The organism is Siccibacter colletis (assembly GCF_000696575.1).
Lineage (GTDB): Bacteria > Pseudomonadota > Gammaproteobacteria > Enterobacterales > Enterobacteriaceae > Siccibacter > Siccibacter colletis.
Window position 1 is genome coordinate 285946 of the sequence record NZ_JMSQ01000008.1, and the last position, 108308, is coordinate 394253.

Here is a 108308-nt window from a genome sequence, read left to right on the forward strand (position 1 = left end):
CCTGATTTTTGTGATCGGTGTAGCTCTAACGAGGAAAATGAAATGACTAACCCGAGGAAAACGCGGGGCTTTATCCAAAATTGCGGGTAAAACAGACGGTTCGAAAAATAAAAAACACAGCGGGGGGATGTGGTTACGTTAAGAATGTAGCTATAATGCGCCCGCCTCCATGTAGCAATGCAGGCGCGGAAGATCGTCGTCTCCGGTGAGGCGGCTGGACTTCAACTCCAGTTGGGACCGCCAGCGGCCCCGGGCAGGTTCGACTCCTGTGATCTTCCGCCAAAATGCTGTTCTTTCGTTACTCTTATCTTATATTTCCCCCTCTGTTTTTCCTTTCTTATCACCGCCGATGTCGCTGTGACCGTCCGTACCGATAAATCTGCGTTATCTGTCATTTCATGGCAGGATGACCCGCATATGAAAGCGCTCTGGGTTCACCTTTTTTAGCTACTATTCAGCGTACCCCGAGCGATGTCGTACCAGGGTAGAGCGGCGTGACGCCACACAGGAGAACACATGATTTGGTTGATGCTGGCCACGCTGGCGGTGGTGTTTGTAGTTGGTTTTCGGGTGTTAACCTCGGACGTCAGGCGCGCTATCCGCCGTCTCACCGAGCGGCTGGGGATCAGCGCCGTGCCGGTGGAGTCGATGATCGATCAGATGGGTAAAGACGCCGGGCAGGAGTACCTGCGCTATCTCCAGCGGGCCGACGACAAAAATTTGCTCAGCGCCGCCCAGGTGCTGCTGATCTGGCAGGTGATGATTGTTGATGGCAGCGAATCGCATCTGCGTCAGTGGTATCGCCTGCTGCGCAAAGCCCGTCTGGCCGCGCCGTTAAGCGATGCCCATATCCGGCTGGCCTTTGGCCTGCTGCGCGAGCTGGAGCCGGATATGCAGGATCTGAATGCGTTTCAGGAGCGTTATAACGCCCTGTTTATGCCGGACGACAACGTCTACGTGTTGCACTGAGTGTTGCCATAGTTGCCAAAATGTTAAGCACGTCACATTGACGGTGTTACACTGCGCCTCTTCATTTTCCGTGTAACACGTCAGGTGACTCCATGACCCCACACTCCTCCTCATCGCGTCCGGATGCTGCCATCCGGCCGAACTGGTCTGCGGTATTCGCCGTGGCGTTCTGCGTCGCCTGCCTTATTACCGTCGAGTTTTTGCCGGTGAGCCTGCTCACGCCGATGGCGCATGACCTGGGTATCTCCGAAGGGCTGGCTGGCCAGTCGGTGACCGTTACCGCGTTCGTCGCCATGTTTGCCAGCCTGTTTATCACCCGGATTATCGGCACCACCGATCGCCGCTATGTGGTGATCCTGTTTTCCGTGCTGCTGACCCTCTCCTGCCTGCTGGTCTCCTTCGCCAACAGCTTCACCGTGCTGCTGATTGGCCGCGCCTGTCTGGGCCTGGCGCTCGGTGGCTTCTGGGCGATGTCGGCTTCGCTGACCATGCGTCTGGTTCCCGCAAGAACGGTGCCGAAAGCGCTGTCGGTGATCTTCGGTGCCGTGTCGATTGCGCTGGTGATTGCCGCGCCGCTGGGCAGCTTTTTCGGCGGCATTATCGGCTGGCGTCACGTGTTTAACGCCGCTGCGGTGATGGGGCTGGTCAGCATCTTCTGGGTGTGGAAATCACTGCCGTCGCTGCCGGGCGAAGCCGCGCACCAGCAACAGAATATGATCAGCCTGCTGAAGCGTCCCGGCGTGCTGGCCGGCATGGTTGCCATCTTTATGTCCTTTGCCGGGCAGTTCTCCTTCTTCACCTATATTCGTCCGGTGTATACCAGCCTTGCAGGCTTTGACGTAGATGGGCTGACGCTGGTGCTGCTGAGCTTCGGTATCGCCAGCTTTGTCGGCACTTCGCTGTCGTCGGCTATTCTGAAACGCTCGGTGAAGCTGGCGCTGGCTGTCGCGCCGCTGGTCATCGCCCTCAGCGCGCTGACGCTGATCCTGTGGGGCGACAGTAAAGTGGTGGCCTCCGCCGTGGCGATTGTCTGGGGGCTGGGCTTTGCGCTGGTGCCGGTAGGCTGGTCAACCTGGATCACCCGCTCGCTGAGCGACCAGGCGGAAAAAGCCGGCTCCGTGCAGGTGGCGGTGATCCAGCTGGCGAACACCTGCGGCGCGGCGGTAGGCGGCTATGCTCTTGATACACTGGGCCTGCTTTCGCCGCTGGTATTGTCCGGCACGCTGATGCTGTTAACCGCGCTGCTGGTGACCCTCAAAGTCCGGGTGAACTAACGCCCACGCTCAGGCCACGCCGCGAGGTTTGCGGCGTGAATCGAGCGAAATCAGCACCACCGAGGACACAATCAGCAAGGTGCCAAGCCAGTCCGGCAGCGTGAAGCTGACACCCAGCAGCAGCACCGACAGCAACGCACTGCTCAGCGGTTCGGTACAGCTGAGAATGCTCGCTTTCGGGCCGCCAATCATCTGCGCGCCTTTGAGATACAGGCTGAAGGTGATGGCGGTCCCCACCACCACCAGATAGAAAAACGCCAGCAGCACATGGCCGCTCATCATCATCTCCCCGCCCTGACCCGCATAGAACGGCAGCAGCATTGCTCCGCCAATCAGCATGCTCCAGCCAACCACCGGCAGCGTGCCGTAACGGGCGATAAGCGTTGAAGGGTAAGTCGTGTAAAAAGCAGCGGCAAAGGCAGACGCGATACCCCATACCAGCGCGGCGGGCGAAATAGTGAGCGCGGTCGGGTTACCGTGGGTAACCAGCAGGAAGGTGCCCGCCAGCGAGGTGAAAATCGCGGCGAACACCAGCACGCCGGGCCGGGCTTTACGCGCCAGCGCAAACCAGGCCACGATAATGGTCGGGGATAAAAATTGCAGTACGGTCGCCGTGGCGGCATTGGATTTCTCAATGGTGACCAGAAACGTCAGCTGGACCGTCAGGGCACCAAACAGTGAGAACAGCAGCAGGCTGATGGCGTCCTTACGCTGCTTCAGTATTGAGAAGATTTTGTCGCCGTTGATGAACGACAGCGTCAGCAAAATAAAGCCGGAAAACAGCAGGCGGATCATGGTCAGGAAGGGAGAGGTCAGCGCACTGTTTTCCATAATGTACTGCGCACACACACCGGAACTTCCCCACAGCACGGCGGCGACCAGCACGTACAGCATCCCTTTCTTCGTAACACCCATGTTATCCCCTGCGACGTTAATAGTTTCCTGATGCATAACGCCGGACAGCATAGCACAGGCCAGATGACCCCTGCCTCCGTTGCCAGGGGTAACTATAACGCCTGGGTTTTCATGTGTTTTTCAATGAGGTGTATATCCGCCATCCGATCCACATCCTGCACGATACCGACATCATCAGACGTCAGATCCAGCGTCGTGCCGCAGGCTCGCGCCTGCTGCACAATCGTTTTTGCACCCACATCCTCGGAAAGCGCTGCCAGCGCAGCAAAGTACTTCCGGCCAAACCCGACCGGGTGGCCCTGACGCTGCTGGTAATGCGGGATAACAATCGCGTCCTCCCGCAACGCGTCGGCGACGCGCCGGAGCGTTGTGGGCTGGATCAGCGGCAAATCGGCGGGCAGGATCAACCACCCGCCAGCATCACGGGTCGCCTGCACGCCCAGCGCGATGGAATCGCCCATGCCGCGCGTGCCGCCGTCGGGGCGCACCAGATGCCATGCGAGGCGCGCTGCCTGCACTGCGTCCAGCACGTGGGTCAGCACCGTTTTACCGTGCAGCAGCGCGTCCAGTTTATGGGTGGTGCCGCCGGAGGCGAGAAAGCGTTCGCCCTTGCCGGCAGCGAGAATAATCACTGCAGGCGACGGCACTATTTTTCAGCCCCGGCGAGGCGGGCGGCAGCAACATCCGCCAGCACCGAGAGCGCTAGCGAGTGCGCATCCCGGGCTTTCGGGAATATGCCGATGGGGGCGCGAATGCGTTTGAGATCCTGCTCGCACCAGCCAAGCCCGGTGAGCTTTTCCACCCGTGCCGCATGGGTGCGCATACTGCCCAGCGCACCGATATAAAACGGGTTGGTGGCCAGCGCAGCCTGCAATATCGGCAGTTCGCGGTTCAGGTCGTGGTAGAGCAAAATGACGGCGGTCTGCGCATCCATCAGCGCGAAAGAGGTGCGCGGATCGAACCCGTCGCTGGTATGCACCTCATACCCCGCTGCCCGGGCAACCCGCGCCGTCGCTTCAGCCTCCATAGAGCGTCCGTAAACAATGACCCGGGTACAGGGCTGATAGCTGACGGTAAATTCCTCGTCGTGCCAGCCGCTCTCGCCGTCGCTAAGCTCGCTGCGGAGCGTCTGCGACGCGGGAGCGTAATGCAGGGAAGCCGTCTGGCGCTGCGCGGTGGCTTTCAGCACGGCGTGTAGCGGCTGGGCCGAACGCAGCTTGTGAATGCTCAGGGTGATGCCGCCGCCGCAGGGCAGCACGATATCAAAATACGGCGACCCCTGGCCGTAACGCACCATCCGATCTGTTCCGGAAGCGATGACCTCCAGCGCCTCATGAGCGACAGCCGATTCCACACAGCCGCCAGAGACGAAGCCGCAATACAGGCCGTCATCGCGTACCGCCATCTGCGCACCCAGCGGACGCGCCGCGCCGCCGCGGATCTCCACCAGCGTGACCAGCGCCGCCGCCTGGCCCGCCATCAGCGCCTCGGCGGCAAAACGCAGGATCGCCGCACTGTCGTCGGTGAGAAACGCCGGCTCGGGGGTGAGCGGATCGCGGGCCGCCGGTTCGGTTAAGGGGAGTTGTTGCAGCACCTTACCTCCATCCTGAAAGTGAAAGGGGAAGCGCTGCGGCTCTGGCGCGTCGGGCAGCCAGAACCGCAGGGCGATTACGCGACGGTCGGTAACCCGTGTAGCAGCTTATCGAGCGTAATCGGGTAATCCCGCACCCGCACGCCGGTCGCGTTATAGATGGCGTTGGCAATGGCAGCACTGACGCCGCACAGGCCCAGCTCACCTACCCCTTTAGCTTTCATCGGCGACGAGACCGGGTCGGTGTCGTCGAGGAAAATCACTTCCTGTTCGGGAATGTCGGCATGGACCGGCACTTCATAGCCCGCCATATCGTGATTCACGAAAAAGCCCTGCTGCGTATCGACTGCCAGCTCTTCCATCAGCGCACCGCCAAGCCCCATAGTCATCGCGCCAATCACCTGGCTGCGCGCCGTTTTCGGGTTAAGGATGCGCCCTGCCGCGCAGACCGCCAGCATGCGGCGAACGCGGACTTCCCCGGTGGCGATGTCCACACCCACTTCGACGAAATGCCCGGCAAAGGTGGACTGCTGGAACTGCTTGTCGAGATCGCCGAACTCAATCGCGTCCTCCACCGTCAGGGTACCACCCGCAGCGGCCTCGCTGAGCGGAACAGCACGCCCGTTGGCACGCACAGCGCCATCCACAAACTCTGCCGTGTTGGCGTCAAAACCGAGTTTGTTCGCTACCGCTTCGCGCAGTTTTACGCAGGCGGCATATACGCCTGCGGTGGAGCTGTTTGCTCCCCACTGGCCGCCCGAACCGGATGACAGCGGATAATCGGAATCCCCCAGCCGCACCACCACGCGCTCCAGCGGCACGCCCATCATCTCTGCCGCCGTCTGGGCAATGATGGTGTAGCTCCCGGTGCCGATATCGGTCATGTCGGTTTCCACGGTCACGATGCCCTGCGCATCCAGGTGCACGCGCGCGCCGGACGTGGTGACGATGTTGTTACGAAAACCGGCCGCCATGCCCAGACCCACCAGCCAGCGCCCGTCCCGCACCTGACCAGGCTGCGGATTACGCGCATGCCAGCCAAAGCGCTCCGCACCAGTGCGCAGGCACTCCACCAGCTGGCGGCGCGAGAAGAAGCGCTCGGGGTGCGCCGGGTCCACCTGGGTGTCGTTGAGAATGCGGAACTCCACCGGGTCCATGCCAAGTTTTTCCGCCATCTCATCGATAGCAATCTCCAGCACCATCAGCCCCGGCGCTTCCCCTGGCGCGCGCATCGAGTTCCCTTCCGGCAGATCCAGCTCTGCCAGCCGCAGCCCGGTATGGCGATTCGCACCGGCATACAGCAGCTCAGTCTGGTTGGTGGCGGTCTCCGTCGGGCCGCCGGGTAGATTGCCGGACCAGCTGTGGTGCTGAATAGCGGTGATGCGTCCGGTCTCATCGGTGCCGATACGCACATGCTGCACCGTCGCCGGGCGGTGAGTGGTGTTATTGGGAATAAATGGCCGCGGCAACATCACCTTTACCGGGCGTTTTGCCGCCCGCGCGCCGAGCGCCGCCAGCACAGCATCGCTGCGCAGGAACAGCTTGCTGCCGAAGCCGCCGCCAATAAAAGGCGACCGCACGCGGATGTTTTCTGCGGGAATATTCAGGGTTTTCGCCAGATCGCCACGCCACCAGTCAATCATCTGGCTGGAGGTCCAGAGCGTAAGCTTCTCCCCTTCCCACGCCGCCATCGAAGCATGCGGCTCCATCGCCATATGGCTCTGATCCGGAGTAGTATAGATGGCATCGAGCTGCACCGCCGCGTCAGCCAACGCACGCTCCACGTCGCCGACGCTTTTGTCCGGCGTGTCTTCCGGTGGGGTGGTAACACCCGGTTTTTCCGCCGCCAGATCGTAAGCGCCGGGTTCGCGCTGGTACTCCACGTGAATCAGCCCTGCAGCCGCCCGTGCCTGTTCGAAGGTTTCTGCCACCACCACGGCGATAGCCTGGTGGTAATGCTCAATCTCCGGGCCAGCCAGCAAGGTCGCCGCGTTCATTTCACCCTTGCCGAGTGGACCGGCGTTATCCGCCGTGACGATCGCCAGGACGCCAGGAGCGCGCTGCGCCGCCTCAACATCGAGCGTCGTGATGCGGCCTTTCGCAATGGCGGAGCCGACCACATGGCCATAGGCTGCATCAGGCGCTTCATCGTGCCATTCATAGGCGTAGGTTGCCGAGCCGGTGGTTTTCAGCGGCCCGTCGATACGATCGTGCGGGCGGCCCACCACTTTCAGCTGATCGATGGGGTTGTTGGTAGCCGGTTTATCAAATTTCATGGTTGTGCCCCCGCTTCTGCCAGCACCGAGGCGAGCGTGCGCTTCGCCAGTGTCAGCTTGAATTCGTTTTCACTGGTTGGCTGCGCGTCGGCGAACAGCTGGTCGTAGACCGCCTGCGCGCCCTGTGGCAGCTGTGCATCCGCTTCATCGCGCCGCCAGGGTTTATGTGCCACCCCGCCCAGCGCCACGCGTCCGGTGCCATCGGCCTGCACCACCGCCGCGACGGATACCAGCGCAAACGCATAGGAGGCGCGATCGCGCACTTTGCGATAGATGTGCGTGCCGCCGGCCGGAGGCGGCAGCGTTACCGCCACGATCAGCTCGCCGGGTGCCAGCACGGTTTCCAGATGCGGCGTATCGCCCGGCGCGCGGTAGAAGTCAGCCAGCGGGATGCGGCGTTCGCTCCCGTCCGGGTTTACGGTTTCCACCACGGCGTCCAGCACTTGCATCGCAACCGCCATATCACTCGGATGCGTGGCGATGCAGGCCTCGCTGGCTCCGACCACCGCTAGCTGACGGCTGTAGCCTGTCAGGGCCGCACAGCCGCTGCCGGGCTGGCGCTTATTGCAGGGCTGGTTGGTGTCGTAGAAATAGGGGCAGCGTGTGCGCTGCAGCAGATTGCCCGCGGTAGTCGCCCGGTTACGCAACTGGCCCGACGCCCCCGCCAGCAGCGCGCGGGACAGCACGCCGTAATCGCGACGCACGCGCTCATCGGCAGCCAGATCGGTATTGCGCACCAGCGCCCCGATGCGCAGTCCGCGATCGGCGGCAGGTTCGATGCTGTCCAGCGCCAGGCCATTGACGTCGATCAGATGAACCGGGGTCTCAATTTCCAGCTTCATCAGGTCGAGCAGGTTGGTGCCGCCAGCGATAAATTTAGCTCCCGGCGTGCGCTGCGCGCTGGCTGCCGCTTCGGCGGGCGAATTCACGCGTTGGTAGGTAAAGGCTTTCATCGTCCTTCCCCCCCGGCGACATCCTCGATCGCAGCCAGAATATTGGCGTACGCTCCACAGCGGCAGATATTCCCGCTCATGCGCTCCCGGATCTCATCCGCAGTCATTTGCGGCGGTGATACCAGATCGTGGGTGACGTGGCTCGGAATGCCCGCCTCAATTTCTTGCAGCACCGCCACGGATGAACAGATCTGGCCCGGCGTGCAGTACCCGCACTGGTAGCCGTCATGTTTTACAAACGCCGCCTGCATCGGGTGCAAATTGTCCGGCGTACCCAGCCCTTCAATGGTGGTGACTTCCGCATCCTGATGCATCACCGCGAGGGTCAGACAGGCGTTGATGCGTCGTCCGTCAACGATGACGGTACAGGCGCCGCACTGGCCGTGGTCGCACCCTTTTTTGGTGCCGGTGAGATGCAGATTCTCGCGCAGCGCATCCAGCAGCGTGGTGCGGGTATCCACGTCCAGCTCGCGGATCACGCCATTCACGTTGAGTCGCAGGGGTAGCGTTTCAGGCTGCGGGGTAACAGCGCGCCCATCCGGTTGCGGCAGCTGCCCGTATTCTGTGTTTTCGCCGTGGTTGCTCATACCAGGCCTCCAGTATTTTTAAAAATGAGTGGTTGCCGCTTATGCACTGCACGGCTTTTTTAATAACGAATAGTTAATGATAGTCGGCGCTGGCTTTCGCGCTGCGCAGACTGCGGTGAGACATGCTCAGTAATGCGCTCATGCTGCGTCAGGCGCGGTCGCGCGGATGTCCTGGAAATGTCTGCTTTTGATAGCTTTACGTTACGGATACGCAAATCCCTTTTAATGGGGCGGGTATTATTCTGACCGCCGTAGTTAACAGGGATATCACGGTGGAAATGAACAGGATTAAGGAAGGTGGGTTGAGGCTGCTCACACCCGGAGAGATCGTGCTTGCCCGCAGCGTCTTCAGAAACAGCATTACCTGGCATAAGGTCTGGATACACCGGGACAGCTATCTGCCGTTTGGACTGCAAAATAAAAACGTGGCGATGGCACCCAATGGGGAAATCTACCTGAGAAATCATTATCGGGATGATTTTTCTAAAGCGTCGATTGCGTTACAGCATATTTTCATCCATGAACTGGCGCATGTCTGGCAGCGAGAAAGAGGAATGAATGTGCGCTTGCGCGGGGCATTCAGCTGGGCGGCAAATTATGACTATGTGCTGGACAGCCGATTTTTAAATGAATATCCGCTTGAGCAGCAGGCACAGATTATTGCGGATTATTTTGTATTAGACAGATACGGATATTATTTATGGGCAGAGAGCCGTAAAAACCATGATGTCAGCTGCATAAATAACGTTTCAGAGAGTCAACTGCGCGATCTTTATAAAAAGACACTCACTTTTTTCTCTTCGGGCAGTAAATAATGAAGATGATAATTCAACTTACAACAGTGTTACTTGCGACGTTGATGCTTACTGGTTGCCCTGTAATGGATCGAGATTTAGATAAGCGTTACGCTCCACCAGATATTTCTATAATCACATTAACAGGTGATGACGTTTGCATGGCAGTGCCTTATCCTTCTGATTACCAGTTGCGCATGATCAGCATTAATCCTCGCGGCACCGACCCTAAAACCTGGTGGTATAAAGCAGAGCCTGACCTCAAACTCACTATCAATCAGGGCCAGATTTGTATTCCGCCCTCGTTTTACACGTTTGAACCGCACCAGCAATACGTAATCCGCACGGTTATGTGGTCGGATAAAAAATATCAACAAACCCAATATGGAGGCAGGGCTGTAATTGCCGCTTTCGAAATCGAGGACGGCCATGCCTGGCGGGTAATACTTGAAGAAAGAGAACAATAACGTTCGCTGTCGAAATGTCTCTGAGCATGAACTTCTCTCACTTTTTGCCAGAACGTTGTCATTTTTCCCATAGGAAGATCAGATGAATTTCGCTGTAAAGCTCACTCTGCTCTCAGCCTCGCTACTCTTATTAACAGGCTGCCCAATAATGGATCGGGATTTAGACTTGCGCTATCCCGAACCCGACATCACCACCGCAACGAAGGTAGATGATAATCTCTGTGTAGCCATTCCTGATCCTGCAGATTTCCAGATAAGAATGGTTATGATCTATCCTCGTAATATGCCACCAAAAGAACGTTGGTATCAGTTGAAGCCTGCGTTGAATGTCAGTGACGGACAAGTTTGCATTCCCTCTTCTCTCTATAAATTTGATTCGCGTCGTGAGTACGTAGTGCAACTTATTATGTGGTCTGATGAAAAGGCAAAAAGGACAAAATATGGCAGCCGCGTGGTCATCAGTGCTTTCGAAATCGACAACGATCATGCCTGGCGGGTAATACTTGAAGAGCGCGAGCTATAGGTATGCCACCCTTCGCGGATAAATATTGACCGGCAGGCATTGCGCCTGCCTTTTGTTTTAACCGTTATTACCAGCCCGGCACCGCACCGCCGTTGAAGATTTTTTCCGCCGCCTGTGCCACCTCCGGTGACTGATAGGCTCTGGTAAATGCCTTCACGTTTTCTGCGGCTTTATTGTCCTCACGTGCAACAATAATATTTACGTAAGGCGAGTGCTTATCTTCAATAAAGATGCTGTCGTGCACTGGCGACAGGCCGATATTCTGGATGTACGTGGTGCTGATAATCGCCGCGTCCACTTTCGGGTCATCAAGCACGCCCGGTAGCTGCGCACCTTCCATCTCAACGATATTTAGCTGACGTGGGTTATCACGGATATCAAGCGCGGTCGGCAGCAGGCCTTTACCCGGTGCAAGGCCGATGAGCTTCTCTTTTTGCAGTAGCAGCAGCGCACGCCCAAGGTTAGTCGGATCATTAGGAATGGCGATGGTCGCCCCGGTTTTCAGCTCAGAAACACGTTTAATTTTGCGGGAGTAACCCGCAATCGGGAAGACGAAGGTATTGCCCACCGCCACCAGATGATAGCCGTGCGCCTGATTATCCTGCGCCAGGAAAGGACGGTGCTGGAATACATTGGCATCCAGATCGCCGGCATTGGTTGATTCATTGGGAAGCAGCGACCCGCTGAAACCGACCAGCTCCACGTCAAGGCCATATTTCTCCTTTGCAACACGCTTTGCCACTTCCGCCACGTCCTGCTCAGCGCCATTTATCACGCCCACTTTAATATGGTTAGCATCGCTGCTCTGGTCGCAGCCAGCCAGCATCAACCCGGCCAGCAGCATAGCGCCGAGGCGAGAAACAACGTTTTTCATGGCAGATATCCTTTTAAAAACAGTACGATCCCAGGTGAAATCGACTATAGCGAATCTGCGCCGTGAGGGATAAAAACGAAAAGGCATGTCTAAGATGAAAACGCGATAAACCGCGCGTCAGGGGAAGCGGGCGATAACCGATGCAAACACCGGTTATCGCCACGTTACAACAGAAGGATTATTTCGCCGGGAAGGCTTTCGCAATCGCCTGTGTCGCGCACTTGCCATCGAACTCGGAGCCGCCCATTCCGGCCACGCCCACCGCGCCGATCACTTCATTATTGAAGGTCACCGGCACACCGCCGCCCAGCAGCAGCAGTTCGGGTAGCGTGTTCAGGTTTGCCGAATCGGCATCCGCCCGCGCCTTTTCCGCCAGCGCCTGGCTCGGGGTTTTGGTTGAAAGCGCGGTATACGCTTTACGCTGGGCTGCCAGCGTGTTGTGCGGGCCAACGTTGTCGTCGCGCATCACCACTACCGGATTCCCACCGCGATCGACCACCGCCACCACGCCTTTTTTATCATACTGGCGGCACTGGGCCAGGGTGTCAGAAGCCAGCGTGGTTGCCAGCTCCAGCGTCATGTCATGTACCGTCGCAGGCGCTGCCGCAAAACTCATTCCCGGCAGGGCCATCATTACCGCTATCAGCGTTCGCTTCATGTTTCAGTCTCTCGTTATTCGCACGTTACTGGCGGAGCAAAACGCCCCGCCGCGATGTCGGGTATCAGCTACCGCGATAGGTGGAATAACCGTACTGGCTCAGCAGCAGCGGTACATGGTAGTGCTCATTGGTATTGCTGATGTGGAACTCAACCGGGATCTCCGGGAAGAAGGTGCCCTGCTTCTGGGATGCGAACCAGTCGCCGGTTTTGAACACCACGCGGAAGTCACCGGTGCTTTCCGGCTGCTCTGGCCACAGACCTTTGATACGGCCATCCTGGTCGGTGGTAGCGCTGTTCAGCTTTTTCCAGCCGTCACCCTGTTTCTGCTCCAGGGTAACTTCCACGCCCGGTGCCGGTTTCCCGGTTTGCTGGTTAAGGATGTGGACGCTCAACAGGTTTTTTCCCGCAGCCATAACAACGGAAGGGGCGCAAAAAGAGGCGGCGAGGGCAGCAGCGATCAGATACTTTTTCATGTTGTTTCTCCTGAGTTGGTGTGCCGCTGTTATACCCCGCCCACAGGCGCAACAACCTGACGCCAGAATGACAATGTTGTCATGTCCGCAAAACTGACAGAGATTTGACTGTGTCGTGACTGTTATGATCTGACGAAGCGGACAACATTATTAACTCTTTTTATTCATTCAAATAATTGATACATACCCATTCCGCGCCAGCTTCTTAAATATTTATTCACGAAAATTAATAACATCACTCGCGCTTGATTTTAGCACTAGCCATATTATCATCCCAGACACCAATCCGTTAAAAAGCAATAAATATATGGAAAGCGTATCTTTACCCTTTGTTATTTATGAGACTGAGAGGAAAATGAATGATTACCGTTCTGATGATATGTGCTTCGGTGATTTAACGGAGAAACAACTTAAAGAAAACTTCCAGCTTTGGAATATTTCAGAACGTGTTGACCCTTATAAGCTTGAAGAAAAATCATCTTTTAATCGCCCTCAGTCACCGTTCTGCTGCAATTCATTGATAAAAACGAATTCGCTTTTCAGAAAAGCATGTGCTGATATTATGTTTAATGAAATGCGCAGTTTGTCACACGCTTTTTCCTTCCTTGGGACTTATAAAAATATTATCAATAAAATGCTAAACCACATGCAGTATGGCACCGGAAAACCATTTACCGATGGGTTGCTGGACATGGCGCTCAAGGAGCAAATTTCATACGATAATTCTGACAGTGGTTCACTGAGGCGTATCAAGCGGGGTTTAATAAAAAGCATTGACTGGGATAAAAATTATTTGCCAAAAAATAAAACTGAAGAAATAACAACGCTAATCAGCAAAGGTCGCTTACCAAAATTTGATACGTGGCATGACAACATTAACGGCATGGGGGTCTCTGTTCATGACACCTGGGCCACAAAAATTATCCTACGTGATTTGACAGTAAGTAACAATAGCTTCCGCGCGCAAATACATTACAACGTTCAGGATCATTTTGGTCTGGATAAAAATGATATAAGAAAACAAAAATTCTTTCAGTTTCAATTTTTCCGCTTGTGGTTTCTATTACAGCACCATCACCAGTTTGCCTTCAGGCCATTTATGACAAACATGGAAGCTGAAATATTCATTTCAGGCAGTAAATATGATATTTAAAAAAAACCTACTGCTGAGTACATTAGTGGCAGTAAGCTTCTCCCTGGCAGTATATTACCACCAGAATGCACCAGTTCAGGTTATTGACGTATATCATGAGAAAAACTTTAGCGATGTACTGGTACTTAACTTCCCTGATGCAGACCACGCAAAAGTTACCTGGTGGCTAAAAAACAGGGCGATGTTAGCGAAAGGATATTCTGTACCCCATCCATCAGATGAAGGCCATTTCACAGTTACCTTCTGGGACTTCAGAGATGGATATATTCAGGATGATAGTAGCGATATACTCTGTTTTCATCAAGCGAGCCCAGTGCCTCGCTGCATTAAAAAAAATGCGGTACTGGAGGTCAGTAACAATAATGACGGAACACTGATATTCAGAGTATATGACGGCACCTATGTTCTTGAGAAAAATGGCGTCGTAGTTAAAATCGACGATCGATAAATCGGTCTCTGCCATTTTTTCTGCGTACTATGCGCAGGTTCATTTCTCCCGCAACGCATCCACCACCAGCGAAAAGGCCGGTGACGGCTGTTTACGGCTGGGGTAGTAGAGGTAGTAGCCGGGAAACGGGTCGCACCAGGCTGCCAGCACGCGTGTAAGCCGCCCGTTGGCGATATGGTCGCCAAACTCCTCCTCAGGCAGAAAGGCAATGCCCAGCCCCGCCAGCGCCGCGTCCACCATATGCGCAGAGGTATTGAATATTAACTGGCCGTTGACGCGGACATTGACTGGTCCATCGGGATGATCGAACTCCCACACATACAGCCCACCGGTACTCGCCATGCGCATGTTCATGCAGTTGTGATGCACCAGATCCTGCGGAGTTTGCGGTATCGGGTAGCGAGAGAAATAGTCAGGCGAGGCCGCGGCCGCCATGCGCAGCGGAGGGCCGATCGGCACGGCAATCATGTCTTTATCGATGGTATCCCCCAGCCTTACACCGGCATCGAAACGATCGACGACAATATTGCGAAACGCGTGGCTGGCATCAAATTCGAGGTTAACGTCCGGATATTCACGCAGTATCGGTGCCAGTTTTGGCAACAGGATGTTATGCAGCACGTTGGGGGCGCAGGTAATCCGCACCGTGCCGGCCGGTTTATCGCGCAGCGCGGTAAGCATATCCAGTTCGGCTTCAATCTCATCGAAGCGATGGCCTATAGCCGCCAGTAAGCGTTCACCCGCCGCCGTGAGCGAGACGCTGCGGGTGGTGCGGGTAAGCAGGCGGATCTGCAGACGGTTTTCCAGCCCGGTAATGGACTGACTCAGCGCCGGCTGCGTAACGCCCAGAAACCCTGCCGCACGGGTAAAACTCCCCTCTCGTGCTACCGCAACAAACGACAGCAGGTCGTTCAGGTTACGTTTCATCTTTCCCCCGCTACAGTGCGATTAATTAGTTTTACTTATAACGCTATTAAGCATTCATTAGCTAGTCAGCGCGGGCGTGACGTGTAAACTTTCCCTCAACGCACACACCGGCAGTGAGCGTCTCGCCGGGCTGTCACTCTAGGTTATCTGCCACCTCATCCCTCTTCAGACTGCATTCCCTGCGGAATACGGTCCCGGCATCCCCTTGCCTGCAATCCGGGAAGGTGACAGAGAAAATTATTTTTAATCATGACGTTAATTTAATTCATGCAGGATATTTATGACCATAACCCATAGCGACAGCCCGGCTGGCGCAGCGCAGCCCGCGTTCTGGAATGGCGTGCTGGCCATGACGCTGTGCGCCTTCACCCTGGTGGCGTCGGAGTTTATGCCGGTTAGTCTGCTGACGCCGGTTTCGCGTGACCTTGGCGTCAGCGAAGGGCTGGCCGGACAGGGGATTGCCATCTCCGGCGCGCTGGCAGTGCTTACCAGCCTGCTGATCTCCACCCTTGCCGGAGGCATCAACCGTAAAACGCTGCTGCTCGGTCTGACAGTGTTAATGGCGATTTCCGGCGGCATTATCGCGCTGGCTCCCAACTATGCGGTGTATATGGCCGGGCGCGCGCTGATCGGCGTGGCCATCGGCGGCTTCTGGTCGATGTCGGCCGCCACCGCCATTCGTCTGGTCCCTGCGCACCGCGTTCCACGGGCGCTGGCGATTTTCAACGGCGGTAATGCGCTGGCGACGGTCATCGCCGCCCCGCTGGGGAGCTGGCTGGGCGCGGTGATGGGCTGGCGCGGGGCATTCTTCTGCCTGGTGCCGGTGGCACTGATCGCTTTCCTCTGGCAGGCCGTCAGCCTGCCATCAATGCCCGCGCAGAAGAACAATGCGCGCATCAGCAGCGTGTTTCGTCTGCTGCGCTCCCCGCTGGTGGCGCTCGGCATGGCGGGCTGCGGGCTGTTCTTTATGGGCCAGTTCGCTCTGTTTACCTATCTGCGCCCGTTCCTGGAAACCGTTACCCACGTCAGCGCTGGCGGCCTGTCGCTGATGCTGCTCATTCTCGGCGTGGCCGGTTTTATCGGTACGCTGCTGATCGGTTATTTCCTGAAAGCGGGTTTCTATCGCACCCTGGCGTTTATTCCGGTGTTGATGGCGCTGATTGCCGTCCTGCTGATGAGTGTCGGTCACCAGACGCCGCTGGTTGCGGTGCTGCTGGGCCTCTGGGGCCTGGTTGCTACCGCCGCACCGGTCGGCTGGTGGACCTGGGTTGCCAGAACCTTGCCGGACAACGCCGAAGCTGGCGGTGGGCTGATGGTCGCCATCGTCCAGCTCTCTATCGCGCTCGGCTCCACGCTCGGCGGGCTGATGTATGACGGCTTCGGCTACACCCATGCCTTTGCGCTTAGCGCGCTGCTGCTGCTGGTTGCGGCGGCGCTGACCGGGTTGACCTCTCTTTCCGACCACCACCGCGCCGTCTGACAGCAGACGGCACCCATACAGGAGTTAATACCATGAATATCAACGCTATTGGTGCATATTCCGGCACCCAGCCGCTGGAACCAATGAGCATTACCCGCCGCGAGCCAGGCCCGCACGATGTGCAGATCGACATCGCGTTCTGCGGCGTCTGCCATTCCGATATCCACCAGGTACGTGCCGAGTGGGCAGGAACGCTATACCCGTGCGTGCCGGGCCATGAGATCGTTGGTCGCGTCATCGCTACCGGGGCGCACGTTACCGGCTTCCAGCCCGGCGAACTGGTTGGCGTCGGCTGCATCGTGGACAGCTGTAAACAGTGCGACGAGTGCTTCGACGGTCTGGAAAACTACTGCGATAACATGATCGGCACCTACAACTTCCCGACGCCGGACGCGCCAGGCCACACGCTGGGCGGCTACTCCCAGCAGATCGTTGTGCACGAGCGCTACGTACTGCGCGTTCGTCATCCGGAATCGCAGCTGGCCGCCGTTGCGCCGTTGCTGTGCGCAGGCATCACCACGTATTCACCGCTGCGTCACTGGAACGTCGGGCCGGGCAAAAAAGTGGGCATCGTGGGTATTGGCGGACTGGGTCATATGGGGATCAAGCTGGCGCATGCGATGGGCGCGGAAGTGGTCGCTTTCACCACCTCGGAATCGAAACGCGAAGCAGCGAAAGCGCTGGGCGCGGATGAGGTTGTGGTCTCACGCAACGCTGAAGAGATGCAGGCTCACGCCAAAAGCTTCGACTTCATTCTCAACACCGTGGCAGCGCCGCACAATCTTGATGCGTTCACCACGCTGCTTAAGCGCGACGGTACCATGACGCTGGTCGGCGCCCCGGCCTCTCCGCACGATGCGCCGGAAGTGTTCAACCTGATCTTCAAGCGCCGGGCCATTGCCGGGTCGATGATTGGCGGCATCCCGGAAACCCAGGAGATGCTCGACTTCTGCGCCGAGCACGGGATTGTGGCGGATATCGAGCTGATCCGCGCTGACCAGATCAACGAAGCCTACGAACGCATGCTTAAGGGCGACGTGAAATACCGCTTCGTGATCGACAACGCTACGCTGTCTGCCTGAGGCGCATTGCTGGAGCCATGCCCCAGGCTAAACGCCGGAAAGCTGGCGGCATTCTACAGCAGCGCCTGATACCCTCACTGTTATGCCTTTTGCCGCGCCACCTGGCGCGGCTTTTTTCATTCCGCCCGCGCCGGGCGAACCGGAGCGCTTCTGCTACAGTTTTTACATCGCGCCTTTGGGCTTATCAGGAATTAGCATATGAAAATTGCCTGTCTTGGCTGGGGATCGCTTATCTGGAAACCGGAAAACTTACCGGTCGCCTGGGACTGGAAAGCGGATGGCCCGCACCTCCCGATTGAATTCACCCGTATCAGCGACGGCGGCGAACTTGCCACCGTCATCAGCCTGAATGCCACTCCGGTGCCGGTATTATGGGCGTGGCTCGACACCGATCGGCTTGATGTTGCCTGCGAGGCGTTGCGCAGACGCGAGGGCATTCCCGAGGAGCGCTGCGACGGCATCGGCTCGCTGCTCATTCATAACGCACCCGGCGGGATGCTGATCGACTGGGCGCGTGAACGCGACATTGATGCGCTGCTCTGGACCGATTTACCGCCGCGCAGCGAGGACATTGAGGGACGCGTACCGTCCGTCACTGAAGCGATTCTCTACCTCGACGGCCTGAGCGGCGAGATGCGCGAACACGCCAGGGATTATATGCAGCGCGTACCCGCGCAGATCGATACCACGTACCGCCGCGCGATTATGCATGCGCTGGGGTGGGATTAAACGGCCTCGGCACTCAGATGGCCTGACGATATGCTTTGAGAACGCTGACAGTGCCATTAAGGCCCTGCTTCAGCGGCATATCCAGAAAATCATCTGTTGAGAGAGGAGGGTGTCGGAGCGACTGCCGTTGACGCCTGACGGCTTCGAGTGCGATACCCGGACTGAGATCAAGCAGGTCAGTGATAAAATCGTCCGGATGCAACGCTTCGATATTAAATTTTTGCAGGGCGGAGGCAGGAAAATCTTTTTGATTTAGCGTCACGATGACTTCGGCTTTTGCGCGTAACGCCACGGCCAACACATGGCGGTCATTTTCATCAGGAAGCGTAAGCCCCTCAATGAGGGTTTCGAAGCCCACCACGCGAGCGTCAGGAAGCGCCCTCTCCATCAACTCAACGGTGCGCGTTAATGCTGCCTGGGTAATGTCCGGTCGGTTCATCAACAGATTTCGGCACCATTCGCGATGGATCTCAGCACTCCATTTCGGCTGATATAATCCCGCTATCCCCAGATGCATCAGCAAATCCCTTAATCGTGCTGGATAAAGCACGCATGCATCCAGCACAACGGGATAAGGTGAGTGTTCCATTAATACATCCCTGTGTCCTGCGCCTGGTCCGCAAGCGCCTGCATGGCCTCGAGGCTTTCGTGTTCCCGTTTCTGTTTATATTCCATCAGATCGGCAAACAACACGCGACGATGCCGCCCGGTTTTGTGGAACGGCAATTTCCCGTCCTCAAGCAATTTCACCATATGAGGACGTGAAACGTTAAGCATGTTAGCTGCTTCTTGCGTAGTGAGTTCCGCATGAATCGGCACAACTTGCACAGCGTTGCCCGCGGCCAGCTCGCCGAGGATATCCCTCAACATGCTCAGCGCTCTGGCAGGCAGCTCAATAGTATGGGTTTGGTTATCGTCCCCAACGATTGCGATACGCTGCGTTTCAAATTTTGTTGAGAGGAATGCCGCCAGTTCCTGCTGGCCTCGCTGCGCCAGCTCGCTTTCGCGTGCGTCCGGGAGCTCGAGTGCGGTTAATGAGGTGGTCATGGCTATTACCTTCGTTAAGTAGTCACGCTGAATGTAATCGAAATAAACGAAAATAACAATATTCGAAACAAACGAAATTTGCGTTAATGCGGGATCGCCAGCCGCTCCAGATCCGCTGGCGGAAGTAGCGCCAGCGCCTGTTTCATCATGCGCGACTCTTCACCGGGGCTGCGACCAAAGAACCGTTTAAACTCGCGGTTGAACTGCGAGGCGCTTTCATAACCCACTTCCAGCGCGGTTTTAGACGCCGGCAGATTACTGCGGATCATCATCAGCCGCGCCTGATGCAGCCTGACCGATTTTATATATTGCAGCGGCGAGGTGTGGGTGATGGCTTTGAAGTGGATGTGAAACCGCGGCACGCTCATCCCGGCGCGGCTGGCGAGATCCGCCACGCTGAGCGGGCTTTGCCACTCGGCATGAATATGATTAAGTGCCCGTGAGATGCGCCCGAAGTGCCCCTGATACGCCAGCGCCGCGCGTACCGCACCACCCTGCTCACTCATCAGCACGCGAAAATAGAGCTCCTTGATCAGCGACGGCCCTAGCGCTTTCGCTTCCAGCGGCGACATCAGCGCCTGCAGCAGACGATGCAGCACATCCAGCATCGACCCATCCAGCGGCGTAGAGATCATTCCCTCCGGCTCGTCCGGGATTGGCTGCCGCGCCTCGCCCATCAGCATGATCAGCTCTGCCACCGTCGTCATATCCAGCCGTACCGCCACGGCCAGCATGGGCTCCTCGGGCGTCGCCTCTGTTTCTGATGAGAACGGCAGCGGCACCGACAGCACCAGGAACTGCTGGGCATCGTAGCGGTACATCCGGTCAGCCAGAAAACCGCGCTTGCGGCCCTGACAGACAATAATGATACCCGGCTCATACAGCACCGGCGTGCGCGGCAACGGGTGATCGGCGCGCATAAACCTTACTTCGTCGAGCAAAGATTTGGTGTAGCCCTCATGCGGCGCAAGCTGCATCAGCCGCTGGCAGATCTGCTGTTGTACGTCAGGCACTGGCATAGTTTCCATCCGGTAGTATCGCTGCGTTAAGGCTAGTGTACTGCATAATTCAGCTTACTAATTAATCATTACGAGATAATCAGGCAATACTCAGAGAGGAATGGCGCTATTTCAGGCAGGGGGTTTTCACTACTCTGAACGCTCACTAACCGTACAGAGGGCGTTAAGCATGAACCAGACTCAACAACCAAATCGTAAAGTGATTGTTCTGACCGGCGCAAGCAGCGGCATTGGCGAAGCCACCGCGCGCCAGCTGGCGGCGGAGGGGCATCTGCTGGTGATCGGCTCACGGCGTACCGACCGCCTGGAAGCGCTGTGCGACGAGCTGCGCTTTGACGGCGCGACCATCGATGCGCTGCAGACCGACGTGCAGGATCGGGCATCGGTACAGCGTCTTGCTGACTTTGCGCTGGAGAAACATGGCCGTATCGACGTGCTGATCAACAATGCGGGCGTCATGCCTCTGTCGCCGCTGTCGTCGCTGAAGGTGGAGGAGTGGGATCTGATGCTGGATGTGAACGTGCGCGGGGTGCTCTACGGTATCGCCGCCGTACTGCCGGTGATGGAGAAGCAGAAGGCGGGGCACATTATCAATGTCGCGTCGATTGGTGCCCATGCCGTATCACCCACCGCAGCGGTTTATTGCGCGAGTAAATACGCGGTGTGGGCCATCTCGGAAGGGCTGCGCCAGGAAACCGACGTTATTCGCGTGAGCGTCATCTCTCCCGGCGTGGTGGAATCGGAACTGGCGGACATCATTAGCGACGACACCGCCCGGGAAGCCATGCGCGATTTCCGCCGCATCGCCCTGAAACCGGAAAGCATCGCTCGCGCCATGTCATACGCTATCTCGCAGCCGGACGACGTGGACGTCAGCGAAATTATCGTGCGCCCGGTGGCAAGCCCGCATTGATGGTGATAGGGCCAGGGATGGCTCTTATTACTATGCTCAGAGATAGATGGCGGCCTGTCTATTTATTAGACTATAGGTTAAATTCTATTTTTATAATCATCTTATCATCCCGATAATGGACAATTGCCGCCAAAAACCTGATACCGTAGCAAAACTTTCCCAGGGGCATGCCTATAATTAAAACAATTTTATAATATTTATTGTTTTTTGTTCTTATTAAACTTGCCGTTAACATTAAAAAATATAGTAGCTATTGTTATAGCTGTCCCGGCAACACCTCCAAAAAATATAGCGCGCTTAATCTGCCATAAAGGGAAATAAAAAACACCATCTTTAAGATAATAAAAAACTGCCACACATCCTCCCAGAAAAAGAAGCATAAGCATCGAGGAAATGCAGCTATAAATTAATAAACCAAAATATTTTAATATAGCCTTCATTTATTTCAGCCTTAGTTTAAGATTGGGGATTACCATAATCTTTCTTGAATCCAGAAAAAATTTTGAGCCGCCGCTCACCAGAGATCATAAACTACTCCTGGTATTTCTTTCCCTGATAATGAGTTTCAAACCCAGGTGCTTATTCTCCAGACGGACCACCCGTCCATGCGTCTTCTGAGGCGTTAACAATGGCTACTGAGTGAGATTGCAATAATCAGGTCACATGCCGTAAATTGCATTACCTCGGATAATTAAACCTGAAATTTCACCCATGACATTGCTTTTTTGGTTAAATTTTAATAAGGGGAATGCTGCACCGGACACCAGGGGTTTTTCACTCAGAGCCTAAATTTATTTGCGCATAGTAAACTTATCTATCAGCTTGAAAATTATTGCAGCTGATGTAGCGACTGCGCCAGCTATACATCCAAATACTATGGCTCGCTTAACCTGTGGCAAAGGGAAATTAAACCACCCGTTTTTAAAGTAATAAAATCCGGCGATACAGAATCCGGCAATAAATAGCATTACAATGAAAAATACACAACTATAGAAAAGCAACGCAAAATATTTAAAAAACATCTTCATTCTTTCTTTCCTGTTCAGGCTGTGGCTTATCATAACCCTTAATGAATCCCGGGGCGAATTCTGATAGCAGCCTAGTCCGAATCCTAAAAAAACCGCCGGAAATCTTTTCCTGTTACTGATTTTCCAGAACCGAGCTGATAAAACAAAATGTTAAAGAAATTCCCTTCTAGTCTTATAAAATATTATTATGCATTTTTATTAGCTTTTCACCTTCTTTCTTAAGCCACTCTTGATGACGTTTAACCGTTAAGCTAAATTGTTCATCATTATAATATTCTGCAGGAGAGATATCATTCCCTACACCTTGCGCTATATTTGGACATCCTACACTTTCCCCCCACACCATCCAAAATTCGTTTAGCTTCAAAAGGCCATATACATAATCGTCTGGCAATTCTGTCATTAGGTCGCTTAATGATAAGAATCTCCATTTCCTGTAAGACACATTGACATCGATTCTCTTTTGCTGGCAAATGGAATATAAGTAATCTATGATTTCCTCAGTGATATCAGTACAAAACGCTACTTCTGATATCGCAGTGAGCAATTCCCCTCTCACCTCGTCACTATTTGCTAACTTCTGGCAGGCAAAATCACTAACATCCGAGGCTGATAATTTGCCAGAAGGGAGCCCTTTAGCGCCAAGAAAAACCATTCCCCAGTCAATAAGTTTTATCTGTTTAGCAATTAAATACATTTTATCTGTCATGGCTTCGCTGGTCTCTCATTAACCGTGCGCCTGGAACGATCATTCTGATTTTATCATCGTAATAAGTGATGTTCTTAGTACCATCAATCCTTAAATTTCATATAGTAAATTCATTATGAACTTTTTAGTACCTCACCAGAAAATAATGTCACCTTGAATAAAAACCAAAAAAACAATTAACTTATAATATACAACCACAATAGCTTCAGAAACTCATATTTATTATTTATTTTCCTTGCAAGCCCTTTGCTAATTATTTCATCAATTATAAGTAATAAATCATCCTCCGTTGAATCTATGAAATATTGCGCCAGCCTTCAGACATCAATTACTTTTTGATTATCAACATCGCTATGAATGTCTAGAATGCAATCAGCATTATTTTTAAAACGAAGCCCCTTACCATGTTTTGAAAACTCCCAAATCTCATCATCAATTATCACCTCACCATTTTTAAGGAAGTCTAAAAGGAACTTATAATCCTTACAAAAGCGATATTTATCAAAAAAAAAGATATCATTATCTTCGCCTGAAGCGATACATATGAAAAAACATCATCTGCATTAACTTTTTTCGTCATATTAATATATCACCTTTGCCTCTGCAGCCTCTCGTAGTAGTTGATCGACTTGTTCTTTGGTAACTTCATGAAATCCTACGGGTATATCTTTACCCCCTTCCACGAGATTCAGATGTCATAGTCCGGAACTCACCAAGATCCGGTGATGCCAGCGCATTACACTCAACCGTTTTCCCAGTCTGTACCGCGTATGCCGCGCTCTGGGTGCTGTTGCCCACCAGACCACCGGCCGAGTCCGAGGCCAGGATGGCCAGCGCGGAGACGGTTTCTTTTTCGCTTTCGATTTCATTGGGTTGATAAAATTTTTACTCTTAAAGGTTCATGGAACCGGTGATTTCTCGCATGTCCAGTCTTATTCTTAGGGCCACGCGGACTGGTGGTTTACCGGCTGGAAAATGAACGATAAATAGGGTAAACAGGACAGCATAGTAAGATTATTTGGTATTCCCCCCTCTATTATCTCGTTCTTGTAATTTATTTTTGAGCCATAAACCTGATCCTAAAAGAATACCAGGCACAGATGCTCTATTTATAATATTGCTTAACAATTCACTCCAGGAAAAAATAAATCTGTCTATTTTAAAAAAAACAATCAATGTTGCAATGACATCAGAGATTGCGGATAGTAAGGCACAGAAGACAAGACCTACTACTATAAAAAAACATACCGATTTTTTACTTATCTTCATTTTCAGCCTTTTTAAGTTTGTCTTTAACTTGATTACCAACATATTCACTCGACATAGATCCACTAACGGCTTCCAGTATATTTTTAGTGCTTTCTTTAACTACAGGTTCAAGTATACCCACTCCTTTGGAAACAGCACTACCTGCAACGGATCCTGCCGCAGCTCCTAATGCTTCATTGGTTTTATCTTTTCCTTGAATACTACTTCCGACTAAGGCTCCACCTACATTAATTAACGCTGTTGCACTAACTCCTTTCCCATTAGTCAATATTGCAGTAACTCCTGCCATAATTGCATCAACATAACTGAATGGATCGTTTCCTGCTAACTGAACGCCAGTATTTACCGTAGTACCAATCGCCACATTCATTGTCATACCTTTTACCGTAAGCCCTGGCACACTGCTTCCGAACATTACTGGCGCATCACCAACTCGTATTCGATTTATGATAGTCCCATGCACTAATCGCAGACTCTGCTGCTCTTAAGGCTTCTTTGGGTCCGCGTCTTGTCCGACAGGAACGTCAGCTGATGCGCGAACGGGTTCCCTGGTGATCGAGCCGGTCAGGGGCTGACGGGTAAAAAGAAGATCCCGGCGCTAAGGCCGGGATCTATTTCAGCTAGTAAAAACCTGGATCTATCCGGCCTGCTGCTTTCAGTATTTCAAGGAAGCATTTATAAGTTTCGGGACCCTTTTCAACCAGATCATCCAATATTCTTTCTGCTATGAGGGGTTTAAAAAAACAATATCTTCAAAAAAATAAAGTCACCTAATATTGTAGGGTCAACTATTTCTACTTTATCCGCATTGAGCACAGACAAGCCATACCCTTTGATTAGACCATAAAAAATATTTTTCCCAACACGCAGTAAATAGCGTAGATTTCTATTAGTGTTTCATCATTTTCTTTTATTTTTATTTAAGAATATCCTTAATAGAATCAATAACCTTAGCAGGTTCACTAACATGTCGCAGGGTGAGGTAATTTTCATAATTTTATCCTCAAGCTCCAGTAATCTCGCCGCGGATTTATCACCCAGCAGATTATTCTCAACGTTAATACGGCAAACAATATGCCCCGTCCAGAGATTCATACTGTGTGATAGCATCTCTGCCTTCTGCGAGATACTCAACATCAATTGGTTCTGGCGGAAAATCTATTGTATAAAATCCTTCCAGGAATAAACGATACTGCTCCAGTACATATAATGTTTGCTCGATAGTTAAAAGTACCTGTTGCTCTTCCACATGCTCACACCCAATAAATACTTTATCATGCGTAACCATCACCCAATGAGCATTACCTATGCCAAAGTTGCCATCAGTTGTTTTTCCTGATGCATACTCAGTTAGATTTTTAACCCAGATATCAACAGAATGAATACCATATTGAATGTCATTAGACAACCATCCTGAAATCTCACGTGCTCCATACCCTACTACCCCTCCATCAGAGGAATTACGTATTTTTCCACCAATAGGAATAAATAAATTACTATTTTCATCCCACCAGAAAATGATTTTATCATTCAACATTATTTATTCCTCCCGGTATAAACAGGCCACGCAGTCGCACCTGTTCCATCTGGTTTGCCATAATAACCTTGAATCTTCACACCGCCAGATGATTTCCCGCTCCACATTTCTGTATTCGGTATCCTTCCAGAATTTTTAAACGCGCTTTCAATCTCTTGAGCTGTCTGCCGTTTTGACCATTGCTCAGGAAAGAATGTCGTTTATGCTTTTTTATTAACCCACTGCCCTGTGGCTGAGTCTCTGACTGATATGTAGCCTTTTGAAACGCCAGTTGAATCAGGAGAAGCCCAAGGTGCCGGTGTCGAGGCGGTTCTTATCCGCGCTGGCGGTGGAGCCGATAACTGCACCGTTCAGTTGGGTGTGCTCGCCCACGGTGACATCGAAGCTGCCTTTCCCGGCGTAGATCCCGCTGCGAGTACTACAGCCTGGCTATGCGAAATGCGATATTTTTTACGCGGCGAGTGGATAGCGCAGGCGGGATTTACTGACGGGATGCCGGTTAAGATCCGGGTGATGCCGGACTGCATCGTTATCACCACGCAGAACACCCGCGAGTTGTATGGCAGCGCCGAGGGGCTGAGCGTGGTCTCCGTCAACGGGCCGAAGATGAAGCAGTGGCTTAAGGCGTTCCCCGGCGTGCTGAACGACACAGGGGAGCGTCCGGCGATCAAGCGTGAGCGCGGGCATTTTGAGTAAGACTGGCGGCTGACAGTAAGATCCGGGCCATTCAGGCCGGGATTTATATGCTAATTCAGAAGATCCGTTGATACATTGCCAGTATCGAAGAACTCTTTGAATATACTGACAACAAGGGAAAAGTCTTTTTAAGTTGACGTTCAGGCCAATAATTACCGAGAACAATAATTTTGTTATTGTCCTTTGACATATCCCAGTATGAGCGAACATCTGAGCTATCTTCCGAATATTCCAACAGCGTGATTAGATAAAAGCCATCTTCTGATGAAACATCTATATTTACCGGACCAAAACTTGGTTCAGGTAAGACAACAAGCCTCATTGATCCCTGCTTATCCTTCAATTTTGACAATAATTCTTCAACGTCAGGCCATTCGGGCCTACGTACCCTAGTAAAAGAACTTTTACCTGACAGGTAAAACTCTGCTTCCAGTTCAGTTTTCATTAATTTTACTTCCAAATGAATTTTTTCATACCGGCTTCCCAATACAGGACATCAGCACTTCTTTCTTCATATATTGTTAGTGATTTAAGGCCTGATTTATCAGCCATTTTTACTATATCAGCGCTGCAATAAGAACAAACACGCTCACCACTCACCGACATCAACATATCTTTGCCATTAGTCATCCCTTTATCACAGGCTTGCTGGATAACACCGATCTCAGCATGAGCAGTCCCCATATTTCCATTAGACAGACTCTTATCAGGGCGTTTGTCAATTTGAGCCTGTATAATATCGTTTATTAGCGTTGGTTTATTAACGTCTGCCTAATACGAAGGTCTAGCCCCTTGGTTTGTATCAGTAAATCTGGCGCCATCAACGTTCCCTCTCGCAACCACCTTCAGGTTCGCATCTACAATTTTACTGAGTTGTTTAGCTGCCGCTGCACCAAGTACAGGTGTCAGGGAGGCAACCGCTATTTCCATTCCCTGCTTAGTTTCGACGTACCCCTGCGCAGTCTGTCTGTCAACATCCAGCCATGCCATGAAGTAATTTGTCATGGCCTCTTTCACCTGTTGCTGATTCTGTGCGTCAACACTGGTGATATTCAGCAGGTTTACTATCTGCCCGTAAGCATCCGGATACATATCGCTGACTTGGTTATTGTAGTTTCCGGTTTCATAATCTCCTTTAGCTGCAATAACTTTCAATCTTTCACCGGCACAAGCCGCGCTGGCTGCCTGTCCATTGCTACACGCAGCGATTACCGCCTTATCACTGCTGATATCTTTTTCAAGCAATGCATCATATTTCTGGTGTGCCTTTTCGCGCTCTGCCGGATCTTTACTGTTTTTAAGCGTCTGTTTTGCTATCTCAAGCTCTGTCTTCTCCGATACGCTCAACCAGTTATTCTCAACCGTCGTCTTCCCGGTCTGGGCTGCGTAAGCCGCGCTCTGGGTGCTGTCGCCCACCAGTCCACCGGCGAGGCCCGAGGCCAGGGTGGCCAGCGCAGAGACGGTTTCTTTTTCGCTTTCGGTGAGTGCGCCTGCTTTTTTGCCGTACATCTCGGCGGCAATCATGCCCGTCAGTTCGCCGGTATCGCGCCCGCGGCACCTGCGGCGGCGTTCTGGCCCTGGGCGGCGGCGAGGGCGGCATTGACCACCGCGTGCGCCGCGATTTTTCCTGCATTATCGAGTCCGGATTTATGCCCGATAAAGTCCGCTATCCACGGTGCGGCACCGCCGGCCAGCGCGGCGCCCAGGTCATTACCCGCCAGCCCCTTAATCACCGCGCCCGCGGTGTCCATCACCCGGGAATAGGTTCCGCCCACCCCGAAACCGCTCGCTTTCACTTCCGCGTCGTAATAGTTCTGGTAGGCCTGCGAGGCGATATCTTTCGCATCCGGGTTCGCTTTCGCGTTTTTATCCAGGATGTCCTGACGCGCCTTATCCAGGTCATCCTTTGACGCCGTCGCCAGCTTCGCTTTCGCCGCTTCGGTGGCGTGAATCGCCATCTCGCTGCGCACGATGTCCGTCGCCTGGCTCACCATCTCGCCCACCAGCTGCGCCTGCTGGATGCGCTGCTGCTCTTTCTCTTTATCAAATATCTGCGAAATCGAGCCGTTGGCATGCTCCACGTCGCGGCTGACGTTGACGTTGAGCGAGCCACTAAATAAAAAAATTTTCTAATATTAGAGAATATAAAAAAGTTAAAAATGTGAAAATCATTATTAACAATTAAAATTCAGCCTAATGCGAAACATCCAAGTTATCAGAATAAATCATTTACCTTTATTACTTAATTGCTATTTTTCTTTTCTATATATTTTGCCCTGAGCCAAATCCACCCCCCAAATAACCCCCCTCCTATAAGCGCCTGCTTGAAAGATGAGTAAAGCTCATTAGCCCAATCATAATAAAAACTAGTGTCATTTAAAATTGAAAATAAAACACTTGTACTTATACCCACAAGTATTAATGTTCCGAAAATAACAATTACCCAGAGCGCGATGAAAAAAACAAGCATTAACACCCCAATATTCTTAATATTCAACATGCCCATGTTTTTATAATCTTTCGTAAATGTTATTTTTTTAAATAAAGAAACCAACAACCAATACCCGCTATTAGACCACCGATAGATGCACCTCGAATAGCTCTTAAAAATCCCGACAGAAAATTACCCAATGGCACGTCCTGAAATAGATACAGATATGCTTTTGCTAATAGATATATAACCACAGCGATTAAATTCATTGTCAGAACAGATGTGACTACTAAAAAAATTAATAAAGCAATTTTTTTATTGTTATTCATTTCTCATCCTTTTTTATATTGGAATTTGCTGGATCTATCAAGATGTTAAATGCTTCACCAGCAGATCCGCCACCAACTGTTCCCATAACCCCAGGTAAAGGATTTAACACCGCAGGTTTAGAAATACCCATGCCAATAGCATCCCATCGCAACGTCTTCCAGGTCGGATTAATGATATCATCAGCAACTGGAGCAATAAATTTATTACCTATTCCATAACCAATTGCCCCACCTAAGCCGCTAATTGTGCCATACAGGAATGGGTTTTTTCCATCTATATAGCTTGTAGTAGCCCCACCAGCTGCATTTATCATAACGGTTGATTTAAAACCTGTGTCTCTGGTCAAAGCACCGACCCAGTAAGCAGATATTATATTTTTCGGATCAATTGAACCATTCATCCCCAAATCAATTCCACCTACCGCCCCTGCACTAATTAGACCGCTTGCGATCATTGCAGAAGGTAAAACAAAGCCAGACATAGCTGTTCCCATTGCAGCTACAGCCAGCTCGCATGACACTGGTGTATTGCCACTACAAGCTTCCTTAATAGCCGCTTGCTGTTCTTTTTGCCATTTTTCTACCGTACCCGGTTTATGGCCTTCCGCAGCAGCCAGTACACTGGCGAGATTATTATTCTCAACCGTCGTCTTCCCGGTCTGTGCGGCGTAAGCCGCACTCTGGGTGCTGTCGCCCACCAGTCCACCGGCGAGGCCAGAGGCCAGGGTGGCCAGCGCGGAGACGGTTTCTTTTTCGCTTTCGGTGAGTGCGCCTGCCTTCTTGCCGTACATCTCGGCGGCAATCATGTCCGTTAGTTCGCCGGTTATCGCCCCTGCGGCACCCGCTGCGGCGTTCTGGCCCTGGGCGGCGGCGAGGGCGGCATTGACTACCGCGTGTGCCGCGATTTTGGCTGCATTATCGAGCGCGCCAAGGCTTTGCTATCAGTTATTAGTAATAACTTTACCGCTGATTTTTCCAAGCATGTAGGGGGGTCTATATAGATCAAAGACTTACCACCAACTTCATTCGTAATGTACTATAAGTTAACATTAATTAAAAATTATAAAATATAAACAAGCAAGATATGATACTTGTGAAAGCCATAGGAAAAAGAATTTCAGGTTATTAAATCTTAAGCGAAGCAACTCCCTTATAAACATAACCTTTCCATTAATCTGCATTCTTATATTTGAAAAACATCGACAATGTATAAAGAAAAGTAAATTGGTTGCAACCCCAGAAATTAATATATATCTCATAGAAGCACGCTCCCATTCAAGAGCACATCCCACGATATAAATAACAAGAAACACGAAGGATGAGAAATTCGATAAAAATTTATTTTCGAAAAAAAGAAAGTCAAAAAAATAAAAGGATTCCATCCCTTTTCTCGCGCCACCCAATACTTTGCAAACAAAAAAATAAAAAATTATCGCCAAAACTATCAATAGCGAAAACATAACAAAACCCAAAATCAAATCACTTCTTCCATCAAAAATCATGGTAATATATCTCTGTTTGCTTTCCCATTTATATCGACTTCACGTAAAGGTGTGCGGGTTTTTACATCACTTATAGCTAATGATGGCCCCTCACCGGAAATAAGCCTATCGAACCTATTCCATAACCCACATCAAATGAATAGGCATTGTCAGATTCCCCGATAAAACCTGAAAAATAAGGTCAGAAATCAATTTGGTTTTGCACCACCAAACCTGAAATTATCAAATTTTGTTTCAGCAAAAAAATCGAATATTAAATCAATTTCTCAACACGGTGCTCGCTGCATCGACAACCTAAAACAAAAATTTTCACTGCCTGCCGCCTTAAATTGTGTTCTTAGTACTATCGTTTATGAGGAAAATCTATTATTAGCTTGTAAAATGGGTATTTAATGCTCATCTCTTTTTCTTTGACACTCATTTATCTTAGCAAATAACTAGGATCCGCTGCCCGCTGCTATAGCCGCGATTAAGCTTACCGTTAGTACATTTTCGACATCGGATTTATCAATGAGCATGCGATGATGAATAACAAGCTTTATGCCTATTAAAGCAATTGAAAAAAAGAAAACACAGCATATAAATAGATAAAGTATTCCCAAAAGCAAAAGCTTTATCGTAATTTTATTTTTTCTTTTCAATAAATTCTTCCTTAATTGTATTACCGAAAAATTTCATCCGAAAGAAGCAATCATATTGCCATAAACCCTGAACGTGAACTAAAAAATAGGAAATTGCAGATAGCATGCGCAGAAAACAAGACTTATAACTATAAAAACATAAAACGATATTTTTACTTATCTTCATTTTCAGCTTTTTAAGTTTGTCTTTAACTTGATTACCAAAATATTCACTCGATAGAGATCCACCAATAGCTTCAAGGATATTGTTTGTCCTTTAATGTATAATTGTTTCTATTCTTACTACCCTCTGGACACAGCACCACCGGGGCAATTCGCCACTGCCGACACAGTGAAGGAGGTTTTCTACAGCATCAGATAGCTGAAAAAATTTTTCTTAGCACATAGGGCGCTATTAATAATTATTGATGATAATGAATGCTATTTTTTGATCATAATTTAAATAGCGATTACCTCCACCCTAATTTGGCTCGTTCGCTATGCTGGTTTTTTTATATTCATCCTTGTTATGACCGCGTCATAATCAGTAATATTGTCGCACAATGTTTAAAGCGCTACCCCCTATCGCTTTATATATTTCTTGGTGAATTAATTATCGATGTGTATGTTTTTTATTTCAATTATTCACCCAATCATTTAACATTAACATTCATGATATATGGCTCGATTCCTTACAATTGATTATGGAGTAAACCCATTATTAAATGGTTGTTACATTATCCAGTTCACTTTTTCTCATTACGCTCATCAATTTTTGTAAATAACCACACTCTGCAACCACATGCAACCCCTACAATAAAGCTTCCTACCAAAAGATAATCAAACTCTTTACGAGTGATATTTGGTCTACCATGAGTAATCAACTCAATAAACACATTATTAACTAAAAAAATAAATACGAAAAAACAAGCGGCATAGTAAAATACGCTCAATATAAAATTTTTGAATGTAGCTTTCGGTTTACTTTTTATCTTTTTCATTAATTCCATCCTTTACTTTATTACTTATAAATTCGCCACCAAGCGATGAAATAATATCATTTACCTCGCCCGGCAATGGAGAAAATTGGCTAAATAATCCCCCTGCGAGCCCCCCTAGGCCTGCACCGCTAAGAGAACCTGCATCTGGACCATCGGTAAATAATGCTCCTCCCATGCCAATGGCGACATTAGGAATAATTTTACGTCCCGGGGCTAACATTCCGGTTGCGAATGAAGCGGCACTCCCCTTGTAATCCCAAGATTTTTTCTCATTACCCGGTTGACTCAAATCATAGTATTGATATGCACCATTTGCCCCCCATGCGACAACTCCACCACCCACAACTTTACCCACCGATGCCGCTGGCCCCAGGTACCACGCCCCAGCGATAAGAACGCCATCGGTATAACCCTCAACTATCACTTTCGTGATATTAGCGCCATCGGGCAGCGTTCCGGTTACCAGTTTATCTGATGCATACCGGATCTGTTCTTCTGTCGCTGGATTAAGCACCTTCCCGCTATCATCCGTAAGATTTGTATTGGTCACCAGTGACACCTGAGCCTGACCATTAACCTGTACCGGTGGGGGCAGGAAATAATTCCAGCCATCACCCATGTTATTATTCTCAACCGTCGTCTTCCCGGTCTGGGCTGCGTAGGCCGCGCTCTGGGTGCTGTCGCCCACCAGTCCACCGGCGAGGCCCGACGCCAGGGTGGCCAGTGCGGAGACGGTTTCTTTTTCGCTTTCGGTGAGTGCGCCTGCCTTCTTGCCGTACATCTCGGCGGCAATCATGCCCGTCAGTTCGCCGGTTATCGCGCCCGCGGCACCTGCGGCGGCGTTCTGGCCCTGGGCGGCGGCAAGGGCGGCATTGACCACCGCGTGCGCCGCGATTTTTCCTGCATTATCGAGTTCGGATTTATGCCCGATAAAGTCCGCTATCCACGGTGCGGCACCGCCGGCCAGCGCGGCGCCCAGGTCATTACCTGCCAGCCCCTTAATCACCGCGCCCGCGGTGTCCATCACCCGGGAATAGGTTCCGCCTACTCCGAAGCCGCTCGCTTTCACTTCCGCATCGTAATAGTTCTGGTAGGCCTGGGAGGCGATATCTTTCGCATCCGGGTTCGCTTTCGCGTTTTTATCCAGGATGTCCTGACGCGCCTTATCCAGGTCATCCTTTGACGCCGTCGCCAGCTTCGCTTTCGCCGCTTCGGTGGCGTGAATCGCCATCTCGCTGCGCACGATGTCCGTCGCCTGGCTCACCATCTCGCCCACCAGCTGCGCCTGCTGGATGCGCTGCTGCTCTTTCTCTTTATCGAATATCTGCGAAATCGAGCCGTTGGCGTGCTCCACGTCGCGGCTGAGCTGCGCCACGTCCTGGCCCTGCTTGTCCTGGTCGCGAATCACGAGGGTACCGTCGCTCACCGCCGCCCGGGTGGTGCCGCTGTCGTGCCCTTCCTCATTCACGCCCGCCAGCATGGTGTTCGCCAGGTTACCGGCAAACTGGCTGCCGATGCTGCCCCCGGTGCTCAGGCCGATGCTCTGGTGCTCAACCTTGTAATCCGCCTGGTTGTGGATGTCGCTGAAGCCCAGGGTGCCGGTGTCGAGGCGGTTTTTGTCCGCGCTGGCGGTGGAGCCGATAACCGCGCCGTTAAGCTGGGTGTGCTCGCCCACGGTGACGTCGAAGCCGCCTTTCCCGGCGTAGATCCCGGTCTGCTCAACCACGCTGTCGTAGTTGCTGTGCATCTTGTCGCGGCTGAGGCTGACGCTGGCCGAGCCGCTCATCGATCCGATGTTAAAGCTGCCGCCCGCGCTGGCATTCTGCTGTTTCGAGTCGTAGCGGTCGCTGTCCTGCTCGCTGGTCAGCGTCAGGTTGCGGCCAACATCGGCCTTCACCGTCTCGCCGCTGACCTGCGCGCCCGTCAGGGTGGTGTCGCGTCCGCTGGTCAGGTTGACGGTGTCTCCGGCGTTAACCAGCGTCTCGGTATGGGTGGTGCCGTTGCCTTTCTCGCTGCCCTTGCCCTGGTTAACGCTGGCGGACACGTTAATGCCCCAGCCGCCGGACCCTGCGCCAATGCCGACGCCCACGCTGCCGCCGCTGCTCTTGTTGCTCCCGGTCTGCTGCTGGGTGTTCTGCGCCGACACCAGGTTGATGTCGCGGTTGGCAGTCAGGTTCACATCCTTACCGGCCTGCACCGTTGCGCCCTGCATCAGGATGTCGCCGTCCACGCCCTTCGCGCCGGAGCCTGTGGCTGTGATGTTGACGTTATCCCCGGCGGTCAGGCTGCCGCCGCGCGCGGTGGTCTGTTCGCTGTGCTGGGTGGACGATGAGGACTGCGAGCCGTAAGAGAGACTGACGCCGACGGTGTTATCGGAGGCGGCTGGCGTGCCGGCCTGCGCCATTGCCAGCCGAGCGGCCTGCGCCGCCTGGATGCCGGTCAGCGCCGCTTTGGTGTTCTGCAGGGCGGCAATGCGTCCGTTGCCGCTGGACTGCGCCTGGTGCGCGGTCTCAACGGCGGTATTCACCGCGCTGCCTACCGTGCCGGAAAGCGCCAGGGTGAAGCCACTCTGCTTCTGCTCCACCTTGTGGGTCTGCTCGTTATAGTCAGCCGCGGCGGTGATGGCGATGTTTTTGCCTTCCAGCGTCATATCCTGCCCGGCGATAAGCTCAGCGCTGCGGGCGTTGAGATCGTTGCCGGCCTGCAGCGTCAGGTTGCCCTGGCTGCTGCCCACGGTGCTGATGGCGTGGCTGATGCTCTTACCGTCATCGGTGGTGTTCAGGCTCTGACTACCCACGGTAAAGCCAATACCGCCGGTGCCCATCAGGCCGGACTTACTCTCTTTGCGCTGATGGTTCTCCTGCCGGTGCTCCTCAACGGTATCGATGGTCAGGTTGTTGCCCGCCCCGAGACGCACGTCGCCGTCACCCGCCACGTTGCTGCCGCGTACCGCCAGGTCGTTCCCGGCCAGCAGCGTCACCTTGTCGCCGGTGAAATTACTGGCGACGGACTCTGTCGCCCGCACGTCATCGTGGGTCTCCAGCGACTGCGCGGAGAGGAAGCCTTTGCTGGTCTGCTTGCTGTGTTCGGTAAGGTGATACGCCGACTCGCCCGCGGTGATGTTGAGATCGTGTCCGGCGGTGGCGGTCAGCGCCTCCCCGGCATCGACCGTGGCAGCACGCGCGTTAAGGTCGTTGCCCGCCGAGAGCGTCACGTTGCCGTTGCCGGCGATCTGGCTGCCAACCTCGTTACGCTCCGTCAGGTCGCGATAGTTATCCTTGCCCCAGTCGCCGCGCTCGCTGTGCGTGGTGGTAATGGTGCCGAGGTTAATGTTATTGCCTGCGGCAATGGTGGTGGTGCTCTCTTTGCCGTTGTTGCCCACCAGCGTGGCGGCGAGGTTAACGTCGTTGACGCCCTGCAGCACCAGTTTGCCGCCGTCGTTCTGCACGTAAATCCCCGCGGTGCGATCCAGGTGACGGTTCGCCGCATCGCCGCGCACAGTACTGGTGCTGGTGAGATCGCGTCCGGCGCGGATCTGCAGCGCGTCATCGGCCAGCAGCGTGCCGCCGATATTGCTGAAGTCGGTCAGGGCGGCGATGTCGATATTGCTGCCGCGGATCGTGCCGCTGTTGGTGATGTTGTTGCCGCTGAGCGCAGTCAAATCGCGGCCCAGCAGGGTGCCGCTGTTGTTCAGCTCGCCGGTCTGCAAGGCGACGCGGTTGCCCGCCAGCAGCGAACCGCTGCCGTCAACGTCGCCGTCTTTCACCCGCACGTAAACCTGCGGGACCAGCACCTGCTGGCTGGTGCCGTCCGCCAGCTGCACGGTTTCGGTGACCATCCACACCATGTCGGAGGTGAGCAGGGCCATCTGTTCCGGGCTGAGCGCCACGCCCGCGGTCAGGTTATGCGCCTTCGCAAAGGCAATGCCCGCATCCATCAGCGCTTTGTACTGGGCGTTGTCGTCATCAAAACCGCTGAGGTAGCGCTGTCCGGTGAGGTTAGCGACCTGATCGCGGATCAGCTGCTGCTCATAGAAGCCGTCGCCGAGGCGTTTCAGCGTGACATCCCCGTTGGGCGACAGCGCTTTCTGCATGTAATCCGAGCTGAGCCAGGTACGTTCGTTGGTGAAACGCGCGTCGGTTTCGATCAGGTAGTTGCTGGTCGGCGAGGCGTGCACGGTATAGAGGCTGGCGGACGGCAGACGGGTGTTCACGCCGCTGGTGCGCACCAGGCGATCCGGCGTGTTGCCGGATGCGTCCTGCACGTTCTGGCCCACTTCCCAGCTCTGGCCCGGTGCCAGATGCACCGGCTGCGAGCCGTTAAAGGTCAGGGAAACCGGCTGGGCAAACTGCCCGGTATTGCGTCCGCCAGGGGCGGCGCCGCTGCCCTGCACCGCGCCATTGCTCTCCCAGGCGAGGGTGTTGAGTGAGATAGTCTGGGTGACCGCCGCCGGGCGATAGTCGCTGGTGCTTCTGCCCTGCGAGGTTTTGGTGCCGCCGAGTTTTCTTTTCTTCTTCTTGGCATACCAGCGCGTCTGCGACCCGACGTCGGTGATGATTTTCACGCCGGTGGTGGCGTCGTTATTCAGTACGCTGATGGTGCCGGCCAGCAGTTTGGCGGCGACGATCTGGCTGTCCTTGTTGTGCAGCAGATCGCTGTTGATGGTGAGATTGCCCCCGGAGATGATTTTGCCCGGATCGCTCTCTTTCACCCGCGTCTCCTGCACGGTGCGGGTGTAGTTGTATTCGTAGAACTCGCTGCCGCTGGTGCCGTCAGGCATCTTCGCGGTGTGAACCCCGTATTTGTTCTTTTTACTGGTATTGACCTGGCTCCAGTCGAAGCGATCCCGTTTGCCTTTCAGTACCGCGTCATGATGGCGGGAGACCTCGCTGACCACCACTTCGGTGACCAGATTGTTATTGAGGTTCTGGATCTGGCTCATGTCGATGCGCATGTCGCCGCCCGACTCGATGGTCGCCCCGCGGTTGATGAGCATGGCGCCGCGGCCGACAGCGTTAAAGGCTGCATCCAGCGCACCGCCGATCGCCATCGCGCCTGCGCTGTAGATCAGGCCGTGGCCGCTGTTGTTGAGATTGCCCGCGCCAATATCCAGCCGATCGCGCGCCGCGATGGTCCCGGCGACGCCGTTTTCCGCCGCGTTATTCAGCGTACCGGCCTGCAGCGCAATGCGATCCCCGTACAGCCGCCCGCTGCCGAGGTTGTTCAGGGTGCCGGCCTGGATGTGGGTCAGCGAACCGTCGATCAGCCCGCGGTTGGTGAGCGTATCGTTCAGAATCAGGTGCGTTTCGCCGCCGCCCAGTTCAGCGCCTGCGGCGTTGCTGGCGCTGGCGGCATTGAGCGTCAGGCTTTTGCCTGCCAGCAGCTTGCCCTGGTTATCGACGTGTCCGCCGCTGCTCAGCGACAGTGCACCGTTCGCCACCATCTGGCTCTGGTTGGTAAAGCCCTGGGCGAGGGTAAGGTTCATATCGCCGTCGGAGAGCACTTTGCCGTCGCCGCTCAGGGCGCTGGCGTTAAGGTCGAGGCGCTGGCCGGCGACCAGGTTGCCGGCGCGGTTATTCACCGTCAGCGGCGCATCGCTGCCGTCGAGGGTCAGCGCCTGCCCGGCCTGCACCGAGCCGTCGGCGTTGTCGAGTTCACGGGTGCGCAGCACGGCGTTCTGATTACTGCCGAACACGCCGCCGCTGTTGCCCAGCGAACCGGCCTGCAGATCGAGGTTGTTGCCCGCCACCAGCGTGCCCTGGGCGTTATCCACCGCACCGCCGATGCGGGCCGTAAGATTGCCGTCCCCGGCGGCGATGGTTTTCCCGCTGCGGTTGCTGAGCGCTGCGGCGTTAAGCTCCACGTCACCATCGGCAGCAAGCGTGCCGCCATCGTTGTTGATGGTGTCGTTAACGGTGGCGATCAGCCCGCCATCGCCGGATGCTACCAGCTGTCCGGTGCGGTTATCGAGGCTGCCAGCGGTGAGCGTCACGCCGTTATTGGCCGTCAGCACGCCGCCGGTGTTGTCCACCGCACCATTGACCTGCGCAGTCAGGTTGCCCTTGCCGAGCGCGGCCGTCTTGCCGCTGCGGTTATTCAGGGCACCCGCCGTCAAATCGACATCGCTGTTGGCGGCGATGGTCCCGGCCTCGTTATTCAGCAGGTTGCTGGCGCGCGCGGTCAGGCTGCCTTCTCCGGCGGCGATAAGGCTCCCATTGCGGTTGTTCAGCGTATCGGCACCGAGCCGGACAGCGCCATTGCTCTCGATCGCGCCGCCGTCGTTATCCAGCGCGCCGGTGGCGGTGACGTGCATATCGCCCGTGCCTTTCTGCACCAGCTGCCCGCCGCGGTGCGACAGGTTACCGGCATCAAGGGTGATATTGTCTGCGCTGGTGGTGGCGTTATTGAGTTGCAGATCGCCGACCTTTGCCGTCAGCGCGCCTGCCGAGGCGATCTCGCCCTCATCACCGCTGAAGCGCGGAGTGGTTACCGCCAGGGTGCCTTTCCCGGCGTGAACGATTTCACCTTTGCGGTTATCAATATTTCCGGCGTCGAGGGTGAGATTTCTGGCATTGGTGGCGATGCGCCCGCTGCCGTTGTTCAGCGAGCCCGCCGGGGCCAGCGTCATGTCTTCGTCGCCGGTCTGGACGATCTCGCCCTGCTGGTTAGAGAGGTCGTGCGCGGTTAGCGCAACGCGTTTCGCATTGAGCGCACCGCCGTCGTTATTGAGCGTCCCGGCGCTGCGCGCATCAAGGCTATCGGTGGCGACAACCTGTGCCTGACGCAGATCGAGATCGCCGTTACCGGCGTCGAGCGTCGCAGCGCGGGCGCTGGTACGGCTGCCGCTGGCATCGAGGCCGTTGCTGCGGGTAGTGAGCGCGCCAGCGGTCAGGTTTTCACCGTGCATACTGAGCTTGCCGTCGCTGGAGAGGCGCAGGTCGCCCTGCGTACCGATGCTGCCGTCGTTGCGAATACCGGCGGCGAGGGTGCTGGTTTTGCTGGCGGTGATGCGCGAGCCGGTCACTGTCGTGTTGCCGGTGGCGGCGAGGCTACCGCTGTGGTCGACATCGCCACGGCTGGTCACCGCCGCGTTACCGCCCGCGAACAGATGGCCGCTGTTGGTAACGCCATTACCCGCCAGCTGCATGTCGCCGCTGCTGTTGATGTTGCCGCTGTTCTCAATGCGGCCATCGGCGGTCACCACGACGGTGCCCGCCTGCGCGCCGATATTCCCGGCATTGCGCACCCCGACCCCGGCTTCGGTGCCGGTAAGACGGATTTTCCCGGCATACATCCCGCCGAGGTTTGCCACGTCCACCGCCAGCTGTGGGCGGGTCGCCGCATCGGCGGCCTTCGCCTCGATGCGATCGTGGGCGGCATCAACGTTGTTCGCCCCGGTGGTGACTTTCAGATCCTTTGCCCATAGCCCGGCGTTTACTTTGGTTGAGCGGGCAATGATGTCGGTGTAATCCTGGCGGGAGCTGTCCATGCCCTTGCCCTGAATCACGATCTCGCCTTTGTTAACCGCGTAGCCGGTGAGATTGCCGTCTTTGAGCTGCGCCTGACCGGTTGTCAGGGTGGCGCGGTTAGCATTGATGAAGCCGCAGCCGTCGCAGGTGATGCCCGACGGGTTGGCGATCACCACCTGAGCTTTTTTCCCGGCCACTTCGATGTAGCCGTTCAGGCGGCTTGGGTCGCGGGAGTTCACTTCGTTGAGGATGATTTTAGCTTCGCCGCGCGCCAGCCACGGGTTCGCCGCTACCATGCCGCCCTGCTGGGTCGCGACGTTTTTGCGGCTGTTGTTAAGGATGGCGCCTTTGCTGTTGACGTCGAACTGGCTGTAGACGTTGCGCGAGACCCCGGCTTTGCTCGGCGTCTGGATGTTGACCTGTGGCGTACCGTTGGCGCTGTTGAGGATGGTGGGTTTCTGATTCCCTGGCGCGTTGCGATCGGCCACGATATTGGCCGCCGCCGGCTGCACGGCACCTAACGCCAGCAGCAGACCAAAGGAGACGGCGCGCAGGCGCGTTACGCACTGGCGCTGCACGCAGGACGGGCCGGATGCCGGACAGGCTACCGCACGACAGCTCCGGGAGATCTCTGCCACTACCATCAACATACCGCGCGCTTTGTTGAACACGATACGATACAGATTCTTGTTCATCCTTAAATCCCTGTTGCGTGTGGCAGCGCCGGGCCGCCACGAAAAGCGTAAATCAGTAACTCCAGTTCAGGCTGAAACCGAGCGTGTAGTGGCTGGTCTGGAAGCCGTCGGGTCGGGAGAACGGCACCCCTGCGAACAGGTCGTAGCCAGTGTTAAACGCGTTGCCGCGCAGGCCCACCACGCCACCGGCCAGATGTTTGCCGATCAGCAAGCCGTTGCTGGTGCTGCCGCCGACTTCGCCATAGTCGGCACCTACATATAATTCCTGCTGCGGGAGCGGCGTTTGCCAGGCCAGATCGTTGCGCACAAACCAGCCGCGGCTGGCGCTGAGGGTGCGCTCCCCGTCGAAGCCGCGTACCGACCAGCGGCTACCGATGGCGAACTCCTCCTGCGGAGTGAGGCGCGTGGAGCTCATCTGGCGCTGATACTGCACGTTGTAGCGGAACGACTGACCGTAAAGCGTGAACGGCACGTCCAGCCCGGCGTTCAGCGAGACGATTTTGCTCAGCGCGGTGGCTTCGCCGCTGTACTCTTCCGGGGCCGGGATCGCGCCGAACCAGCGGGTGCCGCGCTGATAGCTGACGCCCGCATCCAGGGTGCTCTGGCCAATGTAGTGACGGTGCTGAAGCCCCACACGCCAGCCGGCGGTCTGACGGCGCTGTACCTGCACCTCGGTATCATCAATAAAGTTACGCGACTCGCTGGTGAGGACGTCGGCAGTGAGGGTCGTCCGCTGCGTACCACTGCGGTGCAGCACGCGGCTGAGCTGGACGTCGAGGTTTTTGCGTTTCCCGCTGTAGCGGTAATCCTCGTTCAGGCCCGCGACGGTCTGGCGATAGTCGTAGTCGCTGTACGTCACGCCCGCCATCCAGTAACCAAACGGCACAGAGTAATGCGTGGTGACGTTTTTACTGCCCTTGTCGCCGCGATCGTGCAGGCTGCGCGAGCCGGAGATGTAGAACAGGTCGCTCAGGGAAAGCGGATTATCCAGCGACAGGGTCAGGCCGCCCTGGTAGCGCCCGGTGCTGCGCGAGCCGGAATCATCCAGCGACGCGCCCAGACGCCACATCTTGCTCTGCTGCCATTTCACGTCGATATCGCTCTCGCCCGGCTGCTCGCCAGGCACGATCTCCATGCTCGCTTCCACCGTCGGCAACCGCTGCAGGTTTTCCAGCCCCTGTTCGATGTCGCGCAGGTCAAGCAGGTTGCCAGCGTGAGCCGGGAAGGCACTGTAAAGCGTCAGATAGCGGTCGCTGTCCGGGGTGCGTTTCACCTCGCGGACGTGTCCTGGCAGGATCACCAGCGACAGGGTGCCGCGGGTTAAGTCCTGATCCGGGGCCAGCACACGGGTGGTGATGTACCCGTGATCGATAAGCCGGTTTTGCAAAGTGCTCATCAGCAGGTTGATGCCTTTCCCGCCAAGGCAGTGCCCTTCACCCTGCCGCGCCAGACGCTGGAGGGGCAGCCAGTGGGGCAACGCCTCCTGACCGCTCAGCTCAACCCGGTCAATCCGGAAACAGGGGGTTTCCGGCTCAAAGGTGATACGTCCGAACGAGGAAGCCGGGGGAGAAAGACGGACATCCGGGGTTGGCGGTGTCAGGGTTTCTTCCAGCGCACGCTGGCGCTGCTGTTGATTCTGGAACAGCCTCTCACCACGGTTTTCCAGCATCCGCTGAGGCAGTGTGGCCTGGGCAGCGGCGGCGGCCGGCATCGGGGCGGCCGTGGGGGCGGGGGCGGCGTAAAGCGCAGGGGAAACCACCATCGCAATGGTCAGAAGCGCCCGATAAAACGGCGTTTTTTTATCCAGGGCTTCCCCTGAGAACATGCAGTGCGTCATCCCTGGAACATCTCTTTTTAAATACACAGGTGCTTAATAACTAAACAAACGCCGCGATGATAGGGGAACTGTGAAGTTGTGTAAATAAATGTGGCTTTAACGAAACCATTTTCCGATTAGTGCCAGATTCGGGGATTTGAGCCGGGCCGTGGGCGAAAAAAATTTCGCTTAATCAACGGTTTTACTTAAGTAGCCGCAGTGCCAGAAGGGGTGAGAAACAGGTTAAAAATGTGAAAAAACCTACCAGAAAAGGTAGGGGGTGGTCCGGAAACAAAAAACCCCGCCGGAGCGAGGTTTTTATTCAGGACTTGCGGGTGGTAACCGCAGAGCACACTGTGTTACGTCAACAGCGTAACTATACGACGAATTTAGCTTGGCTGCAATTTTAGCGCCGCCTGGTGAGCCATTCAGAGTATGGGCGAGGCCACCTTTTTTGTCGAATATATACTGTTCATTTATACAGTACTTTATTATACTGGTTTGGCTGACGCAGAGGTGCGATACGGGGGCCGCGTGTATACGGGCGCAATACAAGTCCTGGCTGAAACGGGTGGTGCCGTCAGTGCCTTAGCCCCGAGAGAGCACACTGTGTTACGCCAACAAAACAGCTGGTTACAGGCGGCGGAGAGGTAAGCCAGCTGGTGCTCCTTTACCTGAGGAGACGCGTATGGGCGGAGTGGATTTGGCAATTCTTATCCTGAAACTCATTGTTGCTGTACTGCAACTGCTTGATGCTGTCCTGAAGTTCTTTCGCTGAATCAGGTTCAAGCCGCAACTAAGAGGGGCGGGCAACCGCCCCTCTTTAATAATCTCCCGCTGGTCGCGTTGTCGCCCGTTGTGTTACATTTTTATTACATTAACCTGCGTGCGCATCACTATGACCCTGACCGTATTCTGCGTTCTGCTGTTTGCCGCCCTGCTGCACGCCACCTGGAACGCCATCGTTAAAGCCGGCAGCGATAAACTCTATGCCGCCATTAGCGTCAGCGGTTCGGCGGCATTGATCGCCCTCATCCTGCTGCCATTCTCCCCACAGCCGAGCTGGGAAAGCGCACCGTATCTGGCAGTTAGCTGCGCCCTGCAGGTGGTATATACCGTGCTGGTGGCGAAGACCTATCAGGTATCGGACATGAGCCAGACCTACCCCTTAATGCGCGGCACCGCACCGCTGCTGGTGGCGGTTATTAGCGTGCTGGCGCTGCATGACAGCCTGTCGCCGCTGGCCTGGCTCGGTATCGCCGTGATTTGCTGCGCCATTCTGCTGATGGCATTCAACGGCCGCGCCCGCTCCCGGCGTGGGATCGTGCTGGCGCTGTGCAATGCCTGTTTTATCGCCGGTTATACGCTGGTTGATGGCACCGGCGTGCGCCTCTCCGGCACCGCGCTCGGCTACACGCTGTGGACCTTTTTGATGAACGGCTTCTGCCTGCTGGCCTGGGCGATGGTCTCCCGTCGCCGCGAGGTGTCGCACTACATGGCGCGCCACTGGAAGAAGGGCGTGCTCGGCGGCGTAGGTACGATGGGCTCCTATGGCCTGGCGCTGTGGGCGATGACTCAGGCGCCGCTGGCGATCGTGGCGGCGCTGCGCGAAACCTCCATCCTGTTCGGCGCGCTGCTGGCCTTCTTTATCCTTAAAGAACACCTGCGCGGCCTGCGCATCCTCGCCATCTGCGGTATCGCGGCTGGCGCTATGCTGCTACGGCTTGCCTGAGCCGCTGGCAACATTGCTTGCCGAAAGCGTGTACTAATCCTGCCTGCTACGTCCTGATATATCTTCGCGCCTGAGTGGAAGGTCGCCACGGTTGTGGTAGATTTCACTCGCATTTAGCTATTTGTCCAGAACCTTATGCTCCTTTCCTGAGATTTCATAAAGTATTCATCGAAATGAAAACGAACAATAACCTGAACCTGTTGCTGATGCTGGTGCTGCTGGTGGCGGTAGGCCAGATGGCACAAACCATCTGGATCCCGGCAGTAGCGGATATGGCGTATGACTTCCACGTGCGCGACGGCGAAGTCCAGCGCGTGATGGCGGCCTACCTCTTTACCTATGGCATTTCCCAGCTGGTTTACGGGCCGATTGCCGACCGCATCGGGCGTCGCCCGGTGATCCTCTTCGGGATGGCAATATTTATGCTGGCAACCGTGCTGGCGCTGTACACCTCAAGCCTGACGGTGCTGATTGCCGCCAGCGCCCTGCAGGGTGTGGGCACCGGCGTGGGCGGGGTGATGGCCCGCACTATGCCACGCGATCTCTATTCCGGCACCGGGTTGCGCAGAGCGAACAGCCTGCTGAACATGGGGATTCTGGTCAGTCCGCTGCTGGCTCCGCTGATTGGCGGCCTGCTCGGTACGGTCTGGGGCTGGCGCGCCTGCTACGGATTCCTGCTGGCGCTGTGCGTGGTGGTGACGTTCAGCATGGCGCGCTGGATGCCGGAAACCCGTCCGGCGGATGCGCCCCGCACTCAACTGCTGACCAGCTACCGCATGTTGTTCAGCCGCGCGTCGTTTGCCTGTTATCTGCTGATGCTGATTGGCGCACTGGCCGGGATCGCGGTGTTTGAAGCCAGCGCGGGCGTGCTGCTGGGTGCAGGTCTCGGGTTCAGCAGCTTTGCGGTCAGCGTGCTGTTTATTCTGCCGGTGCCAGCGGCGTTTTTCGGAGCCTGGTTTGCCGGTCGTCAGACGAAACGCTTTACCGGCATGATGTGGCAGGGGGTGCTGAGCTGCCTTATCGCTGGCGTGCTGATGTGGCTGCCCGCCTGGTTCGGGGTGATGAACGTCTGGACGCTGTTGGTTCCGGCCGCGCTGTTCTTCTTCGGGGCCGGGATGCTGTTTCCGCTTGCCACCAGCGGCGCGATGGAGCCGTTCCCGTTTCTTGCCGGCACCGCCGGGGCGCTGATTGGTGGTTTGCAAAATACCGGTGCCGGGTTGCTGGCCTGGGTTTCCGCCCAGCTTCCGCAGCAGGGCCAGGGCAGCCTCGGCATGTTGATGACCGCAACGGGAATGCTGATCCTGCTCTGCTGGCTGCCGCTGGCGGCGCGCGATGAGCAACATCAGCAGCCGGTCTAAGACAGTAACCTAAGGATTGCCCGCAGATGGGTAGCGACAAACAGCAGTGACAGGGCGACCACCGCCAGCGCGACGATCAGCCGCGCGCGCATTGACCGCGCGGAAGTGAAGTCGCTCAGCGCCACGTCCATCAGATTGCGCTGGCGGGCGTAGCGCCACAGCAGCCCGGTCACCAGCACCAGCGCCAGCAGCACACCCCACAGCCAGATGCCCGCTTCCGGGCCTTTCTGGCGTAGCGCCAGGGCCAGCAGCGCGCCGTAACCCAGCAGGGTGCGCAGCCACGCCAGCGAGGTACGCTCCGGCTGCAGGCCGGGGTCCGCCAGTCGCCGCGCCCGGCGGCTATCGGCCATAGAGCACCAGCGCTATCATGGCGAGCGCTACCAGCGCCATCACCACGCTGATTAACTTCAGCATCCCGGTATAGGGCATGTCCTGCTTCAGGCGCATCGCTTTTTCATTGTTCAGCCAGCGCAGATAGCCATACAGCGCCAGCACGCCGGCGAACAGACACAGCAGCAGACTCAGGCTCTCGCGCAGCAATGGCGTAGTGAATTCGGGGGCTAGCTGATCCAGCCCGACGCCGGCGGCAAGGAAGCCCAGCGCGGTACGGATCCACGCCAGAAAGGTGCGTTCATTGGCCAGCGAAAAGCGGTAGTCCGGCGCGTCGCCCGGCAAGGTGGTTTTCATGCTCACTCCTGTACGTCACGGTTGCAGGAAGTGTACTGGCTTTGGCCGGGAAGTGACCAGATGTTCGCGTCCGGCAAACAAAAAAGGCTCCCGTCGGGAGCCTTTGTATTACATCGCTAAAGCCGACATATAGCGCTGATGTAGCTGGCCCACGTTGCCTATGTCGCTGTCATTAGAGTAAATATCGAGGCCATTGCAATGCGCACAGCAAAAATGGAAAACATCAAACTTACGTTTGTCGAGATTGCGTTTCTCTGTTTTTGATTCAGCTTCATGTTTATCGAAGCGGAACAGGTTCGCCGAGAGATCGGAAATATCGCGAGTAATTTCCAGCTCCGGAAATTCATCCAGAATATCTGCAATTTCACACCAGATATGCGCATCCTGCCAGGCGATACCGCGTAATACTTCATAGCGAATCAGCGGGGTAATGAACAGCACGATGTCCGGCTCTTGCACCAGTGTCTCAAGCTGCTGGATAGCACGCTGCTTCATGTCGGGCGCAGTATTCCCGCTTCGGTCAAAGGCGGCAATCAGCAGGTTAGCGTCGAGTAAGACTTTCCTTGTCATTGTTTATCCTCCTGCTTTCTGAGCAGAGCAAGAAGGCTTTTTTTAGCGTCCTGCTGTTCGATAACGCTGTTGTTTTCAAGTTTCATCTGGTTCAGGTCAACGTTGAAAACATTCTTTAAAATATCAGCAAGTGCCGCTTTATTTGGTGCGGGGATCTTTTGCGATTTCACCACGCCCTCATCATTACGATAAAGGTTGTAGGCTTCGCCCTCTTTCAGTTGGGATAACACTACCGAGGAGTGGGTTGTTATGTAGAACGTGGTATTGGGGAAAAGCCGTTTCAAAAGGGGTATAATATTGGCTTGCCACGACAAATGCAGATGGCTCTCTATTTCATCTATCAGAACGATCCCTTTTACCTTCTGAAGCTGCGTTTCGTTGGTGAAGTACCCATAGCCGGAGACGATTGCCTGAATAAGCTTCAGGATGGAAGCGAAGCCTGAGCTAAGCTGGCTTAATTCGCGTTTATCGTTCTCAATTTTGAAACTTACCCGTTCGTCGCCGCTGATTTCGAGGAATTCAGGATCTATTCTGTCATCGATTTCATGTAGTAAGCGCAGAACTGTTTTAAGTTCCACTTCCCGATTATCGTCCTGCTTTTGATAAGGGTTTGCCGATCGTGCCTGGGTGATGAACCACTCTTCAATATTGACGTCCATATTCATGGCGCCAAAATTATCTTCCATTGTTTCCAGGATACTGGTGAGATAGCCTTCCCGACGCTGCCTCAGCGCGCCCATGATTTGAACATACGTACTATTATTATGTTTAATCGCCCCACGTACTTGCGCTCCCAGAAATAAGCAAGGCACCGAATGACGGTAATCGCCTTGATAGATATGCCTGACCGCAGGCCAGTTTTTTCTTTTATCAGAAAATATTATTGAAAGCCGATCTGTTGAAAAGGAGCTGGCGCGTAATATGGAGCCATTAACGCTTTTATCGAGGCCAGAAATAAGCTCATGACTAAAAAAATAGAGCTGAAACAGCGCTTCAAGGGTTTTCGTTTTACCAACGCCGTTAGCGCCAATAAAAGTATAAACCTGCTGGTCTGGCTCCAGATCCAACTGAACCTTTCCTACTCCGGTAAGCCCTTCGAATTCTACTTTTTTGCCCGACATGTCAGCCCCCTGATGCGTTTCAACGCAGTGTATCCCTTCCTGATTGCCGGGGCAAAAAACAAAAAAGGCTCCCGTCGGGAGCCTTTGTTTTTTACATCAGCCGGTTAGCTGTTGAGCGCCGGGCGCTCGCTGATGGCGATGCGCTGCGGGGCGATCTCTTCAGGCACGTTGCGCACCAGGTCGATGTGCAGCAGGCCGTTGGTGAAGGTCGCGCCGGAGACTTCCATATGTTCAGCCAGCGTAAAGCTCAGGCTGAACGGCTGGGATACCAGCCCCTGATGTAGCCATTTCGGCTCTTTTTCCGGTTTTACCGGCGTACCGGAGATGGTCAGCCGCGTCCCTTCCAGCTGGACGTTCAGATCTTCCTGACGGAATCCCGCCAGCGCCAGCGTAATGCGATAGTGGTTATCGTCGCTTTTTTCGATGTTATAAGGCGGGAAGGTCTGGCTGTCAGCGGTGCTTTGCAGGGCGTTTGCCAGTTTGTCAAAGCCAATCCATTGACGCAGCAGCGGGGATAAATCGTAGTTACGAATAGTCATGTTCTGTCTCCTTCTGAGAAGCGAGTTCGCACGGGTTCCCGGTTCGGCACTAAGCCGCAGGGAAAAGGTGCAGGTTAATAGCGAACGCAGGTTCGCCAGTGCTCCCGTTCGGCAAGCACATTTTTCAGGGCCGCTTTCGCGACCCGAATCATTAATTGATTTCGATACGGCGCGGTTTTTTCGCTTCCGGAATAACGCGCTCAAGGTCGATATAGAGCAGGCCGTTCACCAGATTAGCGCCGCGGATCTGAATGTTTTCCGCCAGCTGGAATTTGCGCTCAAAGTTGCGTTCGGCGATACCCTGGTAAAGATAGGTACGCTCTTTCTGCTCGGTCGCGTGGGAGCCTTTCACCACCAGCAGGTTGTCCTGTGCGGTGATCTCCAGTTCGCCTTCGGCAAAACCGGCGACGGCAATCGCAATGCGGTAGTGGTTTTCGTCCACCAGTTCAACGTTATACGGAGGGTAGCCGCCGTTGCTCTGGCTCTGGTTGTTTTCCAGCAGGTTGAACAGGCGATCGAAACCGATGGCGGAACGATAAAGCGGGGAGAGATCGAAATTACGCATAAAACAGACTCCTGAAATCAGCGAGAAATTACATTGCCTTCCGGTAACCGGACAGGCGGTCCAGGTAAGCACCCTGTCGGCGTGCTTCCGTTGTCTACATTCTCAAAATGGGTGCGCTTTCAGGCGTTTCAAGATCTAATGAGTGTGTTTTTTTGGCGCTTTACATATCTTTGCGTAGACTGAACAGGACAGGTTCACATAACAACTGCGACGATCACCACAGCGTAGCAACGGCGGACTACTTATTCCTGATGCCGGTGGTATAACCTTCGTCACCGGCGCATTGATGCCTACAAAATGATATCTATGATGATGAAAAACGTTCCTGGCAAATTTTTGGCTGGTGCCTGCGGTTTCGTACTCTGCGGCTGTTCCAGCGTTATGACACACACAGGCGGCGAAGAGGGTTACTATCCGGGTACCCGCGCCAGTTTTGAGCTGTTGCAGAACGGTGAGACCAGTTGGGGAGTGAAGCCGCTGGTGGCGCTGGATATGCCATTTACCGCCTTACTCGATACCCTGTTGCTGCCGTGGGATGCGTTCCGCGAAGACAACTCGGTGCGCTCCAGAGTGCGCAAAAGCGAGCGCGAGGCGCTCGCCACTAACTCCGTGATCCCACCTGCGCCCTGATTTATAAGCCGGTTTCCGTAGCCCACACCTGACGGAAACCGTCCACTTCCTGCATCCAGGCAATCATCGCCCCGTCCGGGGAAAAGACCACCGCATCTGCCGACGGCGGTGCGTCGTGATGTTCCGTCAGGGCAAAAACGCTGCCGGTTACCGCATCACACAGCACTATCCGCCCGCCGCTGACAAAGCCCAGCATGCTGCCGGACGGATGCCAGTTAAACGCCGACTCCACCCCGCTTGCTTCGCGCGTCAGCTGCCGCGGTTCGCCGCCGTGCGGTGAGATTAGCCACAGCTGCACCACGCCGCGCTCGTCGCACATCAAAAAGGCGATCTCCGTCCCCTGCGGGTTACTGCGCACCCAGTGGCGCGGGGTGGTAGCGAGACCCGGATAACGGCGCGAATGGGTAAAGGTCAGGCGGCGCTGCGTCACGCCCGCAGGCGGGGCTGGCAGGGTGGTGTCCGTGCCGCACAGCGGGGCGTCACCCGGCGTCTGCCACGCCTGCGGGTTATCCGGCAGATCGACAATAAACAGCTCCGGCACCTTTTCATGGTTTAGCGACAGCGTATCGCCGATAAACGCCAGCGCACGCGACTGCCAGCTACCGTCGGCCCGGCGATAGCCCTCCTCGCCGATCCAGCCCTCTTCGTACGCGCGGTTGATCTCGTCGCTGCCGGGCGCAGGGGTCGGAGTGGTCTGGCTGACCAGCAGGCACCAGTGGCTGCCGTCATATTCACGCGGATGATGACCGGGCACCGTCACCGGCCCCCAGGGTAGTGCCACACCGACGTTGCGCAGGTCGAGCGCCGGGTCACGCTCGTGCAGCACGTGGTCGTTATAGGTGAAGCTCAGGTAGCGCCCGTCAGGGCTCCAGACGTGCACATGGCTGCCGCCGCGCAGCGCGCCGGGGGTGTAGGGGGCGGTGATATCCATCGCATCAAGATTGGTGGCCGCGCCGTCGCGCACCACCACGCCGCGGCGGTGATGGAAATCGTACTGCCAGCTGGCGTCCGGGTTCTCCGGGCCGTGAATAAAGACGTACTCATCGCGCTGGGGATTGACCGTCACCACGCCGACGTGCGCGCCCTGCGGGGCGCGGTAGATCACCTGCACCTCGCCGGTTTCGACATTCACGCGTTCAATGGTTTGTCCGGTAAACGATGCTCCGGAAGGACGAACGTCAAACGCCAGCCAGCGGCTGTCTGAAGTCCAGGTATTGATGTTGGTCAGCTGATGGTGACGCGCTGCAAAGGTGAGCTGTTTCATTGGGATACCCTGAAGCCATGACGGGCTTCAGGGTAGCCTATGCCGGGGATTTAGCCTACGCGTTTCACGTCGCCCACCAGCAGGATGTAGGAGAGCGCGCCGATCAGCGCGACGGCGGAGATATAGACCAGCGCCGGGCCAAAACCGTAGTCCTGCGCCAGATAGCCAATCACCAGCGGAACGGTGATGCCGCCGAGGCCGCCAACAAAGTTGAAGACGCCGCCGGTCAGGCCGATGAGGCGCATCGGTGCCAGCGAGGAGACCAGCGACCAGGTGATAGACGCAAAGCCGTTACCAAAGAACGCTACCGCCATCAGGGTCATGATCCAGATCGGGTCGTTGGTGTAGTTCGCGCCCATGATGCAGGTGGAAATCAGCAGCCCGCAGATAATCGGCGTTTTACGCGCGATGCCCAGCGAGTAACCTTTGCGCACCAGACGGTCTGCTACCCAGCCGGAGAGCAGTACGCCAACGAACGCGGCGAGGAAAGGCACCGTGGTCATAAAGCCGGCCTTCAGCGCGGTAATGCCTTTCTCCTGGGTCAGATAGTTCGGGAACCAGGTCAGGAAGAACCACAGCGTTGAGGTGACCGCGAACTGACCGAGGTAGACGCCAATCAGTTTACGGTGGAACACCAGCTTCCAGTCGGCGCGGGTCAGCGGCTGACGAGCTTCTTTTTTCGCCGGGGCGTCGCCGTCCACCAGGCCGCCACCGTCGCGAATATAGTCCAGCTCGGCTTTACTGATGCCTTTAGTGAGGCGCGGCGGCTGATAGACCTTAAACCAGATCAGCGACCAGATAATCCCGATGCCGCCGGTGACGATAAACACCCAGTGCCAGCTCAGCAGCTCCTGGATCCAGATCAGCAGCGGCGTCAGGAAGGCGAGGCCGACGAACTGCCCGGAGGTGTAAAACCCTACCGCCGAGGCGCGTTCATGCTCCGGGAACCAGCTGGTCACCATGCGGTTGTTGGTCGGGAATGCCGGGGCTTCGAAGATACCGGTAATGGCACGCAGGCCGATCAGCGACATCAGTCCGGTAGCGAAGCCCTGGAACAGGGTAGCCACCGACCAGCCGAAAATAGCGATGAAGTAGGTCAGGCGCGAGCCGACGCGGTCAAGGAACCAGCCGCCGGGGATCTGGCACAATGTATAGAGCCAGGCGAAAGCCGAAAAGACGTAGCCCATTTCCGCTTTAGTGATGCCGAACTCCTCCTGAATATGCGCGGAAGCCACCGCCAGGTTGGCGCGGTCTACGTAGCAAATCACCACGGTAATAAAGATCATCACCAGGGTGACATAACGACGACGTCCGGGTTTTGCAGTAGTCACTGGAATATCCATCGTAATCTGTCTCCAGATTTTGGGCATGGCGAAGCCGCTCACCATGCCCTGTAAGTTACAGAGGGTGGGTTTGATTTTTTATTTAAAAAACGGAACCGGAATGCGCTAAATAATTCGTGCCGGGTGACAAAAACGCAGCCAACGCATCACCAGCGCGAAGTATGACGCGCATTTACCATTCGGCGACGGAGCCGTCCTCGTGCCGCCACAGCGGGTTGCGCCAGTCGCTGACGTCTTTGCTGCGTGCGATCACCTGTTCTTCGTCGATCTCCACGCCGAGGCCCGGCTTCATCAGCGGTTTGAAGAAGCCGCCTTCCATGCAGAAGTCCTCTTTGTTCTTCACGAAGTCCAGCAGCTCTGCGCCCTGGTTGTAGTGAATGCCCATGCTCTGCTCCTGGAATACCGCATTGCGCGAGACAAAATCCACGTGCAGACAGGCGGCCAGCGCGATCGGCCCGAGCGGGCAGTGCGGGGCCAGCGCCACGTCATAGGCTTCCGCCATACCGGCGATTTTGAAGCATTCGGTGATGCCGCCAGCGTGGGAGAGATCCGGTTGCAGGATGGCGATGCCGCCCGCTTCCAGCACGCGCTTAAATTCGAAGCGCGAGAACATACGCTCCCCGGCAGCGATAGGAATATGGGTCTGGGCGGCGAGGCGCGGATAGTATTCCGCCTGCTCGGCCAGCACCGGCTCCTCAATAAACAGCGGGCGATACGGCTCCAGCTCTTTAATCAGGATTTTTGCCATCGGCGCGCTGACGCGACCGTGGAAATCGAGGCCGAATTCAATGTCATAGCCAAACGCTTCGCGGATCTGCGCCACGGTATTCACCGCCGCATCCACTTTACGGGAGTCGTCAATCACGCCCAGCTCTTCGCAACCGTTAAGCTTAAAGGTGTCGAAGCCAATTTCACGCAGTTTGCTGATGCCCGCGATCACTTCTGCCGGACGGTCGCCGCCAACCCAGCTGTAGGCTTTGATTTTGTCGCGTACCAGGCCGCCCATCAGCTGCCATACCGGCGCGTTGAGCACTTTTCCTTTGATGTCCCACAGCGCCTGGTCGATACCGGCGATGGCGCTCATCAGGATCGGGCCACCGCGATAGAAACCGGCGCGGTACATCACCTGCCACAGGTCGTTGATGCGCGCCGGGTCCTGGCCAATCAGGAACTCGCCCAGTTCGTGTACCGCGGCTTCCACGGTGCGCGCGCGCCCTTCGATGACCGGTTCGCCCCAGCCGACAATGCCTTCGTCGGTTTCGATTTTCAGGAACATCCAGCGCGGGGGTAAACGGTAGGTTGTCAGTCTGGTAATTTTCATTGCACTGCCTCTTGATACGCCTTAACAAATGCTGCGGCCTGCTGCGCCGTGCGCTCCACGGACTGCCCGGCGCGATAGAGATCGCTGCCCAGTCCGGCACCCACGCAGCCTGCTTTCATCCACTGCGCCAGGTTCTCCGGCGTCACGCCGCCGACGGCAAATACCGGCACATCCGCAGGCAGTACTGCCTTAAGCGCTTTGATGTAGTCCGGGCCAAACGCCGATGACGGGAAAATTTTCAGCGCCTGCGCGCCCGCGTCCAGCGCGGTAAACGCTTCGGTGGCGGTGGCGCAGCCGGGGCAGACGGTCATGCCGTGCGCTACGGCGCGACGAATGACTTCCGGCTGGATATTCGGGGTGACGATGAGCTGGCAGCCCATCTCTGCAAGCTGATCCACCTGCTCCGGTTTCAGCACCGTTCCGGCGCCAATCAGCGCCCGGTCACCAAACGCCCGGACCATCGCGGGGATGCTCTGTTCCCACTGCGGAGAGTTAAGGGGGATCTCGACCGCGTCAAAGCCTGCGTCCAGTACCGCGGCGACGTGCGCGTGCGCCTCGTCGGGGGTAATGCCGCGCAGGATGGCGATCAGCGGGAGGTTAGTTTGCCACTGCATGTGCGATGCTCCTTATGCCTGCCTGAAATGCCTGTTCGCCGTCAATGACCTGCACATCGCGACCGATAGCGGCAAAAGCGCGCTGATAGCGACGAGCAAGCGCCGGACTGGCGACCAGGGTGATAACCTGCTGAGCGGCAACGTCGGCGGGCATGGTCGCCACTTCGCTGCCAATCAACAGGCCAGAAAGGAATTCGCTCACCTGCTCGCGAGGCAGCGAGCCGAGGACGTGAGAAGCCCGCACTTCAAACAGCTGCGGCAGCAGCGCCGGGGCGTTGAGGCCACGCGTCAGGCCGGCGTCAAACGCATCCGCGCTGTCGGTTTGCTCGGGCAGCCCGGTGCCCACCAGCGAGTGGCGCAGTAAGATGTGGTGCAGTTCGCCGGTCATGGCGGTGCGGAAATCGACAATCTGCTGCGCATCGGCCTGCACCCATTTGCAGTGGGTGCCGGGCATCACATACAGCGAGGCCGGAGCCAGATCGCGCGCGCCGAGCAGCTGGGTCTCTTCGCCGCGCATGACGTTGTGATTGTCGTCGCGGTTAACGCTCAGGCCGGGGATTATCCAGACGTTGTCGATAACCGGCGTCAGCTGTTCGCCGATGGCGCTGAATCGCGCCGGGCAAGGCAGGTAGGGGGCGATTTTCCAGCCGGCGTTACTGCCGACCATGCCCGCCATCACCACCGGGGTCGGCTCATCGCGCCAGCCCTCGGTCACTTCCGCTAACACCGCGTCGGGGGATTTGCCGTTCAGGCGCGTGACGCCTGCTTCGGATTGCCTGCTCTCCAGGCACTCGTCGCCCTGGTAACGCCAGGCGCGGAGGTTGGTGGATCCCCAGTCGATTGCGATGTAGCGAGATGTCATGTGATTTCCTTTAGCCTTCGGGTGGAGCTGGCAATCATGGTGAGCGCCGCCTGCTCCGCTGCATCGCCGTCCTGATGCCGGATAGCATCGAACAGCGCCTTATGTTCCTGGAGCGTTTTCGGCATGTTGGCCTCATCGCCCATCCAGGTTCGTTCAAATACCGCCCGCTGCAGAGAGCCTATCGCCACGGTGAGCTGCTGCAGCACCGGGTTATGCACCGCCTGAAGCACCGCGTCGTGATAGCGAATGTCCGCTTCATTAAAGGCGTCGCGGTCCTGGTTGTTGGCGACCATGTCGTTCAGCGCCGCTTCAATCTGTGCCAGGTCGCTGGAGGTGGCGCGCTCTGCCGCCCAGCGAGCAATAGCGGGTTCCACCAGATTTCGTACTTCGCTCATCGCGCTGATGAGTCGCGGGTCGTAGTCGTTTTCCAGCACCCACTGCAACACTTCGGTATCGAGGTAGTTCCACTGGTTGCGCGGGGCGACAAAGGCACCGCGATAGCGCTTCATCTCGATCAGCCGTTTCGCCATCAGCGAGCGAAACACTTCCCGGATGATGTTGCGCGAGGTTTCAAACTCTTCACACAGCTCTGCTTCTGCCGGCAGCGCCGCGCCGGGTACATATTTCCCGCTGACGATCTGGCGGCCAAGGTCGACGATAATGCGGTCAGTTTTCGTGAGGGTCATGACGTGTCCTTATGAACGTTGTGTCCTTAGCTACTTTACCCTGCCTGCCGCTTTTCGCCTCATTTTTGCAGTACAAACACGTACCGACTTGCCGTCCCAATGACCATAATGTAGTACAATCATATTGGGTTGTACTACAATCCTGATCACAAAAACGACACAAGAATATATTCAGGGCAAAAAAAAGCCCCGATGCATTATCAGGGCCGATGGGTAACCGCCGTGGTTACTGCAGCGCAAACTTCTCAATAGCGTAAGCGACGCCATCTTCCAGGTTGGATTTGGTCACGAAATCAGCCACCTCTTTCACCGACGGGATGGCGTTGTCCATTGCCACGCCGACGCCCGCATATTCCAGCATCGCGATGTCGTTTTCCTGATCGCCAATCGCCATCACCTCTTCCGGCTTGATGTTCAGCGTTTCCGCCAGGGCGTGCACGCCGGTGCCTTTGGTCACGCGCTTGTTAAGGATCTCAAGGAAGTACGGAGCGCTTTTCAGCACGGTGTACTTCTCACGCACCTCGTCCGGAATGCGCGCGATGGCTTTGTCGAGGATCTCCGGCTCGTCGATCATCATCACCTTCAGGAACGCGGTATCCGGGTCCATGTTTTCCGGCTCGCAGAACACCAGCGGAATAGTGGCGACAAAAGATTCATGCACGGTGTAGGCGCTGATATCGCGGTTAGCGGTATAGAGCGTGTTGCGATCCAGGGCGTGGAAGTGAGAGCCCACCTCGCGGGAGAGCTTTTCGAGGAACAGATAGTCGTCATAGTTGAGCGGCGTTTGCGCCACGGTGCTGCCATCTCCTGCTTTCTGAACCAGCGCGCCGTTATAGGTAATGCAGTAGTCGCCCGGCTTATCCATGTGCAGCTCTTTCAGATAAGTGTGCACCCCGGCGTACGGGCGGCCGGTGGTAAGCACGACGTTGATGCCGCGCTCGCGGGCGCTGGCAATCGCATTTTTAACGGCGGGAGAAATGGTGTGATCGGGCAGCAGTAAGGTGCCGTCCATGTCGATTGCAATAAGTTTGATAGCCATGTGTTCCCCTGCGTAAATGAGTCCTTCCGCATGCTAACGCGATTTAGTTCAAAAAACAGTAGCAGCCTGGGGAAGAAAGGGGGATGGAAAGGTCGGGAAAAGTGCCGGTTATTCAATGGCGGGAGTGAAGCGTGTGACGGTGGGTGCGCCAGGCTTATCCACCCTGCGACATTACAGCGACGCAGGGTGAAGGCGTGGCGCACCCGCCACAGCGATGATCAGATATCGATATTCGCCGCTTTCAGGGCGTTTTCTTCGATAAAGGCGCGGCGCGGTTCTACGGCATCACCCATCAGGGTGGTGAACAGCTGGTCAGCGGCAATCGCGTCCTTAACGGTCACGCGCAGCATGCGACGGCTTTCCGGGTCCATTGTGGTTTCCCACAGCTGATCCGGGTTCATCTCGCCCAGACCTTTATAGCGCTGGATTGCCAGACCACGACGGGACTCTTTCACCAGCCACTCCAGCGCCTGTTCGAAGCTGGCGACCGGCTGACGACGCTCGCCGCGCTCGATGAACGCGTCCTCTTCGATCAGCCCGCGCAGTTTCTCGCCCAGGGTGCACAGACGACGGTATTCCCCGCCCAGCACGAACTCCTGATCCAGCACGTAGTCGGTATCAACGCCGTGCGTACGCACGCGCACGACCGGTTCGAACAGGTTCAGCTCGGCGTTTTCGCGCACGTCATATTTCCACAGGCTGCCGTGCTGCTCGTTGTCGTTCAGCGTGGTGATGAGCGCGGAAACCCAGCGCGTTACCTTCGCTTCATCGCTCAGATCGGCATCGGCCAGCGTCGGCTGATACACCAGCTCTTTCAGCAGTGAACGCGGGTAGCGGCGCTCCATGCGGCCAATCATTTTCTGCGCGGCGTTGTACTCGGAAACCAGCTTCTCCAGCGCTTCGCCGGCGATAGCCGGTGCCGAGGCGTTGGCGTGCAGCGTTGCGCCATCAAGAGCGATAGAGATCTGGTACTGATCCATCGCCTCATCGTCTTTGATGTACTGCTCCTGCTTGCCTTTCTTCACTTTGTACAGCGGTGGCTGCGCAATGTAGACGTGGCCACGCTCAACGATTTCCGGCATCTGACGGTAGAAGAAGGTCAGCAGCAGCGTACGGATGTGCGAGCCATCGACGTCCGCATCGGTCATGATGATGATGCTGTGATAGCGCAGCTTGTCCGGGTTGTACTCGTCGCGACCGATGCCGCAGCCCAGCGCGGTGATAAGCGTCGCCACTTCCTGCGAAGAGAGCATCTTGTCGAAACGCGCTTTCTCAACGTTGAGGATTTTCCCCTTCAGCGGCAGAATCGCCTGGTTCTTGCGGTTACGGCCCTGCTTCGCAGAACCGCCCGCGGAGTCCCCTTCCACTAAGTAGAGTTCGGACAGCGCCGGGTCACGCTCCTGGCAATCCGCCAGTTTGCCCGGCAGGCCAGCCAGATCCAGCGCGCCTTTACGGCGGGTCATTTCACGGGCTTTACGCGCCGCTTCACGCGCGCGGGCCGCGTCGATGATCTTACCGACCACGATTTTCGCGTCCGACGGGTTCTCCAGCAGGTACTCGGCCAGCAGTTCGTTCATCTGCTGCTCAACCGCGGATTTCACCTCGGAAGAGACCAGCTTGTCTTTGGTCTGCGAAGAGAATTTCGGGTCCGGCACTTTCACGGAAACCACGGCAATCAGGCCTTCGCGGGCATCGTCGCCGGTGGCGCTGACTTTCGCTTTTTTGCTGTACCCTTCTTTATCCATGTAGGCATTCAGGGTACGGGTCATCGCAGCGCGGAAGCCCGCCAGGTGCGTACCGCCGTCGCGCTGCGGAATGTTGTTGGTAAAGCAGTAGATGTTTTCCTGGAAACCGTCGTTCCACTGCAGCGCCACTTCCACGCCAATCCCGTCTTTTTCTGTAGAGAAATAGAAGATATTCGGGTGAATCGGCGTTTTGTTTTTGTTCAGGTACTCCACGAACGCTTTGATGCCGCCTTCGTAGTGGAAATGGTCCTGTTTGCCGTCGCGCTTGTCATTCAGGCGAATAGAGACGCCGGAGTTCAGGAACGACAGCTCGCGCAGGCGCTTCGCCAGAATTTCGTATTCGAATTCGGTAACGTTGGTAAAGGTTTCAAGGCTCGGCCAGAAACGCACCACGGTACCGGTTTGCTCGGTTTCACCGGTGACGGCCAGCGGAGCCTGCGGCACGCCGTGCTCGTACACCTGCTGGTGCACTTTGCCTTCACGGCGAATAACCAGTTCGAGCTTCTGGGAAAGGGCGTTAACCACAGAGACGCCCACGCCGTGCAGACCGCCGGATACTTTATAGGAGTTATCGTCGAACTTACCGCCGGCGTGCAGAACGGTCATGATCACTTCCGCCGCCGACACACCCTCTTCCGGGTGAATACCGGTCGGGATACCACGCCCGTCATCCGAGACGGACACAGAGTTGTCAGCGTGAATGGTCACCACGATGTCTTTACAGTGACCGGCGAGCGCTTCGTCGATAGCGTTATCTACCACCTCAAATACCATGTGGTGCAGACCGGTGCCGTCATCCGTGTCGCCGATATACATGCCCGGGCGCTTACGCACCGCATCCAGCCCTTTCAGGACTTTGATACTGGAGGAGTCATAAGAATTCGACATCAACGTTTCTCGCTCATTTATCTTGGGTTAATCCGTTATTTTACCCTTTTCCACGGTGAACATCTTCGAATTTTTGTCCGACATGTCCATTACGTGTTCGGCGCTAATGGCGCTCACAAAGACCTGCGACTGCGTGGCTTTTAACCGGTTCGCAAGCAGGGCCCGGCGGGCGTCATCCAGCTCCGAGGCAAAATCATCTATCAAATACAGGCAGCGCCTTCCGCTTTCGCGCGTCAGGAACTCCCCCTGTGCGAGACGCAGCGCGCACATCAGGAGCTTGAGCTGCCCGCGCGACAGGGTGTCTTCCACCGGCGCGCCGTCGGCCCGAATGCGGAAATCCGCCTTATGGGGGCCGTGCGCCGTATAGGTTAGCATCCGGTCACGTTCGAAGTTTTTCTCCAGCACGTCGGCATAATCCGCCTCTTTTTCCCAGCCGCGCTGGAAACTGAACGTGAGGGAGAATTCAGGTAAAAACTGTGCGCAGGTATCGGCCATGTCGGCGGCGATCGCCGCGCTGTAGCCGGCGCGCCACTGGCTAATCTGTTCGGCCAGCGGGATAAGCTCCTGATCCCAGGGCCGCAGCTGCGCGTATCGGGTCACCTGACGAAGCGCGGCATTTCGCTGCTTTAACAGGCGCTTTAAGTTGCTCCAGGCAACAAAAAAGCCCGGTTCGTTGTGGAAGCATCCCCAGTCGAGGAATGCTCTTCGGTATTTGGGGCCGCCGCCGAGCAAAGTAAACCCCTCGGGGGTAATCAGCTGCATCGGCATCAACAACGCAAGCTCGGCAACCTTATGGCCGTCGGTGCCGTCGATGCGCACCTTGCTGTCGCCGTGTTTATCTTTGGTCAACCCGATGGCGGTTTCACGTTCGTCATTCTGCAGACGTCCGTGCAGCACAAACGCCTCCTGCTCATGACGGATCACCCGGCCAATCTGCAGACTGCGGAACGCACGTCCGTGCCCAAGGGTGTAGATCGCTTCCAGCACGCTGGTCTTGCCGCTGCCGTTAGCGCCGACTAAGAAGTTAAATCCGGGAGAAAGCGCGAGATCCGCATTCTCGATATTGCGGAAGTCTTTGATGAGTAGACGGGATAGCGACATGATCAATTCTTAGCCAGGGCGTTATCGGCGCAGTTAGTCTGGTTTCGGCCAGCGCGCAGCAACCAGAGCGTACTGAAGTACGTGAGGATTGCGAGCACTGCCCGGAGCCAGAATAACAAGTAAGATAGCCCGATATTTTCTAAAGCCTCATGGGCATGACGACATAGGCTGCGGATGTACTCGCCGCATCTTCAATCTGCACGCTCGACACCGAGTCCGTCAGCAAAATCCGCACGTTTTCGCACTTCAGCGCGTTCAGCACATCCAGCACGTAACTCACGTTGAAGCCGATTTCCATCTCGGTGCCTTCGTAGGCGACGTCGAGGATCTCTTCCGCTTCTTCCTGTTCCGGGTTGTTGGCGGTGATTTTCAGCTGGTTCTGGCTGACATACAGACGCACGCCGCGGAATTTCTCGTTCGAGAGAATGGCCGCACGGGCAAACGCCTGCTTAAGAATGTCGCAGCCGGCATCGAGGTGCTTATCGGGATTTTTCGGCAGTACGCGACGATAATCCGGGAAGCGGCCATCAACCAGCTTGGAAGTAAAGATGTAGTCGCCTACGTGAGCGCGAATGTTGTTGCTACCAATCTGCACGCGCAGCGGGTTTTCGCCGCCGTCGAGCATACGCATCAGCTCAATAACGCCTTTACGCGGCACGATCACCGAATGGTTGGGCAGCGATACGCCGATAGGCATGGAACAGACCGCCAGACGGTGACCGTCGGTGGCGACGGTACGCAGCTCTTCGCCTTCGGTTTCAAACAGCATCCCGTTGAGGTAGTAGCGAACGTCCTGATGCGCCATTGAAAACTGGGTCGCTTCAATCAGGCGCTTCATGGTGGCCTGCGGCAGCGTGAATTCAACGTTGCTCTGCCAGTCGTCCAGATTCGGGAAATCCGCCGCCGGGAGCGTGGAGAGCGAGAAGCGGCTGCGCCCGGAGCGCACCAGCATGCGGTCGCCCTCAAGCTGCACCGCGATTTCCGCGCCTTCCGGCAGACCACGACAGATATCAAACAGCTTACGCGCCGGAACCGTGGTCGCGCCGGGTTCGTGCGGCGACACCAGCGCCACCCGCGCGATCATTTCCATTTCCAGATCGGTGCCGGTCAGCGATAGCGTACCGTCCGCGACTTTCAGCAGCAGGTTACCGAGGATAGGCAGCGTCGGACGACCGCCCAGCGGGCCGCTTACCTGTTGCAGCGGCTTTAAGAGATGTTCACGTTCTACGGTAAATTTCATAGCGTCACGAAGATAATGTTCTGATTAAATTGGAAAAATCTTCTTTGATATCATGGCTCTCTTCACGCAGCTGTTCGATTTTACGACAGGCGTGGAGCACAGTGGTATGGTCGCGCCCACCAAAAGCATCGCCGATCTCCGGCAGGCTATGGTTGGTCAACTCTTTTGCCAGTGCCATCGCCATCTGGCGCGGGCGGGCAACGGACCGCGAGCGTCGTTTCGACAGCAGGTCCGCCACTTTAATTTTGTAGTACTCGGCCACCGTTTTTTGAATGTTATCGATGGTGACCAGTTTTTCCTGAAGCGCCAGCAGATCGCGCAGCGCTTCACGTACAAAGTCGATGGTAATTGCGCGCCCGGTAAAGTTGGCGTTAGCAATCACGCGATTCAGTGCCCCTTCCAGCTCACGCACGTTGGAGCGCAGGCGCTTGGCAATAAAGAAGGCCACTTCACCCGGCAGACGAATGTCGTTTTCGTCGGCCTTTTTCATCAGGATCGCCACGCGGGTTTCCAGCTCGGGCGGCTCGATCGCCACCGTCAGCCCCCATCCGAAACGGGATTTGAGACGATCTTCCACACCGTTGATCTCTTTCGGATAACGATCCGAGGTGAGAATGATCTGCTGATTGCCTTCCAGCAGGGCATTAAAGGTATGGAAAAATTCTTCCTGGGATCGTTCTTTATTAGCAAAGAACTGAATGTCATCGATCAGCAGCGCATCCACTGAACGGTAGTAGCGTTTGAACTCTTCAATGGCGTTGTTTTGCAGCGCTTTGACCATGTCCTGTACGAAGCGCTCGGAGTGCATGTACACCACTTTGGCATTGGGCTTGCGCGCCATGATGCCATTGCCGACCGCATGCAGCAGGTGGGTTTTACCCAGCCCGGTGCCGCCATAAAGGAACAGCGGGTTATAGGCGCCGCCCGGGTTATCCGCCACCTGACGCGCCGCCGCGCGGGCGAGCTGGTTCGATTTACCTTCAACGAAGTTATCGAAGTTGTGTTTCAGGTTGACGTTCGAGCGGTAGGACGGCTCGGCGGGCGCGGGCATGTTATCCCAGCTCGGACGCGCGGGGGCCGCGCTGCGAACGGCCTGCGCCTGTGCGGGCGCTGCCTGGCTGTTTACCGGCGCGCGCTGCGGCTGCGTTGCCGGCTTGCTGCCCACTTCAAAACGCAGCAATGGCGCATCGGTACCGCAGAAATCGTTTAACAGTCCGTTGATATTGTTGAGGTATTTGTCCCTGACCCAATCGAGCACAAAACGGTTTGGCGCGTACAGGGCCAGCGTGTTATCGCTCAGTTCCGCCTGTAGGGGGCGTATCCACATACTGAATTCTGTGGCTGGTAACTCATCCTGCAATCGGGCAAGACACTGCTGCCAAAGCGAAAGTGACACGGCGGACTCCACTCGAACAAAGTCGACAATTAAAGACGAAGACTGAAACATTCATGATTGTGTGACACACGCCGGTAAGACCACGACGGGGTGGCGTGCGTACCGCTATTTTATAGGCGGTTTGTCTGATGCTGCCTGGTTCCGGCAACGATCAGGGCCGGGGATCATAACGTAAAGCGAGCCAGAGATCTTCTGTTTCTCACAGTTTCTTCCCGATTTATCCACAGGGCGGATCGAGAAGTGGTAAGTGTAATCGATCATTTGTTCTGTGCGGCATGATTCCTGCCTTATATTGCCAAATTTTCCGATCGATGAACCATTTTGGGTGAAAGGATCGCACGAAGATCCGGCGCGATCCTTGCGCTTTAAACCGAAGCCCGTATAATTCTCCACCCGGCGCGTTTTGCCGTATGAATGGCCTTCCGGTTTCGCTGAATTTTCGCCCGTTTTTCGGGGGTAAAAGCAGGAGAGATAAGGAAAGTGAATTGACTCCGGAGTGTACAATTATTACAATCCGGCCTCTTTAATCATCCACACTGAGGCGTCGGTCTTTCGCTAAGCCGTTCGGACAAACGCACAAGTCAGTGAAATTTTTCAAGTTTAGGTAGAAATCGCCATGAAACGCACTTTTCAACCGTCCGTACTGAAGCGCAACCGTTCACACGGCTTCCGTGCTCGTATGGCAACCAAAAATGGTCGTCAGGTTCTGGCACGTCGTCGTGCTAAAGGCCGCTCTCGTCTGACCGTTTCTAAGTAATAAAAGCTAACCCCTGCGTGGTTAAGCTCGCATTTCCCAGGGAGTTACGTTTGTTAACTCCCCATCATTTCACTTTCGTCTTCCAGCAGCCGCAACGGGCTGGCACGCCGCAAATCACCATCCTCGGCCGCCTTAATTCGCTGGGGCATCCCCGTATCGGTCTTACCGTCGCCAAGAAAAACGTCAAGCGCGCGCACGAACGCAATCGGATTAAACGTCTGACGCGTGAGAGCTTCCGTTTGCGTCAGCATGAACTTCCGCCTATGGATTTCGTGGTGGTGGCGAAGAAGGGGGTTGCAGACCTCGATAACCGCGCGTTAATGGAAGCACTGGAAAAACTATGGCGCCGCCATTGTCGCCAGGCTCGCGAGTCCTGATAGGCCTGATCAGGGTCTATCAACGCCTGATTAGTCCGCTTCTCGGGCCGCATTGCCGTTTTACCCCAACCTGTTCGCACTACGGAATTGAGGCGTTACGCAGGTTTGGAGTGATAAAAGGCAGTTGGTTGACAGTGAAACGCGTATTAAAATGCCACCCTTTACACCCGGGTGGAGACGACCCCGTCCCGCCAGGACCTTACGATACCAGAGAACACTAACGATGGATTCGCAACGCAATCTTCTTGTCATCGCTTTGTTGTTCGTGTCTTTCATGATCTGGCAAGCCTGGGAGCAGGATAAAAATCCTCCTCAGACTCAGCAGACCACGCAGACTACGACCACCGCAGCGGGTAGCGCCGCCGACCAGGGCGTACCGGCCAGTGGCCAGGGAAAACTCATTACGGTTAAAACGGATGTCCTCTCCCTTACCATCAACACCCGTGGTGGTGACATCGAGCAGGCACTGTTAACTGCCTACCCGAAAGAGCTGGGTTCTTCTGAGCCGTTCCAGCTGCTGGAAACGACGCCAGAGTTCCTGTATCAGGCGCAAAGCGGCCTGACCGGTCGCGACGGCCCGGATAATCCGGCAAATGGTCCGCGTCCGCTCTACAACGTTGATAAAGACGCGTTCGTTATCGCTGATGGCCAGAACGAACTGGCGATCCCGATGACCTTCACCGATGCGGCGGGCAACACCTTCACCAAAACCTTCACCCTGAAACGCGGTGAATATGCGGTAGACGTAAGCTACAGCGTGAACAACGCCGGCGCGAAACCGCTGGAAGTGGCAAGCTTCGGTCAGCTCAAGCAGTCCATCAATCTGCCTTCTCACCGCGATACCGGCAGCAGCAACTTTGCGCTGCATACCTTCCGCGGCGCGGCGTACTCCACCCCGGACGAGAAGTATGAGAAATATAAATTCGACACCATTGCTGATAACGAAAACCTGAACGTCAACGCCAGCAACGGCTGGGTAGCGATGCTTCAGCAGTATTTCGCTACCGCATGGGTTCCACGCACTGCGGGCACCAACAATTTCTATACCGCAAATCTGGGTAACGGCATTGCGGCGGTTGGCTACAAATCTGCACCGGTACTGGTACAGCCAGGCCAGACAGGCGCGCTGAACAGCACCCTGTGGGTCGGCCCGGAAATCCAGGACAAAATGGCGCAGGTTGCACCGCACCTTGACCTGACCGTTGATTACGGCTGGTTGTGGTTCATCTCTCAGCCGCTGTTCAAGCTGCTGAAATGGATCCACGGCTTCCTGGGCAACTGGGGCTTCGCGATTATCGCTATCACCTTCATCGTACGTGGTGTGATGTACCCGCTGACGAAAGCGCAGTACACCTCGATGGCGAAGATGCGTCTGCTGCAGCCGAAGATTCAGGCCATGCGCGAGCGTCTGGGTGATGACAAGCAACGTATGAGCCAGGAGATGATGGCGCTCTATAAAGCAGAGAAAGTGAACCCGCTGGGTGGTTGCTTCCCGCTGCTGATTCAGATGCCGATCTTCCTTGCGCTGTACTACATGCTGATGGGCTCAGTTGAGCTGCGCCATGCGCCGTTCGCCCTGTGGATCCACGACCTGTCCGCGCAGGACCCGTACTACATCCTGCCGATCCTGATGGGCGTGACCATGTTCTTCATCCAGAAGATGTCACCGACCACCGTGACCGACCCGATGCAGCAGAAGATCATGACCTTTATGCCGGTCATCTTCACGGTCTTCTTCCTGTGGTTCCCGTCCGGTCTGGTGCTGTACTATATCGTCAGCAACCTGGTGACCATCCTTCAGCAGCAGCTGATCTACCGCGGTCTGGAAAAACGTGGACTGCATAGCCGCGAGAAGAAAAGCTCCTGATAGCTTGATTCTTTAAGCTGAAACAAGGCGGTCATTTGACCGCCTTGTTTGTTTTTGTCGCCCTGTATTTCGCGCCTAACCCGAAGAGATAATCATGAACCACAACGACACCATCATCGCTCAGGCTACTCCTCCGGGACGTGGCGGCGTGGGTATCCTGCGTATTTCTGGCCTCAAAGCCCGCGAGGTAGCCCAGGCCGTGCTCGGCAAGCTGCCGAAACCGCGCCATGCCGACTACCTGCCGTTTAAGGACGCCGACGGCACGGCGCTGGATCAGGGTATTGCGCTGTGGTTCCCCGGCCCGAACTCTTTTACCGGCGAAGACGTGCTGGAGCTGCAGGGTCATGGCGGCCCGGTGATCCTCGACCTGCTGCTTAAACGCATTCTGGCGCTGCCCGGCGTGCGTATCGCTCGTCCAGGTGAGTTCTCCGAGCGCGCGTTTCTTAACGATAAGCTCGATCTGGCTCAGGCAGAAGCCATCGCCGACCTGATCGATGCCAGTTCTGAGCAGGCGGCCCGCTCGGCGCTTAACTCGTTGCAGGGAGCGTTTTCCGCGCGAGTAAATCACCTTGTGGAAGCACTTACTCACCTGCGCATCTACGTCGAAGCGGCTATCGACTTTCCGGACGAGGAGATCGACTTTCTGTCAGACGGCAAAATTGAAGCGCAGCTTAATGCCGTAATGGGCGATCTCGACGCGGTACGCGCCGAAGCGCGACAGGGCAGTCTGCTGCGCGAGGGCATGAAGGTGGTAATTGCCGGGCGTCCAAACGCCGGGAAATCAAGCCTGCTGAATGCGCTGGCGGGCCGCGAGGCAGCGATCGTTACCGATATTGCCGGCACCACCCGCGACGTATTGCGCGAGCATATTCATATCGACGGTATGCCGCTGCATATTATCGACACCGCCGGTCTGCGTGAAGCCAGCGATGAAGTGGAGCGTATCGGCATCGAACGCGCGTGGAACGAGATCGAACAGGCGGACCGCGTACTGTTTATGGTAGACGGGACCACCACCAGCGCCGTTGACCCGGCTGACATCTGGCCGGATTTTATTGCCCGACTGCCAGCGAAGCTGCCGATCACCGTGGTGCGTAACAAAGCGGACGTCACCGGCGAAACGCTGGGCCTCAGCGAAGTGAATGGTCACTCACTGATTCGCCTGTCGGCGCGTACCGGTGATGGCGTGGACGTGCTGCGTAACCATCTTAAAAGCAGTATGGGCTTTGATACCAATATGGAAGGCGGCTTCCTGGCACGCCGTCGTCACCTGCAGGCGCTGGAGCAGGCTGCGGCGCATCTCGAACAAGGTAAGGCACAGCTGCTGGGTGCCTGGGCCGGCGAGCTGCTGGCCGAAGAGCTGCGCCTGGCGCAGCAGAGCCTGAGTGAGATCACCGGGGAATTTACCTCCGACGATCTGCTGGGCCGCATCTTCTCCAGCTTCTGTATAGGTAAGTAATCACTCACGAACCGCTCCGCCAGCGTGGCGGAGCAGCAGGAGGACTGCGATGACGCCCGAGGCGCTGGATGCCCTCTATACGCAAACCTCACGCCAGACGCTGGCGACGCTGCTGGCAGAGATTAACGCGATGAGTGACGGCGATGCGCTGGCCGACGCGATGCCGGTCAACGGCCTGCATTTCACCTTCCTGCCCATCATGCTGCCGCACTACCGTCCGGGAGAGCGTCCCAAACACCTCGATCTGTTGAAGCGTCTGTGGCAGGAATACTGTACCGCTCAGCCGCTGACCATTTCCCGCCTGCGGCTGGTGGCGCTTCCGTCACAGCTGCTGCTGGCGGGCATTCCGGACCCGCACAGCCTGCGCCAGCGCAGCGCGTTTGCCGATGCATTGCTGAAAACGCCCCTGGCACCGGGCCTGCTGGCGCGTCATGCATCGACACCGCTACCGGCACCTTTCTGGCACAGCACGCTGTTACGCTATCGGGCGCAGCGCCTTCCTGAACCGCTTCGCAGCTACTTTATCCGCCATCAGCATCGTGAATTCGGTAGCGTTAGCGCGCCCGTCAGGCTGGTCATGGCCAACTATAACTGGACGGTGGTGCAGCCCATTACATGATCAATTTTTGTTCGCGTTTTATAATTAAAGAATATATATAATACCCTTTTGTAAAGCTGACCCTTGGGTCTTCCCTTCGCGGAGATTCCGCATTAAAAGAAAGCAGGGATTGCAGCATCATCGGCAATCATGGTTTCACAGCATCATCTGACCCAGTCATTCACCGACCATTATCACGGAGCGACAAATGGCAACGCATTTTGCACGAGGGATTATTAACGGCGGGCACCTCGATTCCACCCGGCTCTCTGCCGCCAGCCTGCAACAGGCGCAACAGATGCCGGAGCATCGCCGCGCACGCTTTCTGGCGTCCCGCTCGCTGCTGGCCGAGCTGATGTTTATGCTGTACGGCGTGCACGAGCTGCCGGAGATCGTGGTCGCCAGCAACGGGCGTCCCGGCTTTAGCGATCCTTCGCTGGCCGATTTTTCTCTCGCCTATGCCGGAAATATGGTGGGTGTCGCAATCACCACCGAAGGACGCTGCGGTCTGGATATGGAGTTGCAGCACGCTACGCGTGGATTCCACCACCCGCAATCCCACCGCAATCACCACTTCACCAGCAACGAAACCATCTGGATTAACAATCAGAACGATCCGCACGAAGCCGGGGCGCAGCTGGTCACCTTACGTCAGAGCGTGCTGAAGCTGTGCGGGCGCTGTCATGATGAGAGCCAGCCGCTGCAGCTGTTGCCCGGCTCTGGCCGTCTGCGCATGGCCGGTGAGCCTGAAATCGAAGCGCTGAGCGATGCCGAAGATATACTTATCTGGGCGATAGCCGTGACTCCTGCCATTGAGCACGTCAAACTCTGGGAGTTCGACACGCATAAAGGCTGGAGCAACCTTAGCGAGGTGTTGAAGCAGCGCCCGTCTGCCGAGACGCGCGTGATGCGTTTCACCAGTCTACCGCTGGAAAAAACGCCGATCGCGAACTGATTTTTAACTGACAACATCAGGACGTTTTCTATGGCCGAAAGCATGAAAGTTGTGACGTTACTGGGAAGCCTGCGCAAAGGCTCGTTCAACGCAATGGTCGCCAGTACGCTGCCAAAAATCGCGCCGGAAGGCATGACCGTTTCCGCCCTGCCGTCGATCCGCGACATCCCCATTTACGATGCCGACATTCAGCAGGAAGAGGGTTTTCCCGCGTCGGTGGAGGCCATCGCCGAACAGATCCGCGCGGCGGACGGCGTAGTAATTATTACCCCGGAATATAACTACTCGGTGCCTGGCGGCCTGAAAAATGCTATCGACTGGCTCTCGCGTCTGCCGGAACAGCCGCTGGCGGGTAAGCCGGTCCTCATCCAGACCAGTTCAATGGGGGCTATTGGCGGCGCGCGCTGCCAGTATCACCTGCGTCAGATCCTGGTGTTCCTCGATGCAATGGTGATGAACAAGCCAGAGTTTATGGGCGGCGTGATCCAGAATAAGGTCGACCCGCAGACCGGCGAGGTCGTGGACCAAAGCACGCTCGATCACCTCTCCGGCCAGCTGACGGCTTTCAGTAAATATATTCAGCGCGTAAAAGCCTGAATCCGGGCCTCCTGCAGGAGGCTTTTTTATTCTCGTAAGATGTGTAAATTTATTTCCTGAATGAATTGTGATTTGTTATAACATCACACTTTATTTTTATCAGGATAGTTTTGTTATGTCTGGGGTTTTATCGCGTCGTCTCGTTGCTATTGATGCGCTGCGTGGTCTGGTGATGCTGCTGATGCTGCTCGACCACGTGCGTGAAACGTTCTTTCTGCATCGTCAGGTGGGCGATCCGATGGACGTCACCACCACCGAACCGGCGCTGTTTATTGGCCGCACGCTGGCGCACCTGTGCGCACCGGTTTTCGTCTTCCTGACCGGCCTCTCGGCGGCACTTTACTGGCAGAAAACCTCATCGCTGAAGAAGACCGCAGAGTTTCTGTTCAAACGCGGTCTCGTGCTGATCCTGCTGGAAATCACGCTGGTTAACTTCGCCTGGACCTTCCAGTTTCCGCCGTCGGTGGTCTATCTGCAGGTGATCTGGGCGATTGGCCTGAGCATGGTGGCGCTGAGCGCACTGATTTGGCTGCCAGCGGGCGTTCTGCTGCCGTTAGCGGTAGTGATTATCGCCGGGCATAACCTGCTGGACGGCATTCATGCCGCGCCGGGCTCTTTCTGGGCCATTCCCTGGGCGATTCTGCACGACCGCGGCTGGATTGAACTGGGTGATGCGATGCGCATACGGACTTCTTATCCGGTGCTGCCGTGGATCGGCGTTATTTCGCTGGGCTTCCTCGCCGGGCGCTTCTATCGCGCGGAGATGACGACCCACCAGCGTCAGCGCTTGCTGGCCATGACCGGCGTTGCCGCGCTGGCGGCGTTTGTGGTGCTGCGTCTGATTAACGGCTACGGCGAAAAGCCGTGGGTGAGCGGTGAAAACAGCGTGCAGACGGTGATGAGTTTCTTCAACATCACTAAGTACCCGCCGTCGCTGATGTTCCTGCTACTGACCCTGAGCCTCGGCCTGCTGCTGCTGGCGCTGTTTGAGCGCTTCCAGGATAAACAGCTGCTGGTATGGATTGGCCTGTTTGGTGCGGCACCGATGTTCTTCTATCTGCTGCATCTCTACGTGCTGAAGGCGCTGTATCTGATGGCGGTGGCTATCTGGGGACTGAACCACGGCGAATTCTTCGGCTTCGACACCGTGTGGCAGGTGTGGCTGGGCACCATCGCCCTTGCTGCTGCGCTGGTGGTGCCGGTGCGCCGCTTTGCCGCGTTCAAAGCGCGCCGCCGCGATATCACCTGGCTTAAATACTTCTGATAAAAAAAGCCAGTCGGCAGACTGGCTTCTTCGATATGACGGGCAGCGCAGGCTGCCCTTTTTTATGCCTGATTAATGCGCGTCAATAAACACGATTTTCAGGATGAACAGCAGGGCAACCACCACCACGCACGGGCTGAGTTCGCGCAGACGACCGGTACCGATCTTCATCACGCAGTACGAGATAAAGCCCAGCGCGATCCCTTCGGTGATGGAGAAGCTGAACGGCATCATGACGGCAGTGATAAACGCCGGCACCGCTTCGGTTAAGTCATCCCACTTCACGCGCGCCAGGCTTGAGGTCATCAGCACACCGACGTAGATCAGCGCGCCTGCGGCCGCGTACGGCGGTACCATGCCCGCCAGCGGTGACAGGAAGATCACCAGCAGGAACAGCAGGCCGACGACAATGGCGGTCAGACCGGTACGGCCACCGACGGAGACGCCGGAGGAGCTTTCGATATAAGCGGTTACGGAAGACGTCCCGATAAACGAGCCGGCGACTGACGAGACGCTGTCAACAAACAGCGCCTGCTTCATGCGCGGGAATTTCCCTTTCTCATCAGCCAGGCCGGCTTTATCGGTGACGCCAATCAGCGTGCCGGAGGAGTCGAACAGGTTTACCAGCATGAAGGAGAAGATCACGCCCGCCAGACCCAGATTGAAAGAGCCAGCCAGATCGACGTGTCCCACCACCGTCATCACACTCGGCGGCGCGGAAACGACGCCCTGGAACTGCACATCGCCCAGCAGCCAGGCCAGCAGCGTGGTTACCACGATAGAAACCAGCACCGCAGCATGAATGTTACGCGACGCCAGAATCGCAATAATGAAGAAGCCCAGCACGCCCAGCAGCACGCTGTGAGAGGTAAGGTTGCCGATGGTTACCAGCGTATCCGGGTTCGCGACGATAACGCCGGCGTTTTTCAGGCCCATCATGCCGATAAACAGACCAATACCGCTGGTAATGCCGACGCGCAGGCTGAGCGGAATATTGGCAATCATCCAGTAGCGCACCTGGAAAATGGTGAGCAGCAGTAAGCCTACCGCGCCCCAGAAAATAGCACCCATCCCGATCTGCCACGGCAGGCCCATCGCACCGACCACCACAAACGCGAAGAAGGCGTTCAGGCCCATTGCCGGTGCCAGCGCTACCGGCAGGTTAGCAAACAGCCCCATCAGGATACTGCCGCCCGCGGCGATAAGGCAGGTGGTGACAAACACCGCGCTGGTGTCCATGCCCGCTGCACCCAGAATCTGCGGGTTAACGAACACGATGTACACCATCGTCAGGAAGGTGGTGAACCCGGCGATCACTTCCGTACGCGCGGTAGTGCCGTGGGCGCGTAATTTAAACACGCGTTCGAGCAGCCCCTTTGAAGCCTGGGCAGTGGGTTGTTGGCTCATTGGTTGGTTCCGAAATCAGGAGGGAAATTGGTCGCTATCCTATACCAAAATGCGACAATAGTGCTGTCTGTCACAGACTTTTTTTCATTGATTTTGCTTATACGGCATCGATTGCGCGGGCCAAAACCGGCTGCGTAAACGTTAAACTTTCGATATCAGGAAAAAACATGTCCAGCATTGATGCACTATTTTTTGATTGCGATGGCACGCTGGTAGACAGCGAAGTGATCTGCTCCCGCGCGTATGTGCATATGTTTGCCCGCGCCGGCATCACGCTCGATCTTGAGGAAGTGTTCAAACGCTTCAAAGGCATAAAACTCTACGAGATCATCGATACCATCAATAATGAACATGGCGTTAACCTGCAAAAAGCAGAGCTGGAACCCGTCTATCGCGCCGAGGTCGCACGGCTGTTCGACAGCGAGCTGGTGGAGATCCCCGGCGCTGCGGCGCTGCTCGATCGCTTAACGATACCGATGTGCATCGTCTCCAACGGCCCGGTCAGCAAAATGCAGCACTCGCTGGGTAAAACCGGCATGCTCGGGCATTTCCCTGACAAACTCTACAGCGGCTACGATATCCAGCGCTGGAAGCCCGATCCAGCCCTGATGCATCACGCTGCGGATGCGATGCGCGTGGACGTGACGAAGTGCATTCTGGTGGATGATTCGGTGGCCGGGGCGCAATCCGGCATCGCGGCGGGAATGCAGGTGTTTTACTTCTGCGCCGATGCGCACAATCCGCCACTCGATCACCCGAATGTGACGCCGTTTACCGACCTGAGCCAGCTGCCCGAGCTGTGGCGCGCGCGCGGATGGAATATCACCCGCTAATGTTGCCCGGCGGGTGCGCAAGCTTACCCGCCCTGCAGCACTGCATCACAGGCAAAAAAAACCTCTCCTGAAGGAGAGGTTTTTTGTGGCGCGAGCGCGATGCTTACTCTTTCGGATCTTTGCCCGCCAGCAGCTTATCCAGCTCGTCGCCGCCAACGTGACGGAAATCCTGCCCCTTCACGAAGTAGAAGATGTATTCGCAGATGTTCTGGCAGCGGTCGCCGATACGCTCAATAGAGCGTGCGCAGAACAGCGCGGTTAATACGCTGGGGATGGTACGCGAGTCTTCCATCATGTAGGTCATCAACTGACGCACGATGCCTTCGTACTCCTGGTCCACCTTCTTGTCTTCACGGTAGATGCGGATGGCTTCATCCAGATCCATACGCGCAAAGGCGTCGAGCACGTCATGCAGCATCTGCACGGTGTGGCGGCCCAGCGACTCCAGGCTCACCAGCAGCGGCTGGTGCTGCTGGGAGAATTTCTCCAGCGCGGTGCGGCAGATTTTGTCTGCCACATCACCGATACGCTCCAGCTCGGCGATGGTTTTGATGATCGCCATCACCAGACGCAGGTCGCTCGCTGTCGGCTGACGTTTGGCAATGATGCGCACGCAGGCTTCATCGATCGCCACTTCCATCATGTTGACCTTCTGGTCACCGTCGATGACGCGCTTCGCCAGCTCGCTGTCCTGATTGTGCATCGCCGTGATGGCGTCAGACAGCTGCTGCTCCACCAGCCCGCCCATGGTCATCACCTGGGTGCGGATGTGCTCCAGCTCAGCGTTGAACTGGCCGGAGATATGTTTATTCAGATTCAGGTTATCCATGATTCCTCCCGTTGCCCGGACGCGTGGTGCCTGTCACAGCGTGGCGACAGGCAGCAGCATCAGAGCAGATCAACCGTAGCGGCCAGTAATGTAATCTTCAGTTTGCTTCTTCTTCGGACGGGTAAAGAGTTCGTCGGTATTGCTGAACTCGATAAGCTCGCCGAGATACATAAACGCGGTGTTATCAGAACAACGCGCAGCCTGCTGCATGTTGTGGGTAACGATAACCACGGTGTAATCCTGCTTCAGCTCGGTGATCAGCTCTTCGATGCGCCCGGTAGAGATCGGGTCCAGCGCCGAGCAAGGTTCATCAAGAAGCAGCACTTCCGGGCGAATCGCGATACCGCGGGCGATGCAAAGACGTTGCTGCTGACCACCGGAGAGAGAATACCCGCTCTGGTGCAGCTTATCTTTGGTTTCATTCCATAATGCGGCTTTGGTCAACGCCCACTGCACGCGCTCGTCCATATCGGCACGGGAAAGCTTCTCGAACAGGCGCACGCCAAAGGCGATGTTGTCATAGATAGACATCGGGAACGGCGTCGGCTTCTGGAACACCATGCCCACTTTGGCGCGCAGCAGCGCGATGTCCTGGCTGTGGGTGAGGATGTTCTCACCGTCCAGCAGGATTTCACCTTCGGCGCGCTGCTCCGGGTAAAGCGAATACATTTTGTTAAAGGTACGCAGCAGGGTGGATTTACCGCAGCCCGATGGCCCGATAAACGCCGTCACCTGATTCTTTGCGATATCCAGACTGATGTTCTTCAGGGCGTGGAATTTGCCGTAGTAGAAGTTCAGATCGCGAACCTGAATTTTGTCCGCTGGGGTATCAACAATACTCATCTCAATCTTTCCTCATCCGACGCCGCCTGTGCAGCGCCGCAAAATTAACCGTGTTTACCTTTGGCGAACAGCACGCGCGCCAGGATATTCAGCAACAGGACGCACAGCGTAATAATCAGCACCCCGGCCCAGGCCAGCTGTTGCCACTCGGCAAACGGACTCATGGCGAATTTGAAAATGGTTACCGGCAGGTTAGCGATAGGCTGCATCATGTCCGTGCTCCAGAACTGGTTGGAGAGCGCGGTAAACAGCAGCGGTGCGGTTTCGCCTGCGATACGGGCTACGGCCAGCAGCACGCCGGTGATAATCCCGGAAACGGACGCTTTCAGCGTAATGGCGGAGATCATCTTCCACTTCGGCGTACCGAGAGCGTAAGCCGCTTCACGCAGGCTGTCCGGCACCAGCTTCATCATGTTCTCGGTGGTACGGATTACGATAGGCACCTGCAGCAGCGCCAGCGCAATCACACCCGCCCAGCCGGAGAAGTGCTCCATCTGCGCCACCACGATGGTGTAAACAAACAGGCCCACCACGATAGACGGGGCAGAGAGCAGAATGTCGTTGATGAAGCGAATGACTTCAGCGAGCCATGATTTACGCCCGTACTCCGCCAGATAAATACCCGCCAGGATACCTAACGGCGTACCGATAACCGTGGCCCACAGGATCAGCAGGCCGCTGCCCGCGAGGGCGTTCGCCAGACCACCGCCTGCGGTGTTCGGCGGCGGCGTCATCTCGGTGAACAGCGCCAGCGACATGCCGTCGATACCGCGCGTGACGGTAGAGAACAGGATCCACACCAGCCAGAACAGACCAAACGCCATGGTCGCCATAGAGAGCGTCAGGGCGAGACGGTTCTTCATGCGGCGCTTCGCCTGCATTTTACGGCGCGACTCCGCCAGACCGGCGGTATGTTGAAGTTCTAAGGTAGCCATTAGCGCGCCCCCTCGTTTTTCGCCAGACGCATGATCATGAATTTAGAAATCGCGAGTACGATGAAGGTGATCACGAACAGGATCAGACCCAGTTCCATCAGCGCGGCCACATGCAGACCGGATTCCGCTTCGGCGAACTCATTCGCCAGCGCGGAGGTGATGCTGTTACCCGGCATATAGAGCGAGGCACTGTCGAGCTGGTAGGTGTTACCGATGATGAAGGTCACCGCCATGGTTTCCCCCAGCGCACGACCGAGGCCCAGCATCACGCCGCCGATAACGCCGTTTTTGGTGAACGGCAGCACAATGCGCCAGATCACTTCCCAGGTAGTGCAGCCGATGCCGTAGGCCGACTCTTTCATCATCACCGGGGTTTGTTCAAACACATCGCGCATTACCGCCGCGATGTAAGGGATGATCATGATGGCGAGAATGACGCCCGCCGCCAGGATACCAATCCCGAATGCCGGACCAGAGAACAGCGCGCCAACAAACGGAATATTGGACAGCACGTTGCCGACCGGCTCCTGGAAATACGTCGCGAACAGCGGGGCGAAGATGAACAGCCCCCACATGCCGTACACGATACTCGGAATAGCCGCGAGCAGTTCAATGGCAATACCCAGCGGGCGTTTAAGCCAGGCCGGGGCCAGTTCCGTCAGGAACAACGCGATACCGAAGCTCACCGGGACGGCGATCAGTAGCGCAATAAAGGAGGTCACCAGCGTGCCGTAGATCGGCACCAGCGCACCGTAGATGTCGTTAGGCGCATCCCACTCTTTGGTCCAGAGGAAGGAGAAGCCAAACTTCTGAATACTTGGCCAGGAGGAGATGATAAGGGAGATGATAATGCCGCCCAGCAGCAATAGCACAATCAGCGCAGCCAGTCTTACCAGCGCGCTGAATATCATGTCACCTTTTTTGCCTGGAGGCGTAAATGCAGGCTTGGTTGCAGCCATAAGTTACTCTTTAGGTTTAGGTACTGACTCTAACAAACTGCCCGGTTGCGTGAGCGTACCGGGCCTGAAAATCAACTATAACATCCTGTTATGCGGGCGGATAACGCATTGTCATCCGCCCCGATACGCTTAGTACAGTGCTTTACCGCTGCTGTCTTTTACGTTGGTTTTCCATGCTGCACGAATCTGCTCAACAACGCTGTCCGGCAGGCTGGCGTAATCCAGGTCGTTCGCTTCTTTGGCGCCGTCTTTGAAGGCCCAGTCGAAGAACTTCAGCACTTCAGCGCCCTGCTCAGGTTTCTTCTGCTCTTTGTGAACCAGGATGAAGGTGGTGGAGGTAATCGGCCACGCATCGTCACCTTTCTGGTTAGTCAGGTCCTGTGCGAAGGATTTGCTCCAGTCCACTTCTTTCGCGGCGTTGGAGAAGCTCTCTTCGGTCGGGCTTACCGGCTTGCCGTCAGCAGAGATCAGCTTGGTGTAAGCCAGGTTGTTCTGCTTAGCGTAAGCGTATTCAACGTAACCGATAGCACCCGGCAGACGCTGTACGAAGGCTGCGATACCGTCGTTACCTTTACCGCCCAGACCGGTCGGCCAGTTAACGGTAGAGCCAGAGCCTACTTTAGATTTCCACTCTTCGTTCACTTTGGCCAGGTAGCCGGTGAAGACGAAGGAGGTGCCTGAACCGTCAGCACGACGCACAACGGCGATGTTCTGAGAAGGCAGTTTCAGACCCGGGTTGAGTTTGGTGATTGCCGCGTCATCCCATTTTTTGATTTTGCCCAGGTAGATGTCACCCAGGGTTTTGCCGTCCAGCACCAGCTCACCGGTTTTGATGCCCGGAACGTTGATGGCCAGCACCACACCACCGATAACGGTCGGGAACTGGAACAGCCCTTCCTGCTGCAGTTTCTCGTCAGACAGCGGGGCGTCAGAGGCGCCGAAATCAACGGTGTTAGCGATAATCTGTTTTACACCACCTGAGGAGCCGATACCCTGGTAGTTCACTTTGCTACCGGTAGCTTTCTGATAGGTATCTGCCCATTTGGCATACACCGGCGCAGGGAAGGTTGCACCCGCGCCAGTCAGGCTTGCCGCTGCGTTAACAGCGAAAGCGCTCAGGGAGAAGGTCGCGGCGACAACAGTTGCGACAGTGGTACGCATGATGTTCATAATGTCTCCTGCAAGGTGTTCGTAAGGTGTTGTTTAGTTTCCACGATGAGCAAAATAGGACAAACAGGTGACAGCTAAATGTACGAAATATGACAGTTTTGTGACAGCGGGATCTTGTCGATAAGATTTTTCGTAAAACTATGTCTTTTCAATCAGATAAGGAGAAAGATGACGACAGGATGTCGGTAAAATTTTATTTTTATTACAGTGAAAAAATAGCCGAATATGACAGAAAGTCATTTCTGAAGCGCATCTGATGGTGAGAATTGCGGGCGGGGATAAAGATAAAATGCCCCGCTTATTATCAAGCGGGGCGTGAGAATTACTCGACGGTCACCGATTTTGCCAGGTTGCGCGGCTGATCGACGTCGGTGCCTTTAATAAGCGCGACGTGATAGGCCAGCAGCTGCAGCGGAACGGTATAGAAGATCGGGGCGATGCTCTCTTCCACATGCGGCATCTGGATAATGTGCATGTTATCGCTGCTGGTGAAACCGGCATCCTGATCGGCGAAGACAAACAGCACACCGCCGCGGGCGCGTACTTCTTCGATGTTAGATTTCAGTTTTTCCAGCAGCTCGTTGTTCGGCGCCACCACGATCACCGGCATGTCAGCGTCAATCAGCGCCAGCGGGCCGTGTTTCAGCTCCCCTGCCGCGTAGGCTTCGGCGTGGATGTAGGAGATCTCTTTCAGCTTCAGCGCACCTTCAAGGGCAATCGGATATTGATCGCCGCGGCCAAGGAACAGCGCGTGATGCTTGTCAGAGAAGGCTTCCGCCAGCGCCTCGATGCGTTTGTCCTGAGAGAGCATCTGCTCGATACGGTTCGGCAGCGCCTGCAGGCCATGCACGATGTCCTGTTCAATCGCCGCGTCCACGCCTTTCAGACGGCTCAGTTTCGCCACCAGCATCAGCAGCACGGTCAACTGGGTGGTAAACGCCTTGGTAGACGCCACGCCAATTTCGGTGCCCGCTTTGGTCATCAGCGCCAGGTCAGATTCACGCACCAGCGAGGAGCCAGGCACGTTGCAGATCGCCAGCGAGCCCAGATAACCCAGCTCTTTCGACAGACGCAGCGCCGCCAGAGTATCTGCGGTTTCGCCGGACTGCGACAGGGTGATCATCAGGCTGTTACGGCGCACGGCGGATTTACGGTAGCGGAACTCAGAGGCGATCTCCACGTCACACGGCACGCCCGCCAGCGATTCAAACCAGTAGCGCGACACCATACCGGAGTTGTACGACGTGCCGCACGCTACGATCTGGATGTGCTCTACCTGTGACAGCAGCGCGTTCGCCTGCGGGCCCAGTTCGCTGAGATCAACCTCACCGTGGCTGATGCGCCCGGTCAGGGTATTTTTGATAGCGTTCGGCTGCTCGTAAATCTCTTTCTGCATGTAGTGACGGTAGATACCTTTATCGCCCGCATCGTACTGCAGGTTGGATTCGATCTCCTGACGCGTGGTTTCCGCGCCAGACTTATCGAACACCTTCACGCTGCGGCGGGTCACTTCGGCAATATCGCCCTCTTCAAGGAAGATAAAGCGGCGGGTCACCGGGAGAAGCGCCAGCTGATCGGAGGCGATAAAGTTTTCCCCCATGCCGAGGCCGATAACCAGCGGGCTGCCGGAACGGGCCGCCAGCAGGGTGCTCGGGTCGCGGGTATCCATGATCACCGTGCCGTAGGCACCGCGCAGCTGCGGGATAGTACGCAGCACCGCTTCGCGCAGCGTACCGCCCTGGGCCAGCTCCCAGTGCACCAGGTGAGCGATAACTTCGGTGTCGGTTTCGGAGACGAAGGTATAGCCGCGCGCTTTCAGTTCTTCACGCAGCGGTTCGTGGTTTTCGATAATGCCATTGTGCACTACCACGATATGTTCAGAAACATGCGGGTGCGCATTCCCTTCTGACGGTTCGCCGTGGGTCGCCCAGCGGGTATGGGCAATCCCCGTACCGCCGTGCAGGGCGTGCTCTTCTGCCGCCTGAGCCAGCATCTGTACTTTGCCAAGACGGCGCAGACGCGTCATCCTGCCTTCACTGTCCACCACCGCCAGACCCGCAGAGTCATAGCCGCGATACTCCAGACGACGCAACCCTTCGAGAAGGATCTCAGCAATATCACGTTGCGCGACCGCGCCAACAATTCCACACATAGTTTTTGATTCCTGATTCTGGCATTACGCCACGCGTTGTCTGACGACCTTGTTGCCCGTTTACCGGGCGCCCCGAGCCTTGTAGAGAGTGGGGTTATTATTCTGGTACTGCTGGTGGGCGGGAGATTATGTTATCCCCTCATCCCGGCACGTCGCAGGTGCTTTCACATCCCCGACGTGCAAACGTTCAGCGGGCAGCAAAATGCCGCCCGCCGCGTATTACTTTTTCTTCACCGGACGCTGCCAGCCCTGCTTGTGCACCTGCGGAACGCGGCTCAGCACCAGCTCGTGCTCTGCAACATCGCGCGTCACGGTGGTGCCTGCGGCGATGGTGGCGCCGTTGCCGACGCTAACCGGGGCCACCAGCTGGGTATCGGAGCCGACAAACACGTCATCGCCAATCAACGTTTTATGCTTGTTCGCGCCATCGTAGTTGCAGGTGATGGTGCCCGCGCCGATATTTACGTTATCGCCAATCTCGGCATCGCCCAGATAGCTGAGATGACCCGCTTTGGAGCCTTTGCCCAGGCGCGCTTTTTTCATCTCAACGAAGTTGCCGACGTGGGCGCCTTCTGCCAGCTCAGCACCCGGACGCAGACGGGCAAACGGCCCGATGGTGCAGGCGGCGTCGAGGCGCGCATCTTCCACCACGGTATAAGGGCTGATTTCGCAGTCGTCACCGATGACGCTGTTTTTAATCACGCAGCCGGTACCGATCTTCACGCGGTGACCGAGGGTGACCTGACCTTCGATGATGACGTTAGTGTCGATCTCAACGTCGCGGCCATGTGTCAGCTCGCCGCGCAGATCGAAACGGGTCGGATCGAGCAGCATCACGCCAGCAAGCAGCAGTTTTTCCGCCTGCTCTGCCTGATACACGCGCTCAAGACGGGAGAGCTGCAGGCGGTTATTCACGCCTTCCACTTCACTCAGGCGATCCGGGTGCGCAGCAACCACCTCACGGCCTTCCTGATGCGCCATCGCGATCACGTCCGTAATGTAATATTCGCCCTGCGCATTATTGTTGTTCAGCTTGCCCAACCAGCGCTTCAGGTCGGCCCCGTTGGCCACCAGAATGCCGGTGTTGATTTCGTTAATCTGGCGCTGCGCCTCGGTTGCGTCTTTGTGTTCAACAATGCCGACGACCGCGCCATTCTCACGCACGATGCGGCCATAGCCGGTCGGGTCGTCGAGTTTGACGGTCAGCAGACCAATGCCGCCCTGCGGCTTCGCCGCACGCAGGCGGGTCAGCGTCTCTAAGGTAATCAGCGGTACGTCGCCGTAGAGCATCAGGATGTCTTCGTCATCGGAAAAGAACGGGGCGGCCTGCTGCATCGCGTGTCCGGTACCCAACTGTTCGGCCTGCAATACCCAGTTCAGCGCGTCGCCGCGCAGCGTCTGCTTCAGCAGTTCACCGCCGTGGCCATATACCAGATGCACGTTTTTCGCGCCTGATTTATTAGCAGTATCAATGACATGCTGAACCATTGGTTTCCCGGCGATACGGTGCAGCACCTTCGGCAGATCGGAATACATGCGGGTCCCTTTGCCAGCGGCGAGGATCACCACGCTTAATGCATTGTTTGACATACGCGTCCTGATTCAAAATTTGGTAAGAAGTAAAACGGTTTCACATTGAAAATTCTACATATTTTTCAGCATGAAATGGCACCACTGAAAGCGACATTTTTCCGTTATCCACGGGCGTTTTCAGCCCCATCTCAGGCCTTTTCTGCCTGTTCTGAGCGCATAACAAACCGTCCGGGTCGTGGAATTCTCCACAGTGTAGCGCTTTTTTAATTGTCTGAAATTAAGTGCTGCATCCGGAATGAGAAGAGGGGGCAGGTGGCGACGGGTTTTATGCAGGCAGAACGCCCGTAGCGCGACGAATAACGGACAAAAAAAATGCCAGTCATCAGACTGGCATTTTCACGTTCAAGCCGGTGTTACATCGCTTTTTTGGTCAACTCGATAACGCGCAGTTTCGCGATCGCTTTAGCCAGTTCAGCAGAAGCCTGGGCATAGTCCACGTCACCGTGGGAGCTACGCACCTGCTCTTCAGCCTTACGCTTCGCTTCCAGGGCTCGCGCTTCGTCGAGATCCTGACCACGAATCGCGGTATCAGCCAGAACGGTCACGCTGCCGGGTTGTACTTCAAGTACCCCGCCGGACAGGTAGATATACTCTTCATGACCGTGCTGCTTAACGATGCGGATCATACCAGGCTTAATGGCAGTGAGCAGCGGGGCGTGGCCCGGGTAAATACCCAGCTCACCTTCGCTACCCGTTACCTGGATTTTTTCCACGGTGCCGGTAAACATCTGTTTCTCAGCACTCACGACATCCAGGTGGTAAGTCATAGCCATGTCACCCTCCGATTAAGGCGTTAAAGTTTTTTGGCTTTTTCCACGGCTTCGTCGATGGAGCCAACCATGTAAAACGCCTGCTCCGGCAGATGGTCGAATTCACCGTCCATGATGCCTTTAAAGCCACGGATAGTGTCTTTCAGCGACACGTACTTGCCCGGAGAACCGGTGAAGACTTCCGCTACGAAGAACGGCTGGGACAGGAAGCGCTGGATTTTACGCGCACGCGCTACAACCAGTTTGTCTTCTTCAGACAGCTCGTCCATACCGAGGATCGCGATGATGTCTTTCAGTTCCTGATAACGCTGCAGGATGGACTGAACGCCACGCGCGGTGTCGTAGTGCTCCTGACCAACCACCAGCGGATCGAGCTGACGGCTGGTGGAATCCAGCGGGTCAACGGCCGGGTAGATACCCAGAGACGCGATCTGACGGCTCAGTACCACGGTTGCGTCTAAGTGCGCAAAGGTGGTGGCTGGGGACGGGTCAGTCAGGTCATCCGCAGGTACGTATACCGCCTGAACGGAGGTGATAGAACCGGTTTTGGTCGAGGTGATACGTTCCTGCAGAACGCCCATCTCTTCCGCCAGCGTCGGCTGATAACCTACCGCGGAAGGCATACGACCCAGCAGTGCGGATACTTCAGTACCGGCCAGGGTGTAACGGTAGATGTTATCGACGAACAGCAGTACGTCACGACCTTCTTCACGGAATTTCTCAGCCATGGTCAGGCCGGTCAGTGCAACGCGCAGACGGTTTCCCGGCGGCTCGTTCATCTGGCCGTAAACCAGGGATACTTTGTCCAGAACGTTGGAGTCGGTCATTTCGTGGTAGAAGTCGTTACCTTCACGGGTACGTTCGCCCACGCCTGCAAACACGGAGTAACCGGAGTGCTCAATCGCGATGTTACGAATGAGTTCCATCATGTTTACGGTTTTACCTACGCCCGCACCACCGAACAGACCCACTTTACCGCCCTTCGCGAACGGACACATCAGGTCGATTACTTTGATGCCGGTTTCCAGCAGTTCCTGAGAGCTGGACAGCTCTTCGTAGGACGGTGCCGGACGGTGAATAGCCCAACGCTCTTCTTCGCCGATGTCGCCTTTCATGTCGATCGGCTGACCCAGCACGTTCATGATACGGCCCAGGGTCGCTTTACCTACCGGGACTTCAATCGGGTGAGCGAGGTCGGCAACATCCAGACCACGACGCAGACCGTCGGAAGAACCCATTGCGATGGTACGTACGATACCGCCGCCGAGCTGCTGCTGCACTTCAAGCACCAGACGCTCATCACCATTTGTTACCTCAAGGGCATCGTACACCTTTGGTACGGCATCCTGAGGGAACTCGACGTCGACCACGGCGCCGATTACCTGGACAATCTTTCCAGTAGCCATCTTGAATCCTCTACGAAATAACCTGGTTAAACCGCGGCGGCCCCCGAGACAATCTCGGTGAGTTCCTGAGTAATGCTGGCCTGACGAGCTTTGTTGTATACCAACTGCAGCTCTTTAATCAGGCTGCCGCCATTATCGGTTGCGGCTTTCATCGCCACCATTCGTGCGGCCTGCTCGCTGGCCAGGTTTTCTACCACGCCCTGATAAACCTGAGATTCCACATAACGACGCAGGAGAGTATCCAGCAGCGCTTTCGGATCTGGCTCATACAGGTAATCCCAGGATTTGCGATTCAACTCTTCATCTTCTGAAGCCGGTAACGGCAGCAGCTGAGTGATGGTTGGAGCCTGAGACATGGTGTTAATAAATTTGTTGCTGACAACGTACAGCTTGTCCAGACGGCCTTCATCATAGGCCTGCAACATCACTTTTACCGGGCCGATCAGTTCGGACAGGGAAGGGTTATCCCCCATGCCAGTTACCTGAGCGACAATGTTGCCGCCTACGGAGTTGAAGAATGACACGCCTTTGGAGCCGATCATTGCGATGTCGCACTGAACGCCTTTATCAGACCACTCTTTCATATCCGCCAGCAGTTTTTTGAACAGGTTAATGTTCAAGCCACCGCACAGACCACGGTCGGTAGACACCACCAGGTAGCCCACGCGTTTTACGTCGCGCTCTTCCAGGTAAGGGTGCTTATATTCCAGATTACCGGTGGCAAGGTGACTGATCACTTTGCGCATGGTATCTGCATAAGGACGGCTGGCCGCCATGCGATCCTGCGATTTACGCATTTTGGAAGCGGCGACCATCTCCATCGCTTTAGTGATCTTTTGCGTGTTCTGGACGCTTGCGATCTTACTACGTATCTCTTTTGCGCCGGCCATGAGCTTCTCCTCAATGCCTTGCGGCTTGCCTTACAGCAAGCCGCCAGACGTTACCAGGACTGGGTTGCTTTGAAGGAATCGAGGATGCTTTTCAGCTTGCCTTCGATTTCATCGTTATAGCCACCGGTCTGGTTAATCTCTTGCATCAGCGGAGCGTGGTCACGGTCAACGTAAGCCAGCAGAGCGGCTTCGAAGCTACCGATTTTCGCCAGTTCCACATCTTCGAGGTAACCGCGTTCAGCCGCGAACAGTACCAGACCCTGCTGAGCAACAGACATTGGCGCGTACTGTTTCTGCTTCAGCAGCTCGGTCACTTTCTGACCGTGGCTCAGCTGTTTACGGGTTGCTTCGTCCAGATCGGATGCGAACTGAGAGAACGCAGCCAGTTCACGATACTGTGCCAGCGCGGTACGAATACCACCGGACAGTTTCTTGATGATCTTGGTCTGAGCAGCACCACCAACACGGGATACGGAGATACCCGGGTTAACCGCCGGACGAATACCGGAGTTAAACAGGTTGGTTTCCAGGAAGATCTGACCATCGGTAATGGAGATTACGTTGGTCGGAACGAACGCAGAAACGTCACCCGCCTGGGTTTCGATGATCGGCAGCGCGGTCAGAGAACCGGTTTGGCCTTTCACTTCACCGTTGGTGAAACGCTCAACGTACTCAGCGCTAACGCGAGATGCACGCTCCAGCAGACGGGAGTGGAGATAGAACACGTCGCCCGGGAATGCTTCACGTCCTGGCGGACGGCGCAGCAGCAGGGAAACCTGACGGTAAGCAACAGCCTGTTTAGACAGGTCATCGTAAACGATCAGTGCATCTTCACCGCGGTCGCGGAAGTATTCGCCCATCGCGCAGCCGGCGTACGGAGCCAGGTACTGCAGCGCAGCGGATTCAGACGCGGTAGCAACCACAACGATGGTGTTAGCCAGCGCGTTGTGTTCTTCCAGCTTACGTACCACGTTAGAAATAGTGGACGCTTTCTGGCCGATAGCGACGTACACGCATTTGATGCCGGAGTCGCGCTGGTTGATGATCGCATCGATTGCCATCGCGGTTTTACCGGTCTGACGGTCACCGATGATCAGCTCACGCTGGCCACGGCCGATTGGAATCATCGCATCGACGGATTTGTAACCGGTCTGTACCGGCTGATCAACGGACTGACGATCGATAACGCCCGGTGCGATAACTTCGATTGGTGAGAAACCATCGTTGTCGATCGGACCTTTACCATCAATCGGCGCACCCAGGGTGTTAACCACACGGCCCAGCAGGCCACGGCCAACCGGAACTTCCAGGATACGACCGGTGCACTTCACTTTCATGCCTTCGGCGAGGTCAGAATACGGACCCATTACCACGGCACCTACGGAGTCGCGCTCCAGGTTCAGTGCGATAGCGTAACGGTTACCCGGCAGTGCGATCATTTCGCCCTGCATTACATCGGCCAGGCCGTTGATGCGGATAACACCGTCGCTTACAGAAACAATAGTACCTTCGTTGTGAGCTTCGCTCACAACATTGAACTGAGCAATGCGCTGCTTGATCAGTTCGCTGATTTCGGTGGAATTCAGTTGCATGCTCCAGTCCCCTTAAGACTGCAAGACGTCTGCAAGGCGCTCAAGACGGCCGCGTACGCTACCATCAATGACCATATCACCCGAGCGGATGATTACGCCTGCCATTACAGACTTATCGATTTTGCAATTCAGCTTCACTTTGCGTGATAGACGTTTTTCCATCGCGGCGCTGATTTTCGAGAGCTGGTCTTCACTCAGTACGTTTGCAGAAGTGACTTCAACTTCCGCAGTAGCCTCGCTGGCTTCGCGTAACTCAATGAAAAGCTCAAGAACGTCAGGGAGCGCTTTCAGACGACCATTAGAAGCCATTACCTTAATCAGGTTCTGGCCATTGGCGTCCAGCTGCTCACCACAAATTGCGATAAACGACTCGGCGAGCGTTTCCGGTGCCAGGGCACCGGAGATAAGCTCTGCCATGTAGTCGTTTTTCGTCACCTCGGCGGCGAAAGCCAGCATGTCCTGCCAGCGATCGACACTCTGGTGTTCGACGGCAAAGTCAAAAGCTGCTTTGGCGTAGGGGCGAGCTACAGTTACAAATTCAGACATCAGCCCCTCCCTCCTTACAGTTCAGCGACCAGTTTATCGACGATGTCGCTGTTAGCAGCTTCATCCACGGAACGTTCGATGATTTTCTCGGCGCCAGCAACAGCCAGCACAGCGACCTGCTTACGCAGCTCCTCGCGAGCACGTTTACGCTCGGCGTCAATTTCCGCCTGAGCCTGCGTCACGATTTTGTTACGTTCCTGTTCTGCTTCAGCTTTAGCTTCGTCCAGGATCTGAGAGCGACGCTTGTTCGCCTGCTCGATGATTACCTGGGCTTCCGCTTTCGCTTTTTTCAGCTGGTCGGTCGCGTTGGCCTGTGCAAGGTCCAAATCCTTTTTAGCTCGTTCTGCGGAAGCCAGCCCGTCAGCAATTTCTTTTTGACGTTTTTCGATGGCAGCCATAATTGGCGGCCATACGTACTTCATGCAGAACAGAACGAACAGGACAAACGCGATGGCCTGGCCGAGGATTGTTGCGTTAAGATTCACAGCACAATGCCTCTTTATTAGTTAACGTTCTGATATTGCTTGTAAAAAGCAACGCTCACTACGCGACAGCAAACATCACGTACAGACCCAGACCTACAGCGATCATCGGGATTGCGTCCACCAGACCCATTACGATAAAGAACTGAGTACGCAGCAGAGGAATCAGATCAGGCTGGCGCGCAGCGCCTTCCAGGAATTTACCCCCGAGGATGCCGATACCGATCGCAGCACCGATTGCCGCAAGACCCATCATCACAGCGGCAGCCATGTACAGCAGATCCATATTCAGGTTTTCCATGACAGTCTCCAGTTTGTTTCAGTTAAAACGCAGTAGTGTTGTTTAAAAATTAATGCTCTTCAGACGCCATCGACAGATAGACGATCGTCAGAACCATGAAGATGAAGGCTTGCAGCGTAATGATCAGGATGTGGAAAATGGCCCACGGCACATTCAGGATCCACTGTGACCACCACGGCAACAGACCAGCAATCAGAATGAAAATCAACTCACCGGCATACATGTTGCCGAACAGTCGCAGACCGAGTGATACCGGTTTGGACAGCAGGCTTACCCCTTCAAGGATTAAGTTGACAGGAATAAATGCCCAGTGATTGAACGGCTGCAGCGTCAACTCTTTCGTGAAGCCGCCAATGCCTTTCATTTTGATGCTGTAGAACAGGATGAGGACGAATACGCCCAGCGCCATGGAGAGGGTGATGTTCACGTCAGCAGACGGCACCACACGCATCGCAGGCAGGCCAAGGACGTGCTCAGCAAACAGCGGCAGCAGGTCGATTGGCAGTAAGTCCATCAGGTTCATAAGGAATACCCAGACGAAAATCGTCAGGGCCAACGGCGCGATGACCTTGCTCTTGCCGTGGTACATGTCTTTAACGCTGCCATGTACGAAGCCGACAATCAGTTCAACCGCGGTCTGGAATTTGCCCGGAACGCCGCTGGTTGCATGCTTCGCCACACGACGGAACAGCACCAGGAACAACAGGCCCAATACCACCGAGAAAAACATGGAGTCGATGTTGAGCGTCCAGAAGGTGGCCGGGGGGTTATGCGGATCCACCAGTGAGAAGGTACGAAGATCGATCTGAAGGTTATTCAGATGGTGACCTATGTACTCCTGAGGTGATGAGATTTCTCCTGCGGACATGATGCCTCTTACCCTTTGTTGTTAATTACAGCCGGCGCAAGTATCTGAACCACCAGCACCGATAACCAGGTCACAATCAGCGGCAGAAAAACCGCCTTAAAATACACCAGCGCCACCACCAGCAGGGTGAAGGTCGCAATCACCTTTAGCACTTCCCCGATGGCGAATGACCATGCCACGCGGCCCTGTGCGGGTGTTTGCGCCTGATGACGCCAGGCAAAAATCATAAACAATACGTTCGGCAGCCAGACTGCCAGGCCCCCGTAAACTGCAGAGGCGCCCCAGAAAGGGTCTTTGAGGCAAAACAGCACTCCTGCAATCAGCACAGCCAGAAACTGCACCTTCAGAAGTTTGCGAGCAACGTTTCCGCTTAATAGCGACACAGCCATAATTTGCTCCTGCTCCCTTTGGGGTAGGTTGCGTGTCGTATAAAACGTTCTTTAACGCTCTGAGTCAAGCATCAAAAAGCGGTCAAATTATACGGGGCGGACTCGTGATTTCAAACAATAAGTAGCAAAAAGGTGAACAAATGTTTAATTAAATTTCGACAGCGCTATTTTTGAAGTTTTCGAGAATCGCAAAATCAGCGCGATAAACTGCAAACTTCATTGAATACCAGGCTACAAAGCGTGCTTAAGATCACATTATAAACACTTAACGGGCTTGTTTATTAACATCTCTTCAGAAAGCGTCCGCACCATGCTTTTGATTATTAAGTGAAATATCGAGTACTCTTTTTAAAATACCTCAATACAACATTAAAACGTTTTATTGACATCACTGACAAAGTTTTAACATTTAACTGCAGTTGAATATTTCAATTTTTAGCAGCCTGATATTTTCAGAGTTTACTATTTGGCTGATTAACAAAAAGAGCCACGTTACCTTCTCGAAAAATCACAGTAACAATAAGGTTAATAGCAAAAAGCGTAATCAATGAGAATTAATGTCATTGTTAACATTTTACCAACAACCTTATTTTGTCGATTTATTGACGCGAATTAATTTCTGTTTGCCTTAATTATCACCAGATGGCGATCGCCTTCGAGCTGCGGCACGTTCAGTTTAACGATAGTTTCCACTTCGAACCCGGCAGGCAGCTGGCTGATTTCATCGTCAGGACGCTGGCCTTTCAGCGCATAGAAGCAGCCCTGCTCGCCCGGCAGATGATGACACCAGGTCACCATATCCGTCAGCGATGCGAAAGCGCGGCTTATCACGCCATCAAACGGTGGTTCAGCAGGGAAATCTTCAACGCGGCTCTGCACCGGGGTAACGTTCTCCAGCTTCAGCTCGTGCTGCACCTGCTTCAGGAAGCGTACGCGTTTGCCAAGGCTATCCAACAGCGTGAAATGCGCTTCAGGACGCACAATGGCCAGCGGGATACCCGGCAGACCCGGTCCGGTACCCACGTCAATGAAGCGCGAGCCGTTCATATGCGGTTCAACGACGATGCTGTCCATGATGTGACGGATCAACATCTCGTTCGGATCGCGTACCGAGGTAAGATTATAGGCTTTATTCCACTTGTTCAGCATTTCGACGTAGGCCACCAGCTGCTGCTGCTGATTTTCAGGAAGCGTGATGCCCGCGGCGCTGAGCAGACGAGAGAGTTTGTTTAGCACGTTCGGTACCTGTTGGAAGAGAAATCAGAGAGGAAGCACTCCCCTCACCCGCAGGCGAGGGGACGTGCAATCAGGCGCTACGACGCAGCATGCCTTGTTTTTTAAGCCAGACCAGCAAAATCGAGATCGCAGCAGGTGTGACGCCGGAAATACGTGACGCCTGGCCGATCGAGGACGGTTTATGATCGTTAAGCTTGGCGATCACTTCGTTCGACAGCCCGGATACCTGACGGTAGTCCAGCGTGGCAGGCAGCAGCGTGTTCTCGTTGCGCTGCTGTTTTTCAATTTCTTCCTGCTGACGGGCGATATACCCCTCGTATTTCACCTGGATTTCAACCTGCTCTGCGGCCTGCGCATCGTCCAGACCCGGTGCGAACGGCGTAAGGCCGATCAGCGTCTCGTAGGTCATCTCCGGACGGCGCAGCAGATCTTCGCCGCTGGCCTCGCGTGACAGCGGCGCAGTGAGGTGAGCATTCACTTCTGCAACGTTCTCCGAGGCCGGGTGCAGCCAGGTTGCTTTCAGACGTTGACGCTCGCGCTCGATGTTTTCCAGCTTCTCGTTGAAGCGCACCCAGCGTGCGTCATCCACCAGCCCGAGTTCGCGGCCAGCTTCCGTCAGGCGCAGGTCAGCGTTGTCTTCACGCAGCATCAGACGATATTCCGCGCGGGAGGTAAACATGCGGTACGGCTCTTTAGTGCCGAGCGTAGAGAGGTCGTCCACCAGCACACCGAGATACGCCTGATCGCGACGCGGCGCCCAGCCCTCTTTCTCGGCAGAGAAGCGCGCAGCGTTAAGGCCAGCCAGCAGACCCTGAGCGGCCGCCTCTTCGTAACCGGTGGTGCCGTTGATCTGCCCGGCAAAGAACAGACCTTCAATGAATTTGCTTTCCAGCGTCGGTTTCAGATCGCGCGGGTCGAAGAAGTCGTACTCGATCGCATAGCCGGGACGCACGATCTTCGCGTTTTCCATCCCTTCCATCGAGCGGACAATCTGCATCTGCACGTCAAACGGCAGGCTGGTAGAGATGCCGTTCGGGTAAATCTCGTTGCTGGTCAGCCCTTCTGGCTCCAGGAAGATCTGATGCGCGTTGCGATCGGCAAAACGCATCACCTTGTCTTCAATGGACGGGCAGTAACGCGGGCCGATCCCTTCGATGATCCCGGCATACATCGGGCTACGATCGAGGTTCTGGCGGATCACGTCATGGGTTTTCTCATTGGTATGCGTGATGTAGCACGGTACCTGACGTGGATGCTGGGAAGCGTTACCCATGAACGAAAACACTGGCATTGGGTTATCGCCATGCTGTTGTCCAAGCACGCTGAAATCAATCGTACGGGCGTCAATGCGTGGGGGCGTACCGGTTTTCAGACGATTCACGCGCAGCGGCAGTTCGCGCAGACGACGCGCCAGCGGAATGGACGGCGGATCGCCGGCACGGCCACCGCTGTAGTTGTCCAGTCCGATATGGATTTTGCCGTCCAGGAAGGTGCCCACGGTCAGAACCACCGCTTTGGCGCGGAACTTGAGGCCCATCTGGGTTACGGCACCGACCACACGATCGTTTTCCACAATCAGATCGTCAACCGCCTGCTGGAAGATCATCAGGTTAGGTTGGTTCTCCAGGGCGGTGCGTACTGCCTGACGATAGAGCACGCGATCGGCCTGTGCGCGTGTCGCGCGAACAGCCGGGCCTTTGCTCGCGTTTAGTATCCTAAACTGAATGCCTGCCTGATCGATGGCCTGTGCCATCAGACCGCCGAGCGCATCCACTTCCTTCACCAGGTGTCCTTTCCCAATACCGCCGATCGCCGGGTTGCAGGACATCTGCCCCAGGGTGTCGATATTGTGTGTCAAAAGAAGGGTCTGTTGACCCATACGGGCTGCGGCCATCGCGGCCTCTGTGCCTGCATGACCCCCGCCAATGATGATGACGTCGAAAGGATCCTGATAAAACATGGTTGCCGAACCTCTGCGGTGTTGCGAATTGAGGGTAATGATCCCGGGCCGTGGATTCTACTCAACTTTAGCCCTGCGAGAAAGCAGCGGGATCATCGGGTATTAAAAAGAAGATCTATATATATGGAGATCTTTTCTATTATGATCTCTTATTACGATCGCCTTTCCCTGTGGATAAGCTTGATCCCACGTTGTAGATCAAGCAGATAGTAAGGATCATTTACTGTGAATGATCGGTGATCCCACACCGTATAAGCTGGGATCAAAAGTGAGGGTTATGCACAGCTTAAAAATCATACTGCGGTTGTTATTGGGATAACTACGGGTTAATCCAAGCTTTCCAGCAGAGTTATCCACATTCAAACGCCTGGTTATTGTTCGTTTTTGAGTAAATTAATCCAGGATCCCACCCATTCTTCTGCCGGATCCTCGGGAATGTCATGATCGAGGACGTTGATCCTCAGCGTTTCCCCCACCGTTTTTGCCCCACATCCTTTCATCAGCGTCTCGATTTTGTCGATCGCACCGCAGAAGGTGTCATATTCGCGACTGCCAATACCGATTGCACCAAAACGTACGTTGCTCAGATCCGGACGCTGAGCGTCGAGATCATCATAGAAAGGCTGGAGGTTATCCGGCAGATCGCCTGCACCGTGGGTGGAGGTGATGACCAGCCAGGTACCGCTTAGCGGGAGATCTTCAAGCAGCGGGCCGTGCAGCGTCTGGGTGGTAAATCCGGCATCTTCCAGTTTCTCTGCCAGATGCTCTGCTACATACTCTGCGCCGCCAAGGGTGCTGCCGCTAATAAGGGTGATCTCAGCCATGGATACCTGCCTTTAAAGAAACGACGCATAGTGTACTCTGTGAATCGGCTGGGATCTACCTGTGGATAATATGGGTATAGTAAGCAGCGGACGGGATCGACCCGCTGCTGCCGTATTGCAGGAAAGGCATGTGCTGTCAGGGTTTGATGGTGCGCATGATCGGATTTTGCAGCGAGATCAGCGTTTCCGTTGACTGGATTTCATCGATGGTCTGGATCTTGTTGATAAGTACCTGCTGAAGCGCATCGATGGATCGGCACATCACCTTAATAAAGATGCTGTAGTGCCCGGTGGTGTAGTACGCCTCGGTAACCTCATCCAGACTTTCCAGCTTTGCCAGCGCCGAGGGATAGTCTTTTGCACTCTTAAGGATAATGCCGATAAAGCAGCAGACGTCATACCCAAGCTGCTTCGGGCTGATATCAATGCGCGCTCCGGTAATAATCCCCGCCTGCTTCATTTTTTCAACGCGCACGTGAATGGTGCCCGGACTGACGCCGAACTGCTTGGCCAGTTCGGCATAGGCAGTACGTGCATTTGCCATTAACGACTCAAGGATGGCGCGGTCCAGATTATCGATCTGATAATTTTCCATCGGATTTCCTTATGGATAATGTCGATTCATGATTTTAATGGCCTTTAATTTAGCGTATTTAAATGCGATAAGCCTTTTTTATTAATGATTATTGAGTGTCAGTGGTTATTTATTGCTTAATCATTGGCAACAGACATCAGGAGTCAATGAAAATGAAATCCGCTTACATCGCAACCCAACGTCAGATCAGCTTTGTTAAATCACACTTCTCTCGCCAGCTGGAAGAGAAGCTGGGGCTGATTGAAGTCCAGGCGCCTATCCTCAGTCGTATTGGCGATGGTACCCAGGACAACCTGTCTGGCTGCGAGAAAGCGGTACAGGTGCGGGTGAAAACCCTGCCGGAGGCGCAGTTCGAAGTGGTGCACTCCCTGGCAAAATGGAAGCGCAAAACCCTCGGGCAGCACGACTTCAGCGCTGGGGAAGGGATCTATACCCATATGAAAGCCCTGCGCCCGGATGAAGATCGTCTGACGCCGGTTCACTCTGTCTATGTGGATCAGTGGGACTGGGAGCGCGTGATGGGCGACGGCGAACGCGATCTGGCTACCCTGAAGCGTACCGTGGAAGCGATCTGGGACGGGATCAAAGCGACCGAAACGGCCGTGAGCGAGCAGTACGGCCTGACACCGTTCCTGCCGGCGCAGATCCATTTTGTGCACAGCGAAACGCTGCAACAGCGCTACCCGGAACTGGATGCCAAAGGCCGCGAACGCGCCATTGCAAAAGAGCTGGGTGCCGTATTCCTGATCGGCATCGGCGGTAAGCTGGGCGACGGCAAGCGTCACGATGTGCGCGCCCCGGATTATGATGACTGGACCACCGCGACCGCTGAGGGCTTCGCCGGGCTGAACGGCGACATTCTGGTGTGGAACCCGGTGCTGGAAGATGCGTTCGAGATCTCGTCGATGGGAATTCGCGTCGATGCGCAGACGCTCAAACGCCAGCTGGCCATCTCCGGCGATGAAGATCGTCTGGCGCTGGAGTGGCACCAGTCGCTGCTGAAAGGAGAGATGCCGCAGACCATCGGCGGGGGCATCGGCCAGTCGCGCCTGACCATGCTGCTGCTTCAGCTGCCGCACATCGGCCAGGTGCAGTGTGGCGTGTGGCCAGCTCAGGTAACAGAGAGCGTATCCGGCTTGCTGTAATCATCCCCTGATCCGTCGTAGCAGACGGCTTCTCAACCCGGTATCGAAGCGCCAGATATGATCGAAGATGCGCATGATGCCGGGTTTTCCATAGGACGACATCGCCACCGCATGAAAACGGTGCTGCTGCACCCGCTGTAATGTCTTTACGTTCTGCACTACCTCATCCGGCAGCCGCTGGGCAATAAAGTCCGAGATCACCACCGCGTCGGCATCCACGCCATCACCGCTCTGCATCTTTTCACTGATTGCGCGAAAACAGCTGGCAAGATCGGTACCGCCGCGAAAACGCTGGCTGAGAAAGCGGATCGCCTGTTCCAGCCCATCTTCTCCCGTCAGCTCGTAGCGCACCACTTCGCTGGAGAACAGCATAATGAAGCAGCGTCGGCGATCGGCGAGCGCAATACGCATCAGCGCCAGACAGAACGCTTTGGCGCACTGCTCGTTGAAGCCGCCCATTGAGCCAGAGGTATCCACACAGACGATAAAAGGCCCGCGCGGCTGCTCGTCCATGTCCTGATGCACTACCGGCCGCTGCGAGACTTTTTCACGCCAGGCGTCACCCGCGAGGCGGTAGGTCAGAAGTTGTTTCTCCACCAGCCGGCGATAAAACTCATACTCCAGCTCGGTAATGCCGAGCGTGGCAAGTTCCGGCGGCAGCAGGCGCAGGATGTCATCGCTCTGGTGTAAGCCTTCCACCTGCTCCGGGACGTTCGCCGGCTCGCGCACCAGCGTGCGAAAGGTTTCCATTGGCGCATCGTGAACCGGCACCGATTTCGCCTCGCGGGAGCGCCCCAGCTGCTCGGCCAGCTTCATCAGCTCCGGCTGGTTAGCCAGAAACTCGCCGTACTTCACGATCAGCTGATAATCACCGCGTTTGAGCTTACCGGCGCTCATGTCCCACAGCCTGCCGGCAGCGTGATCGTTCTCGTTCAGCGTGGCATCCAGCTGGCCGCTCAGCGTCATCCGCTCCTGCACTTCGCTGAGCAGCTGTTCGCGCTCCTCTTCTAAAACCTGCTGGCTGAGAGAGGTGGCCTGAACGATGAGACTCAGGCGCCAGCGCTGTAAAAAGAGCGTATGCAGCGCCGGGGTAAAGTGAGGGTTGTTGCCCACCAGCTGTTCTGCCTGCTGGAAAAACGGCGACCCGGTCTGACGCAGCGCGCGCAGCGTCTCGGGGATCTGCACGATGAACTGGCTGGTGGAGAGCAGCTGCACTTTCTGATAGCTCATCACCTCCTGGGCCAGCTCCTGCGGCACGCGGGCATCGCGCAGACGGCTTTTTAACTGCTCGCGCCAGCGGGGCAGATCCTGAGTCACGGCATGCTTTAAGCGTGGAAACTTCTCGAAAAACAGCGCCAGCTGCGGAGAGGCGAGCAGGGCGATGATGATCTCCTCAATCATCTCGCCTTCGCTGATGGCCAGAACCACGTTGAGCGTATCAACGGTGATCATTGCCGCGCCTGTTTAATCTGCACCGCCACGTCCTGCAGGCTGGCCTCGATACGCCCCAGCCACTCAGGATGAATAAACAGGCACTTCTGCTGCTCGCTGAAGCTCAGGTGCTGCTGGTGCCACAGGGTATCCAGCTCGTCCAGTTGCTGGCTGATCTCCTGCGGCAGGTTCTCCGGCGTCTGATGGCCCGGCAACGCCAGCCGCGTACTCTGCAGGCTGACATCGCGGATCACCAGGTACTGTGCGCTGTCCACCTCGAGCGTCAGAAGTTGAGCAAAGCCAATGCCGTTGAGCTTGCCGCGGATCTCACCGCCTTTTTGCAGCCACTGGTTTAACGCTTCACGGGGGAGGGTGATATGGATGACTTCCATATCGTGCAGTTTAAGCGGCTGCTGTAACAACAGCGTCAGGATCTCGCCCTGCACCTCATCCGGCAGAAGGTACTGTGCCCGGCGGGCGAACATGCCGCCCTGCTTCACGACTTTCAGCGCATCGCGATCGCTCTGCTGCTGCTGGAGCTGCATCCGGCGCTGCTGAATGGCACCCAGCCGGGAAAGCATCGCGTGCTGCTGCCATCCATGTCCGGTCATCAATAATTCGAGCTGCTGCTGCATCAGTTGCAGGGTCTCGGCGTCATGCCACAGACAGTCTTTCAGCAGAATAAGATCGATGGGCGCGACGGCGCTGCGGCCCGAGAAAAAGGCGCTCGCCTGCAACAGGTGAATAGCCTTTTTCCAGCGGCGGTCAGAGACGTAGGGCGCGCCCGGCAACTCGTTAAGCTGCTGGCGCAGTGTAAAGATCAATTCAAAGACGTGATCCGGCAGGACAACCTTGCCGATATCCTGCTGCCACTGGTGATATTCTTCATCACTAATCTGCAGACCGGGCGCAATCGGGATAGCGTTTTCATCCTGCTGGCTTATCAGCATTGAACGGAAATTGCCTTTCTCCTGCACGTTGTCGAGCCACAGACGGATCAGCATCCGGTCATACAGCGCCTCAAGACTGTTGTCGGCTTCCGGCAGTTCGTTGGAGGCGGCAACCAGCAGGCGCATCGGGATTCTCTCCTCGTGCGCACCGTTGCGAAAACGCCGTTCGTTGATGGCGGTCAGCAGGGTATTCAGAATGGCCGGGCCAGCTTTCCATATCTCATCCAGAAACACGATTTCCGCTTCCGGCAGATAACCCGCCGTCAGGCGCTCATAGCGGCCTTCATCTTTCAGCGCCTGGATAGAGAGCGGACCGAACACTTCTTCCGGCGTGGAGAAACGGGTCATCAAATATTCAAAAGCGCGGGCATGCTGGAAGGCAAATTTGAGGCGGCGGGCAATCAGGCTTTTGGCGATGCCTGGCGGCCCGAGCAGGAACACGCTTTCGCCGCTGAGCGCGGCCAGCAGGCAAAGGTGAATGGCGTGGCTACGCTCAAACAGCCCCTTCTCCAGCGCCGCGCTGAGACGAGAAATTCTTTCCGCCAGCAAATGTGATTGAGCCATAATGAAATTGCGTCCTTACCCGGTTATAACCTGTGAAAATAAGTATAAATGTTTTGAATTTGAGCAGGTAACAGATTGATGCGACAACAGAGTCTGACGCAGCCACATTAACCATGCCGCACGAAGGGGTACGATTTTTTTACCAATCGTGCATACTGTGCGCCTTTTTGTGGGTTCAGTGGCAACGCATCCACAGCTTTATTACTAAAAGACGGGTCTATGAGTACTGATAAGAAACAATCACTCTCTGCGGTCACGCTTGCGGCTATTGGGGTGGTATATGGCGATATTGGCACCAGCCCGCTTTATACCCTGCGTGAATGTTTGTCCGGCCAGTTTGGCTTCGGCGTAGAACGCGAGGCGGTATTCGGCTTTCTGTCTCTTATTTTCTGGCTGCTCATCATTGTCGTCTCAATTAAATATCTGAGCTTCGTGATGCGTGCTGATAACGCCGGAGAAGGCGGGATCCTGACGCTGATGTCGCTGGCCGGGCGTAATACCTCAGCGCGGATGACCTCGGTGCTGGTGATCATGGGCCTTATCGGCGGCAGCTTCTTCTATGGTGAGGTGGTGATAACCCCCGCAATCTCGGTAATGTCGGCCATCGAAGGCCTTGAAATCGCCGCCCCCTCCCTCGACCCCTATATCGTTCCGCTCTCTATTATTGTTCTCACCCTGCTGTTTATGATCCAGAAGCACGGCACCGGCATGGTGGGCAAACTGTTCGCCCCGATCATGCTGGTCTGGTTCCTGGTGCTGGCGGTACTGGGTGTGCGCAGCATCATGGGCAACCCTGAAGTGCTGCAGGCGCTGAACCCGGCGTGGGCGATTGGCTTCTTTATGGAATACAAAGCCATCTCCTTTGTGGCGCTGGGGGCAGTTGTGCTGTCGATCACCGGGGTGGAAGCGCTCTACGCCGATATGGGTCACTTCGGTAAATTACCGATTCGCGTGGCCTGGTTCTCGGTGGTGCTGCCGTCGCTGGTGCTGAACTACTTTGGTCAGGGGGCGCTGCTGCTGAAAACCCCGGAAGCGATCAAAAACCCGTTCTTCCTGCTGGCACCGGACTGGGCGCTCATTCCGCTACTGATACTGGCGACGCTCGCCACGGTAATCGCCTCTCAGGCGGTTATCTCCGGCGTATTCTCCCTGACCCGTCAGGCGGTACGTCTGGGCTATCTTTCGCCGATGCGCATCATTCACACCTCTGAAATGGAGTCCGGGCAAATCTACATCCCCGCCATTAACTGGATGCTCTATTTCGCGGTGGTGATTGTCATTATCAGCTTTGAGCACTCCAGCAACCTGGCCGCCGCCTACGGGATTGCCGTTACCGGCACCATGGTGCTGACCACTATTCTGTCGACCACCGTGGCGCGTAAAAACTGGCACTGGAACAAGCTGCTGGTGGGGCTGATCCTGGTGGCATTTATGTGCATCGATATTCCGCTGTTCTCCGCGAACCTCAGCAAGCTGTTCTCCGGCGGCTGGCTGCCGCTGAGTCTCGGCCTGGTGATGTTCATCATCATGACCACCTGGAAAAGCGAACGCTTCCGCCTGCTGCGTCGGATGCACGAGCACGGCAATTCCCTGGAAGCGATGATTGCTTCGCTGGAAAAATCTCCGCCGGTGCGGGTGCCGGGTACTGCGGTGTATATGTCGCGCGCCCTGAACGTCATTCCGTTTGCCATGCTGCACAACCTCAAGCACAACAAAGTGCTGCACGAGCGCGTGATTTTCCTGACGCTGCGTACTGAAGACGCGCCTTACGTGCACAACGTGCGCCGCGTAACGATTGAACAGCTGTCGCCCACCTTCTGGCGCGTGGTTGCCAGCTATGGCTGGCGTGAAACGCCAAACGTGGAAGAGGTCTTCCACCGTTGCGGTCTGGAGGGGCTGAGCTGCCGCATGATGGAGACCTCGTTCTTTATGTCGCACGAGTCGCTTATCGTCGGCAAGCGCCCGTGGTATCTGCGTCTGCGCGGCAAACTCTACCTGCTGCTTCAGCGCAACGCCCTGCGCGCCCCTGACCAGTTTGAGATCCCGCCGAACCGGGTTATCGAGCTGGGAACCCAGGTCGAAATCTGACGCCTCAACGCCTCCCCTGCGGAGGCGTTTTCATTTGTTAGCGCCTTGTTTCACGCCTTAAGGTAAACGTGAGCGAAACGTTTCGATGGCGATCACATTTTCACATTCTGGTGATTGTTTAGTGCGCACCGCTTTCTCTACACTGCCGCCAGCGAAACGTTTCGCTAGTGGAGTGAAAAATGAAAAAAGGCACAGTACTTAACGCAGAAATTTCTTCTGTCATCTCACGTCTTGGCCACACCGATACGCTGGTGGTTTGCGATGCCGGGTTACCCATTCCTCGCGGCACCGATCGTATCGATATGGCATTAACTCAGGGCGTACCTTCCTTTATGCAGGTAGTGGAAGTGGTGACGGCAGAAATGCAGGTTGAGGCTGCTGTTCTTGCCGCGGAAATCAAACAGCATAATCCGCAGCTCCATGAAACGTTGCTTGGTCATATCAGGCAACTGCAGCAACACCAGGGAAACACCATTGATATTCGTTACATCAGTCATGAGCAGTTCAAACAACAAACCGCAGATAGCCAGGCGGTGATTCGCAGCGGGGAGTGTTCCCCGTATGCGAATATCATTCTCTGTGCCGGCGTAACCTTCTGAGGCCGACATGGACGCATTACTACAACTCAAAGGGATCGATAAATCCTTCCCGGGCGTGAAAGCGCTTTCCGGCGCGGCACTCAACGTCTATCCGGGCCGCGTGATGGCGCTGGTAGGCGAAAACGGTGCCGGCAAATCCACAATGATGAAAGTGCTGACCGGCATCTATCAGCGCGATGCCGGCTCGCTGCTGTGGCTGGGGAATGAAACCACCTTCAGCGGCCCGAAAGCCTCTCAGGAAGCAGGCATCGGCATCATTCATCAGGAACTCAACCTGATCCCTCAGCTCAGCATTGCCGAGAACATCTTCCTCGGGCGTGAATTCGTTAACCGCTTCGGCAAAATCGACTGGAAAGCGATGCATGCCGAAGCCGACAAGCTGCTGCTGAAACTCAACCTGCGTTTCAACAGCCACCGCCTGGTGGGCGATCTGTCGATAGGCGACCAACAGATGGTCGAGATCGCCAAAGTGCTCAGCTTCGAGTCTCAGGTCATCGTTATGGATGAACCGACCGATGCGCTGACCGACACCGAAACCGAATCGCTGTTCCGGGTGATCCGCGAGCTGAAGGCCCAGGGGCGCGGCATCGTGTATATCTCGCACCGCATGAAAGAGATCTTCGAAATCTGCGATGACGTCACGGTGTTCCGCGACGGGCAGTTTATCGCCGAGCGCGACGTCGCCAGCCTGACCGAAGATTCGCTGATCGAGATGATGGTAGGCCGCAAGCTTGAAGATCAGTATCCGCATCTGGATAAAGCACCGGGCGCGGTGCGCCTGAAGGTCGACCACCTGTGTGGCCCGGGCGTGCACGACGTGAGTTTCAGTCTGCGCCAGGGGGAAATCCTCGGCGTCGCGGGCCTGATGGGCGCGGGGCGTACTGAATTGATGAAGGTGCTGTACGGTGCTCTGCCGCGCGCCAGCGGGCACGTAACCCTCGACGGCCGGGAAGTGGTAACCCGTTCCGCGCAGGATGGCCTGGCGAACGGCATCGTCTACATCTCCGAAGACCGCAAGCGCGACGGCCTGATCCTCGGCATGTCAGTGAAAGAAAACATGTCGCTGACCGCGCTGCGCTACTTCAGTCACAACGTCGGTCACCTGCGCCATAAAGATGAACAGCAGGCGGTGAGTGATTTTATCCGTCTGTTTAATGTGAAAACCCCGTCCATGGAGCAGGCGATTGGTCTGCTGTCCGGTGGCAACCAGCAGAAAGTGGCGATTGCCCGCGGCCTGATGACGCGCCCGAAGGTGCTGATTCTGGACGAACCGACGCGCGGCGTGGACGTAGGCGCGAAGAAAGAGATTTATCAGCTCATTAACCAGTTCAAGGCAGAAGGGCTGAGCATCATTCTGGTGTCATCCGAAATGCCGGAAGTATTAGGTATGAGCGATCGCATTATTGTGATGCATGAAGGGCATCTCGGTGGAGAATTCACACGCGAGCAGGCCACCCAGGAAGTGCTGATGGCTGCGGCCGTCGGCAAGCTTAATCGCGTGAATCAGGAGTAAAATGATGACAACCCAGACTGTTTCCGGTCGCCGTTATTTCACCAAAGCATGGCTGATGGAGCAGAAATCGCTGATCGCCCTGCTGGTGCTGATTGCGATTGTCTCCACCATGAGTCCGAACTTCTTTACCGTTAATAACCTGTTCAACATTCTGCAGCAGACCTCGGTGAACGCCATCATGGCGGTAGGGATGACGCTGGTTATTCTTACCTCGGGTATCGACCTGTCCGTCGGTTCCCTGCTGGCGCTCACCGGGGCGGTTGCCGCCTCGCTGGTGGGCATGGAAGTCAACGCGCTGGTGGCCGTGGCGGCCGCGCTGGCGGCCGGTGCTGCAATCGGTAGCGTGACCGGTGTGATTGTGGCGAAAGGGCGCGTCCAGGCGTTTATCGCCACCCTCGTCATGATGCTGCTGCTGCGCGGCGTCACTATGGTGTACACCGATGGTAGCCCGGCGAATACCGGCTTTACTGAGAATGCTGATCTGTTCGGCTGGTTCGGTATCGGTCGCCCACTGGGTATCCCGACCCCGGTCTGGATCATGGCGATTGTCTTCCTCGCGGCCTGGTACATGCTGCACCACACGCGTCTGGGGCGCTACATCTATGCGCTGGGTGGGAATGAAGCGGCGACGCGTCTGTCCGGTATCAGCGTTAATAAAGTCAAAATCATTGTTTACTCCCTGTCCGGCATGCTGGCCGCGCTGGCGGGCGTTATCGAAGTGGCACGTCTCTCGTCAGCACAGCCGACGGCGGGAACGGGTTATGAGCTGGATGCCATCGCAGCGGTCGTGCTGGGCGGTACCAGTCTGGCCGGCGGGAAAGGCCGTATCGTGGGTACGCTTATCGGTGCGCTGATCCTCGGCTTCCTGAATAACGGTTTGAACCTCTTGGGTGTTTCTTCCTATTACCAGATGATCGTCAAAGCTGTGGTGATTCTCCTGGCGGTGCTGGTTGATAACAAAAAGCAGTAACTCACTACTTCACAGGATCTCTTAACATGAACATGAAAAAGCTGGCTACACTGGTTTCCGCCGTTGCACTGAGCGCCACCGTAAGCGCAAATGCGATGGCAAAAGACACCATCGCTCTGGTTATCTCTACCCTGAACAACCCGTTCTTCGTGTCGCTGAAAGACGGCGCGCAGAAAGAAGCTGACAAGCTGGGCTACAACCTGGTGGTGCTGGATTCTCAGAACAACCCGGCAAAAGAGCTGGCGAACGTGCAGGACCTGACGGTTCGCGGCACCAAACTGCTGCTGATTAACCCGACCGATTCTGACGCCGTCGGTAACGCGGTGAAAATGGCGAACCAGGCCAACATTCCGGTTATCACCCTCGACCGCGCTGCGAACAAAGGCGACGTCGTCACTCACGTTGCTTCTGATAACGTGCTGGGCGGCAAAATTGCCGGTAACTACATCGCTAAGAAAGCGGGCGAAGGCGCGAAAGTGATTGAACTGCAGGGCATCGCCGGGACGTCCGCAGCGCGCGAGCGTGGCGAAGGCTTCCAGCAGGCGGTAGCGGCACACAAATTCAACGTGCTGGCCAGCCAGCCGGCTGACTTTGACCGTACCAAAGGCCTGAACGTGATGCAGAACCTGCTGACCGCCCATCCGGACGTGAAAGCCGTGTTCGCACAGAACGACGAGATGGCGCTGGGTGCACTGCGTGCGCTGCAGACTGCCGGTAAAACCGACGTTATGGTTGTTGGCTTTGACGGCACGCCGGACGGTGTGAAAGCGGTGGAAGACGGTAAACTGGCTGCCACTATCGCGCAGCTGCCGGAGCAGATTGGCGCTACCGGCGTTGACGCGGCTAACAAAGTGCTGAAAGGCGAGAAAGTGACGGCGAAGATCCCGGTTGACCTGAAGCTGGTTATTAAGCAGTAATACGGCGTACTCCTCAGGCGAGCGCTAAATGCCTCGCCTGATAAGACATAAAGAAAAGCATGGCACGCGCCACCGTCCGGTGGCGCATTTCGACTGGATATCCCCATGACCAAAACCGCAGGCAAGCTTGTCGTTCTCGGCAGTATCAATGCCGACCATATCCTTAATCTGCCAGCCTTCCCCACCCCGGGTGAAACCCTGACCGGAAGCCAGTATCAGGTGGCGTTTGGCGGTAAGGGCGCAAACCAGGCGGTTGCCGCCGGGCGCAGCGGGGCGGATATCGCTTTCATCGCCTGCGTGGGAGATGACGATACCGGCGAACGCGTCTGCCAGCAGTTAGTCAATGACAGGATTGATATCGCGCCGGTCAGCACCATTAGCGGTGAATCGACGGGCGTAGCGCTGATTTTTGTGAACGCCGAGGGCGAAAACGTGATCGGCATTCATGCCGGTGCCAATGCCGCACTTTCTCCGGCGCTGGTAGAGGCGCAACAGCCACTGATTGCCAGTGCGAGCGCGCTGCTGATGCAGCTTGAATCCCCGGTAGAGAGCGTGCTGCGTGCTGCGCAGATCGCTCATCAAAATAACACCACCGTGATCCTCAATCCGGCACCGGCGCAGGCACTGCCGGATGAACTGCTGGCGCTGGTGGACATCATCACCCCGAACGAAACGGAAGCCGAAAAGCTGACCGGCATTCGCGTATCGAACGATGAAGACGCTGCACGAGCCGCACAGGTGCTGCATGCCAAAGGCATCGACACGGTCATCATTACGCTGGGCAGCCGCGGCGTCTGGGCCAGTGTGCAGGGCCAGGGCGCTTGCGTTCCCTGCTTCAAAGTCACAGCCATTGATACCATTGCGGCGGGCGACACCTTTAACGGCGCTCTGGTCACCGCGCTGCTGGAAGAGAAGCCGCTGCAGGAGGCGATTCGCTTCGCCCATGCCGCTGCGGCCATTGCCGTCACGCGTAAAGGGGCGCAGCCCTCAGTGCCGTGGCGCAGTGAAACCGACGACTTTTTGCGTCAGCAGGGGTAAACCTTGGCCACCATGAAGGATGTCGCCCGCCTGGCGGGTGTCTCCACCTCTACCGTTTCCCACGTCATCAATAACGACAGGTTCGTGAGCGATGCCATTCGGGAAAAGGTGGAGGCTGCGGTTATCAGCCTTAACTATGCGCCTTCAGCCGTGGCGCGCAGCCTTAAGCTGAATCAGACGCGCACCATTGGCATGCTGCTTACCGCCAGCTCCAACCCCTTCTATTCCGAGCTGGTACGCGGCGTGGAGCGCAGCTGCTTTGAACGCGGTTACAGTCTGGTGCTGTGCAATACCGAAGGGGATGAGCAGCGCATGAACCGCAACCTTGAGATGCTGATGCAGAAACGCGTCGATGGATTGCTGCTGCTCTGCACCGAAACGCATCAGCCTGCGGCAGATATTATGCGGCGCTACCCGGGCATTCCGACGGTGATGATGGACTGGGCACCGCTGGAAGGGCAGTGCGACCTGATTCAGGATAACTCGCTGCTGGGCGGCGATATCGCGACGCAGCATCTTATCGACAAGGGCTATACCCGCATTGCCTGTATTACCGGCCCGCTGGATAAGACGCCTGCACGCCTGCGGCTGGAAGGGTATCGCACCGCCATGGCGCGCGCCGGACTGGCTATCCCCGCAGAGTATGAAGTTACCGCTGACTTCGAGTTTGCCGGAGGCTTCCGGGCGATGGAAACCATTCTTGCCTTACCGGAACGGCCTCAGGCGGTGTTTATCAGCAATGATGCGATGGCGGTGGGCGCTTATCAGGCGCTGTGGCACGCCGGCATCGCCATTCCCGGCGATATGGCGCTCATTGGCTACGATGACATTGAGCTTGCCCGCTATATGACCCCGCCGCTGACCACGATTCACCAGCCAAAAGACGAACTGGGTGAACTGGCGATCGACGTGCTTATCCATCGCATGGCGCAGCCTGAACAGGCGCAGCAGCTACTGCAGCTTACGCCGGAGCTGATAGAGCGAGGCTCCGCTTAACTGCGGTGCCGCTCCTTAATCAAATTTCGCCCGTCTTTCGGACGCAGCAGCATAAATACCAGCGACGACACCAGCGTAATGCCACCCATCGTAATAAAGGTGTAGTGGAACTGTTCAATGGTGTTGGCGTTCTCAAAGCCCTCATAAAAGCGCAGTACTGCCGCGCTGACCGCCACCCCGAGGCTGATTGAAAGCTGCTGCGTAACCGCCAGCATACTGTTGCCGCTGCTGGCGTTCTCATCGGTAAGATCGGCAAGCGTAATGGTGTTCATCGCCGTGAACTGCGTGGACATCGCCATCCCCAGCACAAACAAGGGCACGAGTAGCATCCAGATAGTCATACCCGGCGACTGCAATGAGAACTGGGCAATCATCAGCCCGATAAAGACCGTAATGCCGACCAGCGTGGTGCGGTAGCCGAGCCGGCGCAGCACCTGGGTTACCACTGACTTCGCCAGAATCGACCCCACCGCCGTCGGTGCCATCATGCAGCCGGCGATCAGCGCCGGATAACCAAAACCAACCTGCAGCATCAGTGGCATCAGGAATGGCACGCAGCCGGTACCCAGCCGCGAAGCGATATTCCCGGCGATCCCCACGGAGAAGGTGCGGGTCTTAAACATGGGCAATGAGATCAGCGGCGACGGATGGCGACGGGCGTGGCGGATATAGGCAAACATCAGCAGTATGCCGCAGACGATAATGGTCAACGCCAGCCAGCTGGCAACCAGCTTCTCCCCGAACAGCTCCATGCCGCTGGAAAACAGCACCAGGCTCAGACCAAACAGCACGAATCCGCTCATGTCGAATTTACGGCGCGGTGTGGTGAAATCCGGCATGTATTTGCGGGCGTAGAACAGGCCTGCCACACCAATCGGGATATTAATCAGGAAGATCCAGTGCCAGCTGGCCCAGGTAACCAGTACCCCACCCAGCATCGGCCCGAGAATCGGACCAACCAGACCCGGCATGGTGACGAAGTTCAGCACGGGGAGCAGTTCACTACGCGGATAAGCACGCAGTAGCGCCAGGCGTGCGACCGGCATCATCATCGCCCCGCCGATGCCCTGAATAATGCGGAAAATGACCAGCTCGCCCAGGGAGCTGGAAAGGGCGCAGGCCAGCGATCCCAGCGTAAACAGCGAAACCGCCGTCATAAATACTTTGCGCGTGCCGAAGCGGTCAGCCAGCCAGCCGCTGACCGGAATGAGCATCGCCACCGTCAGGGTATAGCTGATAATGGCGGACTGCATGGCCAGCGGCGAGCGGTTAAGACTCTGGGCGATAGCGGGTAGGGCGGTATTCAGAATGGTGGCGTCCAGCGCCTGCATAAAAAAAGCCATTGCCGCAATCCACGGCAGACCAGACATACTTCGTGCTTTTTTTAAACTCATGCGACTCCTGCCTTTAATGGGAAGGTGTTATCCCTTCAGTAATGGGTTCCTGCAATAATGCCTGACACGCCTTCAACGCGGCTTCACTGTTTCCTTCATTAATAGCATCGACCACAGCGCGGTGCAGATCGAGCTTTATCACGGTGTCCGCCGTGATGGCGGTAAAGTAGTTATAGTAAACGGGGCGGAACAGGCTGGCGAAAGAGGAAAGAAACGGGTTGCCGCTCATGGCATAGATCTGCTCGTGCCACGCCATGTCCACTTCAATCCAGCGGTCGCGTACGAAGGCGTTCTCCAGCGCGGCCATCTCCGCCTGCGTCGTGGTCAGTGCGGCTTTCTGTATCGCTGTACCATTCTGCGCGGCCAGCGCGCAGGCCTGCGGCTCCAGACTATGGCGCATAACCAGGAAGTTTTTCACTACTTCATCAAACTGGGCGTCTGCCATCCACCATGACAGCAACTCTTTATCGAGGAAGTTCCACTGGGCTTCTGGCATGACGCGTGTGCCAATACGTGGCCGCGGAAGGACCATGCCTTTTGCGGTGAGGGTCTTAACCGCTTCCCTGACCGCTGTACGGCTGACCCCAAACATCTCTCCCAGCTCTATTTCGCCAGGCAGAATAGCGCCAGGGGCGTAGTCTCCTTTCAGGATCAGGCGAGCCAGTTTTTCCGCCAGCATATAAGAAAGGTTCTTCTGTGCGGCGAGCTGTTGTTCTGAGAGCGACATGAATGCTGGTCCTTAAGCCGTATTTAACGGCGCTAGTATGCCATCAAGGAACTGCGATGGTTGAAGAAACAGCAATAATCACGTTTATGGGCTGTTTTATGACTGAATTGGCGAAAAAAGAAACGAACGAAAACTTTTTTCAGAATAGGGGTTGTCAGGGAAAAAGAACTCCCTATAATGCGCCTCCACTGACACGGAACAACGGCAAGCAAGCCGGCCTGTCAGGTGAAGGCGAGCGAAATAAATGCTTGACTCCACAGCGGGATAGTGTAGTATACGCAGCCCGCGCCGCTGAGAAATAAGCGAAGCGGCACTGCTCTTTAACAATTTATCAGACAATCTGTGTGGGCACTCGGGGTACTGATATCTTTCACGTCGCAAGACGAAAAAGCATTATCAAGTCTCAAGAGTGAACACGTAATTCATTACGAAGTTTAATTCTTTGAGCATCAAACTTTAAATTGAAGAGTTTGATCATGGCTCAGATTGAACGCTGGCGGCAGGCCTAACACATGCAAGTCGAACGGTAACAGGAAGCAGCTTGCTGCTTTGCTGACGAGTGGCG

106 protein-coding genes, 1 tRNA gene, 1 rRNA gene and 2 pseudogenes are annotated in these 108308 nt (G+C 55.7%); 37 read left to right on the forward strand and 73 right to left on the reverse strand.

Translation table 11 applies throughout. The annotated features are described in order from the left end of the window. Nucleotides 1-187: 187 nt before the first annotated feature. The 3 genes from ET34_RS22520 (at nucleotide 188) to nepI (ending at nucleotide 2243) form a co-directional block, all read left to right on the forward strand. A tRNA-Sec gene (locus ET34_RS22520) sits at nucleotides 188-282 on the forward strand. A 234-nt stretch (nucleotides 283-516) separates the two neighbouring features. Then, nucleotides 517-969 (forward strand): DUF1198 family protein, encoded by a 453-nt coding sequence (locus ET34_RS0111440; RefSeq protein ID WP_031522160.1) that lies wholly within the window; start codon nucleotides 517-519, stop codon nucleotides 967-969. A gap of 92 nt (nucleotides 970-1061) precedes the next feature. Beyond that, on the forward strand, nucleotides 1062-2243 hold the full coding sequence (gene nepI / locus ET34_RS0111445) for a purine ribonucleoside efflux pump NepI (RefSeq protein ID WP_031522161.1): 1182 nt from the start codon (nucleotides 1062-1064) through the stop codon (nucleotides 2241-2243). Between the two features lie 9 nt (nucleotides 2244-2252). Here nepI and ET34_RS0111450 read toward each other — a convergent pair whose 3' ends face one another. The 6 genes from ET34_RS0111450 to paoA form a co-directional block, all read right to left on the reverse strand. After that, nucleotides 2253-3158: an EamA family transporter gene (locus ET34_RS0111450; protein WP_031522163.1), complete on the reverse strand. Its 906-nt coding sequence runs from the start codon at nucleotides 3156-3158 to the stop codon at nucleotides 2253-2255. 92 nt (nucleotides 3159-3250) lie between these two features. Then, nucleotides 3251-3805, reverse strand: a complete 555-nt coding sequence (locus tag ET34_RS0111455; protein WP_031522165.1) for a nucleotidyltransferase family protein — start codon at nucleotides 3803-3805, stop codon at nucleotides 3251-3253. Next, a complete protein-coding gene (locus ET34_RS0111460; RefSeq protein ID WP_031522167.1) occupies nucleotides 3805-4752 on the reverse strand; it encodes an XdhC family protein in 948 nt (315 codons plus the stop codon). The genes ET34_RS0111455 and ET34_RS0111460 overlap by 1 nt, the downstream gene beginning before the upstream one ends. 74 nt (nucleotides 4753-4826) lie before the next feature. Next, a complete protein-coding gene (gene paoC / locus ET34_RS0111465) occupies nucleotides 4827-7025 on the reverse strand; it encodes an aldehyde oxidoreductase molybdenum-binding subunit PaoC (RefSeq protein WP_031522168.1) in 2199 nt (732 codons plus the stop codon). Then, nucleotides 7022-7978 carry an FAD binding domain-containing protein gene (locus ET34_RS0111470; RefSeq protein ID WP_031522170.1) on the reverse strand — a complete coding sequence of 319 codons (957 nt, stop codon included), beginning with the start codon at nucleotides 7976-7978 and terminating at the stop codon, nucleotides 7022-7024. Before ET34_RS0111470 ends, paoC begins: the two co-directional genes overlap by 4 nt. Beyond that, a complete protein-coding gene (gene paoA, locus ET34_RS0111475; RefSeq protein WP_031522172.1) occupies nucleotides 7975-8565 on the reverse strand; it encodes an aldehyde dehydrogenase iron-sulfur subunit PaoA in 591 nt (196 codons plus the stop codon). The genes ET34_RS0111470 and paoA overlap by 4 nt, the downstream gene beginning before the upstream one ends. A gap of 278 nt (nucleotides 8566-8843) precedes the next feature. Between paoA and ET34_RS0111480 the strand changes: the two genes are divergently transcribed. The 3 genes from ET34_RS0111480 to ET34_RS0111490 all read left to right on the forward strand — a co-directional run bounded on the left by ET34_RS0111480 (nucleotide 8844) and on the right by ET34_RS0111490 (nucleotide 10349). Continuing rightward, nucleotides 8844-9380 (forward strand): hypothetical protein, encoded by a 537-nt coding sequence (locus ET34_RS0111480; RefSeq protein WP_035891276.1) that lies wholly within the window; start codon nucleotides 8844-8846, stop codon nucleotides 9378-9380. Continuing rightward, nucleotides 9380-9826 carry a putative T6SS immunity periplasmic lipoprotein gene (locus ET34_RS0111485; protein WP_031522175.1) on the forward strand — a complete coding sequence of 149 codons (447 nt, stop codon included), beginning with the start codon at nucleotides 9380-9382 and terminating at the stop codon, nucleotides 9824-9826. Before ET34_RS0111480 ends, ET34_RS0111485 begins: the two co-directional genes overlap by 1 nt. 82 nt (nucleotides 9827-9908) lie before the next feature. After that, nucleotides 9909-10349 (forward strand): putative T6SS immunity periplasmic lipoprotein, encoded by a 441-nt coding sequence (locus tag ET34_RS0111490; protein ID WP_031522177.1) that lies wholly within the window; start codon nucleotides 9909-9911, stop codon nucleotides 10347-10349. A gap of 67 nt (nucleotides 10350-10416) precedes the next feature. Here ET34_RS0111490 and nlpA read toward each other — a convergent pair whose 3' ends face one another. The 3 genes from nlpA to hiuH form a co-directional block, all read right to left on the reverse strand. Continuing rightward, nucleotides 10417-11223, reverse strand: coding sequence for a lipoprotein NlpA (gene nlpA, locus ET34_RS0111495; protein ID WP_031522178.1), 807 nt, complete (start codon nucleotides 11221-11223; stop codon nucleotides 10417-10419). A 178-nt stretch (nucleotides 11224-11401) separates the two neighbouring features. Further along, nucleotides 11402-11881: a GlcG/HbpS family heme-binding protein gene (locus ET34_RS0111500; RefSeq protein WP_031522180.1), complete on the reverse strand. Its 480-nt coding sequence runs from the start codon at nucleotides 11879-11881 to the stop codon at nucleotides 11402-11404. Between the two features lie 64 nt (nucleotides 11882-11945). Further along, nucleotides 11946-12356, reverse strand: coding sequence for a hydroxyisourate hydrolase (gene hiuH, locus ET34_RS0111505; protein ID WP_031522182.1), 411 nt, complete (start codon nucleotides 12354-12356; stop codon nucleotides 11946-11948). A 307-nt stretch (nucleotides 12357-12663) separates the two neighbouring features. Between hiuH and ET34_RS0111510 the strand changes: the two genes are divergently transcribed. Further along, entirely contained in the window at nucleotides 12664-13509 is an 846-nt protein-coding gene (locus tag ET34_RS0111510) for a DUF3289 family protein (RefSeq protein ID WP_031522183.1), read from the forward strand. Then, a complete protein-coding gene (locus ET34_RS21795) occupies nucleotides 13499-13957 on the forward strand; it encodes a DUF943 family protein (protein ID WP_072002013.1) in 459 nt (152 codons plus the stop codon). Before ET34_RS0111510 ends, ET34_RS21795 begins: the two co-directional genes overlap by 11 nt. A 39-nt stretch (nucleotides 13958-13996) precedes the next feature. Here the strand turns inward: ET34_RS21795 and ET34_RS0111520 are convergent, their stop codons facing one another. Further along, complete coding sequence (locus ET34_RS0111520; protein WP_031522187.1) at nucleotides 13997-14884, reverse strand: LysR family transcriptional regulator; 888 nt, start codon at nucleotides 14882-14884, stop codon at nucleotides 13997-13999. Nucleotides 14885-15164: 280 nt separating this feature from the next. Here ET34_RS0111520 and ET34_RS0111525 point away from each other — a divergent pair, with 280 nt between their 5' ends. The 3 genes from ET34_RS0111525 (at nucleotide 15165) to ET34_RS0111535 (ending at nucleotide 18175) form a co-directional block, all read left to right on the forward strand. Then, complete coding sequence (locus ET34_RS0111525; protein WP_031522189.1) at nucleotides 15165-16364, forward strand: MFS transporter; 1200 nt, start codon at nucleotides 15165-15167, stop codon at nucleotides 16362-16364. Nucleotides 16365-16396: 32 nt separating this feature from the next. Further along, complete coding sequence (locus ET34_RS0111530; RefSeq protein WP_031522190.1) at nucleotides 16397-17446, forward strand: NAD(P)-dependent alcohol dehydrogenase; 1050 nt, start codon at nucleotides 16397-16399, stop codon at nucleotides 17444-17446. A 198-nt stretch (nucleotides 17447-17644) separates the two neighbouring features. Continuing rightward, nucleotides 17645-18175, forward strand: coding sequence for a hypothetical protein (locus ET34_RS0111535; RefSeq protein WP_031522193.1), 531 nt, complete (start codon nucleotides 17645-17647; stop codon nucleotides 18173-18175). A 13-nt stretch (nucleotides 18176-18188) separates the two neighbouring features. On the opposite strand, the gene ET34_RS0111540 is transcribed toward ET34_RS0111535, so the two are convergent. The 3 genes from ET34_RS0111540 to ET34_RS0111550 all read right to left on the reverse strand — a co-directional run bounded on the left by ET34_RS0111540 (nucleotide 18189) and on the right by ET34_RS0111550 (nucleotide 20241). Next, nucleotides 18189-18764 (reverse strand): PIN domain-containing protein, encoded by a 576-nt coding sequence (locus tag ET34_RS0111540; protein ID WP_031522194.1) that lies wholly within the window; start codon nucleotides 18762-18764, stop codon nucleotides 18189-18191. After that, on the reverse strand, nucleotides 18764-19222 hold the full coding sequence (locus ET34_RS0111545) for a helix-turn-helix domain-containing protein (RefSeq protein ID WP_031522196.1): 459 nt from the start codon (nucleotides 19220-19222) through the stop codon (nucleotides 18764-18766). Before ET34_RS0111545 ends, ET34_RS0111540 begins: the two co-directional genes overlap by 1 nt. Nucleotides 19223-19305: 83 nt before the next feature. Then, the gene (locus ET34_RS0111550; protein WP_031522198.1) at nucleotides 19306-20241 is read right to left on the reverse strand and encodes an AraC family transcriptional regulator; all 936 of its coding nucleotides are present in this window, start codon (nucleotides 20239-20241) and stop codon (nucleotides 19306-19308) included. Nucleotides 20242-20410: 169 nt separating this feature from the next. Here ET34_RS0111550 and ET34_RS0111555 point away from each other — a divergent pair, with 169 nt between their 5' ends. Beyond that, nucleotides 20411-21154, forward strand: coding sequence for an SDR family oxidoreductase (locus tag ET34_RS0111555; RefSeq protein ID WP_031522200.1), 744 nt, complete (start codon nucleotides 20411-20413; stop codon nucleotides 21152-21154). Between the two features lie 197 nt (nucleotides 21155-21351). Here ET34_RS0111555 and ET34_RS0111560 read toward each other — a convergent pair whose 3' ends face one another. The 8 genes and pseudogenes from ET34_RS0111560 to ET34_RS23205 form a co-directional block, all read right to left on the reverse strand. Then, nucleotides 21352-21594, reverse strand: a complete 243-nt coding sequence (locus ET34_RS0111560; protein ID WP_031522202.1) for a hypothetical protein — start codon at nucleotides 21592-21594, stop codon at nucleotides 21352-21354. A 351-nt stretch (nucleotides 21595-21945) separates the two neighbouring features. After that, on the reverse strand, nucleotides 21946-22182 hold the full coding sequence (locus tag ET34_RS0111565) for a hypothetical protein (protein ID WP_031522204.1): 237 nt from the start codon (nucleotides 22180-22182) through the stop codon (nucleotides 21946-21948). Nucleotides 22183-22354: 172 nt separating this feature from the next. Continuing rightward, nucleotides 22355-22891 (reverse strand): DUF2247 family protein, encoded by a 537-nt coding sequence (locus tag ET34_RS0111570; RefSeq protein WP_031522206.1) that lies wholly within the window; start codon nucleotides 22889-22891, stop codon nucleotides 22355-22357. 669 nt (nucleotides 22892-23560) lie between these two features. Continuing rightward, complete coding sequence (locus tag ET34_RS23200) at nucleotides 23561-23755, reverse strand: VENN motif pre-toxin domain-containing protein (protein WP_081826929.1); 195 nt, start codon at nucleotides 23753-23755, stop codon at nucleotides 23561-23563. A gap of 150 nt (nucleotides 23756-23905) precedes the next feature. Continuing rightward, complete coding sequence (locus ET34_RS22525) at nucleotides 23906-24160, reverse strand: hypothetical protein (protein WP_072002020.1); 255 nt, start codon at nucleotides 24158-24160, stop codon at nucleotides 23906-23908. Then, nucleotides 24147-24536 (reverse strand): hypothetical protein, encoded by a 390-nt coding sequence (locus ET34_RS22530; protein WP_152548386.1) that lies wholly within the window; start codon nucleotides 24534-24536, stop codon nucleotides 24147-24149. The genes ET34_RS22525 and ET34_RS22530 overlap by 14 nt, the downstream gene beginning before the upstream one ends. Nucleotides 24537-25217: 681 nt before the next feature. Continuing rightward, a complete protein-coding gene (locus ET34_RS21810; protein WP_072002014.1) occupies nucleotides 25218-25697 on the reverse strand; it encodes a hypothetical protein in 480 nt (159 codons plus the stop codon). Further along, nucleotides 25697-25885, reverse strand: a pseudogene (locus tag ET34_RS23205) (EndoU domain-containing protein); the annotation flags it as partial. The pseudogene ET34_RS23205 and the gene ET34_RS21810, both read right to left, overlap by 1 nt. Before the next feature lie 250 nt (nucleotides 25886-26135). Between ET34_RS23205 and ET34_RS0111585 the strand changes: the two are divergent. Continuing rightward, a complete protein-coding gene (locus ET34_RS0111585; RefSeq protein ID WP_031522210.1) occupies nucleotides 26136-26393 on the forward strand; it encodes a SymE family type I addiction module toxin in 258 nt (85 codons plus the stop codon). 55 nt (nucleotides 26394-26448) lie between these two features. On the opposite strand, the gene ET34_RS21820 is transcribed toward ET34_RS0111585, so the two are convergent. From ET34_RS21820 to ET34_RS0111620, 10 genes and pseudogenes are all read right to left on the reverse strand, one after another. Beyond that, a complete protein-coding gene (locus tag ET34_RS21820; RefSeq protein ID WP_236633845.1) occupies nucleotides 26449-26838 on the reverse strand; it encodes a DUF6911 family protein in 390 nt (129 codons plus the stop codon). Nucleotides 26839-26843: 5 nt separating this feature from the next. Continuing rightward, nucleotides 26844-27152: pseudogene (locus tag ET34_RS21270) on the reverse strand (cytidine deaminase-like fold-containing protein); the annotation flags it as partial. 12 nt (nucleotides 27153-27164) lie between these two features. Continuing rightward, nucleotides 27165-27917 carry a VENN motif pre-toxin domain-containing protein gene (locus ET34_RS22330; protein WP_081826932.1) on the reverse strand — a complete coding sequence of 251 codons (753 nt, stop codon included), beginning with the start codon at nucleotides 27915-27917 and terminating at the stop codon, nucleotides 27165-27167. Between the two features lie 5 nt (nucleotides 27918-27922). Beyond that, nucleotides 27923-28474, reverse strand: a complete 552-nt coding sequence (locus ET34_RS22960) for a hypothetical protein (RefSeq protein ID WP_051640523.1) — start codon at nucleotides 28472-28474, stop codon at nucleotides 27923-27925. A gap of 161 nt (nucleotides 28475-28635) precedes the next feature. Then, nucleotides 28636-28899: a hypothetical protein gene (locus ET34_RS0111600; protein WP_031522211.1), complete on the reverse strand. Its 264-nt coding sequence runs from the start codon at nucleotides 28897-28899 to the stop codon at nucleotides 28636-28638. 23 nt (nucleotides 28900-28922) lie between these two features. Next, complete coding sequence (locus ET34_RS22535) at nucleotides 28923-29153, reverse strand: hypothetical protein (RefSeq protein ID WP_152548387.1); 231 nt, start codon at nucleotides 29151-29153, stop codon at nucleotides 28923-28925. Then, complete coding sequence (locus ET34_RS20975; RefSeq protein WP_072002015.1) at nucleotides 29150-29959, reverse strand: VENN motif pre-toxin domain-containing protein; 810 nt, start codon at nucleotides 29957-29959, stop codon at nucleotides 29150-29152. The genes ET34_RS22535 and ET34_RS20975 overlap by 4 nt, the downstream gene beginning before the upstream one ends. 2062 nt (nucleotides 29960-32021) lie before the next feature. Further along, nucleotides 32022-32276 carry a hypothetical protein gene (locus tag ET34_RS22540; RefSeq protein ID WP_072002017.1) on the reverse strand — a complete coding sequence of 85 codons (255 nt, stop codon included), beginning with the start codon at nucleotides 32274-32276 and terminating at the stop codon, nucleotides 32022-32024. Continuing rightward, nucleotides 32257-40440: a hemagglutinin repeat-containing protein gene (locus ET34_RS0111615; RefSeq protein ID WP_031522216.1), complete on the reverse strand. Its 8184-nt coding sequence runs from the start codon at nucleotides 40438-40440 to the stop codon at nucleotides 32257-32259. Before ET34_RS0111615 ends, ET34_RS22540 begins: the two co-directional genes overlap by 20 nt. A gap of 52 nt (nucleotides 40441-40492) precedes the next feature. Further along, entirely contained in the window at nucleotides 40493-42109 is a 1617-nt protein-coding gene (locus ET34_RS0111620) for a ShlB/FhaC/HecB family hemolysin secretion/activation protein (RefSeq protein ID WP_031522218.1), read from the reverse strand. Between the two features lie 835 nt (nucleotides 42110-42944). Here ET34_RS0111620 and tisB point away from each other — a divergent pair. The 3 genes from tisB (at nucleotide 42945) to emrD (ending at nucleotide 45346) form a co-directional block, all read left to right on the forward strand. Then, the gene (tisB, locus tag ET34_RS21835; RefSeq protein WP_055725979.1) at nucleotides 42945-43034 is read left to right on the forward strand and encodes a type I toxin-antitoxin system toxin TisB; all 90 of its coding nucleotides are present in this window, start codon (nucleotides 42945-42947) and stop codon (nucleotides 43032-43034) included. 120 nt (nucleotides 43035-43154) lie between these two features. Continuing rightward, on the forward strand, nucleotides 43155-43988 hold the full coding sequence (locus ET34_RS0111635; protein WP_031522221.1) for an EamA family transporter: 834 nt from the start codon (nucleotides 43155-43157) through the stop codon (nucleotides 43986-43988). A 173-nt stretch (nucleotides 43989-44161) separates the two neighbouring features. Continuing rightward, nucleotides 44162-45346 (forward strand): multidrug efflux MFS transporter EmrD, encoded by a 1185-nt coding sequence (gene emrD / locus ET34_RS0111640; RefSeq protein ID WP_031522223.1) that lies wholly within the window; start codon nucleotides 44162-44164, stop codon nucleotides 45344-45346. Here the strand turns inward: emrD and ET34_RS0111645 are convergent. The 6 genes from ET34_RS0111645 to ibpA all read right to left on the reverse strand — a co-directional run bounded on the left by ET34_RS0111645 (nucleotide 45343) and on the right by ibpA (nucleotide 48828). Beyond that, complete coding sequence (locus tag ET34_RS0111645; protein ID WP_031522225.1) at nucleotides 45343-45696, reverse strand: DUF202 domain-containing protein; 354 nt, start codon at nucleotides 45694-45696, stop codon at nucleotides 45343-45345. The two genes, emrD and ET34_RS0111645, sit on opposite strands and share 4 nt — an antisense overlap. After that, complete coding sequence (locus ET34_RS0111650) at nucleotides 45686-46033, reverse strand: YidH family protein (protein WP_031522227.1); 348 nt, start codon at nucleotides 46031-46033, stop codon at nucleotides 45686-45688. The genes ET34_RS0111645 and ET34_RS0111650 overlap by 11 nt, the downstream gene beginning before the upstream one ends. A gap of 108 nt (nucleotides 46034-46141) precedes the next feature. After that, complete coding sequence (locus ET34_RS22545; protein ID WP_031522229.1) at nucleotides 46142-46603, reverse strand: PIN domain-containing protein; 462 nt, start codon at nucleotides 46601-46603, stop codon at nucleotides 46142-46144. Next, nucleotides 46600-47724 (reverse strand): AAA family ATPase, encoded by a 1125-nt coding sequence (locus ET34_RS21840; RefSeq protein ID WP_031522230.1) that lies wholly within the window; start codon nucleotides 47722-47724, stop codon nucleotides 46600-46602. Before ET34_RS21840 ends, ET34_RS22545 begins: the two co-directional genes overlap by 4 nt. 104 nt (nucleotides 47725-47828) lie before the next feature. Continuing rightward, nucleotides 47829-48257 carry a small heat shock chaperone IbpB gene (gene ibpB, locus ET34_RS0111665; protein WP_031522232.1) on the reverse strand — a complete coding sequence of 143 codons (429 nt, stop codon included), beginning with the start codon at nucleotides 48255-48257 and terminating at the stop codon, nucleotides 47829-47831. A 157-nt stretch (nucleotides 48258-48414) separates the two neighbouring features. Continuing rightward, nucleotides 48415-48828, reverse strand: a complete 414-nt coding sequence (gene ibpA / locus ET34_RS0111670) for a small heat shock chaperone IbpA (RefSeq protein WP_031522234.1) — start codon at nucleotides 48826-48828, stop codon at nucleotides 48415-48417. A gap of 309 nt (nucleotides 48829-49137) precedes the next feature. On the opposite strand from ibpA, the gene ET34_RS0111675 reads away from it, so the two are divergent. Then, on the forward strand, nucleotides 49138-49458 hold the full coding sequence (locus ET34_RS0111675) for a YceK/YidQ family lipoprotein (protein WP_031522236.1): 321 nt from the start codon (nucleotides 49138-49140) through the stop codon (nucleotides 49456-49458). A 1-nt stretch (nucleotide 49459) separates the two neighbouring features. On the opposite strand, the gene ET34_RS0111680 is transcribed toward ET34_RS0111675, so the two are convergent. The 11 genes from ET34_RS0111680 to dnaA all read right to left on the reverse strand — a co-directional run bounded on the left by ET34_RS0111680 (nucleotide 49460) and on the right by dnaA (nucleotide 62957). Beyond that, the gene (locus tag ET34_RS0111680; RefSeq protein ID WP_031522238.1) at nucleotides 49460-50722 is read right to left on the reverse strand and encodes a DUF3748 domain-containing protein; all 1263 of its coding nucleotides are present in this window, start codon (nucleotides 50720-50722) and stop codon (nucleotides 49460-49462) included. Nucleotides 50723-50772: 50 nt separating this feature from the next. Continuing rightward, the gene (locus ET34_RS0111685) at nucleotides 50773-52110 is read right to left on the reverse strand and encodes an MFS transporter (RefSeq protein ID WP_169738119.1); all 1338 of its coding nucleotides are present in this window, start codon (nucleotides 52108-52110) and stop codon (nucleotides 50773-50775) included. Between the two features lie 127 nt (nucleotides 52111-52237). After that, on the reverse strand, nucleotides 52238-53386 hold the full coding sequence (gene dgoD / locus ET34_RS0111690) for a galactonate dehydratase (RefSeq protein WP_031522241.1): 1149 nt from the start codon (nucleotides 53384-53386) through the stop codon (nucleotides 52238-52240). Further along, a complete protein-coding gene (locus tag ET34_RS0111695; RefSeq protein WP_031522243.1) occupies nucleotides 53383-54000 on the reverse strand; it encodes a 2-dehydro-3-deoxy-6-phosphogalactonate aldolase in 618 nt (205 codons plus the stop codon). Before ET34_RS0111695 ends, dgoD begins: the two co-directional genes overlap by 4 nt. Next, nucleotides 53984-54862, reverse strand: a complete 879-nt coding sequence (locus ET34_RS0111700) for a 2-dehydro-3-deoxygalactonokinase (protein WP_031522245.1) — start codon at nucleotides 54860-54862, stop codon at nucleotides 53984-53986. The genes ET34_RS0111695 and ET34_RS0111700 overlap by 17 nt, the downstream gene beginning before the upstream one ends. Next, nucleotides 54859-55548, reverse strand: coding sequence for a D-galactonate utilization transcriptional regulator DgoR (gene dgoR / locus ET34_RS0111705; protein WP_031522246.1), 690 nt, complete (start codon nucleotides 55546-55548; stop codon nucleotides 54859-54861). The genes ET34_RS0111700 and dgoR overlap by 4 nt, the downstream gene beginning before the upstream one ends. Before the next feature lie 226 nt (nucleotides 55549-55774). Then, on the reverse strand, nucleotides 55775-56587 hold the full coding sequence (gene yidA / locus ET34_RS0111710) for a sugar-phosphatase (protein ID WP_031522249.1): 813 nt from the start codon (nucleotides 56585-56587) through the stop codon (nucleotides 55775-55777). Nucleotides 56588-56805: 218 nt separating this feature from the next. Further along, nucleotides 56806-59220, reverse strand: coding sequence for a DNA topoisomerase (ATP-hydrolyzing) subunit B (gene gyrB, locus ET34_RS0111715; protein ID WP_031522250.1), 2415 nt, complete (start codon nucleotides 59218-59220; stop codon nucleotides 56806-56808). A gap of 27 nt (nucleotides 59221-59247) precedes the next feature. Continuing rightward, nucleotides 59248-60321 (reverse strand): DNA replication/repair protein RecF, encoded by a 1074-nt coding sequence (gene recF / locus ET34_RS0111720; protein ID WP_031522252.1) that lies wholly within the window; start codon nucleotides 60319-60321, stop codon nucleotides 59248-59250. Between the two features lie 139 nt (nucleotides 60322-60460). Further along, a complete protein-coding gene (dnaN, locus tag ET34_RS0111725) occupies nucleotides 60461-61561 on the reverse strand; it encodes a DNA polymerase III subunit beta (protein WP_031522254.1) in 1101 nt (366 codons plus the stop codon). A 4-nt stretch (nucleotides 61562-61565) separates the two neighbouring features. Further along, on the reverse strand, nucleotides 61566-62957 hold the full coding sequence (gene dnaA / locus ET34_RS0111730; protein WP_031522255.1) for a chromosomal replication initiator protein DnaA: 1392 nt from the start codon (nucleotides 62955-62957) through the stop codon (nucleotides 61566-61568). 616 nt (nucleotides 62958-63573) lie between these two features. Between dnaA and rpmH the strand changes: the two genes are divergently transcribed. From rpmH to ET34_RS0111765, 9 genes are all read left to right on the forward strand, one after another. Beyond that, the gene (gene rpmH, locus ET34_RS21845) at nucleotides 63574-63714 is read left to right on the forward strand and encodes a 50S ribosomal protein L34 (protein WP_003849659.1); all 141 of its coding nucleotides are present in this window, start codon (nucleotides 63574-63576) and stop codon (nucleotides 63712-63714) included. Nucleotides 63715-63731: 17 nt separating this feature from the next. Further along, on the forward strand, nucleotides 63732-64091 hold the full coding sequence (gene rnpA, locus ET34_RS21850; protein ID WP_072002018.1) for a ribonuclease P protein component: 360 nt from the start codon (nucleotides 63732-63734) through the stop codon (nucleotides 64089-64091). After that, nucleotides 64055-64312 carry a membrane protein insertion efficiency factor YidD gene (yidD, locus tag ET34_RS21855; RefSeq protein ID WP_072002019.1) on the forward strand — a complete coding sequence of 86 codons (258 nt, stop codon included), beginning with the start codon at nucleotides 64055-64057 and terminating at the stop codon, nucleotides 64310-64312. The genes rnpA and yidD overlap by 37 nt, the downstream gene beginning before the upstream one ends. Before the next feature lie 2 nt (nucleotides 64313-64314). Next, nucleotides 64315-65958 carry a membrane protein insertase YidC gene (gene yidC, locus ET34_RS0111740; protein ID WP_031522259.1) on the forward strand — a complete coding sequence of 548 codons (1644 nt, stop codon included), beginning with the start codon at nucleotides 64315-64317 and terminating at the stop codon, nucleotides 65956-65958. 94 nt (nucleotides 65959-66052) lie between these two features. After that, the gene (gene mnmE / locus ET34_RS0111745) at nucleotides 66053-67417 is read left to right on the forward strand and encodes a tRNA uridine-5-carboxymethylaminomethyl(34) synthesis GTPase MnmE (protein WP_031522261.1); all 1365 of its coding nucleotides are present in this window, start codon (nucleotides 66053-66055) and stop codon (nucleotides 67415-67417) included. A gap of 49 nt (nucleotides 67418-67466) precedes the next feature. After that, nucleotides 67467-68036 (forward strand): hypothetical protein, encoded by a 570-nt coding sequence (locus ET34_RS0111750; protein WP_031522263.1) that lies wholly within the window; start codon nucleotides 67467-67469, stop codon nucleotides 68034-68036. 187 nt (nucleotides 68037-68223) lie between these two features. Beyond that, complete coding sequence (locus tag ET34_RS0111755) at nucleotides 68224-68970, forward strand: 4'-phosphopantetheinyl transferase family protein (RefSeq protein WP_031522264.1); 747 nt, start codon at nucleotides 68224-68226, stop codon at nucleotides 68968-68970. A gap of 30 nt (nucleotides 68971-69000) precedes the next feature. Then, nucleotides 69001-69567, forward strand: coding sequence for an NADPH-dependent FMN reductase (locus ET34_RS0111760; RefSeq protein ID WP_031522266.1), 567 nt, complete (start codon nucleotides 69001-69003; stop codon nucleotides 69565-69567). Between the two features lie 115 nt (nucleotides 69568-69682). Then, nucleotides 69683-70831: a DUF1624 domain-containing protein gene (locus ET34_RS0111765; protein WP_031522268.1), complete on the forward strand. Its 1149-nt coding sequence runs from the start codon at nucleotides 69683-69685 to the stop codon at nucleotides 70829-70831. A 72-nt stretch (nucleotides 70832-70903) separates the two neighbouring features. On the opposite strand, the gene ET34_RS0111770 is transcribed toward ET34_RS0111765, so the two are convergent. Further along, the gene (locus tag ET34_RS0111770; RefSeq protein ID WP_031522269.1) at nucleotides 70904-72238 is read right to left on the reverse strand and encodes an NCS2 family permease; all 1335 of its coding nucleotides are present in this window, start codon (nucleotides 72236-72238) and stop codon (nucleotides 70904-70906) included. A gap of 167 nt (nucleotides 72239-72405) precedes the next feature. Between ET34_RS0111770 and yieH the strand changes: the two genes are divergently transcribed. Further along, nucleotides 72406-73071, forward strand: coding sequence for a 6-phosphogluconate phosphatase (yieH, locus tag ET34_RS0111775; protein WP_031522271.1), 666 nt, complete (start codon nucleotides 72406-72408; stop codon nucleotides 73069-73071). 103 nt (nucleotides 73072-73174) lie between these two features. Here the strand turns inward: yieH and phoU are convergent, their stop codons facing one another. The 20 genes from phoU to asnC form a co-directional block, all read right to left on the reverse strand. Then, nucleotides 73175-73900, reverse strand: a complete 726-nt coding sequence (gene phoU / locus ET34_RS0111780) for a phosphate signaling complex protein PhoU (protein WP_024549252.1) — start codon at nucleotides 73898-73900, stop codon at nucleotides 73175-73177. A 69-nt stretch (nucleotides 73901-73969) separates the two neighbouring features. Next, a complete protein-coding gene (pstB, locus tag ET34_RS0111785; RefSeq protein ID WP_031522274.1) occupies nucleotides 73970-74743 on the reverse strand; it encodes a phosphate ABC transporter ATP-binding protein PstB in 774 nt (257 codons plus the stop codon). A gap of 44 nt (nucleotides 74744-74787) precedes the next feature. Continuing rightward, nucleotides 74788-75678: a phosphate ABC transporter permease PstA gene (pstA, locus tag ET34_RS0111790; RefSeq protein ID WP_031522275.1), complete on the reverse strand. Its 891-nt coding sequence runs from the start codon at nucleotides 75676-75678 to the stop codon at nucleotides 74788-74790. Beyond that, a complete protein-coding gene (gene pstC, locus ET34_RS0111795; RefSeq protein ID WP_031522277.1) occupies nucleotides 75678-76637 on the reverse strand; it encodes a phosphate ABC transporter permease PstC in 960 nt (319 codons plus the stop codon). Before pstC ends, pstA begins: the two co-directional genes overlap by 1 nt. 129 nt (nucleotides 76638-76766) lie before the next feature. Then, nucleotides 76767-77807, reverse strand: a complete 1041-nt coding sequence (pstS, locus tag ET34_RS0111800; RefSeq protein ID WP_031522279.1) for a phosphate ABC transporter substrate-binding protein PstS — start codon at nucleotides 77805-77807, stop codon at nucleotides 76767-76769. A 322-nt stretch (nucleotides 77808-78129) separates the two neighbouring features. After that, nucleotides 78130-79959, reverse strand: a complete 1830-nt coding sequence (gene glmS / locus ET34_RS0111805) for a glutamine--fructose-6-phosphate transaminase (isomerizing) (RefSeq protein WP_031522281.1) — start codon at nucleotides 79957-79959, stop codon at nucleotides 78130-78132. Between the two features lie 219 nt (nucleotides 79960-80178). Next, nucleotides 80179-81549 (reverse strand): bifunctional UDP-N-acetylglucosamine diphosphorylase/glucosamine-1-phosphate N-acetyltransferase GlmU, encoded by a 1371-nt coding sequence (gene glmU, locus ET34_RS0111810; protein WP_031522283.1) that lies wholly within the window; start codon nucleotides 81547-81549, stop codon nucleotides 80179-80181. A gap of 356 nt (nucleotides 81550-81905) precedes the next feature. Beyond that, entirely contained in the window at nucleotides 81906-82325 is a 420-nt protein-coding gene (locus ET34_RS0111815) for a F0F1 ATP synthase subunit epsilon (RefSeq protein WP_031522285.1), read from the reverse strand. Nucleotides 82326-82345: 20 nt separating this feature from the next. Beyond that, the gene (gene atpD, locus ET34_RS0111820) at nucleotides 82346-83728 is read right to left on the reverse strand and encodes a F0F1 ATP synthase subunit beta (RefSeq protein ID WP_031522287.1); all 1383 of its coding nucleotides are present in this window, start codon (nucleotides 83726-83728) and stop codon (nucleotides 82346-82348) included. 26 nt (nucleotides 83729-83754) lie between these two features. After that, nucleotides 83755-84618: a F0F1 ATP synthase subunit gamma gene (gene atpG, locus ET34_RS0111825; protein ID WP_031522289.1), complete on the reverse strand. Its 864-nt coding sequence runs from the start codon at nucleotides 84616-84618 to the stop codon at nucleotides 83755-83757. Between the two features lie 50 nt (nucleotides 84619-84668). Next, on the reverse strand, nucleotides 84669-86210 hold the full coding sequence (gene atpA, locus ET34_RS0111830; protein WP_031522291.1) for a F0F1 ATP synthase subunit alpha: 1542 nt from the start codon (nucleotides 86208-86210) through the stop codon (nucleotides 84669-84671). Between the two features lie 12 nt (nucleotides 86211-86222). Continuing rightward, a complete protein-coding gene (atpH, locus tag ET34_RS0111835; protein ID WP_031522293.1) occupies nucleotides 86223-86756 on the reverse strand; it encodes a F0F1 ATP synthase subunit delta in 534 nt (177 codons plus the stop codon). Nucleotides 86757-86770: 14 nt separating this feature from the next. After that, nucleotides 86771-87241 (reverse strand): F0F1 ATP synthase subunit B, encoded by a 471-nt coding sequence (atpF, locus tag ET34_RS0111840; RefSeq protein ID WP_031522295.1) that lies wholly within the window; start codon nucleotides 87239-87241, stop codon nucleotides 86771-86773. 58 nt (nucleotides 87242-87299) lie between these two features. After that, nucleotides 87300-87539, reverse strand: coding sequence for a F0F1 ATP synthase subunit C (gene atpE, locus ET34_RS0111845; RefSeq protein ID WP_000429386.1), 240 nt, complete (start codon nucleotides 87537-87539; stop codon nucleotides 87300-87302). Nucleotides 87540-87588: 49 nt separating this feature from the next. Continuing rightward, nucleotides 87589-88407: a F0F1 ATP synthase subunit A gene (gene atpB / locus ET34_RS0111850; RefSeq protein ID WP_031522296.1), complete on the reverse strand. Its 819-nt coding sequence runs from the start codon at nucleotides 88405-88407 to the stop codon at nucleotides 87589-87591. Between the two features lie 8 nt (nucleotides 88408-88415). Beyond that, complete coding sequence (atpI, locus tag ET34_RS0111855; protein ID WP_031522298.1) at nucleotides 88416-88796, reverse strand: F0F1 ATP synthase subunit I; 381 nt, start codon at nucleotides 88794-88796, stop codon at nucleotides 88416-88418. A 612-nt stretch (nucleotides 88797-89408) separates the two neighbouring features. After that, nucleotides 89409-90032, reverse strand: a complete 624-nt coding sequence (gene rsmG / locus ET34_RS0111860) for a 16S rRNA (guanine(527)-N(7))-methyltransferase RsmG (protein ID WP_031522300.1) — start codon at nucleotides 90030-90032, stop codon at nucleotides 89409-89411. A 70-nt stretch (nucleotides 90033-90102) separates the two neighbouring features. Beyond that, nucleotides 90103-91992 carry a tRNA uridine-5-carboxymethylaminomethyl(34) synthesis enzyme MnmG gene (mnmG, locus tag ET34_RS0111865; protein ID WP_031522301.1) on the reverse strand — a complete coding sequence of 630 codons (1890 nt, stop codon included), beginning with the start codon at nucleotides 91990-91992 and terminating at the stop codon, nucleotides 90103-90105. A gap of 371 nt (nucleotides 91993-92363) precedes the next feature. Further along, nucleotides 92364-92816 carry an FMN-binding protein MioC gene (gene mioC / locus ET34_RS0111870; protein ID WP_031522302.1) on the reverse strand — a complete coding sequence of 151 codons (453 nt, stop codon included), beginning with the start codon at nucleotides 92814-92816 and terminating at the stop codon, nucleotides 92364-92366. A gap of 136 nt (nucleotides 92817-92952) precedes the next feature. Further along, on the reverse strand, nucleotides 92953-93411 hold the full coding sequence (gene asnC / locus ET34_RS0111875; protein ID WP_031522303.1) for a transcriptional regulator AsnC: 459 nt from the start codon (nucleotides 93409-93411) through the stop codon (nucleotides 92953-92955). Nucleotides 93412-93563: 152 nt separating this feature from the next. Between asnC and asnA the strand changes: the two genes are divergently transcribed. After that, nucleotides 93564-94556, forward strand: coding sequence for an aspartate--ammonia ligase (asnA, locus tag ET34_RS0111880; RefSeq protein WP_031522304.1), 993 nt, complete (start codon nucleotides 93564-93566; stop codon nucleotides 94554-94556). On the opposite strand, the gene viaA is transcribed toward asnA, so the two are convergent. Then, nucleotides 94557-96008, reverse strand: a complete 1452-nt coding sequence (viaA, locus tag ET34_RS0111885) for an ATPase RavA stimulator ViaA (RefSeq protein ID WP_031522305.1) — start codon at nucleotides 96006-96008, stop codon at nucleotides 94557-94559. It lies immediately after the preceding gene. Next, on the reverse strand, nucleotides 96005-97501 hold the full coding sequence (gene ravA / locus ET34_RS0111890) for an ATPase RavA (RefSeq protein ID WP_031522306.1): 1497 nt from the start codon (nucleotides 97499-97501) through the stop codon (nucleotides 96005-96007). Before ravA ends, viaA begins: the two co-directional genes overlap by 4 nt. Before the next feature lie 219 nt (nucleotides 97502-97720). Between ravA and kup the strand changes: the two genes are divergently transcribed. The 7 genes from kup (at nucleotide 97721) to rbsR (ending at nucleotide 105622) form a co-directional block, all read left to right on the forward strand. After that, nucleotides 97721-99589, forward strand: a complete 1869-nt coding sequence (gene kup / locus ET34_RS0111895; protein WP_031522308.1) for a low affinity potassium transporter Kup — start codon at nucleotides 97721-97723, stop codon at nucleotides 99587-99589. Nucleotides 99590-99768: 179 nt separating this feature from the next. Further along, nucleotides 99769-100188: a D-ribose pyranase gene (gene rbsD / locus ET34_RS0111900; protein ID WP_031522310.1), complete on the forward strand. Its 420-nt coding sequence runs from the start codon at nucleotides 99769-99771 to the stop codon at nucleotides 100186-100188. 7 nt (nucleotides 100189-100195) lie between these two features. Continuing rightward, complete coding sequence (rbsA, locus tag ET34_RS0111905) at nucleotides 100196-101701, forward strand: ribose ABC transporter ATP-binding protein RbsA (protein WP_031522316.1); 1506 nt, start codon at nucleotides 100196-100198, stop codon at nucleotides 101699-101701. A gap of 4 nt (nucleotides 101702-101705) precedes the next feature. Then, the gene (gene rbsC / locus ET34_RS0111910; protein ID WP_031522318.1) at nucleotides 101706-102671 is read left to right on the forward strand and encodes a ribose ABC transporter permease; all 966 of its coding nucleotides are present in this window, start codon (nucleotides 101706-101708) and stop codon (nucleotides 102669-102671) included. Nucleotides 102672-102697: 26 nt separating this feature from the next. Then, nucleotides 102698-103588, forward strand: a complete 891-nt coding sequence (gene rbsB / locus ET34_RS0111915) for a ribose ABC transporter substrate-binding protein RbsB (protein WP_031522319.1) — start codon at nucleotides 102698-102700, stop codon at nucleotides 103586-103588. 105 nt (nucleotides 103589-103693) lie between these two features. Then, the gene (gene rbsK, locus ET34_RS0111920) at nucleotides 103694-104626 is read left to right on the forward strand and encodes a ribokinase (protein WP_031522321.1); all 933 of its coding nucleotides are present in this window, start codon (nucleotides 103694-103696) and stop codon (nucleotides 104624-104626) included. 12 nt (nucleotides 104627-104638) lie between these two features. Then, nucleotides 104639-105622 (forward strand): ribose operon transcriptional repressor RbsR, encoded by a 984-nt coding sequence (gene rbsR / locus ET34_RS0111925; protein ID WP_072002022.1) that lies wholly within the window; start codon nucleotides 104639-104641, stop codon nucleotides 105620-105622. Here the strand turns inward: rbsR and mdtD are convergent. Together mdtD and ET34_RS0111935 are read right to left on the reverse strand one after the other, a co-directional pair. Beyond that, nucleotides 105619-107016: a multidrug transporter subunit MdtD gene (gene mdtD / locus ET34_RS0111930; RefSeq protein ID WP_031522324.1), complete on the reverse strand. Its 1398-nt coding sequence runs from the start codon at nucleotides 107014-107016 to the stop codon at nucleotides 105619-105621. The two genes, rbsR and mdtD, sit on opposite strands and share 4 nt — an antisense overlap. Nucleotides 107017-107029: 13 nt before the next feature. Beyond that, nucleotides 107030-107743: a FadR/GntR family transcriptional regulator gene (locus tag ET34_RS0111935; protein ID WP_031522326.1), complete on the reverse strand. Its 714-nt coding sequence runs from the start codon at nucleotides 107741-107743 to the stop codon at nucleotides 107030-107032. A gap of 56 nt (nucleotides 107744-107799) precedes the next feature. Between ET34_RS0111935 and ET34_RS22550 the strand changes: the two genes are divergently transcribed. Then, nucleotides 107800-108045, forward strand: coding sequence for a hypothetical protein (locus ET34_RS22550; RefSeq protein ID WP_031522328.1), 246 nt, complete (start codon nucleotides 107800-107802; stop codon nucleotides 108043-108045). 156 nt (nucleotides 108046-108201) lie between these two features. Continuing rightward, a 16S ribosomal RNA gene (locus ET34_RS0111945) occupies nucleotides 108202-108308 on the forward strand; the annotation flags it as partial.

What these genes read in the sequence shown, in the direction of transcription:
- rbsC (WP_031522318.1), top strand. Translation starts at nt 101,706, where the DNA reads ATGACAACCCAGACTGTTTCCGGTCGCCGTTATTTCACCAAAGCATGG.
- hiuH (WP_031522182.1), bottom strand. Translation starts at nt 12,356, where the DNA reads ATGAAAAAGTATCTGATCGCTGCTGCCCTCGCCGCCTCTTTTTGCGCC.
- gyrB (WP_031522250.1), bottom strand. Translation starts at nt 59,220, where the DNA reads ATGTCGAATTCTTATGACTCCTCCAGTATCAAAGTCCTGAAAGGGCTG.
- ET34_RS0111560 (WP_031522202.1), bottom strand. Translation starts at nt 21,594, where the DNA reads ATGAAGGCTATATTAAAATATTTTGGTTTATTAATTTATAGCTGCATT.
- atpB (WP_031522296.1), bottom strand. Translation starts at nt 88,407, where the DNA reads ATGTCCGCAGGAGAAATCTCATCACCTCAGGAGTACATAGGTCACCAT.
- yidC (WP_031522259.1), top strand. Translation starts at nt 64,315, where the DNA reads ATGGATTCGCAACGCAATCTTCTTGTCATCGCTTTGTTGTTCGTGTCT.
- ET34_RS0111585 (WP_031522210.1), top strand. Translation starts at nt 26,136, where the DNA reads ATGCGATATTTTTTACGCGGCGAGTGGATAGCGCAGGCGGGATTTACT.
- tisB (WP_055725979.1), top strand. Translation starts at nt 42,945, where the DNA reads ATGGGCGGAGTGGATTTGGCAATTCTTATCCTGAAACTCATTGTTGCT.
- pstC (WP_031522277.1), bottom strand. Translation starts at nt 76,637, where the DNA reads ATGGCTGCAACCAAGCCTGCATTTACGCCTCCAGGCAAAAAAGGTGAC.
- ET34_RS0111545 (WP_031522196.1), bottom strand. Translation starts at nt 19,222, where the DNA reads ATGACCACCTCATTAACCGCACTCGAGCTCCCGGACGCACGCGAAAGC.
- ET34_RS0111755 (WP_031522264.1), top strand. Translation starts at nt 68,224, where the DNA reads ATGGCAACGCATTTTGCACGAGGGATTATTAACGGCGGGCACCTCGAT.
- rbsR (WP_072002022.1), top strand. Translation starts at nt 104,639, where the DNA reads ATGAAGGATGTCGCCCGCCTGGCGGGTGTCTCCACCTCTACCGTTTCC.
- ET34_RS0111535 (WP_031522193.1), top strand. Translation starts at nt 17,645, where the DNA reads ATGAAAATTGCCTGTCTTGGCTGGGGATCGCTTATCTGGAAACCGGAA.
- atpH (WP_031522293.1), bottom strand. Translation starts at nt 86,756, where the DNA reads ATGTCTGAATTTGTAACTGTAGCTCGCCCCTACGCCAAAGCAGCTTTT.
- ET34_RS0111615 (WP_031522216.1), bottom strand. Translation starts at nt 40,440, where the DNA reads ATGAACAAGAATCTGTATCGTATCGTGTTCAACAAAGCGCGCGGTATG.
- pstB (WP_031522274.1), bottom strand. Translation starts at nt 74,743, where the DNA reads ATGAGTATTGTTGATACCCCAGCGGACAAAATTCAGGTTCGCGATCTG.
- rbsK (WP_031522321.1), top strand. Translation starts at nt 103,694, where the DNA reads ATGACCAAAACCGCAGGCAAGCTTGTCGTTCTCGGCAGTATCAATGCC.
- ET34_RS22550 (WP_031522328.1), top strand. Translation starts at nt 107,800, where the DNA reads ATGGTTGAAGAAACAGCAATAATCACGTTTATGGGCTGTTTTATGACT.
- ET34_RS22330 (WP_081826932.1), bottom strand. Translation starts at nt 27,917, where the DNA reads ATGATTGCCGCCGAGATGTACGGCAAAAAAGCAGGCGCACTCACCGAA.
- ET34_RS22530 (WP_152548386.1), bottom strand. Translation starts at nt 24,536, where the DNA reads ATGACAATGAATGTGGCGATTGGTACTACGGTAAATACTGGCGTTCAG.
- ET34_RS0111765 (WP_031522268.1), top strand. Translation starts at nt 69,683, where the DNA reads ATGTCTGGGGTTTTATCGCGTCGTCTCGTTGCTATTGATGCGCTGCGT.
- ET34_RS0111550 (WP_031522198.1), bottom strand. Translation starts at nt 20,241, where the DNA reads ATGCCAGTGCCTGACGTACAACAGCAGATCTGCCAGCGGCTGATGCAG.
- ET34_RS0111815 (WP_031522285.1), bottom strand. Translation starts at nt 82,325, where the DNA reads ATGGCTATGACTTACCACCTGGATGTCGTGAGTGCTGAGAAACAGATG.
- glmU (WP_031522283.1), bottom strand. Translation starts at nt 81,549, where the DNA reads ATGTCAAACAATGCATTAAGCGTGGTGATCCTCGCCGCTGGCAAAGGG.
- rpmH (WP_003849659.1), top strand. Translation starts at nt 63,574, where the DNA reads ATGAAACGCACTTTTCAACCGTCCGTACTGAAGCGCAACCGTTCACAC.
- rbsA (WP_031522316.1), top strand. Translation starts at nt 100,196, where the DNA reads ATGGACGCATTACTACAACTCAAAGGGATCGATAAATCCTTCCCGGGC.
- ET34_RS0111530 (WP_031522190.1), top strand. Translation starts at nt 16,397, where the DNA reads ATGAATATCAACGCTATTGGTGCATATTCCGGCACCCAGCCGCTGGAA.
- dnaN (WP_031522254.1), bottom strand. Translation starts at nt 61,561, where the DNA reads ATGAAATTTACCGTAGAACGTGAACATCTCTTAAAGCCGCTGCAACAG.
- ET34_RS0111685 (WP_169738119.1), bottom strand. Translation starts at nt 52,110, where the DNA reads ATGGTGAGCGGCTTCGCCATGCCCAAAATCTGGAGACAGATTACGATG.
- ET34_RS0111750 (WP_031522263.1), top strand. Translation starts at nt 67,467, where the DNA reads ATGACGCCCGAGGCGCTGGATGCCCTCTATACGCAAACCTCACGCCAG.
- ET34_RS0111565 (WP_031522204.1), bottom strand. Translation starts at nt 22,182, where the DNA reads ATGAAGATGTTTTTTAAATATTTTGCGTTGCTTTTCTATAGTTGTGTA.
- emrD (WP_031522223.1), top strand. Translation starts at nt 44,162, where the DNA reads ATGAAAACGAACAATAACCTGAACCTGTTGCTGATGCTGGTGCTGCTG.
- ET34_RS0111645 (WP_031522225.1), bottom strand. Translation starts at nt 45,696, where the DNA reads ATGGCCGATAGCCGCCGGGCGCGGCGACTGGCGGACCCCGGCCTGCAG.
- ET34_RS0111675 (WP_031522236.1), top strand. Translation starts at nt 49,138, where the DNA reads ATGATGAAAAACGTTCCTGGCAAATTTTTGGCTGGTGCCTGCGGTTTC.
- ET34_RS0111470 (WP_031522170.1), bottom strand. Translation starts at nt 7,978, where the DNA reads ATGAAAGCCTTTACCTACCAACGCGTGAATTCGCCCGCCGAAGCGGCA.
- ET34_RS0111480 (WP_035891276.1), top strand. Translation starts at nt 8,844, where the DNA reads ATGAACAGGATTAAGGAAGGTGGGTTGAGGCTGCTCACACCCGGAGAG.
- asnA (WP_031522304.1), top strand. Translation starts at nt 93,564, where the DNA reads ATGAAATCCGCTTACATCGCAACCCAACGTCAGATCAGCTTTGTTAAA.
- ET34_RS22535 (WP_152548387.1), bottom strand. Translation starts at nt 29,153, where the DNA reads ATGAATAACAATAAAAAAATTGCTTTATTAATTTTTTTAGTAGTCACA.
- ET34_RS0111555 (WP_031522200.1), top strand. Translation starts at nt 20,411, where the DNA reads ATGAACCAGACTCAACAACCAAATCGTAAAGTGATTGTTCTGACCGGC.
- ET34_RS0111570 (WP_031522206.1), bottom strand. Translation starts at nt 22,891, where the DNA reads ATGACAGATAAAATGTATTTAATTGCTAAACAGATAAAACTTATTGAC.
- ET34_RS0111935 (WP_031522326.1), bottom strand. Translation starts at nt 107,743, where the DNA reads ATGTCGCTCTCAGAACAACAGCTCGCCGCACAGAAGAACCTTTCTTAT.
- atpE (WP_000429386.1), bottom strand. Translation starts at nt 87,539, where the DNA reads ATGGAAAACCTGAATATGGATCTGCTGTACATGGCTGCCGCTGTGATG.
- paoC (WP_031522168.1), bottom strand. Translation starts at nt 7,025, where the DNA reads ATGAAATTTGATAAACCGGCTACCAACAACCCCATCGATCAGCTGAAA.
- ET34_RS0111525 (WP_031522189.1), top strand. Translation starts at nt 15,165, where the DNA reads ATGACCATAACCCATAGCGACAGCCCGGCTGGCGCAGCGCAGCCCGCG.
- yidD (WP_072002019.1), top strand. Translation starts at nt 64,055, where the DNA reads ATGGCGCCGCCATTGTCGCCAGGCTCGCGAGTCCTGATAGGCCTGATC.
- yidA (WP_031522249.1), bottom strand. Translation starts at nt 56,587, where the DNA reads ATGGCTATCAAACTTATTGCAATCGACATGGACGGCACCTTACTGCTG.
- atpI (WP_031522298.1), bottom strand. Translation starts at nt 88,796, where the DNA reads ATGGCTGTGTCGCTATTAAGCGGAAACGTTGCTCGCAAACTTCTGAAG.
- ET34_RS0111650 (WP_031522227.1), bottom strand. Translation starts at nt 46,033, where the DNA reads ATGAAAACCACCTTGCCGGGCGACGCGCCGGACTACCGCTTTTCGCTG.
- atpD (WP_031522287.1), bottom strand. Translation starts at nt 83,728, where the DNA reads ATGGCTACTGGAAAGATTGTCCAGGTAATCGGCGCCGTGGTCGACGTC.
- ET34_RS0111485 (WP_031522175.1), top strand. Translation starts at nt 9,380, where the DNA reads ATGAAGATGATAATTCAACTTACAACAGTGTTACTTGCGACGTTGATG.
- pstA (WP_031522275.1), bottom strand. Translation starts at nt 75,678, where the DNA reads ATGGCTACCTTAGAACTTCAACATACCGCCGGTCTGGCGGAGTCGCGC.
- dgoD (WP_031522241.1), bottom strand. Translation starts at nt 53,386, where the DNA reads ATGAAAATTACCAGACTGACAACCTACCGTTTACCCCCGCGCTGGATG.
- paoA (WP_031522172.1), bottom strand. Translation starts at nt 8,565, where the DNA reads ATGAGCAACCACGGCGAAAACACAGAATACGGGCAGCTGCCGCAACCG.
- ET34_RS0111620 (WP_031522218.1), bottom strand. Translation starts at nt 42,109, where the DNA reads ATGCTGGAAAACCGTGGTGAGAGGCTGTTCCAGAATCAACAGCAGCGC.
- recF (WP_031522252.1), bottom strand. Translation starts at nt 60,321, where the DNA reads ATGTCGCTATCCCGTCTACTCATCAAAGACTTCCGCAATATCGAGAAT.
- ET34_RS0111490 (WP_031522177.1), top strand. Translation starts at nt 9,909, where the DNA reads ATGAATTTCGCTGTAAAGCTCACTCTGCTCTCAGCCTCGCTACTCTTA.
- ET34_RS22525 (WP_072002020.1), bottom strand. Translation starts at nt 24,160, where the DNA reads ATGAAGATAAGTAAAAAATCGGTATGTTTTTTTATAGTAGTAGGTCTT.
- ET34_RS22540 (WP_072002017.1), bottom strand. Translation starts at nt 32,276, where the DNA reads ATGAAAAAGATAAAAAGTAAACCGAAAGCTACATTCAAAAATTTTATA.
- ET34_RS0111450 (WP_031522163.1), bottom strand. Translation starts at nt 3,158, where the DNA reads ATGGGTGTTACGAAGAAAGGGATGCTGTACGTGCTGGTCGCCGCCGTG.
- ET34_RS0111700 (WP_031522245.1), bottom strand. Translation starts at nt 54,862, where the DNA reads ATGACATCTCGCTACATCGCAATCGACTGGGGATCCACCAACCTCCGC.
- asnC (WP_031522303.1), bottom strand. Translation starts at nt 93,411, where the DNA reads ATGGAAAATTATCAGATCGATAATCTGGACCGCGCCATCCTTGAGTCG.
- nlpA (WP_031522178.1), bottom strand. Translation starts at nt 11,223, where the DNA reads ATGAAAAACGTTGTTTCTCGCCTCGGCGCTATGCTGCTGGCCGGGTTG.
- ET34_RS21840 (WP_031522230.1), bottom strand. Translation starts at nt 47,724, where the DNA reads ATGTCGGGCAAAAAAGTAGAATTCGAAGGGCTTACCGGAGTAGGAAAG.
- mnmG (WP_031522301.1), bottom strand. Translation starts at nt 91,992, where the DNA reads ATGTTTTATCAGGATCCTTTCGACGTCATCATCATTGGCGGGGGTCAT.
- ET34_RS0111680 (WP_031522238.1), bottom strand. Translation starts at nt 50,722, where the DNA reads ATGAAACAGCTCACCTTTGCAGCGCGTCACCATCAGCTGACCAACATC.
- ravA (WP_031522306.1), bottom strand. Translation starts at nt 97,501, where the DNA reads ATGGCTCAATCACATTTGCTGGCGGAAAGAATTTCTCGTCTCAGCGCG.
- rbsB (WP_031522319.1), top strand. Translation starts at nt 102,698, where the DNA reads ATGAACATGAAAAAGCTGGCTACACTGGTTTCCGCCGTTGCACTGAGC.
- dgoR (WP_031522246.1), bottom strand. Translation starts at nt 55,548, where the DNA reads ATGACCCTCACGAAAACTGACCGCATTATCGTCGACCTTGGCCGCCAG.
- ET34_RS22545 (WP_031522229.1), bottom strand. Translation starts at nt 46,603, where the DNA reads ATGACAAGGAAAGTCTTACTCGACGCTAACCTGCTGATTGCCGCCTTT.
- glmS (WP_031522281.1), bottom strand. Translation starts at nt 79,959, where the DNA reads ATGTGTGGAATTGTTGGCGCGGTCGCGCAACGTGATATTGCTGAGATC.
- mioC (WP_031522302.1), bottom strand. Translation starts at nt 92,816, where the DNA reads ATGGCTGAGATCACCCTTATTAGCGGCAGCACCCTTGGCGGCGCAGAG.
- atpG (WP_031522289.1), bottom strand. Translation starts at nt 84,618, where the DNA reads ATGGCCGGCGCAAAAGAGATACGTAGTAAGATCGCAAGCGTCCAGAAC.
- ET34_RS0111520 (WP_031522187.1), bottom strand. Translation starts at nt 14,884, where the DNA reads ATGAAACGTAACCTGAACGACCTGCTGTCGTTTGTTGCGGTAGCACGA.
- ET34_RS0111440 (WP_031522160.1), top strand. Translation starts at nt 517, where the DNA reads ATGATTTGGTTGATGCTGGCCACGCTGGCGGTGGTGTTTGTAGTTGGT.
- ET34_RS0111500 (WP_031522180.1), bottom strand. Translation starts at nt 11,881, where the DNA reads ATGAAGCGAACGCTGATAGCGGTAATGATGGCCCTGCCGGGAATGAGT.
- phoU (WP_024549252.1), bottom strand. Translation starts at nt 73,900, where the DNA reads ATGGATAACCTGAATCTGAATAAACATATCTCCGGCCAGTTCAACGCT.
- ET34_RS0111695 (WP_031522243.1), bottom strand. Translation starts at nt 54,000, where the DNA reads ATGCAGTGGCAAACTAACCTCCCGCTGATCGCCATCCTGCGCGGCATT.
- ET34_RS21795 (WP_072002013.1), top strand. Translation starts at nt 13,499, where the DNA reads ATGATATTTAAAAAAAACCTACTGCTGAGTACATTAGTGGCAGTAAGC.
- ET34_RS21820 (WP_236633845.1), bottom strand. Translation starts at nt 26,838, where the DNA reads ATGAAAACTGAACTGGAAGCAGAGTTTTACCTGTCAGGTAAAAGTTCT.
- ET34_RS0111760 (WP_031522266.1), top strand. Translation starts at nt 69,001, where the DNA reads ATGGCCGAAAGCATGAAAGTTGTGACGTTACTGGGAAGCCTGCGCAAA.
- ET34_RS0111510 (WP_031522183.1), top strand. Translation starts at nt 12,664, where the DNA reads ATGGAAAGCGTATCTTTACCCTTTGTTATTTATGAGACTGAGAGGAAA.
- yieH (WP_031522271.1), top strand. Translation starts at nt 72,406, where the DNA reads ATGTCCAGCATTGATGCACTATTTTTTGATTGCGATGGCACGCTGGTA.
- ET34_RS20975 (WP_072002015.1), bottom strand. Translation starts at nt 29,959, where the DNA reads ATGATTGCCGCCGAGATGTACGGCAAGAAGGCAGGCGCACTCACCGAA.
- mdtD (WP_031522324.1), bottom strand. Translation starts at nt 107,016, where the DNA reads ATGAGTTTAAAAAAAGCACGAAGTATGTCTGGTCTGCCGTGGATTGCG.
- mnmE (WP_031522261.1), top strand. Translation starts at nt 66,053, where the DNA reads ATGAACCACAACGACACCATCATCGCTCAGGCTACTCCTCCGGGACGT.
- ET34_RS21810 (WP_072002014.1), bottom strand. Translation starts at nt 25,697, where the DNA reads ATGTTGAATGATAAAATCATTTTCTGGTGGGATGAAAATAGTAATTTA.
- ET34_RS0111635 (WP_031522221.1), top strand. Translation starts at nt 43,155, where the DNA reads ATGACCCTGACCGTATTCTGCGTTCTGCTGTTTGCCGCCCTGCTGCAC.
- kup (WP_031522308.1), top strand. Translation starts at nt 97,721, where the DNA reads ATGAGTACTGATAAGAAACAATCACTCTCTGCGGTCACGCTTGCGGCT.
- ibpA (WP_031522234.1), bottom strand. Translation starts at nt 48,828, where the DNA reads ATGCGTAATTTCGATCTCTCCCCGCTTTATCGTTCCGCCATCGGTTTC.
- ET34_RS0111770 (WP_031522269.1), bottom strand. Translation starts at nt 72,238, where the DNA reads ATGAGCCAACAACCCACTGCCCAGGCTTCAAAGGGGCTGCTCGAACGC.
- viaA (WP_031522305.1), bottom strand. Translation starts at nt 96,008, where the DNA reads ATGATCACCGTTGATACGCTCAACGTGGTTCTGGCCATCAGCGAAGGC.
- nepI (WP_031522161.1), top strand. Translation starts at nt 1,062, where the DNA reads ATGACCCCACACTCCTCCTCATCGCGTCCGGATGCTGCCATCCGGCCG.
- ET34_RS0111600 (WP_031522211.1), bottom strand. Translation starts at nt 28,899, where the DNA reads ATGGGCATGTTGAATATTAAGAATATTGGGGTGTTAATGCTTGTTTTT.
- atpA (WP_031522291.1), bottom strand. Translation starts at nt 86,210, where the DNA reads ATGCAACTGAATTCCACCGAAATCAGCGAACTGATCAAGCAGCGCATT.
- ET34_RS0111540 (WP_031522194.1), bottom strand. Translation starts at nt 18,764, where the DNA reads ATGGAACACTCACCTTATCCCGTTGTGCTGGATGCATGCGTGCTTTAT.
- pstS (WP_031522279.1), bottom strand. Translation starts at nt 77,807, where the DNA reads ATGAACATCATGCGTACCACTGTCGCAACTGTTGTCGCCGCGACCTTC.
- rbsD (WP_031522310.1), top strand. Translation starts at nt 99,769, where the DNA reads ATGAAAAAAGGCACAGTACTTAACGCAGAAATTTCTTCTGTCATCTCA.